We start from the raw sequence: 112,514 nt of genomic DNA, 5'->3' as shown, positions 1-112,514 counted from the left end.
GTACGCCAACCACTTCAAGCGTCATTCCCAGGCCGGGATGGTGATGGTCAACCTGCCAACGGCCGGCGTGGATTACCACGTGCCGTTCGGTGGGCGTAAAGGGTCCTCTTATGGATCCCGCGAGCAGGGTCGCTACGCGCAAGAGTTTTACACCGTCGTAAAAACCTCCTACATCGGCTCCTGATACACCGCAATACCTGTGGGCCCCCCATACCTGTGGGAGCTTGGCTTGCCAGCGATGGCATCACCGCGTTGTGACTGACACTGCGCGGTGTCTTCATCGCGGGCAAGCCCGGCTCCCACAGGAAAATCGGCGCCTGCAGAACACCGTTATTACCCGCATAAAAATAATCAGTGGGAGTACATCTACATGCAAGCGACCAAGCCGACCCACGTCCGCTATTTGATATTGCTCATGCTTTTCCTGGTGACCACGATCAACTACGCCGATCGGGCCACCATCGCCATCGCGGGCTCCAGCCTGCAAAAAGACCTCGGTATCGACGCGGTCACCCTCGGTTATATCTTCTCCGCATTCGGTTGGGCCTACGTGGCCGGGCAAATTCCCGGCGGCTGGTTGCTGGACCGTTTTGGCTCGAAAAAAATCTACGCACTGAGCATTTTTACCTGGTCGCTGTTCACCGTGTTGCAGGGTTACGTCGGCGAGTTCGGCATGTCCACCGCCGTGGTTGCGTTGTTCATGTTGCGCTTCCTGGTGGGCCTGGCCGAAGCGCCGTCCTTCCCCGGTAACGCACGCATTGTCGCGGCCTGGTTCCCGACCGCAGAGCGCGGCACCGCGTCGGCGATCTTCAACTCCGCGCAATACTTTGCCACCGTGTTGTTCGCTCCGTTGATGGGCTGGATCGTCTACAGCTACGGCTGGCAGCACGTGTTCATCGTCATGGGCGTGATCGGCATCATCTTCTCGGGCATCTGGCTGAAAGTGATCTACAGCCCGCGCCAGCACCCGATGATCAACGAAGCCGAGTTCAAGCACATCGCCGACAACGGCGGCATGGTCGACATGGACCAGGACAAAGGCAAGGGCGCCAAGGCTGACGGTCCGAAGTGGGATTACATCCGCCAGTTGCTGACCAATCGCATGATGCTCGGCGTGTACCTGGGCCAGTACTGCATCAACGGCATCACCTATTTCTTCCTGACCTGGTTCCCGGTGTACCTCGTACAGGAACGCGGCATGACCATCCTCAAGGCTGGTTTCATCGCCTCGCTGCCGGCGATCTGCGGGTTTATCGGTGGCGTGCTCGGCGGAGTGATTTCTGATTACCTGTTGCGCAAGGGCCATTCGCTGACCTTCGCCCGCAAGGCGCCGATCATTGCCGGTTTGCTGGTATCGAGCAGTATCGTTGCGTGCAACTATGTCGATGTGGAATGGATGGTCGTCGGCTTCATGGCACTGGCCTTCTTCGGCAAAGGCGTAGGCGCGCTGGGTTGGGCGGTGGTGTCCGACACCTCGCCGAAGCAGATCGCCGGCCTCAGCGGTGGCTTGTTCAACACCTTCGGTAACATCGCTTCGATCACCACGCCGATTGTCATTGGCTACATCATCAGCTCCACCGGTTCGTTCAAATGGGCGCTGGTGTTTGTCGGTTGCAACGCACTGGTCGCAGTGTTCAGCTACCTGGTCATCGTCGGTCCGATCAAACGTGTGGTGCTCAAAGAGCCACCGGTCAGCGGACCTGAAGCCTCCACTTTGTCTCAAGCACATTCCTGAGGAGCGGCGTCATGCAGTTGATTGAACATTCTGACTCGCCGCGCTACATCCGCCTGCACGAGCGGGACAACGTAGTGATTGTGGTCAACGACCAGGGCGTGCCGGCCGGCACTGAATTTCCAGACGGCTTGGTGACCGTGGATTTCGTGCCGCAGAGCCACAAAGTCACGCTGGAAGATATTCCCGAAGGCGGCCAGGTGATTCGTTACGGCCAGACCATCGGCTATGCGCTGCAGCCGATTCCACGGGGCAGTTGGGTCAAGGAAGACCAACTGCGCATGCCCACCGCGCCACCGCTGGACAGCTTGCCGCTGTCGACCGAAGTGCCGGCGGCGCAAGCACCGCTCGAAGGCTACACATTCGAGGGCTATCGCAATGCCGACGGCACCGTTGGCACGCGCAATATTCTGGGCATCACCACGACCGTGCAGTGCGTGACGGGGGTGCTCGATCATGCGGTCAAGCGCATCAAGGATGAATTGCTGCCGCTGTACCCGAATGTCGATGACGTGGTGGCGCTGACCCACAGCTACGGGTGTGGCGTGGCAATTACCGCCACCGATGCGTACATCCCGATTCGCACCGTGCGCAACCTGGCGCGCAACCCGAACCTGGGTGGCGAAGCGTTGGTGATCAGCCTGGGCTGTGAGAAATTGCAGGCCGGGCAGGTGATGCACGAGGGCGACAGCTCGGTCGACCTGAGTGATCCGTGGTTGTATCGCCTGCAGGATTCGAGTCACGGGTTTACCGAGATGATCGAGCAGATCATGCAGTTGGCCGAGACCCGTTTGAAGAAGCTCGACCAGCGTCGCCGGGAAACCGTGCCGGCGTCCGAGCTGATTCTGGGCATGCAGTGCGGTGGCAGTGATGCGTTCTCCGGCATCACCGCCAACCCGGCGCTCGGTTACGCCTCCGACCTGTTGCTGCGCGCCGGTGCGACGGTGATGTTTTCCGAAGTCACCGAAGTGCGCGATGCGATTTACTTGCTGACATCCCGCGCAGAAACCGAGGAGGTCGCGCAGGAACTGGTGCGCGAAATGGACTGGTACGACCGTTACCTGGCCAAGGGCGAAGCGGACCGCAGCGCCAACACCACCCCTGGCAACAAGAAAGGCGGGCTGTCGAACATCGTCGAGAAGTCGTTGGGCTCGATCGTCAAATCCGGCAGCAGCGCGATCAATGGGGTGCTCGGCCCTGGCGAACGTTTCAAACGCAAAGGGCTGATTTTCTGCGCGACGCCGGCCAGTGATTTTGTCTGCGGCACGTTGCAACTGGCCGCCGGGATGAATTTGCATGTGTTCACCACCGGGCGTGGCACGCCGTACGGGTTGGCGATGGCGCCGGTGGTCAAGGTGTCGACGCGAACTGAATTGGCGCAGCGCTGGCCGGATCTGATCGACATCGACGCCGGGCGAATTGCCACCGGGCGGGCGTCGATCGAGGACCTGGGGTGGGAGTTGTTCCACTATTATCTGGATGTGGCCAGCGGGAAGAAGCAGACGTGGGCTGAGCAGCATAAGCTGTATAACGACATTACGTTGTTCAATCCGGCGCCGATTACCTGAGACCGAGTCGCCTGCATCGCTGGCAAGCCAGCTCCTACGAAAGTGTGTCGTATTCATATGCTGTGAACGACAGTGATTTGTAGGAGCTGGCTTGCCAGCGATAGCGGTCGACCAGACGCCGGAGTCCTCAGTGGCTTATCATTAGCCCCCTAACGACGCTCACCCAAGGTGATCCCGGCATGCTGGCTATTTTCCTAGAAACCCTGAACATCACCGCGCCGGTGTTTGCCATGCTGTTTTTGGGTGTGCTGCTCAAGCGCATCAACTGGATCAACGACAATTTCATCCACACCGCGTCGTCCCTGGTGTTCAACGTCACCATGCCGGCGTTGCTGTTTCTGGGCATCCTGCATGCCGACCTGCGCGCGGCGTTGCAACCGTCGCTGCTGATCTATTTCTCGCTTGCCACGCTGGTGTCATTCGCCATTGCCTGGGGTTGGGCGATCTGGAAGTGCCCGCGCGAGGATCGCGGGATCTACACCCAGGGCGCCTTTCGCGGCAACAACGGTGTCATCGGGCTGGCGCTGGCAGCCAGCATGTATGGCGATTACGGCATCTCCCTCGGCGCGATTCTCGCCGCGTTGGTCATCCTGTTTTACAACACGCTCTCGACCATCGTCCTCGCGGTGTACAGCCCGGTGATCAAGTCCGACCCGTGGAGCATTTTCAAAAGCGTGATGATCAATCCGCTGATCATCAGCGTTCTCGCGGCGGCGCCGTTTGCCTATTACAAGATTGGTTTGCCGGGTTGGCTGGAGACGTCTGGCCAATACCTGGCGCAGACCACGCTGCCCTTGGCGCTGATCTGCATCGGCGGCACGCTGTCGCTGGCGGCGATGCGCAAAAGTGGCTCGATGGCGCTCAGTTCAAGCCTGGTGAAGATGATTGGTCTGCCGGTGCTGGCGACGCTGGGCGCGTGGCTCTGGGGATTTCGCGGGGCGGAGCTGGGAATTCTGTTTCTGTACTTCGGCAGCCCGACGGCGGCTGCGAGTTTTGTCATGGCCCGGGCAGCGAATGGCAATCATGAGCTGGCGGCAGCGATTATCGTGATCACCACGTTGATGGCGGCGATCACGACCAATGTCGGGATCTTTTTGTTGCAGTGGGGTGGGTGGATATAGCGTCAGAATTTGTAGTGTTCTTCCAGGCCTCATCGCGAGCAGGCTCGCTCCCACATTTGGAATGCGTTCCCTTGTGGGAGCGAGCCTGCTCTGGGCGGCATTCCGACGATGACGGTCTGACTGTCACCCAATAAGCCGGCGAGTTACTCCGGCTTCTGATAACTCTCAATCACTTCCTGCGCCGCGCGAAACGCATCAATCGCCGCTGGCGCACCGGCATACACCGCGCAATGCAGCAGCGTTTCGCGGATCTCTTCAACCGTGCAACCGTTATTCAACGCGCCGCGCACGTGGCCTTTCAGTTCCTGCGGGCACTTCAACGCGGTCAGCGCGGCGAGGGTGATCAGGCTGCGGGTTTTTAGCTCCAGGCCTTCGCGATTCCACACGCTGCCCCACGCATGTTCATTCACCCAATCCTGCAACGGTTGGGTAAATTCGGTGGCATTGCCCAAGGCGCGATCGACAAAAGCATTGCCCATCACTTGGCGCCGAACTTCAATCCCGGGTTTTTTATTGTCGGTCATGGCAATTCTCTCTTGTGGTGTTGACGACGCCAGGCGCGCAGCGAGGTAAACAGCAGAAACGCCACCAGCGCCGGAAGAACAAAAAACAGCATCAGGTGTTCCAGCTTGCCCGCCAGCGGCATGCCGGTGGTGAACGAAACCACGTGCAGCCCGTACGCCAGGTACAAACCCAGGAACAGCAAGCCCTCGGCGCGAGTGACCCGGTATCCGGAATAAAATACCGGCAGGCATAACACCGCGACACCGAGCATCACCGGCAAGTCGAAATCCAGCGCGTTCGGCGAGACCGACAGCGGTGACGGCGCGACCAGTGCAGTCAGGCCCAGCACGCCCAGCAGGTTGAACAGATTGCTGCCGATCACGTTGCCCACGGCGATATCCCGCTGCCCGCGCAGCGCCGCGATCAACGAGGTGGCCAACACCGGCAACGAGGTACTCACCGCCACAATTGTCAGGCCGATGATCCGCTCCGACAGGCCCAGATCGGTGGCGACCGACACCGCCGCACCCAGCAGCAAATGCCCGGCGTAAGCCAGCATCGCCAGCCCCACAACGATCATCACCAGGCTGCGCAGCCAGGGTATCTGCAGTGTTTCACCGTGAGACAGCGGACGCGACGAGTGCTGCGACTGGCGTAGCAGCAAACCGAGATACAACACCAGCGCCGCAAGTAACAGCATGCCGTCGGTTCGCGTCAGCTCCTCATTCCAGGCCAGCACGAACACCAACAGGCTGGCGCCGATCATCAGCGGGATATCCAGCCGCACCAGTTCTCGCGACACCCGCAACGGAATGATCAACGCCGAGAGGCCCAGCGTAACGAGGATGTTGAAAATGCTGCTGCCAATCACGCTGCCGACCGCGATGTCCGCGTTATGTGCCAGGGTGGCTTGCAGACTGACCGCCATCTGCGGCGCGCTGCTGCCCAAAGCGACAATCGTCAGGCCGATAATCAGCGGTCGCACGTGCAGGCGGGCGGCCAGGCGCACAGCGCCGCGCACCATCAATTCGGCGCCGGCAATCAGCAACAGCAGGCCGCCGAACAATTCGATCACGCTGATCAGGGGTAAATCGGCAAGTCCGAAAATAGTCGCGGCTCCATGGGTTAATCGAGGGCTTGCACGCGAACCCGTGCGGTGCCGCTTCTGAGCATACCCAGTTGTTCGGCCGCTTCGTGTGAAACATCGATCAGCCGACCGCGAGTATGTGGCCCGCGGTCGTTGATGCGCACCACGCAGGACCTGTCGTTATTCAGATTGGTGACCTTCACCCGGGTGCCGAATGGCAACTGGCGGTGGGCGGCGGTCAGGGCATTCTTGTTGAAACGCTCGCCACTGGCGGTGCGTTTGCCATGGTGTTTGCCGCCGTAATAGGAGGCGGTGCCGGTCTTGCTGTAGCCGTGCGGATCGATGATCTCATTACTGGCGCAACCGGCCAGAAGAGAGAGCAGGGCGAGAGTGCCGAGTAGACGCTTCATTCAAGGGTTCCCTGAAACAAATGTGGCGAGGGAGCTTGCTCCCGCTGGAGTGCGAAGCGCTCCCAGTCTGCCAGCCTCGATCTTTCTGAAGGACTGAGGTGTCTGGTTTGCGGTTGCTACGCAACCGAGCGGGAGCGAGCTCCCTCGCCACAGGGGAATGGAGCCGGGTTCGAGAACGGCTCCATGCGCTCATCAGCTCTCAAGCTTGCTCTTGAGCAGTTCGTTGACCTGTTGCGGGTTGGCTTTGCCTTTGGAGGCTTTCATGGCCTGGCCGACAAAGAAGCCGAACATCTTGCCGCGTTTGGCTTCGTCTGCCGCGCGGTATTGCTCAACCTGCTCGGCGTTGGCCGCGAGCATTTCATCCAGCACCGCCGAAATCGCGCCGCTGTCGGTCACTTGCTTGAGGCCGCGCTTGTCGATGATCTCGTCTGCGCTGCCTTCGCCATTGGCCATCGCTTCAAACACCACTTTGGCGATTTTGCCGGAGATGGTGTTGTCTTTGATGCGCAGCAGCATGCCGCCCAGTTGCTCGGCCGACACCGGCGATTGCTCGATGTCCAGGCCTTGCTTGTTCAACAGGCTGCCCAGCTCCACCATCACCCAGTTGGCCGCCAGCTTGGCGTCGCCGCTGATGCTCACGACTTTCTCGAAGTAATCCGCTTGCTCACGGCTGGTGGCCAGGACGCTGGCATCGTAAACCGACAGGCCGAATTGCTCCTGGAAACGCTCGCGCTTCTGCGGCGGCAATTCCGGCAGGGTGGCGCGCACGTCATTCAGGAACGAGTCCTCAATGACCACCGGCAACAAGTCCGGATCAGGGAAGTAACGGTAGTCGTTGGCTTCTTCCTTGCTACGCATCGGACGGGTTTCGTCTTTGTTCGGATCGTACAGACGCGTCTGCTGGATCACCCGGCCGCCGTCTTCGATCAGCTCGATCTGACGCTGCACTTCGGTGTTGATCGCCTTCTCGATGAAACGGAACGAGTTGACGTTCTTGATCTCGCAACGCGTGCCGAATTCAACCTGGCCCTTCGGGCGGATCGATACGTTGCAGTCGCAGCGCAGCGAGCCTTCAGCCATGTTGCCGTCGCAAATGCCGAGGTAGCGCACCAGCGCGTGGACAGCCTTGACGTAAGCCACGGCTTCCTTGGCGCTGCGCATGTCCGGCTCGGAAACGATTTCCAGCAGGGGCGTGCCGGCGCGGTTCAGGTCGATGCCGGTAGCGCCGTTGAACTCCTCGTGCAGACTTTTACCGGCGTCCTCTTCCAGGTGCGCGCGGGTGATGCCGACGCGTTTGACCGTGCCGTCTTCAAGGGCGATGTCCAGGTGGCCTTTGCCGACAATCGGCAATTCCATCTGGCTGATCTGATACCCCTTCGGCAGGTCCGGGTAAAAATAGTTTTTACGGGCGAACACGTTGTGCTGACCGATCTCGGCGTCGATAGCGAGGCCGAACATCACCGCCATGCGCACCGCTTCCTGGTTCAGCACCGGCAGTACGCCGGGCATGCCGAGGTCGACCAGGCTGGCCTGGGTATTCGGCTCGGAGCCGAATGTGGTGGAACTACCGGAAAAGATTTTCGACCGGGTGGTGAGCTGGGTGTGAATCTCCAGCCCGATCACGACTTCCCATTGCATGTGTTTCTCCTCAGAAGCCGGTTGGGGTGCGGGTGTGCCAGTCAGTGTTCAACTGATACTGATGGGCGACATTGAGCAGGCGGCCTTCCTGGAAATAAGGGGCAAGCAGTTGCACACCGACCGGCAGACCGTCGACAAAACCTGCGGGCATGGACAAGCCCGGCAGACCGGCGAGGTTGGCGGTGATGGTGTAGACGTCTTCCAGATAGGCAGCAACCGGGTCGCTGTTCTTCGCGCCGAGCTTCCAGGCCGGGTTCGGCGTGGTCGGGCCGAGGATGATGTCGACCTCGTTGAAGGCCGTCATGAAGTCGTTCTTGATCAAGCGACGGATCTTTTGCGCCTTCAGGTAATAGGCGTCGTAGTAACCGGCGGACAGCGCGTAGGCACCGACCATGATCCGGCGTTGCACTTCGGCGCCGAAACCTTCGCCACGGGAACGTTTGTACAGGTCGATCAGGTTTTTCGGGTCTTCGCAGCGGTAGCCGAAACGCACGCCGTCAAAACGCGACAGGTTCGACGAGGCTTCCGCCGGCGCGATCACGTAGTACGCAGGGATCGCGTGCTGCATGTTCGGCAGGCTGATTTCCTTGATTACCGCGCCGAGCTTTTCCAGCTCCTTGACGCTGGTGTGGATCAGGTCGGCGATGCGCGGGTCGAGACCGGCGCTGAAGTATTCTTTCGGCACACCGATGCGCAGGCCTTGCAGCGAATCATTGAGGCTCGCGCTGTAATCCGGCACGGGCTCGTCAATGCTGGTGGAGTCATTGGTGTCGAAACCGGCCATGCCTTGCAGCAGAATCGCGCAGTCTTCGGCGGTGCGCGCCATTGGGCCACCCTGATCGAGGCTGGATGCATAGGCAATCATGCCCCAGCGCGAGACGCGACCATATGTCGGTTTCAGGCCGGTGAGGTTGGTCAGTGCAGCGGGCTGACGGATCGAGCCGCCGGTGTCGGTGCCAGTGGCCGCCGGCAACAGGCGCGCCGCGACGGCCGCTGCCGAACCACCGGAGGAGCCGCCCGGAACATGTTCAAGATTCCACGGGTTTTTCACCGCGCCGTAGTAGCTCGACTCGTTGGCCGAACCCATGGCGAATTCGTCCATGTTGGTCTTGCCCAGCGTTACCGCACCGGCAGCCGCCAGTTTGGCGACGACAGTGGCGTCGTACGGTGCCTTGAAATTGTCGAGCATCTTCGAGCCGCAGCTGGTGCGGATGCCTTGGGTGCAGAACAGGTCTTTGTGCGCGATCGGGGCACCCAGCAGGGCGCCGCTTTCACCATTGGCCCGGCGTGCGTCCGCGGCTTTCGCCTGCTGGAGCGCGAGGTCTTCGGTGACGCTGATGAAGCTGTTGAGCTGCGGATCGAGCTGGGCGATGCGCGCCAGCAGATTTTTGGTCAGCTCTTCGGAAGAAAACTTTTTGTCGGCGAGTCCGCGGGCGATCTCGGCCAGAGTCAATTGATGCATTGCAGGCTCTTTCCCTTTAGTCGATGACTTTCGGAACCAGGTACAGGCCGTTTTCGACCGCTGGTGCGATGGACTGGTACGCCTCGCGATTGTTGCTCTCGGTCACGACGTCTGCACGCAGGCGCTGGCTGGCTTCCAGTGGGTGGGCGAGCGGCTCGATACCATCGGTATTGACCGCCTGCATTTCGTCGACCAGCCCCAGAATGCTGTTCAGGGCCGAAGTGATATGTGGAAGATCGGCATCATTGAGGCCAAGGCAGGCCAGATGAGCGATTTTTTCCACGTCGGAGCGTTCAAGCGCCATGGGAATCTCCAGTGGAAAACAGAACGGACGGCGTCCGTGTGTTAGATTGTCGGAACACTACCGCATTTCTACGGTCATAAGGCCGCGATTGTGGGGGTTGGTGCCAAGAAAAGCGGCCAATTTAACATATTGGCGCCTTGCCCAAAATCCCTGTCGTTGTTAGAGTTTGCCGCACTTTTTTACCCACGCGTTGCCTAGGGTCCCTTTCCCATGTTCAAGAAACTGCGTGGCATGTTTTCCAGCGATCTTTCCATTGACCTGGGCACTGCCAACACCCTTATTTACGTGCGCGAGCGCGGCATCGTCCTGAATGAGCCATCGGTTGTGGCCATTCGGACACACGGTAACCAGAAAAGTGTCGTTGCTGTCGGCACCGAGGCCAAGCGCATGCTCGGTCGTACGCCGGGCAACATTGCAGCCATTCGTCCGATGAAGGACGGCGTAATCGCCGACTTCAGCGTGTGCGAAAAGATGCTGCAGTACTTCATCAACAAGGTTCACGAAAACAGTTTCCTGCAGCCCAGCCCTCGTGTGCTGATCTGCGTCCCCTGCAAATCCACCCAGGTTGAGCGTCGCGCCATCCGTGAATCGGCACTCGGTGCCGGTGCCCGTGAAGTGTTTCTGATCGAAGAGCCGATGGCCGCTGCGATCGGCGCCGGCCTCCCGGTCGAAGAAGCGCGCGGTTCGATGGTTGTCGATATCGGTGGCGGTACCACTGAAATCGCCTTGATCTCCCTGAACGGTGTGGTGTACGCCGAATCCGTCCGCGTTGGTGGCGACCGCTTCGACGAAGCGATCATCACTTATGTGCGTCGCAACTACGGCAGCCTGATCGGCGAATCCACTGCCGAGCGCATCAAGCAGGAAATCGGTACTGCCTACCCAGGCGGCGAAGTTCGCGAAGTCGACGTTCGTGGCCGTAACCTGGCCGAAGGCGTTCCACGTGCCTTCACCCTGAACTCCAATGAAGTGCTGGAGGCTCTGCAAGAGTCGCTGGCAACCATCGTTCAGGCTGTTAAAAGCGCGCTGGAGCAATCGCCGCCGGAACTGGCTTCCGACATCGCCGAACGTGGTCTGGTACTGACCGGTGGTGGCGCCTTGCTGCGTGACCTCGACAAGTTGCTGGCCCAGGAAACCGGTCTGCCGGTCATCGTTGCCGAAGACCCGCTGACCTGCGTAGCGCGCGGCGGCGGTCGTGCCCTGGAAATGATGGATAAACACACCATGGACCTGCTTTCCAGCGAATAAGTCGTTGGGTTGCATCTATGCTGTTGGCGCGCAGGCAGCACTTTGCAGTGCTGCCTGTTGCGTTTATCTTCTGTCAGTCTGTATCCAGGCCGGTCTGCCGTATGAATAAACAAAACATTTGCCTGGGAGGAGCGGCTTATTAAACCGCTTTTCACCAAAGGGCCTTCACTGGGCGTGCGCTTGTTGGTGCTGGCCGTGCTATCGGTCGCGCTCATGGTGGTCGATGCCCGCTTCACACTGCTCAAGCCAGTGCGTAGCCAAATGTCGCTGGCATTGATGCAGTCTTACTGGATCACCGACCTGCCGCAGCGGTTATGGCAGGGAGTGGCCAGCCAGTTTGGCAGCCGGACCGAACTGGTCGCCGAAAACGAAAAACTCAAAACCGAAAACCTGCTGTTGCAGGGGCGCATGCAAAAGCTTGCCGCCCTGACCGAGCAGAACGTTCGGCTGCGCGAGTTGCTCAACTCTTCCGCGCTGGTCAATGAAAAGGTCGAAGTGGCCGAACTGATCGGCATGGACCCCAACCCCTTCACCCACCGCATCATCATCAATAAAGGTGAGCGCGACGGTGTGGTCCTCGGCCAGCCGGTGCTCGATGCCCGCGGCCTGATGGGCCAGGTGGTTGAGTTGATGCCATACACCTCGCGGGTTCTGTTGCTGACCGATACCACCCACAGCATTCCAGTGCAGGTGAACCGCAACGGCCTGCGCGCGATTGCCAGCGGCACCGGCAACCCGGAACGTCTGGAATTGCGCCACGTCGCCGACACCGCTGACATCAAGGAAGGCGATCTGCTGGTCAGTTCCGGTCTCGGCCAGCGCTTCCCGGCCGGTTACCCGGTGGCCACAGTGAAGGAAGTGATCCACGATTCCGGCCAGCCGTTCGCCATCGTCCGCGCCGTGCCGACCGCTGCCCTGAATCGCAGCCGCTATTTGCTGCTGGTGTTCACCGACAGCCGCACTGCCGAAGAACGCGCCAACGAGGCTGCGCAGGCTCAGGAGGCGCTGGACCAATACGGTGGCGGTCCGATGATTCCAGCGAACATGCCCCGTCCTGCCGGCGTCCTCCCGGCTGCCGTTGCGGCACCGGCTGTTCCGGCAGCCGCTGACGTGCCAGCCGCCGCGACCCCGCCCAAACCTGGCGCCAGCCAACCGGTCGCTAAACCACCGGCAGCGGTGAAACCTGCCGCCAAGCCGCCGGTTTCCACGCCTGCAGCCCCCAGGGGAAGAGAATAATGGTCGGTGCAACTGCCTCCCAAAACGGCTGGATCGTCTGGCTGACATTCGCCATCGGTCTGTTGCTCAGCGTTTCGCCGTTGCCGCAATTCATGGAAATCCTGCGCCCACTGTGGCTCGCCTTGCTGCTGGCATTCTGGGCGCTGGCCCTGCCGCAGAAAGTCGGGATGGCTACCGCGTGGTGCCTGGGTCTGGCTGAAGACGTTTTGTATGGCACGTTGCTCGGGCAGAACGCCTTGATCCTCACGCTCATCACTTTTCTGGTGTTGTCGCTGCAACAGCGATTACGCATGTTCCCGATGTGGCAGCAGAGTCTGGTGATTCTGGTGATTTTCGGCCTTGCCCAACTGGCTCAATTGTGGCTCAGCGCCCTGACCGGCAATCGTCAGCCCACGCTGGCACTGGTCCTGCCAGCATTGGTCAGCGCATTGCTTTGGCCATGGATCAGCTACGGTTTGCGCGGTCTGCGTCGGCGCTACAAAATCAACTGATTCGCTCAGACATTTGCCGGTGCAGGGCACTAAACAGGGAGATGTCTTGATGAAACAGCTGTATCTCGCCTCAGGCTCACCGCGTCGGCGCGAACTGCTTACGCAGATCGGCGTGCCGTTTTCCGTCATCGGCGCGGACATAGATGAAACCCCTCTGAATCGCGAAACCCCGGCGGCCTACGTCGAACGCCTGGCGCGCGGCAAGGCCGAGGCCGGGCGCGGCACGCTAGTGTCCGATGTGGACGCCTGCGTGTTGGGCGCCGACACGGCCGTGGTGCTGGACGGCAAAATTCTTGGCAAACCGGTGGACGACGCCGAGGCATGCGCCATGCTTATGATGCTGGCGGGCCAGGAGCATGAAGTGTTGACGGCGATCGCCGTGCTGGAAGGCGAACGCTGTGAGTCGCGCGTAGTGCGCAGTCTGGTGCGTTTTCGCGCCATTGATCGCGATGAAGCGGCGGCCTACTGGGCCAGCGGCGAGCCACGGGACAAGGCGGGAGGCTATGGCATCCAAGGACTTGGCGCGGTGTTTGTCGCCGGCCTCAATGGCAGTTATTCCGCCGTGGTCGGCCTGCCGTTGTGCGAAACCGCAGAATTACTTGGCCGTTTCGGCATACCCTGTTGGCAAACCCTTAACGCGCGCTGAGCGTCGTACTGACAAGATGCGGCCATAATCGTGAATACGCCTGAACGAGACCCTGCCATGAGTGAAGAGATCCTGATCAACATCACGCCGATGGAATCGCGCGTGGCGGTGGTTGAAAACGGTGTTCTGCAAGAGGTTCATGTCGAGCGCACGCAAAAACGCGGGATCGTCGGCAACATCTACAAGGGCAAGGTCGTGCGGGTTTTGCCCGGCATGCAGGCCGCGTTCATCGACATCGGTCTGGACCGCGCCGCGTTCATTCATGCCTCTGAAATCTCCTTGCGCGAAGGTCCGGCGGTAGAGAGCATCAGCGCGCTGGTTCACGAGGGACAGAGTCTGGTCGTGCAGGTCACCAAAGACCCGATCGGCTCCAAGGGCGCACGCCTGACAACGCAGCTGTCGATCCCTTCGCGCTATCTGGTGTACATGCCGCGCACCGCGCACGTCGGTATTTCCCTGAAGATCGAAGACGAAGGCGAGCGGGACCGACTCAAGCAAGTCGTCACCGATTGCGTCGCCACAGAAGGGATCAAGGAAGCGGGTGGATTCATCCTGCGCACGGCCGCCGAAGGTGCCGGAGCCGATGAAATCCTCATGGATATCCGCTACCTGCGCCGCCTCTGGGACCAGATCAACGAGCAAATCAAAACCATCGGCGCGCCGAGTGTGATTTATGAAGACCTCGGCCTGGCGCTGCGCACCCTGCGTGATCTGGTCAGCCCGAAGATCGAAAAGATTCGCATCGATTCCCGGGAAACCTTCCAGAAAACCACGCAATTCGTCGCTGAACTGATGCCGGAAATTGCCGACCGTCTTGAGCATTATCCGGGCGAGCGGCCGATTTTCGATCTGTATGGCGTTGAAGATGAAATCCAGAAAGCCCTTGAGCGCAAAGTGCCGCTGAAGTCCGGCGGGTATCTGGTGGTCGACCCGGCAGAAGCCATGAGCACCATCGACGTCAATACCGGGGCGTTTGTCGGCCATCGCAACCTCGAAGAAACCATCTTCAAGACCAACCTCGAAGCCGCGACCGCCATCGCTCGCCAGCTGCGCCTGCGCAACCTGGGCGGGATCATCATCATCGACTTCATCGACATGGAAGATGAAGAACACCAGCGCCAGGTGTTGCGCACGCTCGAGAAGCAGCTGGAGCGCGATCACGCCAAGACCAACATTATCGGCATCACCGAGTTGGGCCTGGTGCAGATGACCCGCAAACGCACGCGTGAGAGCCTCGAACAGGTGCTCTGTGAGCCGTGCAGCAGCTGTCAGGGCCGCGGCAAATTGAAAACTCCGGAAACCGTTTGCTACGAAATCTTCCGCGAAATTCTCCGCGAAGCCCGCGCCTATCAGGCGGAGGGCTATCGTGTATTGGCGAACCAGAAAGTCGTCGACCGTTTGCTTGATGAAGAGTCGGGCAATGTCGCCGAACTGGAAGGATTTATCGGACGCACCATTCGATTCCAGGTGGAAACCATGTATTCCCAGGAACAATACGACGTGGTGTTGCTCTGATTCGCTGTGCTTCAACCTTACCAGAACAGCTGGCCTCAGCTTTTTGCATTATTTTAGCCATGGGAGCCGACTGACATGGAGCGTCTGACACGCATTTTGGCCGCGCTGACCCGTTGGGGTCTGGGCCTGTGCGCGTTGGTTTTGGTCTTGATGGCGTTGTACGTCAGTCTCGGTCGAGAACTGACGCCGCTGGTGGCCGAATACCGGGCTGAAGTCGAAAGCAAAGCCTCCACTGCCTTGGGCATGCCCATGCACATCGGCGAGCTGGAAGGTAACTGGCGCGGTTTTGCGCCGATCCTGCTGGCCCACGACGTGATGGTAGGCGAAGGCGCTAATGCCTTGCGCCTGGATCAGGTGCGCGCGGTGCCGGATCTGTGGGCCAGCCTGCTGGCTCGCGAGGTCCGAATTGACCATCTGGAACTCAGCGGTCTCAAGATCAGCCTTAAAGAAGGCGAAGATGGCAAGTGGGCGCTGGAAGGTTTCCCGGTGCAGCAGGATCAACCCCTCGACCCGGAGCAGCTGTTCAATCGTATGCAGATGGTTCAGCGTTTGTCGGTGCTCGACAGCCAGGTCACGTTGCAGCCATTGGATCACCCACCCCTGACCCTGACCTATGTGGGCGCCAGCCTGAAAACCGGCGCGAGTCGCCAGCGCCTCGATGCGCGGCTGACGCTGCCGGACGGCCAGCCGATGGCCATGAGTTTGCGCACGCGGATTCGCGCCAGTCAGTGGAAGGACGGTGAAGCCGACGGCTACCTGAGCCTGCCGCAAAGCGACTGGTCGAAATGGCTCCCCGAGCGCGTTACCCAGCAGTGGAATTTTTCCGAGATCAAGGCCGGTGGCGAGCTCTGGTTCAACTGGAAAAAAGGTGCTTTGCAGAGCGGCGCAGTTCGTTTGAACGCGCCCCTGCTCAAGGGCGCATACGCCGAGCGCAAACCGATCCAGATCAACAATCTGGCTCTCAACGGTTACTTCCAGCGCAACGCTCAGGGCCTCGTCGCGACGTTCGATTCCCTCGCCATGAGCCTGGGGGAGACGCGTTGGGAATCTCACCTGCAACTCAAGCAAACCGCAGCGACCGACAAGGTCGAGGAACTCTGGCATCTGCAGGCCGATCGCCTCGACCTCACCCCGATTACGCCAGTGCTCAATGCGTTGGGGCCGCTGCCGGAGGGCGTGAGCAAAGCCGTCGAACAACTGAAGGTCACCGGTGGTTTGCGCAACGTGTTGCTCGATTTTCGCCCTAACGCCACCGACGACAGCAAATTCGCCTTCGCCGCCAACCTCGACAACGTCGGCTTCGATGCCTATCACGGCGCGCCAGCAGCACGTAATGTCAGTGGCAGCATCAGCGGTGACCTCGGCAAGGGCGAATTGCGCATGGACAGCAAGGATTTCGTCCTGCACCTGGACCCGATCTTTGCCAAGCCATGGCAGTACATTCAAGCCAACGCACGGCTGACCTGGAAACTCGACAAGCAAGGCTTCACCCTGATTGCGCCCTACCTGAAAGTGCTCGGCGAGGAAGGCAAAATTGCCGGCGACTTCCTGATACGCCTGAATTCCGACCAGAGCCAGGAAGACTATATGGACCTGCGGGTCGGCCTGGTCGATGGCGACGGTAAATACACCGCCAAATACTTGCCCGAAGTCCTCAGCCCGGCGCTGGACGAGTGGCTTCGCACGGCAATTCTCAAAGGTGCGGTGGACGAAGGTTTCTTCCAGTATCAAGGCTCGCTCAACCAGGGCGCTGCCGACGCTGCGCGAAGCATTAGCCTCTTTTTCAAGGTTCACGATGCCGAACTGGCGTTTCAGCCAGGCTGGCCACACGTCAAAAAAGTCAGCGGTGACGTCTTCATAGAGGACAGCGGCGTACGTATTCTGGCCAGCAAAGGGCAGCTGCTCGACACCCAGGTCAGCGATGTTTACGTCAATATTCCTCACGTCGCGGCTGGACAGAAAACCCACTTGTTTCTCGAAGGCGCGTTTGCCGGCGGGCTGGGCGATGGCCTGAAAATTCTCCAGGAAGCGCCGATAGGCACCGCCGAAACGTTCGCCGGCTGGGAAGGCGAGGGTGATCTGCGCGGCAAGCTGAAACTGGACATCCCGCTGGATAAAGGGGAAGAACCGAAAATTCTGGTCGATTTCAAAACAGCCAAGGCGCGCCTGAAACTGGCCGAGCCGGTGCTGGAGCTGACGCAGCTCAAAGGCGATTTCCGTTTTGATAGCACCAAGGGTTTGAGCGGCCAGAACATCACAGCACGGGCCTTCGATAAACCGGTGACTGCGCAGATATTCGCCGACGGCAGCCCGGGCAAACCCAAAACTCGCGTCGCAGCCTCGGGCGAGGTGGAGGTGAAGAAGCTCACCGACTGGCTGAGCGTCACCCAGCCATTGCCGGTGTCCGGCGTGATTCCGTATCAGCTGCAACTCGATCTGGATGGCGCCGACAGCCAGTTGATGGTCAATTCCAGCCTGCTGGGCGTCGCAGTCGATCTGCCAGCGCCGTTCGGCATGGCTGCGGATGTCGGGCGTAACACAACATTCCGGATGACGCTGCAGGGAGCGGAGCGTCGTTATTGGGTTGATTACGGCGACCTGGCTGATTTCACCTTCGCGGCACCTGGCGGCAATTTCGCCGACGGGCGCGGCGAGTTGTTTCTCGGTGCGGGCAATGCACTGCTGCCTGGCGCCAAGGGACTGCGGGTGCGCGGCGAGTTAGCGGAACTGGATGTTGGCCCGTGGAAAGAGCTGGTGGACAAATACGCCGGTCAGGATCCAGGCGGCAATGCCAAGCAATTGCTCAGCAGCGCCAATTTCCAGGTTGGCAAGCTCAGCGGCATCGGCACCACGCTCGATCAGGCCACGGTACAGTTGAACCGTAAAGCGGCGGCCTGGGCTTTGCAGCTCGACAGTCAGCAGGTCAAGGGCGGGGCAAATATTCCTGATGCGAAAGCGGCGCCGATTGCGATCAACCTGCAATACGTAAAATTGCCGGCGCCTGATCCGACCGTTCTCGCTGATGAGAACTCGCCCGACCCGCTCGCTGCTGTAGACCCGACTAAAATCCCGGCGCTGGATATCACCATCAACCAGTTATTCCAAGGGCAGGATCTGGTGGGTGGCTGGTCGCTGAAAGTTCGTCCGACCGAACGGGGCATTGCTCTCAATACGCTGGATCTGGGACTCAAAGGAATTTTGTTGCAGGGCAGCGGCGGCTGGGAGGGGGTACCCGGCTCGACCAGCAGTTGGTACAAGGGCCGCATCAGCGGCAAAAACCTCGCCAACGTGCTCAAGGGCTGGGGATTTGCGCCCAGTGTCACCAGCGAAGAGTTTCATATGGATGTCGACGGACGCTGGCCCGGTTCTCCGGCCTGGGTGGCGACCAAACGTTTCTCCGGCACGCTCGATGCTTCGCTGAACAAAGGACAATTCATTGAAGTCGAGGGCGGTGCGCAGGCACTGCGGGTCTTCGGACTGCTGAACTTCAACTCCATCGGGCGCCGCTTGCGCCTGGATTTCTCAGACCTGTTCGGCAAGGGCCTGAGCTATGACCGGGTCAAAGGGCTGCTGGTCGCCACCAACGGTGTCTACGTCACAAAAGAACCGATCCGGTTGACCGGGCCGTCGAGCAATATCGAGCTTGACGGTACCCTGGATCTGGTCGCAGATCAGGTCGATGCGAAATTGCTGGTGACTTTGCCGGTAACCAACAACCTGCCGATTGCTGCGCTGATCGTCGGGGCGCCGGCCATTGGCGGCGCGCTTTTCCTGATCGACAAGCTCATCGGCGATCGCGTTTCGCGTTTCGCCAGCGTGAAGTACACCGTCAAAGGCCCGTGGAAAGAGCCGAAGATCACCTTCGACAAACCTTTTTGAAACGAGCCGATGGAGTAGCATGGCCGTAATCAGATTCCGTGTAGCAGCCTGCGTCCGGCTGCGAAGCAGTCGTGAATCCGGATTGCACGAAGCGTTCGATAGGTCGTGGTGTCTGATTTTACGGCTGCTGCGTCCGATCGCGGCCCGAGCCGGACGCAGGCTTCGCCAGCTGCTACAGGTTGGCATGCAGACTTCGAGTAAGGAGAGCCCATGTCTTTAGCGGTGATTCAAATGGTCAGCCAGAGTGATGTGCCGGCCAATCTGGCCCGGGCGCGTCATCTGCTCGAACAGGCTGCCGCCGGTGGCGCGACGCTGGCCGTGCTGCCGGAAAACTTCGCTGCAATGGGCCGCCGTGACGTCGCTGACATCGGCCGAGCCGAAGCCGCTGGTCAAGGACCCATCCTGCCATGGTTGAAACAGGCGGCCCGCGACCTCAAGTTATGGATAGTGGCGGGTACCTTGCCGTTGCCGCCGGTGGATCAGCCGACGGCCAAGGTGCATGCCTGCTCGTTGCTGGTCAGTGATCAGGGTGAAATCGTCGCCCGTTACGACAAGCTGCATCTGTTCGATGTCGACGTAGCGGACTCGCGCGGACGTTACCGTGAGTCCGATGACTATGCGTTCGGCGGTGACGTGGTCGTGGCGGATACGCCCGTCGGTCGGGTTGGGCTGACCGTGTGTTACGACCTGCGCTTCCCCGAGCTTTACAGCGAATTGCGTGCCGCCGGTGCAGAGTTGATTACCGCGCCGTCGGCCTTTACTGCCATAACCGGCGCGGCGCATTGGGACGTACTGATCCGCGCACGGGCCATCGAAACACAATGCTATGTACTCGCGGCGGCTCAAGGTGGCACCCATCCCGGGCCGCGCGAAACCTTTGGACATGCCGCAATCATCGACCCATGGGGGCGAGTGCTGGCGCAACAGGATCAAGGCGAGGCCGTGCTGCTGGCCGAACGCGATAGCAGCGAACAGGCGTCCATCAGGGCGCGGATGCCGGTGTCCAGTCACCGGCGCTTTTTCTCGCAGGGCGCACAGCGGCCTGCCCGGAACGACGAATTTAAGGCGTAAAACATATGAGCGAGTTGTTGTCCTCAGTCAGTGAACACCTACTGGCGCCCGGCGGCGTAACGATCGAGAGCCTGCAAGGCGTGCTTGGCGATCTGGCCGGCCCGGGCATCGATGCCGCCGACCTGTATTTCCAGGGGCAGATTTCCGAGTCCTGGGCGCTGGAAGACGGCATCGTCAAGGAAGGCAGTTTCAACCTCGACCAGGGCGTTGGGGTGCGCGCACAGTCCGGCGAAAAAACCGGTTTTGCTTACAGCAATGCAATCACGCTCGAAGCCCTCGGTGCCGCCGCCCGCGCGGCGCGCTCGATTTCCCGTGCCGGGCAGAACGGCTCCGTGCAAGCGTTCACCACGCAGGATGTCGCCCAGTTGTACGGGCCGGACAACCCGCTGGAAGTACTGACCCGCGCCGAGAAGGTCGAACTGCTGAAGCGCATCGACGTGGCCACCCGTGCGCTGGACCCGCGTATTCAGCAGGTCACCGTGAGCATGGCCGGGGTCTGGGAACGCATTCTTGTGGCTTCCACCGACGGCGGCCTGGCGGCAGATGTGCGGCCTCTGGTGCGCTTCAACGTCAGCGTGATCGTCGAGCAGAATGGTCGCCGCGAGCGCGGCGGCCATGGCGGCGGCGGTCGGACCGATTATCGCTATTTCCTCAGTGACGACCGCGCCATGGGTTATGCCCGTGAAGCGTTGCGCCAGGCGCTGGTCAACCTGGAAGCCATTCCGGCGCCGGCCGGTACGTTGCCGGTGGTGTTGGGTTCAGGCTGGTCCGGAGTGCTGCTGCACGAAGCGGTCGGCCACGGGCTGGAAGGTGATTTCAATCGCAAGGGCAGCTCGGCGTACAGCGGCCGCATGGGCGAGATGGTTGCTTCCAAATTCTGCACCATTGTCGATGACGGCACTTTGGCCGGTCGCCGTGGCTCGCTGAGTGTCGACGATGAAGGCACGCCGACCGAGTGCACCACCCTGATCGAAAACGGTGTGCTCAAGGGCTACATGCAGGACAAGTTGAACGCGCGTCTGATGGGCGTGGCCCGCACCGGTAACGGTCGGCGCGAATCCTATGCGCACCTGCCGATGCCGCGCATGACCAACACGTACATGCTCGCCGGCGAAAGCGATCCGGCCGAAATCATCGCCTCGGTGAAGAGGGGGATCTACTGCGCCAACCTCGGTGGCGGTCAGGTCGACATCACCAGCGGCAAGTTCGTGTTTTCCACCAGCGAGGCTTATTTGATCGAAGACGGCAAGATTACTGCCCCGGTCAAAGGTGCGACGTTGATCGGCAACGGGCCGGAAGCCATGAGCAAGGTATCGATGGTTGGCAACGACCTGTCGCTGGACAGCGGCGTGGGCACGTGCGGGAAAGACGGGCAGTCGGTGCCGGTGGGTGTCGGCCAGCCAACGCTGAAGATTGATGCGATCACTGTGGGTGGCACAGGGTCGTAAGGGGATAAACACCCTTGTAGGAGCTGCCGCAGGCTCGGGCTGCGATCTTTTGATCTTGATTTTCAAAAATCAAAAGATCGGCCGATCGCGGCCCGAGCCTTCGGCAGCTCCTACAGGGCTGAGATGACTCAGCGCAGACCGCGTTGACTCTCGTCCAGCTCACGGATGTATTTGAAGATTTTACGGCTTGAGGCAGGCGGCTTGTTGGTCGCCAGTTCGTGCTGGGCCTGACGGATCAGGGAGCGCAACTGCTGACGATCAGCCTCCGGGTAGTCGAGCACGAACTTCTCCAGGACTGCATCGTCGCCCGCGATCAAGCGATCGCGCCAGCGTTCCAGGCCATGGAAACGTTCGTTGTACTGCCGGGTGGAGGCATCGAGTTGATCGAGCAGGGTCAGAATGGCGTCAGTGTCCTGATCGCGCATCAGTTTGCCGATAAACATGAGGTGCCGTTTACGCGCGATATTCGCGGTGTGCTTGGAGGCATCGCCAAGAGCCCGGCGCAAAGCGTCGGTCAACGGCAATTTTGCCAGCAAGTCAGGCTTGAGCGTTGTAAGGCGTTCGCCGAGGTCAACCAGAGCATGCAGCTCGCGTTTGACCTGGGATTTGCTTTTTTCTCCCGTATCGAGGGAGTCGTCGTAAGAATCAACCATGGTGGCCGTCCGCAAAGAAACGCCGCCATGATAACCAGTCGGGGGCCGCTTGTCCGGCCCGGTCGCTCGAAGGCCATCACCGAAAGCAGAATTTGAGTGGAGAACAGCATGAGTGCAGTTGAAAGCGTCGGCCCACAAGCGTTGCCGGCACTGCAGGAGCAAGTCGAGCAGATCATCGCTGAAGCCAAGCGCCAGGGTGCCAGTGCCTGTGAAGTGGCGGTGTCGCTGGAGCAGGGCCTGTCCACGACCGTGCGCCAGCGCGAGGTCGAAACCGTTGAATTCAATCGCGATCAGGGCTTTGGCATCACCTTGTACGTGGGTCAGCGCAAGGGCTCGGCAAGCACGTCTGCCACCGGTCCGGACGCCATTCGCGAAACCGTTGCCGCTGCGCTGGCGATCGCCAAACACACCTCCGAAGATGAAGCGTCCGGCCTTGCCGATGCCGCGTTGATGGCCAGGGATCTGCAGGACTTCGACCTGTTTCACGAATGGGACATCACCCCCGAGCAAGCCATCGAAAAGGCTTTGCTTTGTGAAGCTGCCGCGTTCGATGCTGACAGCCGCATCAAGAATGCCGACGGCACCAGCCTCAGCACTCATCAGGGTTGCCGTGTTTACGGCAACAGCCATGGTTTTGTCGGTGGTTACGCGTCCACTCGCCACAGCCTGAGCTGCGTGATGATCGCCGAGGCCGAGGGCCAGATGCAGCGGGATTACTGGTATGACGTGAGTCGCCAGGGCAATTTGCTGGCCGACCCTGTGATCATCGGCCAGCGTGCTGCGCAGCGTGCAGCGAGCCGACTGGGCGCACGTCCAGTGCCGACCTGCGAAGTGCCTGTGCTGTTCTCCGCTGAACTGGCGGGCGGTTTGTTTGGCAGTTTTCTGTCGGCAGTGTCCGGCGGCAGCCTGTATCGCAAGTCCTCATTTCTTGAAGGCACGCTGGGGCACAAGCTGTTTCCTGAGTGGTTGACCATCGACGAGCGCCCACATTTGATGCGTGCGATGGGCAGCTCGGCGTTCGATGGCGATGGCCTGGCGACGTACGCCAAACCCTTTGTCGAAAAGGGCGAATTGGTCTCTTACATCCTCGGCACCTATTCCGGTCGCAAGCTTGGCATGCCGAGCACCGCCAACGCCGGCGGCGTGCACAACCTGTTCGTCACCCATGGCGATGAAGATCAAGCCGCGTTGCTGCGGCGCATGGGTCGCGGGCTGCTGGTCACGGAGTTGATGGGGCAGGGCTTGAACATGGTGACCGGCGATTACTCGCGTGGCGCTGCGGGTTACTGGGTCGAGAATGGCGAGATCCAGTTTGCCGTTCAGGAGGTGACAATTGCCGGCAACATGCGCGACATGTTCAAGCAGATTGTCGCGGTGGGTAACGATCTGGAGCTACGCAGCAATATCCGCACCGGCTCGGTGTTGATCGAGCGGATGACTGTCGCGGGCAGCTAATCCCCGACCGATGCACAAGAAGGCGCGCCACCCGATCGGGTGGGGCGCCTTTTTTATGTGGCGTTCAACCGGTTTTGGCAGCTGCACGCGATCCCTGTAGGAGCCGGCTTGCTGGCGAAGGCCGCTAACTAACGCGCGCTGTCCGGATCAACGCGGCGCCCTTGCATACATCGCCAGTAAACCAGCTCCGGCAGAAAATATAGCCGTATCTTTGGCGGGGTTGTTTTGGTTCTCATTATCATATAATAATAAATCTCATTGCCGAGCGAGCCCGGATCAGTCAAGCATTCGAATAGAACGTGATGCTACCGATCGTCGTCATCAACGCAACCGCTTTGGAGCTACATCATGGAGCACTGGAAACGCACGATCGAAAGGGCAAACCGTTGTTTCATGCTGGGCGAACTGGTTGATGCCCGGGAGGCGTACTTGCAGGCACTGGCGTTGGCTCAGGTGCTGTACGAACGCTGGGCAGATGCTGACGAAGCGGTGGCCGCTTGCGTAATTTCCCATCACAACCTCGCCGACCTGCATCTGCGTCTTAACCAGCCGGAAGAGAGCGCCGAATATCTGTGCGCAATCCATCAACGGTTGTTGCAGACCATGCAGGACCCGCGACTGGCCCCGGCACTGCGCGAAGCGGCCCTGCGTCAAAGCAGCAAAACCTACGTCGAGCTGCTGAATTTCATCAGCGAACACGGCGAATATCCACGCACTCACCGGCTGCTGCATATCGGTGCTGCGTTGCCCCCCGCGCCTGTCCATCATGGAGTCCATTGAAATGGCTTTTACCCTGCCTGCCTTGCCCTACGCCTACGATGCCTTGGAGCCGCACATCGATGCGCAGACCATGGAGATCCATTACACCAAACACCACCAGACCTACATCAACAACCTCAACGCTGCTGTCGAAGGCACAGAGTTTGTCGAATGGTCAGTGGAGAAACTGGTCGCCAGTGTTAATCAGCTTCCGGAAAACCTTCGCGCTGCCGTGATCAATCAGGGCGGCGGCCACGCCAACCACTCGTTGTTCTGGAAGGTCATGACGCCCAATGGCGGTGGTAAACCCGACGGTGAACTGGGGAAGGCAATCGACGAGCAGTTGGGCGGTTTTGATAGTTTCAAGGAGGCGTTCACCAAAGCCGCTCTGAGCCGGTTCGGTAGCGGTTGGGCCTGGCTGAGCGTGACGCCGCAGAAAACCCTGGTTGTGGAAAGCAGCGGCAATCAGGACAGCCCGTTGATGAACGGCAACACACCGATCCTCGGGCTGGACGTCTGGGAGCATGCCTATTACCTGCATTACCAAAATCGTCGTCCGGAATACATCAGCGCGTTTTACAACGTGATCAACTGGCCTGAGGTCGCTGCGCGTTACCAAGCAGCGCTGGTTTAAGTCTCCTGCAAAAAATCCAGGGCTGACTATGGGCACTGAAACACTGGCGATCGGAAGTGGACGGATGTTTCGTTACGCGTTGGGATCGCTGTTGCTGCTGGCAGGCCTGACGTTATTGGGTGCTCAGGGGCTAGCCTGGCTAGACCTTGAGCCAAAACTGTTGCGCGCGCTGCAAGGCGGGGCCATCTGCGCTTTGGGCACTGCCCTTGGCGCAGTGCCGGTGTTAGTCATTCGGCAGATGCCCCAGGCGCTAAGCGATACGCTGCTCGGCTTCGGCGCTGGGGTAATGCTCGCGGCGACAGCCTTTTCGTTGATTGTTCCGGGGATTGCTGCAGCGCAGAATCTCGGCCTGACGCCCTGGACGGCCAGTGGCCTGATCAGTTTTGGCATCATGCTGGGCGCGTTCGGGCTGTTTCTGGTGGATCGCAAGGTGTCCGGCACGTCGCCGGAAATGCTCGTCGGTACCGTCGAGCATCCACCGATTCCACCGCGAATCTGGCTATTTGTGTTCGCGATCATTGCCCATAACATCCCTGAAGGCATGGCTGTTGGCGTGTCGGCTGGGGGAGGCTTGGTCGATGCCGATAGCCTGGCAATGGGCATTGCGTTGCAGGATGTGCCGGAAGGCTTGGTTATCGCGCTGGTATTGGCCGGGGCAGGGATGTCGCGGGTCAGAGCATTTTTGATCGGCGCGGCGTCAGGCCTGGTCGAACCGGTCTTTGCGCTGTTGTGCGCGTGGCTGGTGAGCCTGGCGCAATTGTTGCTGCCGCTCGGCCTGGCGTTAGCGGCGGGCGCCATGTTGTTGGTGGTTACCCATGAGGTTATCCCCGAGTCGCGGCGCAATGGTCACGACAAGCTGGCAAGCTTGGGGTTGCTGGTGGGGTTTTGCTTGATGATGGTGATGGATACAGCGTTTGGGTGATCTGCCGGATCAAAAGATCGCAGCCTCGGTTCCCTCGACAGCTCCTACAGGGCCTGCGCCGCTTCTTGTAGGAGCTGTCGAGGGAACCGAGGCTGCGATCTTTTCATTCACCTTCGTCAAAATAATTATTGATCAAATTAACCAGGGCTCGCAGCGCCTCGTCGGCTTCCTCGCCTTCGGTACTCAAATGGATCCTGGTCCCTTTGCCAGCAGCCAGCATCATCATGGCCATGATGCTTTTGCCATCTACCGTGGATTCCGGCGTACGACCCACCCGGATTGAGCAATCAGGGAACTTGCCAGCAACCCCGACAAATTTTGCAGAAGCGCGAGCATGCAGGCCCAGCTTGTTGATGATTTCGATTTCCAGAGCAGGCATCGCGATGTGAATCCTTTAGCTGAGGTCGCGGTGGCGGACCTGGACGTTCTTCAGGGTTTTTTGCAGAACCTTACCTAGACGTTCGGTCAGGTAGACGGAGCGATGGTGACCGCCGGTACAGCCAATCGCGATGGTGACGTAGGCGCGATTACTCGCAGCAAAACGCGGCAACCATTTGAGCAGATACGTTGAGATGTCCTGAAACATCTCCTCGACATCCGGCTGAGCGGCCAGATAATCGGCAACCGGTTGTTCCAGCCCTGAATGCTCGCGTAGTTCCGGCTTCCAGTAGGGATTTGGCAGGCAGCGCACATCGAATACCAGATCGGCGTCGACCGGCATGCCGCGCTTGAAACCAAAGGATTCCACCAGAAACGCAGTGCCAGGCTCCGGCTGATTCAACAAGCGGAGCTTGATGGTATCGCGCAGCTGGTACAGGTTGAGATTGGTGGTGTTGACCTTCAGATCAGCGAGGTCGGCAATCGGTCCGAGCAGTTTGGTTTCATCGCTGATCGCTTCGGCCAGCGAGCGATCGGCACTGCTCAGGGGGTGGCGCCGACGGGTTTCCGAGAAGCGCTTTAGCAAGGTTTCTTCGTCGGCATCCAGGTACAGGACATCACACTGGATGTGACGGCTGCGGACTTCTTCGAGCAGTTCCGGAAAGCGCGACAAATGACTCGGCAGATTCCGCGCGTCGATGGACACCGCAACCAGCGGCTGCGCCAGCTCGGTGTGAATCAGCGCCCGTTCGGCCAGTTCCGGCAGCAACCCGGCAGGCAGGTTATCGATGCAGTAGTAGCCGCTGTCTTCGAGAACGGCGAGCGCGGTACTTTTACCTGAGCCGGAGCGGCCGCTGACGATGATCATGCGCATGATTAGTGCCCGTTTTGCTCGTCCAGGACAACCTGATACAAGGCTTCATTACTCGGAGCGCTGCGCAGTTTTTCCCGCACTTCCTTGCGATCGAGCATGCTGGCGATCTGGCGAAGCAACTCCAGGTGAGCATCGGTTGCCTTTTCCGGGACCAGCAGGACAAACAGCAGGTCTACCGGGGCACCGTCGATGGCGTCGAAATCGATGGGGGCTTCCAGATGAACGAGCGCACTGATTGGTGCGGTGCAAACCTTGAGACGGCAGTGAGGGATGGCAATGCCGTTGCCAAAACCGGTGGAACCGAGTTTTTCACGGGCAACCAGAGCCTCGAAGACATCCTGCATTGCCATATCCGGCACTTCGCGGTGGATAAGGTTGGCGATCTGTTCGAGGGCTTTTTTCTTGCTGCCACCCGGCGCGTTCACTTGGGAACGGCCGGGGGTCAGGATGGTTTCTAGTCGGATCATGGATTGGGGGTGTTAACGACCGGTCGCGCCCTGGAGGAGGCTCTGGGTCTTTTCCTTATGCTTTTTGAGTTGGCGATCCAGCTTGTCAGTCAGCAGGTCGATGGCGGCATACATATCCGCATGCTCAGCGTTGGCGACTACTTCTCCGCCGGGAATATGCAGTGTGGCTTCGATTTTCTGTAGCAGTTTTTCGACATTCATCGTGACTTGCACGTTGGTGATCTTGTCGAAATGCCGCTCTAATCGGTCGAGTTTTTCGCCGATGTAGGTGCGAAGAGGTTCGGTCACTTCCAGTTGGTGTCCACTGATGTTGACTTGCATACAGCTTCTCCTTCGTTGCCAGTGCATAAAGCGGCAGGCTGGGTTGCCTGCCACTGGAACGCTGTAACGTGACTCTACATCAACCGCTTGCGTTCGCTCGAAGGCGCGATCCCGAGGGACTCGCGGTACTTGGCGACGGTGCGGCGAGCCACCTGAATGCCTTGTGCCTCCAGTAAACCAGCGATCTTGCTGTCACTCAACGGCTTTTTCTGATTTTCCGCCGCAACCAGTTTTTTGATGATTGCGCGAATCGCCGTGGACGAGCATTCACCGCCTTCGGAGGTGCTGACATGGCTGGAGAAAAAATATTTCAGTTCATAAATGCCCCGAGGGGTATGCATGAATTTTTGCGTGGTCACCCGGGAAATCGTCGATTCGTGCATGCCCACCGCCTCAGCGATGTCATGCAGCACCAACGGCTTCATGGCTTCGTCGCCATATTCCAGAAAACCGCGCTGATGCTCGACGATCTGGGTGGCAACTTTCATCAGGGTTTCGTTGCGACTCTGCAGGCTCTTGATGAACCAGCGCGCCTCCTGCAACTGATTGCGCATGAAGGTGTTGTCTGCGCTGGTGTCGGCGCGACGGACGAACCCGGCGTATTGGGCGTTGACCCTCAGTCGGGGCACCGATTCCTGATTCAGCTCCACCAGCCAGCGTTCACTGTCCTTGCGCACGATCACATCCGGCACGACGTATTCGGCTTCGCTGGACTCGATCTGCGAACCCGGGCGCGGGTTGAGGCTCTGTACCAGTTCGATCACCTGGCGCAGTTCATCTTCCTTGAGCTTCATGCGGCGCATCAGCTGGCTGTAATCGCGGCTGCCGAGCATGTCGATGTAATCGCTGACCAGCCGCTTGGCTTCGGTTAACCAGGGCGTCCTGGCTGGCAGCTGGCGCAATTGCAGCAGCAGGCATTCGCTGAGATTGCGGGCGCCGATACCGGCCGGTTCAAATTGCTGGATGCGGTGCAGAACGGCTTCGATCTCGTCGAGTTCGATGTCCAGTTCGGGATCGAAGGCCTCGAGGATTTCATCGAGGGTTTCGTCCAGGTAGCCCTGGTTGTTGATGCAGTCGATCAGGGTCACGGCGATCAGGCGATCGGTGTCCGACATTGGCGCCAGGTTCAGTTGCCACAGCAAATGGCTCTGCAGGCTTTCGCCGGCGGAGGTGCGGGTGGTGAAATCCCACTCGTCGTCGTCATTGCTCGGCAGGCTGCTGGCGCTAGTCTGGTAAACGTCTTCCCAGGCAGTGTCGACCGGGAGATCGTTGGGAATGCGCTCGTTCCAGTCCCCTTCCTCGAGGTTATCCACCGTCGGGGCGGTTTCCTGATAGGAGGGTTCCGAAACATCGGCGTTGGGCGGCTGTTCGACCTTGTCGGCCAAAGGGTCGGCGTTATCGAAATCGTCGCCTTCTTCCTGACGTTCGAGCATCGGATTGGACTCCAGCGCCTCCTGGATTTCCTGTTGCAGGTCCAGGGTCGACAATTGGAGCAGGCGGATGGCCTGTTGCAGCTGCGGTGTCATCGTCAGCTGCTGGCCCATTCTCAAGACTAGCGATGGTTTCATGGCAGGGGCTTAACACCTTATTCGCCGGCGCGCATGCGCCATCCACTACAGGGCGCCGAAGCGCCAAACTTAAGCAAATTATATGCCTGAAACTGAAGTGTTTGCCTAGAGCGCAGTAACAATAAAACACACAGAGGTGCTCAGTGCTCCAGGCGCTTGGACGACCAGCCAGACACCTCAGCGCTTACAGGCGGAACTCGTGGCCCAGATACACTTCCTTCACCAGATCGTTGGCCAGGATGGTGGCGGGGTCACCCTCGGCGATCAGTTGGCCATCGTTTACGATGTAGGCTGTTTCGCAGATATCCAGGGTTTCACGAACGTTGTGGTCGGTAATCAGCACGCCAATGCCCTTGGCTTTGAGGTGGTGAATGATTTGCTTGATGTCGCCAACGGAAATCGGGTCCACACCGGCGAAGGGTTCGTCGAGGAGGATGAATTTCGGATTGGTGGCCAGGGCACGGGCGATTTCCACGCGACGGCGTTCGCCACCGGACAGGCTCATGCCGAGGTTGTCACGAATGTGGCTGATATGGAATTCCTGCAGCAGGCTTTCCAGCTCCTTGCGGCGCGCGGTCTTGTCGAGTTCCTTGCGGGTCTCGAGAATGGCCATGATGTTGTCGGCCACCGAGAGTTTGCGGAAAATCGACGCTTCCTGCGGAAGATAGCCGATACCGGCCTTCGCTCGACCGTGCATTGGCTGGTGGCTGACGTCCAGATCGTCGATCAGTACGCGACCCTGATCGGCCTGAACCAGGCCCACGATCATGTAAAAGCAGGTGGTTTTGCCGGCGCCGTTAGGGCCAAGCAAGCCGACGATCTGACCGCTTTCGATGGACAGGCTGACGTCGCGCACGACCTGGCGGCTCTTGTAGCTCTTGGCCAGATGCTGGGCTTTCAGAGTTGCCATTAAGGGGCCTTCTGCTCTTCGGTTTTCTTCTTCGGCTGGATCACCATGTCAATGCGCGGACGCGACTCGGTGACCTTGCTGCCCGTAGCGCGACCGGCGCTGGCGAGCTTTTTGTTGGTGTCATAGACGATTTTTTCGCCCTGGGTGATGTTGCCATCCTTGTCGATGACCTTGGCGCGGTCGATCAGCACGACGCGGTCTTGCGAGGCGTGATACTGGATAGTCACCCCGTAGCCCTGCACCGGCTTGGTGTCGCCGGCCGTTTGCAGTTGCTCGAAGTAGGCGAGGTTGCCCACCGAAGTGACCACGTCGATGTCACCGGCCTGGGTGCGGGTCATGGTCACGGTATTTCCGGTGACCTTCATCGAGCCCTGGGTGATGATCACGTCACCCTTGTAGGTGGCAATACCGTTCTTGTCGTCCAGTTGGGCATCGTCCGCCTGGATGCGGATAGGCTGCTGTTGATCGTCCGGCAGAGCCCAGGCGCTCACGCTTCCCAGTGCTGCGCTCAGACCGAGCAAAATAGGGAGAGTTTTAACGAGCCTCATACTGTCCTCTTACGTTCGATAGCAGGTGTATCCTGCTTTCTTTTAAATACGCTTTCATTCCGTTACCAGTCGAGACACCGCCAGCGCCGTCGATTCTAACGGGTTGAGCGGTCTCCGCATATTGCCGCTGCGGGAACACTGTCATGCGGGTGGAAGTAATCAGGGTCTTACGGTCTTTTTCATCAAATCGGGTGATCCGCACCGAATCAATCAGCTCGACCTGAGTGCCGTCCGGGTTGACCTCGCCACGCTCGCTCTGAACATGCCACGGGAACTGGGTGCCGCGATACAGGTTCAAGTCCGGATTGGTCAACAGCGTTACTTCGGTCGCTTTCAAATGCTCGACCTTGTCGGAGGTCATTTCGTATTGCAGCTTGCCGTCCGGCAGGAATTGAACGCTGTGAGCGTTGATCGCGTAATAGTCGATTTCGGTTTCATCGACCTTGGCCACTGGCTTGTCGAGGAAGCGTTCCGGGCTGATGTTCCAGTAGCCGACCGCTGCAAATATAGCGGCGATGCAACTGAACATCAGGGTGTTGCGAAATTTCTTGCTCAGCATAGTTGGCTCACAGGTACGCGGCGTTGGCCGCATCAAGACGGCCCTGGGCGCGCAGGATCAATTCGCAGAATTCGCGAGCGGCACCTTCGCCACCACGGGCCTGGGTGATGCCGTGGGCATTTTCACGCACAAAGCTGGCGGCGTTAGCCACTGCCATGCCCAAGCCGACGCGGCGGATCACCGGCAAATCCGGCAGGTCGTCACCGAGGTAGGCTACTTGTTCATAGCTCAGGTCGAGCTGAGCGAGAAGCTCGTCCAGCACCACCAGTTTGTCTTCCCGGCCCTGATACAGATGGGGAATACCGAGATTCTTCGCGCGCCGCTCGACCACCGGGGTCTTGCGCCCACTGATGATAGCGGTCTGCACGCCGGCTGCCATCAACATCTTGATGCCCTGGCCGTCGAGCGTGTTGAAAGTCTTGAATTCGCTGCCGTCTTCAAGGAAGTACAGGCGACCGTCGGTCAATACGCCGTCGACGTCGAATACTGCCAGTTTGATCTGTTTGCCGCGTTGCAACAGGTCTGCGCTCATTACATTACTCCCGCACGCAGCAAGTCGTGCATGTTCAAGGCGCCGACCGGACGGTCGTCGCTGTCAACCACGACCAGTGCATTGATTTTATGGTCTTCCATGATTTTCAAAGCCTCGGCGGCGAGCATGTCGGCGCGGGCGGTCTTGCCGTGGGCGGTCATGACCTGATCGATGGTGGCGCTGTGAATATCGATGCTGCGATCCAGTGTGCGACGCAAATCGCCGTCGGTAAAAATCCCGGCGAGCGTGCCGTCGGCTTCCAGAATCACTGTCATGCCCAGGCCCTTGCGGGTCATTTCCATCAGCGCATCCTTGAGCAGGGTGCCGCGCTGAACGTGCGGCAGTTCCTGTCCGGCATGCATGACGTTTTCCACTTTCAGCAACAGGCGGCGCCCAAGCGCGCCGCCGGGATGCGAAAAGGCAAAGTCTTCGGCCGTAAAACCACGGGCTTCCAGTAGCGCCACTGCGAGGGCGTCGCCCATCACCAATGCAGCAGTGGTCGAAGAAGTAGGCGCCAGGTTCAACGGACAGGCTTCGTGCTCGACGTGGACGTTGAGATTGACTTCGGCAGCCTTGGATAAAGGCGAATTGGGGTTGCCGGTCATGCTGATCAACTGGATGCCCAGACGCTTGATCAGCGGCAGCAGGGTGACGATTTCATTGGTGGAGCCGGAGTTCGACAGGGCCAGGATGATGTCGTCGCGAGTAATCATGCCCATGTCGCCGTGGCTGGCTTCAGCCGGGTGCACGAAAAAAGCCGTGGTGCCGGTGCTTGCGAGGGTCGCGGCGATCTTGTTGCCGACGTGACCTGACTTGCCCATGCCGACCACGACCACACGGCCTTTGCTCGCCAGAATCATTTCGCAAGCGCGTACGAAATCTGCGTCGATTTGGGGTAGCAAGCCTTGGACGGCTTCCATTTCGAGGCGGATAGTGCGTTGAGCTGACTGAATCAGGTCGCTGGATTGGCTCATGTCTGAAATCGTATAGCCTGATGAAAAGGCGGCGATTATAGCGGCATTAAGTAAAACCCTCACGCAAGTTCGTCAGGCTTTGTCATTCCTTGTTGCGCTTAATACTTTGGTATGAACCTTCAACCCCGTCATGTGGCCGAAGAAGGCGGGCGTAGGCCTTGGGCGCTTGGCCTTTGCGGTGATATAGTTCGCCGCCAGTTCGGCCCGCCCGAATAGCTATGTGCTTTCGCCAGAAAGTCAGGCGTCCGAGTGAGAGGCTGCATCGCAAGGAGTTTAGATGAGTGCCGATAACGCCTACGCGGTCGAGCTGAAGGGACTGACCTTCAAGCGCGGTGCGCGCAGCATTTTCAATAATGTCGATATCCGAATACCGCGCGGAAAGGTCACCGGCATCATGGGGCCTTCCGGGTGTGGCAAGACCACATTGCTGCGGCTGATGGGCGCCCAGTTGCGGCCTACCAAGGGCGAAGTCTGGGTCAACGGTCAGAATTTGCCAAAATTGTCGCGCAGCGATCTTTTCGATGCGCGCAAGCATATGGGCGTGTTGTTTCAGAGCGGGGCGCTATTCACCGATCTCGATGTGTTCGAGAACGTTGCCTTTCCGCTGCGCGTGCATACCGAACTGCCGGAAGAAATGATCCGCGACATCGTCCTGCTCAAATTGCAGGCGGTGGGCTTGCGCGGTGCGATCGACCTGATGCCCGACGAGCTGTCCGGCGGCATGAAGCGACGCGTAGCGCTGGCCCGGGCGATTGCACTCGATCCGCAGATTCTCATGTATGACGAACCCTTCGTTGGTCAGGACCCGATCGCCATGGGCGTGCTGGTACGCCTGATCCGCCTGCTCAACGATGCGTTGGGCATCACCAGTATTGTGGTTTCCCACGATCTGGCCGAAACAGCGAGCATCGCCGACTACATCTATGTCGTGGGCGAAGGCCAGGTGTTGGGGCAGGGCACGCCCGAGGAGCTGATGAATTCGCAGGAGCCGCGGATTCGCCAGTTCATGACAGGCGAACCCGACGGTCCGGTCGCATACCACTTTCCAGCGACGGATTACCGCGCAGATCTCCTGGGGAAGCGCTGATGCGCAAGATTTCACTGATTGAACGCGTACGTCGCTTTGGCCACGGCGGTATCGACGTGCTGGCGGTATTTGGCCGTTCGGCCATCTTTTTGTTTCATGCCTTGTTCGGTCGCGGCGGCATCGGCGGCGGTTTCGGGCTGTTGATCAAGCAGCTGCATTCGGTGGGCGTGATGTCCCTGGTGATCATTGTGGTCTCCGGGGTATTCATCGGCATGGTGCTGGCGCTGCAAGGCTTCAACATTTTATCCAGCTACGGTTCGGAACAGGCGGTCGGGCAGATGGTTGCCCTGACCCTGCTGCGTGAATTGGGCCCGGTGGTCACCGCGTTGCTGTTTGCCGGTCGCGCAGGTTCAGCCCTGACGGCCGAAATCGGCAACATGAAGTCCACCGAGCAACTGTCCAGTCTGGAAATGATTGGTGTCGACCCCCTCAAGTACATCATTGCCCCGCGCCTGTGGGCCGGCTTCATTTCCCTGCCGGTGCTGGCGATGATTTTCAGCGTGGTCGGGATCTGGGGTGGTTCGTGGGTGGCCGTTGACTGGCTGGGCGTCTATGAGGGTTCTTACTGGTCCAACATGCAGAACAGCGTGACGTTCACCGACGATGTGCTCAACGGCATCATCAAAAGTATCGTTTTCGCCTTCGTCGTGACCTGGATTGCCGTATTCCAAGGCTATGACTGCGAGCCCACCTCCGAGGGGATCAGTCGTGCCACTACCAAGACCGTGGTGTATGCCTCTTTGGCTGTACTCGGCCTGGACTTTATTCTGACCGCCTTGATGTTTGGAGATTTCTGATGCAAAACCGCACCCTGGAAATCGGTGTCGGCCTTTTCTTGCTGGCTGGCATCCTGGCTTTGCTGTTGCTGGCGTTGCGGGTAAGTGGCCTGTCACCGAGCGCGACCACCGATACTTATAAACTTTATGCCTATTTCGACAATATCGCCGGTTTGACGGTCAGAGCTAAAGTGACCATGGCCGGTGTGACCATCGGCAAGGTCACTGCGATCGATCTGGACCGCGACAGTTTCACCGGTCGAGTGACCATGCAGCTGGAAAAGCGGGTTGATAACCTGCCCAATGACTCCACTGCATCTATTCTCACCGCTGGCCTGTTGGGCGAGAAATACATCGGCATCAGCGTGGGTGGTGAAGAAGCCTTGCTCAAGGAGGGTTCGACCATCCATGACACCCAGTCGTCCCTGGTGCTTGAGGACCTGATCGGTAAATTCCTGCTCAATACCGTTAGCAAAGACGCCAAATGAGGAGCTTTTGAATGATCTCTACCTTGCGACGTGGCCTGTTGGTATTACTCGCGGCGATGCCGTTGATGGCTAACGCTGTGGCGGCACCTTCGGCCCACGACCTGGTTAAGGACACGACTGACCGGTTGCTGGCTGATTTGTCCGCCAATAAAGAAAAGTACAAGCAGGATCCGCAGGACTTTTACACGGCGCTGAACACCATCGTCGGTCCGGTGGTGGATGCCGAGGGCATTTCCAAAAGCATCATGACGGTCAAATATTCGCGCAAGGCAACTCCTGCGCAAATGAAAACCTTCGAGGAAAACTTCAAGCGCGGCCTGTTCCAGTTCTATGGCAACGCCCTGCTGGAGTACAACAATCAAGGGATCATCGTTGACCCTGCCAAAGATGAGTCGGGCGACCGCACCAGCGTTGGCATGACCGTCAAAGGCACCAACGGTGCGGTCTATCCTGTGTCGTACACGCTCGAGAAGATCAACGGCGAGTGGAAACTGCGTAACGTCATCATCAATGGCATCAACATTGGCAAACTGTTCCGTGATCAGTTCGCTGATGCGATGCAGCGCAATGGCAATGACCTGGACAAAACCATCAATGGTTGGGCCGGGGAAGTCGCCAAAGCCAAGGAAACCACCGAGAATCAGGCGCAATGAGTGTGTCGGCCATTCGCATGAGCGAATCCGGCGAGCTGTTGCTCAGCGGCATGCTCGACTATCGCACCGGCCCCGGCTTGCGCAAGCAGGGTCAGGCGCTGATCAAGGCGAGCAAGGCGGCGGCGCTGGTGGTCGATTGCTCGGCGGTGCTGAAATCCAGCAGCGTCGGTTTGTCGTTGTTGCTGTGTTTCATGCGCGATGCGCAGGCGGCCGGCAAGGCGCTGACCATCCGTGCGATGCCCGAAGACATGCGTGAAATCGCTCAGGTCAGCGAATTGACCGAGCTTTTGGCGCATCCCCAATAGCATCTGCTAAAAAAGCCCTCGGTCAGAGTCCTGCTTCGCGGGGTTCGCAGGCGCGGGGCTTTTTTGTATGATGTCCGACCCGCGCGCACAGGGCGCCGATTGAGGTTGAGCATGCAGGCCGTAGAAGTGAAGAGCTTCCTTGAAGGAAAGCTGCCCGGAACGTTGGTAGAAGTTGAAGGCGAAGGCTGCAACTTTCAGCTGAACGTGATTAGCGATGAACTGGCGGCTTTAAGCCCGGTGAAGCGTCAGCAGCAGATCTATGCCCATTTGAACCCATGGATCACCGATGGCAGCATCCATGCGGTCACTATGAAATTTTTCAGCAGCGCGGCCTGGGCCGAGCGCACCTGAGCCCAAGGGCGTCGAGATTCTTATGGATAAATTGATTATTACCGGTGGCGCTCGTCTTGATGGCGAGATCCGCATTTCCGGGGCAAAGAACTCTGCCCTGCCTATTCTGGCAGCTACCTTGCTGTGCGATGGCCCGGTGACGGTTGCCAACCTGCCGCACCTGCACGACATCACCACCATGATCGAGCTGTTCGGTCGCATGGGCATCGAGCCGGTGATCGACGAGAAGCTCAGCGTCGAAATCGACCCGCGCACCATCAAGACCCTGATCGCACCGTACGAGCTGGTTAAAACCATGCGTGCGTCGATCCTGGTGCTAGGCCCGATGGTTGCCCGTTTCGGTGAAGCCGAAGTTGCACTGCCAGGTGGTTGCGCGATCGGTTCGCGTCCGGTCGACCTGCACATCCGTGGCCTTGAAGCCATGGGCGCGGTCATCGACGTCGAGGGCGGCTACATCAAGGCCAAAGCGCCTGAAGGCGGCTTGCGCGGTGCGCATTTCTTCTTCGACACCGTCAGTGTGACCGGTACCGAAAACATCATGATGGCCGCGGCGCTGGCCAAGGGTCGCAGCGTTCTGGCTAACGCCGCGCGCGAACCTGAAGTCATCGACCTGGCGAACTTCCTGATTGCCATGGGCGCGAAGATCAGCGGCGCCGGCACCGACACCATCACCATTGATGGCGTCGAGCGTCTGCACCCGACCACGTACAAAGTGATGCCTGACCGTATCGAAACCGGTACGTACCTGGTTGCTGCTGCCGTGACCGGCGGGCGTGTGAAAGTCAAGGACACTGATCCGACGATTCTCGAAGCCGTTCTGGAAAAACTTCGTGAAGCCGGCGCCGAAATTACCTCGGGCGAAGACTGGATCGAGCTGAACATGCACGGCAAGCGGCCGAAAGCCGTCAACGTGCGCACAGCTCCGTACCCGGCGTTCCCGACCGACATGCAGGCGCAGTTCATCTCGCTCAACGCCATTGCCGAAGGCACCGGTGCAGTGATCGAGACGATCTTCGAAAACCGTTTCATGCACGTTTACGAACTGCACCGCATGGGCGCCAAGATCCAGGTCGAAGGCAATACCGCCATCGTCACCGGTACCGAGAAGCTCAAAGGCGCGCCAGTCATGGCCACCGACCTGCGTGCTTCGGCCAGCCTGGTGATTTCGGCGTTGATCGCCGAAGGCGACACCCTGATCGACCGCATCTACCACATCGACCGTGGTTACGAGTGCATCGAAGAGAAACTGCAGATGCTCGGCGCCAAAATTCGCCGCGTACCGGGCTAGTCCCGGGACTGCGAATACTGTCATTGTGGCGAGGGAGCTTGCTCCCGTTGGGCGCGAAGCGGCCCGAAAAAATGGGACTGCTACGCAGTCCAGCGGGAGCAAGCTCCCTCGCCACAGTACGGTGTCTGCTGTTAACTGATTTGTTTCAAATCGAGGCTGCTTTCATTGTAGAAGCAGCCTCGATGTATGTCCGGCGCCGTTTGCGACCCGACAGCAATAGCCTGATGAAGGACTGACGTTTCCCATGTTGACCATCGCACTGTCCAAGGGCCGCATCCTTGACGACACCCTGCCGCTTCTGGCTGAAGCGGGCATCGTGCCGACCGAGAATCCGGACAAGAGCCGCAAGCTGATCATCCCCACGACCCAGGCCGACGTGCGCCTGCTGATCGTGCGTGCCACCGATGTGCCGACCTATGTCGAGCATGGTGCCGCGGACCTCGGCGTCGCCGGTAAAGATGTGTTGATGGAATACGGTGGCCAGGGTTTGTACGAGCCATTGGACCTGCGCATTGCCCTGTGCAAGCTGATGACCGCCGGCCGCGTCGGTGATGTCGAGCCCAAAGGCCGTCTGCGTGTGGCGACCAAGTTCGTTAACGTTGCCAAGCGTTATTACGCCGAGCAGGGTCGTCAGGTCGACATCATCAAACTGTATGGTTCGATGGAGCTGGCGCCACTGATCGGTCTGGCGGACAAGATCATCGACGTGGTCGACACCGGCAACACCTTGCGCGCTAACGGCCTGGAACCTCAGGATTTCATTGCCGACATCAGCTCCCGGCTGATCGTCAACAAAGCTTCGATGAAAATGCAGCACGCCCGTATTCAGGCGTTGATCGACACTCTGCGCAAGGCAGTGGAGTCACGACACCGCGGCTGATTCACTTGCGCGACGCCAAGTCGCGCCGTCTATCCGCCTCATAGCCAGAATTCTCAGGTGCCCAAGCGGATCGAATGTTAGCTTCGGGCGCCTGAGTTTTTGCCAATCCTATGAGGCTCTCGCTATGACCGCACCGACTGCAATTCGCCGACTCAACGCTGCTGACCCGGATTTCGCCCATCATCTGGATCATCTGTTGAGCTGGGAAAGCGTGTCCGATGACTCGGTCAATCAGCGAGTGCTGGACATCATCAAAGCGGTGCGCGAGCGGGGCGATGCGGCACTGGTGGACTACACCCGGCAGTTCGACGGGCTGAACGTTGCCTCCATGGCGGACCTGATTCTGCCACGCGAGCGCCTGGAACTGGCGCTGACGCGAATCACCGTACCGCAGCGCGAAGCCCTGGAAAAAGCCGCCGCGCGGGTGCGCAGCTATCACGAAAAACAGAAGCAGGATTCCTGGAGTTACACCGAGGCCGACGGCACGGTGCTGGGCCAGAAAGTTACGCCGCTGGATCGCGCCGGCCTGTATGTGCCAGGCGGCAAAGCGTCGTACCCGTCTTCAGTGCTGATGAACGCGATTCCGGCCAAGGTTGCCGGGGTGACTGAAGTGGTCATGGTCGTACCGACGCCGCGCGGTGAACTCAACGAACTGGTGCTCGCCGCCGCCTGCATCGCCGGCGTTGATCGCGTGTTCACCATCGGTGGCGCGCAAGCGGTTGCCGCGCTGGCTTACGGCACCGAGAGCGTGCCGAAAGTCGACAAGGTGGTTGGCCCGGGCAACATTTATGTCGCCACTGCCAAGCGCCATGTGTTCGGCCAGGTTGGCATCGATATGATTGCCGGCCCGTCGGAGATTCTGGTGGTCTGCGATGGCCACACCGATCCGGACTGGATCGCGATGGACCTGTTTTCCCAGGCCGAACACGACGAAGACGCTCAGGCGATTCTGGTCAGCCCGGATGCCGAGTTTCTCGATAAGGTCGCGGCAAGCATCGCCAAGCTGCTGCCGACCATGGAGCGCGCAGAAATTATTGAAAGCTCGATCAATGGCCGTGGCGCATTGATCCTGGTTCGCGACATGGAACAGGCCATCGAAGTGGCCAACCGCATCGCGCCGGAACACCTGGAGTTGTCGGTCGCAGATCCGCAAGCCTGGTTGCCGCAGATTCGCCACGCCGGGGCAATCTTCATGGGCCGTCACACTTCCGAAGCGCTGGGCGATTACTGCGCCGGGCCGAACCACGTGCTGCCGACATCCGGCACAGCGCGCTTCTCGTCGCCGCTGGGTGTGTACGATTTCCAGAAGCGCTCGTCGATCATTTTCTGCTCGGAGAAGGGCGCGTCCGAACTGGGCAAGACCGCTTCCGTGCTGGCCCGTGGCGAGTCGCTGACGGCCCACGCCCGCAGTGCTGAATACCGCATTGTTGATGAGCAGAAGGGGAACTGAATATGAGCAAATTCTGGAGCCCGTTCGTCAAGGATCTGGTGCCTTACGTGCCCGGCGAGCAGCCGAAACTGACGAAACTGGTAAAGCTCAACACCAACGAAAACCCGTATGGCCCATCGCCGAAAGCGTTGGCGGCCATGCAGACAGAACTCAATGACAACCTGCGGTTGTACCCGGACCCAAACAGCGACGTGCTCAAGCAAGCCGTTGCCAGGTACTACGGCGTGCAGGGCAATCAAGTGTTCCTCGGTAACGGTTCGGACGAAGTCCTGGCGCACATTTTTCACGGCTTGTTGCAGCACGATAAACCACTGTTGTTCCCGGACATCAGCTACAGCTTCTATCCGGTTTACTGCGGGTTGTACGGCATCGAATTCGACGCGGTGCCGCTCGATGAGCAGTTCCAGATCAACCCGGCAGACTATGCCAAGCCAAACGGCGGGATTATTTTCCCCAACCCGAACGCGCCGACCGGTTGCCTGTTGGCACTGGACGCCGTCGAGCAAATCCTCAAAGCCAGCCCGGACTCTGTGGTTGTGGTGGACGAGGCTTACATCGATTTTGGTGGCGAGACGGCAATCAGTCTGGTTGACCGCTATCCAAATCTGCTGGTGACGCAGACGCTGTCCAAATCACGTTCATTGGCGGGCTTGCGTGTCGGTTTGGCGGTCGGGCATCCGGACCTGATCGAGGCGCTGGAGCGGATCAAGAACAGCTTCAACTCCTACCCGCTGGATCGCATGGCCAATGTCGGCGCAGCGGCGGCGTTCGAAGACCGCGAGTATTTTGACAAGACTTGCCGTCTGGTGATTGAAAACCGTGAATGGGTGATTTCACAGTTGCAGGCGAAGGGCTTTGAGGTGCTGCCGTCGGCGGCCAACTTCATTTTTACCCGGCATCCGCAGCATGATGCTGCGGGCTTGGCAGCGAAGTTGCGCGAGCAGGGCGTGATTGTCCGGCACTTCAAGCAGGAGCGGATTGCGCAGTTTTTGCGGATCAGCATTGGCACGCCTGAACAAAATCAGGCACTGATTGATGGCCTCGGCGACCTTTAGACCGCTTTCGCGAGCAAGCTCGCTCCCACACTGGATCTTCTGCGAGATAGATATCAAGTGTGGGAGCGGGCTTGCTCGCGAAGAACGATAACGCGGTGCACGTGATGCACCGCGGTGTTGCCATCGCGAGCAAGCCACGCTCCTACAAGGTTTTGTGAATCACTCGTGATGCGGTTCGCCCAGAAAGGTCAACGAAGTGAAAAGCCCGCGGCTGTTCACATCAGCACTGTCCTTCACCGGCACCTCAACCTGCGCTGCAATCACATTCAGCCCTTCATTGCGTACCAACACCTGCGCTCGACCGTCTGCGTCAGTCTCGGTGCTGACCGTGCCCGGCGCACTGCGGTAATCGCCGATCAACTTGACGCCCGCCGCCGGTTTCCCATCCAGTAAAACCCGTACTGGCAACGACTTGCCCGGCCCAACCGTGAGCGGGTCCACTTCCGGCAGAATCAGCAGTTTTATCTGATCAAGCTTTGGCACCTTCGCCCCTGGTTGATAAATCGCCAGACTGTATTTGAATGTCTGAGTCGACTCGATCGCACCCGGCACTTTGCTGCGCCCTTCGTTGATCCATTTCTTGTCGGCCGTCTGCGACCACATGCCGTTATCCAGTGCCACCGCCATCACGGCGGGCGATTTCAACGGCTGCAGGCGGGCGTGATCCACCAGCCGCTGCACGGTCACCGGGATCATTCGGCCGGCGCCGTCATACGCCCAGGCGCCGCTCACTTTCATCGGTTTGAACGCATTGTCTTCTGCGCCATGGCCGTAGATCACTTCAATGTTGCCGCGGCGTTGTTCGGTCCACAGACCATGGGCCGACGCTTGGGTAGCGATCAGCAGGCCGAGCAGCGCGAAGGGTTTGAGCAATTGCATGAGGACGTCCTTTTACAGATTGAGTGTCAGGCTGACGGTGAAATTGCGCGGCTCGCCGGGGTTGACCCAGTAATTGCTGTAAGCGCGCTCGAAGTATTTCTCGTCGAAAAGATTGTTCAGATTGAGCCCAACGGTGACGTTCTCGCTGGCCTTGTAATGCGCCAGCAGGTCGACGGTGTGATAGGCCGGCAGCTCGAATTCGCCGCCCGATTCACCGGAGCGATCACCGACGTATGTGAATGCCGCGCCGACATCCGAGCCGCGCAAGTGGCCGTCCTGAAATTCGTAAACCCCGAGCAGGCTGCCGCTGCGTTTGGCTACGCCGAGAATCCGGCTGCCGGCAGGAATGACCTTGTCGCCCTCGGTCACTTCCGCGTCGATATAAGCGAAGGCGCCGATCACTCGCACCGCTTCAGTCAACTGCCCGGTGACTTGCAGGTCGAAACCCTGACTGCGCGCCTTGCCCATCGCGCGGCTGGTGTCCGTGCCGGGGTCGAGCGCCAGCACGTTTTCCTTTTCGATATGAAAAGCGGCGAGAGTGCTGCTCAAGCGCTCGTCGAACAGCTCACTCTTGATTCCGACTTCGTAGCCGACACCTTCCTCCGGGTTGAAAGACTTGCCAGAGGCGTCGAGCCCGTTATTGGGTTTGAACGAGGTGGACGCGTTGGCAAACACGCCGACTTGCGGCGTCAGTTGATAAAGCAAACCCACCCGTTGCGTCAGAGCGTCGTGGGTTTGCCGAGTGGTGGCGCCACGGGTGTGGTCGTCGATGCTTTGCTCGAAATGTTCGAAGCGCGCCCCGACCATGCCGCGCAGTTTTTCGGTGAAGACAATCTGGTCCTGCAGGTTCAGCGCCTGACTTTCCACGTGCTCGAAAAAATCGCTGCCCGAGCGCGCGCCGTTCGGTTTCGGCTGGCCGTAGACCGGTCGGTAAATGTCGATCGGGTAGGCGCTACCGGCAATGGTCGTGACCCGTTCGTTTTTGCGATAGTTCTCGTATTCCGTGCCGATCAACAGTTCGTGCTGCCAGCTGCCAAGGTCGAACAGGCCGCGCAATTCAAGTTGCGTGATGCTGTCGTGCCAATCGCTGTCGCGCTCGCGATAACGGCGGTTGACGGTGTGGCCGTCGGTATTCAACGGGCGCGCTTCGGAGGCGAAACCCCAGAGTTTGCCTTCTTTGTAATGGCTGGCCAGACGCAGTTTCCAGGCGTCGTTGAGGTGATGTTCCAGCGCCGCCTGCAACATGTTGTTGTGGTTATCGATGTCGCCGTCATCGGGCTCGCCGAGGAACGTCGAACGCGAGACTCCGCTCCATGTGTTGTTCGGCGCAACGATGCCGCGATCAAATGTCGAGCTATGGCGTACGAACTCGCTTTCCACCAGCAGGCTGGTGTCCGGGTTCAGTTGCCAGCTGAAGGACGGCGCGACGAATACCCGCTGACTGTCGACGTGATCGCGAAAGCTGTGGTTGTCCTCAACCGCCAGGTTGACGCGGGACAGCACGTTGCCGTCTTCATCCAGCGGCGTGTTGACGTCCAGCGCGGTGCGGTAACGATCCCAGCTGCCGGCGCTGGTTTGCAGCGTCGTGAATGCATCAGGCTGCGGTTTTTTGCTGACGATGTTCACCGTGCCGCCAGGATCGCCACGGCCGTACAGGCTGGCGGCGGGGCCTTTGAGGACTTCGATACGCTCGATGTTGGCGGCGTCCGGCGTGGTCGGGTAGCCGCGGTTCGCGCTGAAACCGTCCTTGTAGAACTCGGAAGTGGTGAAGCCGCGCACGCTGTATTCGTACAGGGTCAGCCCGCCGAAGTTGTTCTGCTTCGATACGCCACCGGCAAACTCCAATGCGCGCTCGACGCTGGTACTGCCCAGATCCTTGAGCACGCTGGCGGGGATCACGCTTATTGATTGCGGGATATCGCGAATGGCTGTGTCGCTTTTGGTCGCGCTGGACGATCGCGTCGCGCGGTAGCCATTGACCGGGCCGGTGGGCGATTCGTAGTCGGACGTGACGCTGATGGCGTCCAGTTCGAGGGGCGCAGATTCTTCAGCGAAGACCGGATCTGCCAGCAGGCCGAAGGCGAGCGCTGCGAGGGAAGCCCTTTTTCGAGACGACATGTTATGTTGTTCCAATAGTGATATTGAAACAATATAACATGACCGTTGAGAATGTCTTGTATTAGTGCGGGATGCTTACTCTTCGGATTTTTCCTTGACGGGTGCCGGCGCCGGTGGCGGACGCAGGCCAATTTCAGCCGTCAGATTGATTTCCTTGCCGTTGCGCATCACCAGGATCGTGACTTTGTCGGTCGGTTTAATCCGCGCTACCTGATTCATGGAACGACGACCATCGCCGGCCGGTTCGCCATCAATCGCGAGAATCACATCACCCAGCTGCAGGCCGGCCTTCTGTGCCGGGCCATCACGGAAAATGCCCGCGACAACAATGCCGGGGCGTCCCGACAAGCCAAACGATTCGGCCAGTTCCTGGGTCAACGGCTGCACTTCAATGCCCAGCCAGCCGCGAATCACCTGGCCGTGTTCGATGATCGACTTCATGACTTCCATCGCCAGTTTCACCGGGATCGCAAAGCCGATGCCCTGCGATCCGCCGGACTTGGAGAAGATTGCCGTGTTGATACCGGTCAGGTTGCCGTTGGCATCCACGAGTGCACCGCCGGAGTTGCCGGGGTTGATCGCCGCGTCGGTCTGGATGAAGTCTTCGTAGTTGTTCAGGCCCAATTGATTGCGCCCGGTGGCACTGATGATGCCCATGGTGACGGTCTGGCCGACGCCGAACGGGTTACCAATGGCCAGGGCGACATCGCCAATACGGATATTGTCGGAGCGGCCAACGGTGATCGACGGCAGGTTTTTCAGATCGATCTTCAATACGGCGAGGTCGGTTTCCGGGTCGCTGCCGATCACCCGGGCAAGGGTTTCACGGCCGTCTTTCAGGGCCACGACGATTTGATCGGCGCCGCTGGTAACGTGGTTGTTGGTCAGCAAATATCCTTCGGGGCTCATGATCACGCCGGAGCCGAGGCTCGATTCCATGCGTTTCTGCTTGGGCGAGTTATCGCCGAAGAAACGACGGAACTGCGGATCCTCGAACAGCGGATGGTTCGGCTTGTTGATCACTTTGGTGGTGTACAGATTGACCACCGATGGCGCGGCCGTGGTCACTGCGTCGGCATAGGACACCGGGCCCAGTTGCATCGTGGTGGTTTGCGGCGCCTGCTGAAGGTTGACGTCGAGGCTTGGAAGCCCGACCCACTCCGGGTAACGCTGGATAATCAACAGAGCGATAAGCACGCCGGCCAACAGCGGCCAGCCGGAAAAACGCAGCGCCTTGAGCATTAAGCACGTCCTGGAAGGTTGCAGGCGGAATGAGACCGCCCATAATGTCGCGCATTATACGAGGCGGCGCACGCCTCTGAACGGGATATTTAGGAGTCTTTTATGGCCGTCGCTCTGAGCACCCTGGTCGAAGAAGCCGACCGTTACTTGAACAGTGCAAAGATTGCCGATTATTGCCCTAACGGATTACAGGTTGAAGGCCGGCCGCAGGTCATGCGCATCGTCAGCGGCGTGACGGCGAGTCAGGCTTTGCTCGATGCCGCCGTCGAGGCCCAGGCCGATCTGGTGCTGGTGCATCACGGTTATTTCTGGAAGGGCGAGAACCCGTGCATCACCGGCATGAAGCAGCGGCGCTTGAAAACGTTGCTCAAGCACGACATCAGCCTGCTGTCCTATCACCTGCCGCTGGATCTGCACCCGGATGTCGGCAACAACGTGCAGCTGGCGCGTCAGCTCGACATTACGGTCGAAGGCCCGCTCGATCCGGATAATCTCAAAATTGTCGGCCTGGTCGGCTCGTTGAACGAACCGATGACGCCACGGGATTTCGCCCGGCGTGTGCAGGAAGTCATGGGCCGCGAGCCGTTGCTGATCGAAGGCAGCGCGATGATTCGCCGCGTTGGCTGGTGCACGGGCGGCGGTCAGGGTTACATCGATCAGGCGGTGCTGGCCGGGGTCGATCTGTACCTCAGCGGCGAAGCCTCCGAGCAGACGTTTCACAGTGCGCGGGAGAACGACATCAGTTTCATCGCTGCCGGTCACCACGCTACCGAGCGCTACGGCGTGCAGGCGTTGGGCGATTACCTGGCGCGGCGTTTTGCCGTCGAGCACATCTTTATTGATTGCCCGAATCCGATTTAAAGAGGGCTGATATCCCGGTAACGCAGGATCAAAACGGTGGGAGCGAGCCTGCTCGCGATGACGGCCGCACATCCAACATTTGTGTGGCTGACACACTGCCATCGCGAGCAGGCTCGCTCCCACATGGGTATATTCATATACCCTTTCGATCTAGTCGGCGCCCTGATTAGAAGAGGTCGCTGTGCTAGGATTCTTCGCTCGAACACGGCCCGCTGGCCGTCCACAAGATCGTTTTCGTGAGTAGCCATGGTCGACAAACTGACGCATCTGAAACAGCTGGAGGCGGAAAGCATCCACATCATCCGCGAAGTCGCCGCCGAGTTCGATAACCCGGTGATGCTGTACTCCGTCGGTAAAGATTCCGCCGTGATGCTGCACCTGGCGCGCAAGGCATTCTTCCCGGGCAAGCTGCCGTTCCCGGTGATGCACGTCGACACCCGGTGGAAGTTCAAGGAAATGTACGCGTTCCGCGATCGCATGGTCGAAGAGCTTGGCCTTGACCTGATCGTGCACGTGAACCCCGATGGCGTCGCGCAGGGCATCAACCCGCTGACCCACGGCAGTGCCAAACACACCGACATCATGAAAACCGAAGGCCTAAAGCAGGCCCTCGACAAGCACGGTTTCGACGCCGCTTTCGGTGGTGCTCGTCGTGACGAAGAAAAATCCCGTGCCAAAGAGCGCGTGTATTCCTTCCGCGACACCAAGCACCGCTGGGACCCGAAGAACCAGCGTCCAGAACTCTGGAACGTCTACAATGGCAACGTCAACAAGGGCGAATCCATTCGTGTGTTCCCGTTGTCGAACTGGACCGAACTGGACATCTGGCAGTACATCTACCTCGAAGGCATTCCGATTGTGCCGCTGTATTTCGCCGCCGAGCGCGACGTCATCGAGATGAATGGCACCTGGATCATGATCGACGATGAACGCCTGCTCAATCACCTGAGCGACGAAGACAAGGCGCGCATCGTCAAGAAGAAAGTCCGTTTCCGTACGTTGGGTGACTACCCGCTGACCGGTGCGGTCGAGTCCGAGGCCACCAGCCTGACCGACATCATTCAGGAAATGCTCCTGACGCGAACTTCCGAACGCCAGGGCCGGGTCATCGATCACGATGGCGCAGGCTCGATGGAAGAAAAGAAACGTCAGGGGTATTTTTAAGCTTTGAGTTACAAGCGGCAAGCTGCAAGTTAACGGCGGTGTGCGTAGCTTTGTAGTTTGGTGCTTGTGGCCGGTTGCTGCGAGCCGTTTTCGGATGACTCGCAATGGATTTCGAGAAGCTGATTGTCTGGCAGAGAAGCAAATGTTTAGCGGTGAAAATTTATCGGGAGTTTGCTCGATGTGGGGACTTTGGCTTCAAGGATCAAATCACCCGCTCCGCACTGTCGGTACCTTCCAATATCGCTGAAGGGATGGAGCGTTGCGGTTCCAAGGAAAAAGCACATTTTTTCTTTGGGTAGCAAAAGCATCGTGTGGTGAGTTACGAACTCAGATCCTCATAGGTCGTGAAATTGCCTACATCGCTGACTCTGTGGCTGACGATTGGATTACAGAAACCCGCGAGCTTTCAAGAATGCTAAGCGGCTTGATCAACAAAATTTCTGAGTAGCTGTACGCCGAAAAGCTTGCCGCTTGAAGCTTACAGCTTGGAGCTCGAATGCAATGAGTCACGTATCTGATTTGATCAGCGAGGACATCCTCGCCTACCTGGGCCAGCACGAACGCAAGGAAATGCTGCGCTTTCTGACTTGTGGCAACGTCGACGACGGCAAGAGCACCCTGATCGGGCGCCTGCTGCACGACTCCAAGATGATCTATGAAGATCACCTGGAAGCCATCACCCGCGACTCGAAAAAAGTCGGCACCACCGGCGAAGACATCGACCTGGCATTGCTGGTCGACGGCCTGCAGGCCGAGCGCGAGCAGGGCATCACCATTGATGTCGCTTACCGCTATTTCTCCACCGCCAAACGCAAATTCATCATCGCCGACACCCCGGGCCATGAGCAGTACACCCGCAACATGGCCACCGGTGCGTCCACCTGTGACCTGGCGATCATTCTGGTCGACGCCCGTTACGGCGTGCAAACCCAGACCCGTCGCCACAGTTTCATCGCCTCGTTGCTCGGCATCAAACACATCGTGGTCGCCATCAACAAGATGGACCTCAATGGCTTCGACGAAAGCGTGTTCGAGTCGATCAAGGCCGATTATCTGAAGTTCGCCGAGGGCATCGCCTTCAAGCCGACCACCATGGCCTTCGTGCCGATGTCGGCGCTTAAGGGCGACAACGTGGTGAACAAGTCCGAGCGCTCGCCGTGGTACACCGGCCAGTCGCTGATGGAAATTCTCGAGACCGTCGAGATCGCCAGCGACCGCAACTACACCGATCTGCGTTTCCCGGTGCAGTACGTCAACCGTCCGAACCTGAACTTCCGTGGTTTCGCCGGCACCCTGGCCAGCGGCGTTGTGCACAAGGGCGACGAAGTTGTGGTGCTGCCGTCGGGCAAAAGCAGCCGCGTGAAGTCCATCGTTACCTTCGAAGGTGAGCTGGAACACGCAGGCCCGGGTCAGGCGGTGACGCTGACCATGGAAGACGAAATCGACATCTCTCGTGGCGACCTGTTGGTGCATGCCGACAACCAGCCGCAAGTGACCGATGCCTTCGACGCCATGCTGGTGTGGATGGCTGAAGAGCCGATGCTGCCGGGCAAGAAGTACGACATCAAACGTGCGACCAGTTACGTGCCCGGTTCGATTACCAGCATCGTCAACCGCGTCGACGTGAACACCCTGGAAGAAGGTCCGGCCAGCTCGCTGCAATTGAACGAGATCGGTCGGGTCAAGATCAGCCTCGACGCGGCCATCGCGCTCGATGGTTATGCGAGCAATCGCACCACCGGTTCGTTCATCGTCATCGACCGTTTGACCAATGGCACCGTCGCAGCCGGCATGATCATCGCTCAGCCGTTGGCGCATGGCACCAGCACCCACCACGGTAAACTGGCGCACGTGGCGACCGAAGAGCGTGCACAACGCTTCGGCCAGCAACCGGCCACCGTGTTGTTCAGTGGCCTGTCGGGTGCGGGTAAAAGCACGCTGGCGTATGCGGTTGAACGCAAACTGTTCGACCTGGGCCGTGCGGTATTCGTGCTTGATGGCCAGAACCTGCGTCACGACCTCAACAAGGGTCTGCCGCAGGATCGCGCCGGGCGTACCGAGAACTGGCGTCGTGCCGCGCACGTTGCGCGTCAGTTCAACGAAGCGGGGCTGCTGACACTGGCTGCGTTCGTTGCACCGAGTGCCGAAGGGCGCGAGCAAGCCAAGGACCTGATCGGCAAGGAACGCTTGCTGACGGTCTACGTGCAGGCTTCGCCGACGGTGTGTGCCGAACGTGACCCGCAAGGTCTGTACGCGGCCGCAGGGGATAACATCCCGGGCGAGTCCTTCCCGTACGACGTGCCGCTGAATGCCGATCTGGTGATCGATACCCAGTCACTGTCGCTGGAAGAAAGCGTCAAGCAAGTGCTGGATCTGCTGCGTCAGCGTGGCGCGATCTAGGATAGGAGCAGCGGTTAGCCTTTAGCTTCAAGCTGCAAGAAGAAACCCGCCGATGAGTGATCATCGGCGGGTTTTTTTGTGTCCTTGAGATCGCCTTCGCGAGCAGGCTCGCTCCCACAAGGTCAGCGTGCACCGAAGACCAAATGTGGGAGCGAGCCTGCTCGCGATGAGGCCGTAACAGGCGCCTGATTACTTCCCAGGATACTCCCTATGCATCTGCTCCAGCAGCGCATCCTTGTCTTCCCACAACTGATTGATCCACCCCTGAAACTGCAGGCGATACTCGCCGTCCTGGTCGTAATTTTTACCGATAAACGCCGGCGGGATCTTCAGCTCCTGAAAATGCACTACCACGTCATTCACATTCCCACAGAGCAAATCCCAGTACCCCGGACGACCGCCCGGGTAATGAATCGTCACGTTGACGATCGACTCGAGTTGCTCACCCATGGCGTCCAGCACAAACGCAATGCCGCCAGCCTTGGCTTTCAGCAAAAACCTGAACGGTGATTGCTGCTGCGCATGCTTGCCTTCGGTGAAGCGCGTGCCCTCGACGAAATTGAAAATCCCCACCGGGTTATTGCGAAACTTCGCGCAGGTCTTGCGCGTGGTTTCAAGGTCTTTGCCTTTCTTCTCGGGGTGCTTTTCCAGGTAAGCCTTGGAGTAACGCTTCATAAACGGAAAGCCCAGCGCCCACCACGCCAGACCGATCACCGGGACCCAGATCAGCTCTTGCTTGAGGAAGAATTTCAGCGGCTGGATGCGACGATTGAGCACGTACTGCAGCACCATGATGTCGACCCAGCTCTGGTGGTTGCTGGTGATCAGGTACGAGTGCCGATAGTCCAGACCCTCGAGCCCGCTGAGGTGCCAGCGGGTGCGGCAGACCAGGTTCATCCACGCTTTGTTATTGCTGATCCACGCTTCATGGATGTGGCTCATCAGCCACAGCGTGAAGCGTTGAGTGAGGGCGAAAGGCAACGCTTTGAAAATCGCCACGCAGAACAGAATCGAGCAAAGCAGAATAGTGTTCAGTGCCAACAACAGCGAGGCAATCACGCCGCGCACGGGAGCAGGAAGAAAAGCCAGCATTTAGAGATCCATAGGTCGGTTGGCAGCTTGAATCGCAGTCAGCGCGATGGTGTACACGATGTCATCGACTTGCGCACCGCGCGGCAGATCGTTCACCGGTTTACGCAGGCCTTGCAGCATCGGCCCGAGGCTGACGCAATCGGCGCTGCGTTGCACGGCTTTGTGCGTGGTGTTGCCGGTGTTGAGGTCGGGGAACACGAATACCGTGGCGCGACCGGCGACCTGGCTGTTCGGCGCCAACTGCCGCGCAACGCTTTCGTTGGCGGCGGCGTCGTACTGCAACGGGCCGTCGATCAGCAGTGAATTTTGCTGCTCGTGAGCGAGCAAAGTCGCCTCGCGGACCTTCTCGACTTCTTCGCCGCTGGCCGATTCGCCGCTTGAGTAGCTGATCATCGCCACGCGCGGGGTAATGCCGAATGCGGCAGCAGAGTCAGCGCTTTGCAGGGCGATCTCGGCGAGTTCGCTGGCGCTTGGGTGCGGGTTCATCACGCAATCGCCGTAGACCAGCACTTCTTCCGGAAACAACATGAAGAACACCGACGAGACCAGCGTGCAGCCCGGCGCTGTTTTGATCAGTTGCAGGGCAGGGCGAATGGTGTTGGCGGTGGAGTGAATGACCCCCGAGACGAGGCCGTCGACTTCATCCAGCGCGAGCATCATCGTGCCGATGACCACGGTATCTTCCAGTTGCTGCTCGGCCATTGGCGCGTTGAGACTTTTGGATTTGCGCAGTGCGACCATCGGTTCGACGTAGCGCTCACGAATCAGGTCCGGATCAAGAATCTCCAGCCCCGGCGGCAGCTCGATATCGTGCGCGCGGGCCACGGCTTCGACGTCTGCAGGCTTGGCCAGCAACACGCAGCGGGCAATGCCGCGTGCCTGACAGATCGCCGCTGCTTGCACGGTCAGCGGCTCGCTGCCTTCGGGCAACACAATCCGCTTGTTGGCGGCCTGGGCGCGCTGAATCAATTGGTAGCGGAACACCGCGGGCGACAGGCGCATTTCCCGTGGCGTACCACAACGCTGGTGCAGCCAGTTGGCGTCGAGATGGCTGGCGACGAAGTCGGTGATGATCTCCGCACGCTCACGGTCGTCGATCGGGATTTCCTTGTTCAACCCGTTCAGCTGGTTGGCGGTGTCGTAGGAGCCGGTACTCACCGATAACACCGGCAGGCCCGCCTGCAACGCGCCACGGCACAGGTCCATGATGCGCGGATCGGGCAGGGTGTCGCTGGTCAGCAACAGGCCGGCCAGCGGCACGCCGTTCATGGCGGCGAGGCTGACGGCGAGGATGATGTCGTCGCGATCGCCGGGCGTCACCACCAGCACACCGGGCTTGAGCAGCTCGACGGTGTTGCGCATGGTGCGCGCGCAAATGATGATTTTGCTCATGCGGCGGGTTTCGTAATCGCCCGCATTGAGGATTTGCGCGCCCATCAGATCGGCAACGTCGCGGGTGCGCGGCGCGTTGAGTTCTGGCTGGAACGGGATGCAGCCGAGCAGCTTGAAATCGCCGCTGCGCAGCAAGGACGAATGCTCCTTCAGGCGCGCGGCAAACGCTTCCATGCTCTCGTCAGTCTTGACCTTGTTGAGAATCACGCCGAGGACCTTGGGGTCTTTGGGGCCGCCGAACAGCTGCGCCTGCAACTCGACGCGCCCGGAAAGCTCGGCCAGCACTTCGTTTTCCGGCGCGGAGACCAGGATCACCTCAGCATCCAGGCTCTTGGCCAGATGCAGATTGACCCGCGCGGCGTAACTGGCGCTGCGCGTCGGCACCATGCCTTCAACGATCAGTACGTCTTTGCCGATAGCGGCCTGCTGATACAGGGTGATGATTTCTTCGAGCAATTCGTCAAGCTGGCCGTCGCCGAGCATGCGTTCGACATGCGCCAGCCCCAGCGGCTTGGGCGGTTTCAGGCCGTGGGTGCGGGCCACCAGTTCGGTGGAGCGTTCAGGCCCGGTGTCGCCCGGATGCGGCTGTGCGATCGGTTTGAAAAAGCCGACCTTGAGGCCGGCCCGTTCGAGCGTGCGCACCAGCCCGAGGCTGATGGAGGTCAGACCCACACCGAAATCGGTGGGCGCGATAAAAAAAGTTTGCATGCGGATTCTCTAAAGGAGCATGGCAATGGTGACAACCTATGACTGGCCGTCTACCGCAATTCAGTCGCCAAGGTTAGCGCTAACCGAGCCTTGTGCGCACCAACCACAAGCAAAGGCTTGGCCTATTTTTTCAAGGCGTTGCGCCGGGTCCAGCACCCAGGCGCGTGATTGCCACGGCGGCTGGTGGCGCAGGTGCTGCGTATGGCCGCAGGACAGCTCGGCAACCCAGTGCCCATCCTCGTCCTGATGAAAACCTGTGACCGTCGAGCCTGGCGCCGCGTTCCGTCTGTCCGGGTTGTGTTCGCTTTCGGACGATTGCTTCGCTAAACTTGGTCTTTCTATATTCTTCTGCAAAAGGTCTCGCCCCATGCTGATCGCCGCCAATAAGGCTGTCTCCATCGACTATACCCTGACCAACGACGCTGGTGAGGTCATCGACAGCTCCGCCGGCGGCGCGCCGCTGGTTTACCTGCAAGGCGCAGGCAACATCATCCCGGGCCTGGAAAAAGCCCTGGAAGGCAAAGCAGTCGGCGACGAGCTGACCGTGGCTGTTGAACCGGAAGACGCCTACGGCGAATACGCCGCCGAACTGGTCAGCACCCTGAGCCGCAGCATGTTCGAAGGCGTGGACGAACTGGAAGTGGGCATGCAGTTCCACGCTTCCGCGCCGGACGGCCAGATGCAGATCGTGACCATCCGCGATCTGGACGGCGACGATGTCACCGTTGACGGCAACCACCCGTTGGCCGGTCAGCGCCTGAATTTCCAGGTCAAGATCATCGACATCCGTGAAGCCAGCCAGGAAGAAGTCGCGCATGGTCACGTGCATGGTGAAGGTGGCCATCAGCACTGATTTCTGCGCTAAGCTTTCGAGTACTGGAGAGGCGCCCGCGGGGCGCCTTTTTTAGTCCGCGGCTGTCCCTGGTGGAATCACCAAGAGGCTGTTTCGAGAAGAACACGGGAATTTGGAGTTCGTCATGAGTGCTTTTCACGACCTTAAACTGAAGGCCCTGGATGGTCAGGAGCTGCCTCTTGCGCCTTTCAAGGGGCGCGTCGTGCTGGTGGTCAACGTTGCTTCCAAATGTGGCCTGACCCCACAGTACGCGGCGCTGGAAAAACTTTACCAGCAATACAAGGATCAGGGTTTCAGCGTGCTGGGTTTGCCGTGCAACCAGTTTGCCGGACAGGAACCGGGCACCGAGCAGGAGATTCAGGCGTTCTGCAGTCTGAACTATGGCGTGACCTTTCCATTGTCCGGCAAGCTGGACGTCAACGGTCACGACCGTCATCAGTTGTACCGCCTGTTGGCGGGCGAGGGCGCGGAGTTCCCGGGCGACATCACCTGGAACTTCGAAAAATTCCTGCTGGGCAAGGATGGTCGCGTGCTCGCGCGATTTTCGCCGCGCACGCCTCCGGATGATCCCAGCGTCATTCAGGCGATTGAAAAAGCGCTGAGCTGATTCCCCACTGTAGGAGCCGGCTTGCTGGCGATCCGGGCAGCGCGGTTTACCTGAACCGGGTTGTTTCAATCGCCAGCAAGCCGGCTCCTACAGACTTCTGATCCTTAATCACCGCAATCAATAGTGCTATTCATTGCCGTCGCCTCCCCATATTATCGCCGTCATAAAGTCATTCTTCGTGGAGCGTCCCCATGCCCGTAAAAGCCCTGTTCAAACCGTTCCATCTCGGTAGTCTCGAATTGCCGAGCCGCGTGGTCATGGCGCCGATGACCCGTTCGTTTTCGCCGGGTGGCGTACCCAATTCCAAAGTGATCGAGTACTACCGCCGCCGTGCTGCAGCGGGTGTTGGTTTGATCATCACCGAGGGCACCACGGTTGATCACAAGGCTTCCAACGGTTATCCGAACGTGCCGCACTTCTACGGTGAAGCCGCGCTGGCAGGCTGGAAAAAAGTTGTCGACGCCGTGCACGCCGAGGGTGGCAAGATTGTTCCGCAACTGTGGCACGTCGGCAGTGTGCGTCGTATTGGCACCGAGCCGGATGCCAGCGTGCCAGGTTACGGTCCGTCGGAAAAACTCAAGGACGGTCAGGTCGTCGTTCACGGCATGAGCAAGCAGGATATTCAAGACGTGATTGCCGCGTTTGCTCAAGCGGCCAAGGATGCGCAGAGCATCGGCATGGACGGCATTGAAATCCATGGCGCCCACGGTTATCTGGTCGACCAGTTTTTCTGGGAGGGCAGCAACCAGCGCACTGACGAATATGGCGGCAGCCTGGCCAACCGTTCGCGCTTCGCTATCGAATTGATTCAAGCGGTGCGTGCGGCGGTCGGTGAAGGTTTCCCGATCATCTTCCGTTTCTCGCAGTGGAAACAGCAGGACTACACTGCGCGGCTGGTGCAGACCGCGGAAGCGCTGGGGGAATTCCTGAAGCCGTTGTCCGACGCCGGGGTGGACATTTTCCACTGCTCGACGCGACGCTTTTGGGAGCCGGAGTTCGATGGTTCCGAGCTGAACCTCGCAGGCTGGACGCGCAAGCTGACCGGCAAGCCGACCATTACCGTGGGCAGTGTCGGCCTGGACGGGGAGTTCCTGCAGTTCATGGTCAACACCGACAAAATCGCGCAGCCGGCCAGCCTGGAAAAACTGCTCGAGCGTTTGAATAATGACGAGTTCGATCTGGTGGCGGTAGGGCGCGCGCTGCTGGTCGATCCGGATTGGGCGCAGAAAGTGCGCGACGGTCGCGAGGAAGAGATTCTACCGTTCAGCCGTGAGGCGTTGATGACGCTGGTTTAAGTACCACTTGCACTGACGCTATCGCGAGCAGGCTCGCTCCCACATTGACCTCGTACTGCCCGGAGTATGCGGTCACCTGTGGGAGCGAGCCTGCTCGCGATGGCGGCGTCAAGGTCAGCGAGAAATCAAGGTCCGGTAGGTGCATTCGGCACTACCATCTCCCCAGCACAAGCCCCCCGCAACTGCCCCTCGAACTGCTCGATAATCGTCGCCCAGCCCTGACGGCTTGCGTGCTGTCGCGCATTCAGGCGTACGCATCGCAGTGATTCGCGCTCCTCGAGCAACCACACTGCCGCCTCGCAAAACGCCTCCTCATCCCCCGGCATCGCCAGCACGCCGTTGTAGCCATGCCGTATGTGTTGGCCCGCAGCCGCCTGATCGTAAGCGACCACGCCCAACCCCGAGGCCAGCGCCTCGAGCACCACATTGCCAAAGGTTTCGGTCAGACTTGGAAAAACAAATACATCCCCCGAGGCATAGTGGCTGGCCAACGCTTCGCCGCGTTGAGCGCCGCAGAAGATCGCGTACGGTAATTGCTGCTGCAAAGCGGCCCGCTGAGGCCCGTCACCGACGACGATCAGCTTAAGGTTGCGTTGTGGATAAGTGCTTTGCAGCCGCTCGAAGCAGCGCTTGAGTACACCAAGGTTTTTTTCCGGAGCCAGGCGTCCTACGTGGATAACGGCGATGTCATCCTCCCCCAGACCCCATTGCTCGCGCAGCGACTGCAGGCGTTTGACCGGATTAAACAGCTGGCTGTCGACCCCTCGGGACAACAACGCCAGCCGCTCGAATTGCCGTCGTTCCAGTTCCAGCCTCTGGCTGACGCTAGGCACCAGAGTCAAGGTCGAGCGATTGTGAAACCAGCGTAAATAATGTGTCAGCAAACGCGAGAGCATCCCCAACCCATATTGGCTGGTGTACTGCTGAAAATTGGTATGAAAGCCACTGACCACGGAAATCCCCAGGCGTCGTGCGGCGCGCAATGCAGATAATCCCAACGGGCCTTCGGTGGCGATGTACAACACGTCCGGTCGATGACGCTGCCACCGCCGCAACAATTTGTGCATCGACGACTGGCCCCATTGCAGGCCCGGATAGCCCGGCAGCGGCCAGCCCCGGCACAGCAGCAGATCATCGCTGCTGCCTGTTGGCGAGTCGCAACCCTGTCGAGGTCGCACCAGCTCCACTTGATGCCCGCGCGCGCGTAGACCGTCGCACAAGCGACCAAGGGTGTTGGCCACGCCGTTGATTTCGGGAGGGAAGGTTTCGGTGATCAGGGTGATATGCAGAGCTGTAGTCATGACCTCAGTGTCGGCTGAGGCCATTGCGTCGTTGTGACGGTTAGATGATGGATTTGTGACTGCTTAGCGCTGGGTCACCAGGTTTTCCGCGCCGCGCTCACGCACCCAGAACAGCGTCGCACCCGCCACGGCCGCCGGCATCATCAGAATATTGACCACCGGAATCAGCAAAACCAGATATACGCTGCCGCCGAAACTCATGCTCTGCCAGCGCTTCTCGCGCAGCCAGGCGAGCATCTCGTTCCAGCCCAGCTTGTGGTTATCCGCCGGGTAGTCGATGTACTGGATCGCCATCATCCACACGCCGAACAGTAACCACAGCGGCGCGGCAATGATGTTGAGCACCGGTATGAACGAGAGAATGAACAGGCCGATGGCGCGTGGCAGGAAATAGCCCAGTTTGCGCATTTCTCGCGACAGCGTGCGCGGTATCATGGCGATCAGTTCGCCCCAACTGAAGGCGGGGAAGTCGTCTGTGCCGCGCACCACCACTTCGACTTTCTCGGCGAGGAAGCCGTTGAAGGGCGCGGCGATGATGTTGGCGAGCATGGTGAACGTGAAAAACACCATGAAGGCCACCAGCACCACAAAGATCGGCCAGAGCACGTAGCTGAGAAAACTCAGCCACTCCGGCAGCGATGGCATCAGCGTATCGACCCACAGGCTGAACTGATGGCCAGCCAGGTAAATCAATCCGACGAACAGCACCAGGTTAATGGCCAGTGGCAGCAAGACGAATAAACGCAGGCTGGGACTCAAGACCAGCTTGAGTCCTTCGCGCAGGTATTGTGGGCCGGACAGTACGGGTGCAGGCATATCATGCTCCGAGCAAGGGGAAACGCGCCGACCTTACCGGCTTTGCCCCATCGGCGAAAGCACGGCGACAGCATCGACATCAACGGTAACAAAGGCGCCTATATATTCGTGGTTACCGAATAGAGACCGCCTATGAGCTGGATTGTTATTCGGTATTTCCTTAATCTTCGCCCCCTCGATACGCTGCACCCAATCTTTTACAGGACTGTCGAGTTCAAGCCTTCCCCAAGCGCTTTCAACGGTCCTTTTTTATTTCCGCCGGCCAACCCGGCGTTCCGCGCCAGGTGTTCGGGCCGGTCAACAGGAGCAGGTCATGTCTGAAGTCCGTCATTCGCGAGTGATTATTCTCGGTTCCGGCCCTGCCGGTTACAGCGCCGCGGTCTATGCGGCCCGTGCCAATCTCAAGCCACTGCTGATCACCGGCATGCAGGCCGGCGGTCAACTGACCACTACCACCGAAGTCGACAACTGGCCGGGCGATGTCCACGGTCTGACCGGCCCGGCATTGATGGAGCGCATGAAAGAGCACGCTGAGCGTTTCGAAACCGAGATCGTCTTTGATCACATCAACGCAGTGGACTTCGCTTCCAAGCCTTACAGCCTGACCGGCGACAGCGCAACTTACACCTGCGACGCGCTGATCATCGCCACTGGCGCAAGCGCTCGCTATCTGGGCCTGCCGTCGGAAGAAGCGTTCATGGGCAAGGGCGTGTCAGCCTGCGCCACCTGCGACGGTTTCTTCTATCGCAACAAGCCGGTTGCCGTGGTTGGTGGCGGTAACACCGCTGTCGAAGAGGCGCTGTACCTGGCCAACATCGCCAGCACTGTGACCCTGATTCACCGCCGCGAGACCTTCCGCGCCGAGAAGATTCTGATCGATAAGCTGCACGCACGGGTCGCTGAAGGCAAGATCATCCTCAAGCTGAATGCGACGCTGGACGAAGTATTGGGCGACAACATGGGCGTCACCGGTGCCCGTCTGAAGAACAACGACGGCAGTTTCGACGAGCTGAAAGTCGACGGCGTGTTCATCGCCATCGGCCATACCCCGAACACCTCGCTGTTCGAAGGTCAGCTGACGTTGAAAGACGGCTACCTGGTGGTGCATGGCGGCCGTGAAGGCAACGCCACTGCCACCAACATTGAAGGTATCTTCGCCGCCGGTGACGTGGCGGACCACGTTTACCGCCAGGCGATCACCTCGGCCGGCGCCGGCTGCATGGCCGCACTGGACGCCGAGCGTTATCTGGACGGCCTGCAGAACGCTTCGTTCTGATTGTGCAGAAATGAAAAAAACCGGCTTCGGCCGGTTTTTTTTGTGTTTACGGAAAGTGCGGTCAACACACAACCTTGTGGGAGCTAGCCTGCTGGCGATGGTGTGTCAGCTACATTGATGTGACTGACACACCATCGCCAGCAGGCTAGCTCCCACAAGGGTTAACAGTGTTTGCGGAAATTGTGCTCAACCGCGAAGCCTTTCCTGCACAAAATCCATCACCTTCAGCGACTGATAAATCGCATTCGCCGCCACACGGCCAAACGGCCCGCCGTTCCAGTCGAGCAGGTAGGGCTTGAACAGCTCATACCGTCGACTTTCCCCGAACACCGCTTCAGCGATCACCCGACCGCAGATAGAGCCGGTGTTCAGCCCGTGGCCGCCAAATGAAGTGCACGCCCAGACGCCGGGCTCTAGCAATCCCAGGTTCGGCATCTTGTTGGTGGAATAACCCATCAAACCGGACCATGCCAACTCGATCCTGACCGGCGCCAGTTGTGGATACACCGCGACCATGTCGGCTTTGAGCATCGCTGCCAGGGCTTTTTCATTTTGCTCGTTGCGGGTGGTGATGCGTCCGCCCCAGAGCAGGCGGTCGCCCTCGACCACGCGGTAATAATCCGAAGCGCGTCGGTCATCGGAGAACGCCGCGGCGGAGTCGAGCACGTTCTTGATCGAATCGCCCAAGTGTTCGGTCAGCACCACGTAGGTGGCAATGGGCAAATAGGCGCGGCTGAGTTTTTGCAGCTCCAGTCCGCCGTAACCACCGGCGCAGAACACCAGGTCCTGACAGTGCACGCTGCCCTGCGCGGTCTCGACCACTTTATCGCTACCCTCATGACGCCAGGCGAGCATTTTCGAGTGTTCGAAAATTTCGCCGCCCGCCGCCTCGATGGCCATCGCCAGGCCCAGGCAATAATTCAGCGGGTGGAAATGCAGCGCATTGGGGTCTTCGACGCCCTGGAAATAGCGCAGGGTGTGCGCCCGCTCCCGAACCTGAGCGGTGTCGAGAAAATTCACTTCATAGCCGAAGTCACGACGCATCGTTTCAATGTGGCTCTTCACCCCGGCAGCGTCATCGTAGCGCTTGACCCGAATGGTCCCGGCCGATGGTGCGCAACCGCTGAGCGCCAGTTCGCTGATGTTGTGGCGCACGATGTCTACACCTTCGACCGACATCCGGAACAACGTCCGTGCCTGTTCAAGGCCAAGCTTTTTGCGGATAGCCCCCGAGCCTTCGGCCCAGCCCGGCGAGACCACGCCGCCATTGCGGCCGGACGCGCCCCAGGCGACCTGATGCGCTTCGAGGATGACCACGCGTTTGCCGCGTCGGGTCAGTTCGAGGGCCGCGGTGAGCCCCGCAATGCCGGCACCGATGATGCAGACGTCGCAGGTTTCGTCGGTTTTCAGTTCGGACCTGGCTGCGCGCGGCAGCGAGGTTTGGGCATACCAGGTGTTGGGGAAGGACATGGTCGATCCTTGTGAAATTGCCGGTCGAGTGTGGGAGCTGCCCTTGTGGCGAGGGGATTACTCCCGCTCGGGATCGGTGCTGGTTATTTAATGGTCGAGTAATCGACGCCGTACCACTTGTCCGACAGCCTGGTCAGCGTGCCGTCCTTGTGCATCGCGGCGATGATTTCCGCCAGTTTGGCTTTCAGCTCCGGGTCACCCTTGTCGGTGGCCACGGCCAGCGGTTCGTAGAACGCCACGTTGTCATCGACGGCCCGCAACGGGTAACCCTTTTTGACGGCTGCATCGAGCGTGCTGCGTTGCGTGAGAATGGCGTCCAGGCGTGCGCCATCGCCCAGACGCAGATCGTCCAGCGGGCCGACGGAACCAGCGTAGGTTTTCATTTTTTCGGTTTTGACGTCATAAACCACAGGCGGCACGTCGGTGGTTTCAATGGCCAGCGCCTGGCTGAAATAGTCCTCGGAGGTGGTGCCGCCTTCGACGCCGATAGTCTTGCCATTCAGTGCTTTATGATCAGTGACCTTGGATTTGTCATGCACGGCAAACACGTACGGCACGTAGTAGTAAGTCCCGGGGAAATCGAGAATTCGTGCGCGACTTTTGGTTGCAGTCATTGAACCCACGGACACGTCCCAACGGCCGTTCCACTTGCCGGCGGTAATCACGTCCCAGTCTGGCGTGATGAATTTGGCCTCGACGCCAAGACGCTTGGCGATTTCTTTCGAGACGTCGATGTCAAAACCGTCGATTTCATTCTTGTCATTGATGAACCCTTGCGGCGGCCAGGTCGCCGACGTCGCGACGGTCAGCGTCTTGCTGCTCTGGATCTTGTCCAGCACCGCACCGGCATTGGCGGCGCCGACGAACAACAGTGACATGGCGGCTGCGAGGGTGATTGCGCGTTTTTTGCTGAGCATGTCCATCTCCACTTTTCGTTATTGTTTTGCGGCGGTAAAACGACTCTCAGTGACCGATGATCTGCGACAGGAATTTCTGCGCGCGTTCGGTCTGCGGATTGTTGAAAAATTCTGCCGGTGTCGCTTGTTCGATCACCTGGCCCTGATCCATGAACAACACGCGGTCGGCAACCTTGCTGGCAAAACCCATTTCGTGGGTCACGCAAATCATGGTCATGCCATCGGTGGCCAGTTCACCCATCACGTCCAGTACCTCGTGGACCATTTCCGGGTCGAGCGCGGACGTCGGTTCGTCGAACAGCATTACCTTGGGATTCATGCACAGCGCCCGTGCAATCGCCACGCGTTGTTGCTGGCCGCCGGACAATTGCGACGGATACTTGTGCGCGTGTTCGGCAATGCGCACGCGCTCCAGGTACACCTGCGCACGTTTTTTTGCCTCTGTGGATGACACGCCTTGTACCAGTTGCGGCGCCAGCGTCAGGTTGTCCATCACGCTCAGGTGCGGGAACAGATTGAAGCTCTGGAACACCATGCCGATTTCACTGCGCACGGCGCTGACACTTTCCGCTTCGCTGGTGAGGGTGATGCCATTGACCTTGATGTGGCCTTTCTGAAAATTCTCGAGGTGATTGATGCAGCGAATCATCGTCGATTTACCCGAGCCCGACGGCCCGCACACCACCAGGATTTCACCGCTGGCGACGGTCAGGTCGACATCGCGCAAGGCGTGAAAATTGCCATACCACTTGTTCAGGCCGGCGATGGAAATCATCGCCGGAGCGGTCGGCGCAAACGGCGTCGGCTGGAGTCTTTCGGCGGTACTGGTTGGAGTCATCACGATCAGCTCCTCACGGTGGAACGGTTGACCCGTTTTTCGATGCGCGCCTGCACCCGTTCGAGGATGAACGACAGCGCCCAGTAAATCATCGCAGCGGTGATCAGCATTTCCAGGTGGCGGAAATCCGCTCGGCCCTGGGTCTTGGCCAGGTACATCAGTTCCCACACGCCGATCACCGAGACCAGCGAACTGTCCTTGAGCATGGCGATGAACTGGTTCCCGGTGGGCGGGATGATCACGCGCAAGGCCTGGGGCATGATCACTTTGCTCAGCGTCTTGAACGGACTGATGTTCAACGCCCGCGATGCTTCCCACTGCCCGACGGGAATGCTCTGGATACCGGCGCGGAAGATTTCCGTCATGTACGCGCCGTAGCACAGCGACAGCGCGAGAATGCCGGCGGGCACCGCGTCGACCACATAACCGAGTTGCGGCAGCCCCAGGTAGATCAGGTAGATCTGAATCAGCAACGGCACGCCGCGAAAAAACGAGGTATAGAACGACGCGAGCGCGTTGGCCAAGCCGTTGTTCGACAGCTTGGCCACCGCGCCGATCAACGCCAGCACGAAGGCAATCACGATGGCGATCGCGGAGATGTACAACGTGGTGGCGGCGCCCTGAATGATCAGGAAGCCAACCTTGTCGAGGATGAAGCTGTAGGAGAGGTCGAAGGTGTCGAAGAATGCGAGGAACAGGATCAGCAATTCGATCCACACCACCGTGGTCTGCACTTTGAACTTCAGGCGTCCGAGAACGTGGAAGTTAAGCGTACCGAGGACTGCAATGCCCAGGCCGATGGTGATGTTGCGTGAGGTCAGGCTGTCCGGGGTATCGCCCAGCAGCGGATGCAGGAAGTGACTGAGGCCGCTGTTGCCGAGGTTCATCAGGTAGGAGCCGAGGAACAGCACCACGGCCACGCCGAGCAGGAATTGAGGATCGTTGGACTTTTTCTTATAAATTATATTGTCGTGATACATGGATGCCTCGGCTGGTCGGTACTGATGATCTCGCTAAGTAAAAGGTTTATCGATTCTGTAGCAGCGAGCTTGCTCGCGATGAACTTCAGGGCGACGCGTTTATTCAGAACATACTCGTTAACGTCCATCGCGAGCGAGCTCGCTCCTACACCGAGTATTGCGACGCAAAATCCGGGGCGACAAGCGAACATAATTCGCTATGTCATTCCCGAATTGCAGTTTGCTATCAAGTCAGCTCAGCTTCGCCAGGCACGCCTCGAGAATGTCCAGGCCTTCCTCCAGCACAGCCGCTTCGGTGGTCAGTGGCGCCAGCAGCCGGATGATGTGGCGCGACTTGCCGCTGGGCATCAGCAACAGGCCGGCGTCGCGGGCCAGCGCCAGCAATTGCGTCAGTTGTGCCGGGGCTGGCGTGCCATCAGCATGGGCCAGTTCGATACCGCGCATCGCACCGACGCCGGTCAGACGCCCCAGGTAAGGTGACAGGTTGCTCGCGCGCCAGGCTTGATAACGGCTGACGATCGCTTCTTCCTGCTGCGAGCCCCAGGCCTGCAGGTTGGCGTCGCTCATTTCATCCAGGGTGGCCAGCGCTGCAGCGCAGGCGATGGGGTTGCCCGAGTAAGTGCCGCCGAGTCCGCCCTTGGGCAAAATATCCAGCAGCGCCTTGCGTCCGACGACCGCACCCAGCGGCACGCCGCCGGCGATGCTTTTGCCCAGGAGGATCAGGTCCGGCTCGATGCCCAGCCGCGAAAACGCGAAGCGTTGCCCGGTGCGACCGAAGCCTGACTGGATTTCATCGGCGATCAGCACGATGCCTTTCTCGTCGCAGAAGCGCCGCAGCGCTTGAGCAAACTCGACGTCCAGCGCCAGGAAACCCGCTTCACCCTGCACCGGTTCGATGATGAAACAGGCTACGTCGTCGACATCGATTTCGACGCTGAACAATCGGTCCATCGCCTTCAGCGCCTCGGCGCAGGTCACGCCGTTGTCCTTGCTCGGGAAGGGCAAGTGATACACCGGCCCCGGCAATACGCCGACTTTTTGTTTGTACGGGGCGACTTTGCCATTGAGGTTGAGCGTGGCGAGGGTACGACCGTGGAACGCGCCATCGAAGGCGATGACCGCCGTGCGACCGGTCGCGCCACGGACGATCTTCAAGGCGTTTTCCGCCGCTTCCGCGCCGCAGTTGGTGAGCATGCCGCTGACGGGATAATCGACGGGAATAAACGCGGCGAGCCGATCCATGAAGTCGAGGTACGGCACATGCGGGGCAGCGTTGAAAGCGTAATGGGTCAGCCGGGTGGCTTGATCACGAATGGCCTCGACGATGCGCGGATGACAGTGGCCAAGGTTCAATACGCCGATGCCACCGACGAAGTCGATGTAGCGTTTGCCATCGGTGTCCCAGACTTCGGCATTTTTGCCGTGGCTGAGGGTGACGGGATGAACGATGTTGATCGACCGGCTGATGGTTTCGCTGCTCATGGATGACCGACTCAGAAGATGGGAGGCTTCTTTTATCTAAGCCGTGAGCGGTGCTGGCGGGCAAACGAAATAAAGTGGGTGGGTCAATCTTAAAAGTCGGGATGTGTGGTGGAAGATCAGAAGATCGCAGCCTCGTTTCACTCGACAGCTCCTACAGAGAAACACGAACGCTGTAGGAGCTGTCGAGTGAAACGAGGCTGCGATCTTTGATGTTGAATCAGCGGCGGGTCAGGGGCTGTTGCGCAAATTTCACGCCGGCCAGACCATGCGCAATCAGTGCGCGAATATTGCCATGATCGCTGCCTTCAGGCGTTGCCACCACCGAGCGGTAATGCTCACCGAATGCCAGCAGCGCTTCTTCATCGCTCAAGCCTTCCAGCAGCGCCAGACCCAGGGTCTTGCACGAACCTTCGTTCTGCCCGGCCGCATTCTCCACGCCGCCATTGGTGAACGCCTGAGGCTGGTAGTCGTAACCGGCCGCAATGAACGCCAGGGTTTCGGCGAAATTGTGTTCGCCGCTGTTGAGGCTGGCGCGCAGGGTGTTCAGATCATTCATTGGGTTTTCCTTTGGCAAACGCCGCCTGTTGTTCGGCGCTGGCTTCCTGCTGGTATTGGGCTTTCCACTCGGCGTACGGCATGCCGTAAACCACTTCGCGAGCGTCATCAAGGCTGACCTCGATCTGGCGTTCGTCGGCCGCGGCCTTGTACCACTTGGACAGGCAGTTACGGCAGAAACCCGAGAGGTTCATCAGGTCGATATTCTGCACATCCTTGCGGCTGTCGAGGTGCGCGACGAGCCGGCGAAAGGCGGCGGCTTCAAGTTCCAGGCGTTGCTGATCGGTCATGACGGCCTCTGTGGGTCAATGGTTGGCGCGGATGATAAAAGCCTGACGACCAATACGCCAGACGCGATCAGCGACCCGCCGCCAGCGTAATCGACACCGAGTCGGCAAAGCGCAACGCGTGGGGTTTGTCGACTTCGACTTCGGCGTATTGCACTGATTCATTGACCATCACCAGATCGAGAATCTCCTGGGTCAGCCGTTCCAGCAACGCAAAGCGATTGCCTTCGACATGGGCGATGATCGCCTTGGTGATGGTGCGGTAATTCAGCGCGTGCTCGATGTCGTTGTCGCGCACCGCTTCCTGGGCCGCGTACAAAATGGTCAGGTTGATCAAGACATCCTGCTTGTTGAGGATTTCATCCTCGTTGATGCCGATAAAGGTCCGCAGGCACAGGTCCTTGACCCGGATGCGTGCGGTGCCTGGTTGAAGTTGTGGCATTGCTACTTGCTCCGTCCAATCAATTGCAGAAACTCCTGACGGGTGTTGCTCGAGTCGCGAAAGGCACCGAGCATCACCGAGGTGTTCATGGTCGAATTCTGTTTCTCGACACCGCGCATCATCATGCACATGTGCCGCGCCTCGATGACCACCGCGACACCAGCGGCATCGGTCACCTGCTGCACCGCATCGGCGATTTGCCGGGTGAGGTTTTCCTGAATTTGCAGGCGTCGGGCGAACATGTCCACCAACCGCGCAATCTTCGACAGCCCCAGCACTTTGCCCGTTGGAATATAGGCCACATGGGCCTTGCCGATGAAGGGCAGTAAATGGTGTTCGCACAGCGAATACAGCTCGATGTCGGCGACGATGATCATTTCATCGGTGTCCGAGGCAAACAATGCGCCATTGACGATTTCTTCGACACTTTGTTCATAGCCATGACACAGGTACTGCATGGCTTTGGCCGCGCGCACCGGTGTATCGCGCAGGCCTTCGCGGTCGGGATTTTCACCCAGGCCGATAAGAATGTCGCGGTAGTTCTCGGGCAGGGAATTGTGGTGCAGGGATAACGTCATGGAGCATCCTCGCGGGGCCGCTTATTTGATGTGCCGGCCGCCATTGACGGTCAGGGTAGTGCCGGTGACATAAGGGTTGTCGAGCAGGTAGCGCAGGCTCTGGTAGATGACTTCGCTACCGGGTTCGATGCCCAGTGCAGATTTCGCCAGCGCCTTGCTGCGGTACGCCGCGTCGTCTTCAGGGTTGAACAGTAGCAGGGCCGGCGCGATGCCGTTGACCTTGATGGCGGGCGCGTACCGGGCGGCGAAGGACAGCGTCAGGCTGTCGAGCCCGGCCTTGCTCGCACAGTAGCCGATGTGTTTGCTGCTGCCCTTGCGGGTCACGTCGTCGGTGATGTGCACGATGTCGGCCGGGGTTGACCGGTGCAGCAGGTCGGCGCAGTGCAAATTGATCAGGTAGGGCGCCAGCATGTGCACGTTGAACATACGGGTAAAGGCTGCAGCGTCGGTGTCCGGTGATTCCGCCAGCCACTCGGATGCGTTGTGCACGATGGCGCGGAGGCTCTCGGTATGCGTTGTCAGTTCGTTGATGAAGGCCAGGATGCCCGCTTCAGTGGCGAAGTCCGCGAACAGCGCCGTCGCCCCGAGGTCGCGCAACGTCTGCACGCCGCTGCGCTCGCTGCGGTAGGTGAAAATCACCGGGTGGCCGTCTTCGAGCAAACGCTGTGCGCAGTGCAGGCCGACACGCTGGCCGGCACCGGTGATGAGGATCGGGGCAGATGAAGAGGTCATGAACGGCTCGCGTCGCGGTGAGAACAAAAACTATACCAGCGACGGGGGCTTCTCACCTCTATGGGCGCAAAGCCTGGTGGGAGCAAAGCTTGCTCGCGATCAATGGAAACACGGTTCCGTGGGATGACCGCGTTATCGTTCTTCGCGAGCAAGCTTGCTCCTAGGGGTTAATGGTTTTGCGGAGCGTCGTCGGGGTGTTTAGCCAACCGGCCAGCAGTCTGGTCGAAAGCGGGATAAACAGGTACACCATCAACGGCGTCAAGCACAGCGTGCTGATCAACACGCGTGGCAGCAGGCTCAACTCATCGAGCAACGGCCCCAATCCAAAGTTGAACATCAGCGACACCGGGAAGAATGCCAGCCAGATTGCCACTGCCTGTTTCCAGCGCGGTGGACGCTGGCCAGTCGCGCCAAACCAGCCCTCGATGCCACTGACCCGATGCTCGGTGGGATCGGCAAACAAGTCACTGCCGCGCTCCAGCCAAGCGGTCCGCGAGGCGGAATGCTCCCAGGCGTGCATCGTCTGTTCATCGGCGAAACGAAAAATGATCTGGAATTCATCATCCTCGGGTGGCGGTGCAAGCACGCCAGAGCCGAGATAACCTTGAAAATCGGTGGCCAGCTGTTCGCCTTCGCGCAGCCAGACCATCAAATCCTGATAACGACCTTCGGCAACGCGACGAGCGACCATCAGCGTGACGGGTGAGGTAGACATTGTGTATCTCCATGAGACTGATGCGTTGCTCCGGGTAGGAGCTACGCAGGCGCAACGGGGGTAGGGAGCTGCGCCTGTGCAACCAGCAAAAAACGTTCCGCATTCTATAGGTATGGCCCGCACGGCAGGTCAATCATCGGTGCCTTGAATTATCCCGGCCGCAGAAGGTTACAATGGGATCCAAATCGTACAAGGACGTGAATTGTTAAATGCCTGTCATCACTGACACTGCCCCGGCTCTTCAGCCCGGTACCGCACCTGGCCCGGAACTGCTGCATCCCATTCGTGAGGTGGCGCGACTGACCGGTGTCAATCCGGTCACCTTGCGTGCCTGGGAGCGCCGATACGGCCTGATTCAGCCAACGCGCACTGATAGCGGGCATCGCCTGTACTCAATGAGCGATATTGAACGGGTGCGCACTATTCTCGACTGGATCGATCGCGGCGTCGCCGTCAGTAAAGTCGGCAAGATACTGGTCAAAACCGCGCCGCTGCAGGTTTCATCGCACAACCTTCCCCGTGAGCTGGTGCAAACCGATCATGCGCAATGGCAGGAGCAGCTCAAGTCTGCGGTCAGCGATTTCGATGTGGTGCAACTTGATCAGGTCTATGGACAGATTTTTTCCAGTTACCCGCTAACGGTAGTTTTTCAGCACATCCTCCTGCCGTTGTGGAAGCAATTACAGCATCGACAGGAAGCCTTCGGACACGCCAGTGAATGGATTTTCTTCGATGGTTTTTTGCGCTCGCGTGTAGTGCAACGCCTGTCGCTGGCGCGCGTGACGGTCGCCCGAAGAGTCGTCGTTTGTGCCCTGGACGATCGCTGTCACGAACTCGAACTGTTAGTGGCGGCGTTGTTGCTCAGTAATTCCGATTACGCGCTTCAGGTCATGGCAGTCGGGCAGCCGTTCGATGAGCTGACGCTGGTGTGCGAAAGGATCAAACCCCAAGCGCTCGTGCTTTTCTCCAATCACGCACCCGCCGCCCAGCTGTCACATCTGCTGAACCGACTGGCGCTGAGCATTGATTGTCAGCTGCTGCTGGCAGGTGAGGTCGCCGAACTGGCGCAGGAAAACCTGACCGGATCATCAATCGGCTGCTTGGGAAGTGAGGGAACGCAGATGCGCCAGCGTTTGAAACAGTTCCTGGCTGGCGGCCTGGACACTTGAGGCGGGCGAAGTAAATCAGAGGTGCAGAGCGGGGTGGGTGAGGCGATGCTGCTGAAGGATGTACTGGCGCAGGCGTTCGGTTTCGTCTTTGTCGCCCTGGTTCAACTGATAGGCAAAGTAGCCGCGATCGGTTTCTTTTTCGAAGGTGCCACGCAAGGCAATGCGCTCATAGCCCGAAGGGCTGAACCAGAGCGCGAAATGCTTGGGAGGTTTGGTCTTGTTGCGCACTTCCAGCAGAACACCTTTGAACGACACCTCGTGCACCCACATCGTACCGGGCTGGCCGTTGGCATTCTCCAGCGCTACCGGCTCTTCAAGGACTAACCGCCAAGGCCGAATCATCGGGCCGTCTTCGTAAATGCTGGGAACGCCCAAACGAAGATGCAGCGCATGAAATTCGTCTTCCACCAGGTGCAGCGGAAAGGTCATTTGTTGATTGTCGAAGTTGGCCTGAATAGTCACTTGCTCATTTGCAGCAAGGCGCGTCAGCAGATCACGAATCTGTGAACCCCCGTTGACCAGCAGGCTCGACGTCGCATCCCGTACATTGAGTTGCGGGTTGTGCTGCATGGTCTGGATGAAATCCAGCTCATCCTGGGTCAAGAGCGTGTCGCGTTGCATGATCTACTCGAAAGAAATGGCCACAAAGTCATCGGTGATTGTAGTTAATGACTATTAATTCGCATTTTAGTTTGCGCCGTTGGTCGCTTTTAATGCGGACAACTCCCTTTTAAGCTCTGCCACTTGCGCTTCGAGCTGCGCTACGCGCTGTTGAGCCTTGACTTGCAGAGTGACATCTTTTTGCACTCCGACGAAATAAGTCTGGCCATCGCCCGGATTTTTTACCGTTGAAAGCGATAACTCGTTCCAGAACGGCGTTCCATCCTTGCGATAATTGTGCAGGATCTCGCGGCAGGAGCCGCCATGATCGAGCGTTTCGCGAACCACGCGCAGGGACGCTTGATCCCGATCTCCAGCCTGCAGAAAACGGCAATCCTGATAGAGGATTTCTTCGCTCGAGTAGCCCGTCAGTCGCTCGAATGCGGGGTTCACGTAAATCAGGATGTTGTCCTGCTCGCCTTCTTTTTCAGCGATCACAATGCCTTCGTTCGACGCATCGATAATCATTTGCAGCAATTGCGCGTTGATCATTTGCAGAGTCCTTTGCGGGTGATTGATCGTCTGCATTCTAAAAGAACATTCAGGGTCGTGCTGTTAAGATCCTTCCCTTTATTAAGCTTCAGGACCCGATTGATGAAAGTTGCCATCCTTTCCGGCTCGGTGTACGGCACGGCCGAAGAAGTTGCCCGTCATGCTGCCAGCATTTTGAAAGCTGCCGGTTTCGAGACGTTCTACAACTCGCGCGCGACCCTTGCAGAGCTTCAGGCGTTCGGCCCGGAGGCTTTTCTCGCCGTGACGTCGACCACCGGCATGGGCGAGCTGCCCGACAATCTGCAGCCTTTGTATTTTGCCATCCGCGATCAGTTGCCGGCGGCGTGGCGTGGTTTGCCGGGGGCCGTGATCGGCCTGGGCGATGCCAGTTATGGCGATACTTTTTGCGGCGGTGGCGAGCAGATGCGTGAACTGTTTGCCGAGCTGGGCCTGCGTGAAGTGCTGCCGATGCTGCGTCTGGACGCCAGCGAAAGTGTCACGCCGGAAGCCGACGCAGAACCGTGGCTGGCTGAACTGGTCGATGCACTACACCAATGATCTGACACTCATGAATCCAGTAATTCCGGGCCTTTCGAGTTCCTGACTCGCTAGGCCATCAAGCTGGCTGGCAATGCAACTACCCGAATACCGAGGGCTGACTAGACTGCTTCACGTGTGCATAAAAACAAGAACAGGAGTTTCCTTGCCGTGAGCGTAGCCCCCATCCAGTCGCCATCCAGCGTTCAGCATCAGGTCAGTGCCGCCGAGTGGCAGACCCGCGTCGACCTGGCGGCCTGTTACCGTTTGGTCGCCCAGCATGGCTGGGACGATCTGATCTTCACGCACATCTCGGCCAAGGTGCCAGGCACCGAAGATTTCCTGATCAACCCGTTCGGCCTGATGTTCCACGAGATCACCGCATCCAGCCTGGTCAAGGTCGATCAGGCCGGACACAAACTGATGGACAGCCCGTACGAAATCAATCCGGCGGGGTACACGATCCACAGTGCAGTGCACGAAGTGCGTCACGATGTGGTTTGCGTGCTGCACACGCACACGGCGGCAGGTGTTGCGGTGTCGGCGCAGAAACAGGGCATCTTGCCGATCAGCCAGCAGTCGTTATTCGTGCTGTCCAGCCTGGCTTATCACGCCTACGAAGGCGTCGCACTGAATCACGAGGAGAAAGCGCGGTTGCAAGCCGACCTCGGTGAAAACAACTTCCTGATGTTGCACAACCACGGCCTGCTGACCTGTGGCAGCACCGTCGCCGACACCTTCCTGATGATGTTTACCTTCCAGCGCGCCTGCGATATCCAGGTGCTGGCGCAGAACGGAGGGGCGGAATTGATCGCCATCGAACCGCAGATTCTGGCGGGCGCCAAGGCGATGATTGCGGGCGTCACCAAAAGTGCTCAAGGCATGGGGGGCGCGCTGGCCTGGCCGGCGTTGTTGCGCAAACTCGATCAACTGGATCCGGGATATAAATCCTGATGCCTCTCGCCGAGATCCCGTTGTGTGTCTGGCGCAAGCGCAGCCAGACGTTCATGTTCCATGGTCATGCCATTCGTTACTGGACGGCAGGGCAGGGCGAACCGCTGTTGCTCATTCATGGTTTCCCGACCGCCAGTTGGGACTGGCATTTTCTATGGCAACCGCTGGCTCAGCGCTACCGTTTGATCGCTTGCGACATGCTGGGTTTCGGCGATTCAGCCAAACCGGTTAATCATGAGTACAGCTTGCTCGAACAGGCTGATTTGCAACAGGCACTGCTCGAGCACCTGAACGTCGAAACGCCTGTGCACATTCTCGCCCACGATTATGGCGACAGCGTGGCGCAGGAATTGCTGGCCCGGCATTATGAGGCGCGCATCGAGCTCGCCAGTTGCGTGTTCCTCAACGGTGGCCTGTTTCCGGAAACCCATCGCCCGGTACTCATGCAAAAACTGCTGCTCAGCCCATTGGGCTGGATGATTGGGCGGGCCTTCTCGCGCGAGGCGCTGGTGAAGAGTTTTCGGCAGATATTCGGTCCGCACACCCGCCCTACGGAAAGCGAGATGGATGATTTCTGGAGCCTGATCGATAGCAATCACGGGCCGCGCATTATTCACAAACTCATCGCATACATCCCTGAACGGCGAATTCAGCGGGACCGCTGGGTGCTGGCGATGCAGCGTGGCGAAGTGCCGTTGAGGGTGATTGATGGCGAGGTCGATCCGATTTCCGGAGCGCACATGGTCAAGCGTTACCAGGAACTGATTCCAGACGCTGATACCGTGCTGTTGCCCAGCATCGGCCATTACCCGCAGACCGAAGCGCCGGCGCAGGTGCTGCAGCATTATCTGGCGTTTCGCGGCCGGTTGATCCCTTTGCCGCGTAAGGTGGCTTTTTCCTGAGTCGATGCTGAAAGATCGCAGCCTCGTGTTACTCGACAGCTCCTACAGGGATATCGGTGATCCCGATGTAGGAGCTGTCGAGTAACACGAGGCTGCGATCTCTAATGGTCCCCCCAATCCCAAAACCGCATCATCCCCCAGCCTTATCGAACACCATTCAGACTCACCCGTGTTCGTTGTGACCCGCAGCGCCGTGCCTGACACTCGGACGCACTGTCCCCTTGGCCTGCTGGAGTCCCCCATGAATGAATCTGTGCGCTTCGAAGATAAAGTCGTGATCATCACGGGGGCCGGTGGCGGCCTCGGACGCGCGCATGCGTTGCTGTTCGCTGCGCAGGGCGCGAAGGTGCTAGTCAACGATCTCGGTGGCTCGGCTCAGGGGGAGGGCGCTAACGCTTCGGCGGCAGACCGCGTAGTGGCGGAAATTCGTCAGGCCGGCGGCATTGCCGAGGCCAACCACGACTCGGTCACCGACGGTGACAAGATCGTGCAGAATGCGCTGGATGTTTTTGGCCGTGTCGACGTGGTCGTCAACAACGCCGGGATCCTGCGGGACAAGACCTTCCACAAAATGGACGACGCCGACTGGGATCTGGTTTACCGCGTCCACGTTGAGGGCGCCTACAAAGTCACCCGCGCCGCGTGGCCGCATCTGCGCGAGCAAAACTATGGCCGCGTGATCTTCACCGCCTCCACTTCGGGCATCTACGGCAACTTCGGCCAGTCCAACTACGGCATGGCCAAGCTCGGCCTTTACGGCCTGACCCGCACCCTCGCTATCGAAGGTCGCAAACACAACATCCTCGTCAACGCCATCGCCCCCACCGGCGGCACGCGCATGACCGAAGGCCTGATCCCGCCGCAAGTATTCGAACAGCTAAAGCCGGAACTTGTCAGCCCGCTGGTGGTGTATCTGGCCAGCGAAAACTGTCAGGAAACGTCGGGACTTTTCGAAGTCGGCGGTGGCTGGATGGGCAAGGTTCGCTGGGAGCGCAGCCTGGGTGCGGGTTTCGATCCCCGGGTGGGTTTCTCGCCGGAAGATGTGGCGGCGCATTGGGCGCAGATTTGTGATTTCGAGGGTGCGGCGCATCCGAAAGATAATATTGAAGCGTTGAAGGAGATGATGGGGAATTTGCAGAGGTTTTCGATTTAAGGGTATGAGGGCCCCAAGCCGCAGTGTGCGACTTGGGGCGTCATTTTTATCAGCCGTATTTTCTTTCTGTTACAAATAGTGGAGCTTTCCAGTTAGGTCCTTTAACGGCAATCGGACCAACGCCGTTAGCCAGAACATCTTCTTCGAAAAGCCTTCCTCGGTGTAGAGTTGGCTGGGTCATAAGCCAAACCGTCAGGTTGCGACGGCTTGGCGTTTGGTAACTATTCAGGTTTGAAGCCTGGCTTTCCGTTTGCTGCTCGCCAATCTTTGATGGCTTTTAAAACCCCTTCCGGACTGTCTTCAACTCCGTCTTCTGGGTAATACAAAATGCCCGTGCCGTTTGGATGTTCCGAAGTGGATACAATATTTTCGACTATGGCGTCGTGCTCTTCCTCTGTTGAATAATCGCCTACGACCAGTCGATTGATGAGGTGGATATACTCCGATTCGGTATATTCTTCGAATTTGCTTTTGAAATTCATTTAAAATCTTCCTCTATTGGAGTGGGTTGCGATGTGCTGCTTCGGGGTCAATACACGAAGATTGTCTACGTCGTAGACCGAGCCGCCTTCGCTGATTGGTATGGTGTGATGGATTTCAAGTTTTTTTCTCCCGCCTACTTGCTCTGAAGGATGAGCGCTTGGTGATAAACCTTTCTGAATATCGTATTTGTTGAACAATGTGAACTGCCTAACCAACACGTCGTCATTCGCCACTGCTCTCCAGAACTCCCTGCGAAACGCCTTAAAGCTTGAGAATTCTCTTCCACGGAGTTTATCTGCAATTTGAGCGGGAATAGGCGCCCCTTCCGGTGTGGAGGTAGCCCCCGTCCAACTTCCCGATACAGACTGTCCAACACCGCTCGCAACACCCGGCTCGCTTCGCCGATCCCTGAACATCACATACTGAGGCGGAATTCCCGATTCGATCGGGAAAACAGTAATGAAGCCTCCAAAACTGTAGTGCTCAAGCTCCGGGAACGTATCAATCCTGCCTTCGCCAGCGGTCAGGAGAGTACCGTCGTAGATCACGATATTCGATACGGCCGCCGGCAACGTGGTGGAGGCGTTACTCGGCGAAGCAATTGGCGTCCAGGTCATGCCGATTGACGGGGTATCCGCTTGGTAGGACCTGTAGGCATTCAGTTCTGGATCGAAAGTGGCGAGTTGCACCGGTGCGGTGCCAGGCACCGTAGTGCCGTTTGTGGCAACGACGAAGAACTCGGTGGTGTTGCCCACCGTTTTGGAGCCGATAGCGACTGGCAGTTCGACCACTCCACCGGCTTCGGCAATGGAGTACAAGTTGTCGGGGTTGTGGGGTATCAGGTCCGAGAGAGGGACGCTCAAGGCGTGCAGACTATCGGGCTCGTAATCCGACAGCACGAGGCTCCAGGCCTGGAGCTTGTCGGGCTCCAGATCCGAGAGGGGCACGCTCATTTGACGGCGATCACCGTTACCCAATGACGAGGGAAACACTAGCGCCGCGAATCCGACAGCGACCGCGGAACCGGCTAATGACGCTGCGGCGGCACCGGTCTGAAGAGCGGCTCTGACTGCCAGGGTCATTGCAGCACTGGTTGCCAGACGGCCAGTTGCCAGCGTGATTACCGGGCCGGCTGCCGCGGCCGAGCCAGAAACAGGAAATGGGCGACTGGCTTGGGCGGCGTCCCGTGCGTCGAACATCGCTACCAGTGCATCTACTTGAGCGCGATCCTCCGCACGCTTTTGTGCCTTTAACGCCTCGCGTGCCGCCTCATTCTGCCGTTCAATTTCGGCTTGCGCTGCTAACCTAGCCTGTTCCACAGCGATCTGTTTCGCCTGCGCTTGCGCTGCAATTCGGGCTTGCTCGGCTGCTATTTTTTCAGCTTCGGCCAGAACTGCAACCCGGGCTTGCTCAGCCGCCACTCGCGCGGATTCGGCCAGTGCCGAAATTCGGGCTTGCTCGGCTGCTAAGTGCATAGCTTCGGCCAGTGCTGCAACACGCGCTTGCTCAGCCGCAGCGATCTGTTCTTGCACTTGTGCAGCGGCAAGCAGGCTTTGTACGTGTGCTTGCTGATTGTTTAATAGCTGAATCTGCTCAGTTAGCAGTTTAGCCGTGTAGGCAGACTGGTAAGAGTTTGCCCATTTTGAATAAGCAGGCCCATAGGGGGTAACCGATCTGTCCAGAGCATGAGCTCGGAATAGATAATCCGCGATAGTTGCATTGAGCGGACTGTGGCCGTAGAAATCATTAGCCTGCACCGTATAAGCGTAAAGTGCGGCCGTCTTTTGCTGTATTAATATGTTCCTGATATTGAGTTCGTGCTGATATGACTGTGTAAGTGTAGTCACATGCGCCGGATGTAACCCTCTTGCAGTAGCGAGCTCAACGTCAGTTAGCCTCGGCAAGTCCTGAGACTTCGCCGAGTAATCGTTTTTTACCCATGCCTGCGTGGCTTTTATTTTATCTCTTGTTTCACGTCTGAGGCCTTCGGTATGGGTGATGCCTGAGCCCATTCCGCCAGGGCGGGTTGGCGGAACACGAAAACCTCCACCTGCTGGATTTGTTCCGGGCTTTGGTTGTTTTCCGACGTAGGTGGTGTCTAGATAGACGGTACTGTTTTCTCCGTTAACAGTTGTCTGTGCCAGGTCCAGCGGAGGACCGTGTTTCTCGATCATGATTTATCTTCCTTGAGCAATAAGTGGGTAATGCTCAATCAGATGACTTTAAGGCACATCAAACTGGGTCTGAACTGGTTGTGAGGAGTTCGATATAGAAATTGACTGAAAATTCACGGGTTAGACATGTAAGGAGAATTCTCTTACGTCTTATCAGATATTTCTTATGTGTTTGCAGGATGATTCTTGTGAGATATGTTTAAGCAATAAGGAAATTCTCGCTCTGCAAAAAAACCAGCGCACATAAAAAAGGCCGCTGCAAACGCAGCGGCCAAAGTAAGACGTGGATCAAGGAGCAACAAATCAACGTCAGAGAACACGGGGGAGGCGATGTGGTAACAACGCCTCGAATGCTTTGCTGACAGACCGGATTAACCTGCCTGATATTTCACGGCGATTGCCGTGACAGCCCGTCAAGAATAAGCCCTGGTGCGCACAGGAAAAATATCGATTCCAGACATGCACTGTTACAGCCTCGGCAACAGTGCGCGCCTCCCTCGTGCGCACCACCATCCCTTGTAGCAGCTGGCGCAGCCTGCGTCCGGCTGCGCAGCAGTCGCCGGTTTGTCGTATCCAGTCGATGTCATCGGTAGCTTGACGGCTGCTGCGCAGCCGGACGCAGGCTGCGCCAGCTGCTACGGGATGGTGGTGCGCATGACGCAGGCTTCGCCAGCTGCTACGGGGATGTTGGTCGCCTGCCTCATGCATTGCGCTGATGGCGCTCCATCCAGCCCGCCCATACCCTGCGCAAATCCCCCCACCACAAGGCCATTCATCCTTTAGAGGTACACGGCAAATACCTCCTTCGTGCGCTTATCGCTCTCGGCGTGCGGCAGTAGGGTGGGGCCTTCTGTCACTCACCGGGGAAGACGCATGACAAAAACAACAATGCGCGCCATCTTCAAACCGCACGCGCTTGCCGCTGCGGTGGCCATGGGTTGCTGTGCCCAGGCACAGGCGGTTTCATTCAATATCGGCGAAATTGAAGGAACGTTCGATTCCTCGCTGTCCGTGGGGGCGAGTTGGGGCATGCGCGATGCCGAGAGCTCGTTGGTGGGCATTCCCAATGGCGGAACCGGCCAGGCGTCGACCGGTGATGACGGGCGTTTGAATTTCAAGAAAGGCGAAACCTTCTCCAAGATCTTCAAGGGCATCCATGACCTCGAATTGAAGTACGGCGATACCGGCGTGTTCGTCCGTGGCAAATACTGGTACGACTTCGAACTGAAGGACGAAGACCGCGAGTTCAAGCCGATCAGCGATCGCAACCGCAAGGAAGGCTCCAAGTCTTCCGGTGCGCAGATTCTCGATGCCTTCGTCTATCACAATTATTCGATCGGCAATTTGCCTGGCACTGCCCGCGCCGGCAAGCAGGTGGTCAGTTGGGGCGAAAGTACCTTCATCGGCAACTCCATCAACAGCATCAACCCGGTGGACGTTTCCGCGTTTCGACGTCCCGGCGCGGAGATCAAGGAAGGCCTGATTCCGGTGAACATGTTGTTCGCCTCGCAGGGGCTGACTGAAAAGCTCACCGTGGAAGGTTTCTATCAGCTGGAGTGGGATCAGACGGTTCTCGATAACTGCGGTACTTTCTTCGGCGGAGACGTAGCAGCAGACGGTTGCACCACTGGCTACACCGTTGCCAGCCCGGCGATTGCGCCGCTGCAACCGATAGCGGCTGCGTTCGGCCAGGGCTTCCAGGTCAGCCGTGAAGGCGTGATCGTGCCCCGTGGCAGTGACCGCGACGCCCGCGATTCCGGGCAATGGGGCACAGCGTTGCGCTGGCTCGGGGATGACACCGAGTACGGTCTGTACTTCATGAATTACCACAGCCGCACACCCAACGTCGGCACCATGACGGCGGGCCCGGGCACGCTGGCGCGGATACCCGGCATCACCGCTGCGGCCAATGCCATTGCGCCCGGCAGCGGTGGGGGATTGGCCCAGAGCGTGATGCTCGGTCGCGGTCAGTATTACCTTGAGTACCCGGAAGACATTCGCCTGTACGGCGCAAGCTTCTCCACCACACTGGCCACAGGAACGGCGTGGACCGGCGAGATCAGCTACCGGCCCAACCTGCCCGTGCAGATCAACACCAATGACCTGACCCTGGCTCTGCTCAACCCTATCGCCGGCGGTGCGGCATCACCGATCGCCAGCGCACCTGGCGCCGACAACAAGGGTTATCGGCGCAAGGAAGCAACTCAGATTCAGAGCACCCTGACCCACTTCATCGATCAAGTGGCAGGTGCCGATCGGCTGACCCTGGTGGGCGAGGCGGCAGTGGTTCATGTCGGCGGGCTGGAAGGTCGCAGCAAGTTGCGTTACGGCCGCGATTCGGTCTACGGCCAATACGGTTTTGGCGGTGACACCGACGGCTTTGTCACATCGACATCCTGGGGCTACCGGGGCCGCGCGATCCTTGATTACAACAACGTGATTGCTGGCATCAACTTCAAACCCAACCTGTCCTGGTCACACGACGTCTCCGGTTATGGCCCCAATGGCCTGTTCAACGAAGGCGCGAAAGCGATCAGCGTCGGCGTCGATGCCGACTACCGCAACTCCTATACCGCGAGCTTGAGTTACACCGATTTCTTCGGCGGTGACTACAACACCCTGGAAGACCGCGACTTCCTGGCGCTGAGCTTCGGTGTGAACTTCTGATCTGGCTGAGAAGGATGATTTCAATGCGCAAGATGATTCTGCAATGTGGTGTTCTGGCCCTGAGCCTGTTGGCGGCCAACGTGATGGCCGCGGTATCGCCGCAGGAAGCCAGCAAACTCGGGACCAGCCTCACGCCGCTGGGCGCCGAAAAGGCCGGTAACGCCGACGGCTCGATCCCGGCCTGGACCGGTGGTATCGGCAAGAATGCGGGAGCGGTGGACAGCAAAGGGTTCCTGGCCGACCCGTTCGCCAATGAAAAACCGCTGTTCACGATCACCGCGGCAACCGTGGACAAGTACAAGGACAAACTCTCCGATGGCCAGATAGCGATGTTCAAGCGCTATCCGGAAACCTACAAAATCCCTGTTTACCCGACCCATCGCACGGTGGCCGTGCCGGCGGATATCTACGAATCGGCCAAACGCAGCGCCCTCAACGTCACGCCCATCAACGACGGCAACGGGCTGGCCAATTTCACCGGCAATCGCTATTACGCGTTTCCGATTCCGAAAAATGGCGTCGAGGTGATCTGGAACCACGTCACCCGATATCACGGCGGTAACCTGCGCCGGACCATCACCCAGGCGACGCCGCAGTCCAATGGTGATTTCACCGTGATCCGCTTCAAGGATGAAGTGGCTGTGCCTTCGTTGCTCGGTGACTTGAAGCCAGGCAGCGAAGAAAACGTACTGAGTTATTTCAAGCAGGAAGTGACTGCGCCGGCGCGACTGGCGGGCAATGTGCTGCTGGTTCACGAGACGCTCGATCAAGTCAAGGAACCGCGCAAGGCGTGGATCTACAACGCCGGCCAGCGACGTGTGCGGCGTGCTCCGCAAGTGGCGTATGACGGCGTCGGTACGTCGTCGGACGGCTTGCGCACCACCGATAACTTCGACATGTTTTCCGGCGCGCCGGACCGCTACGACTGGAAGCTGGTCGGCAAGAAAGAAATGTACATTCCCTACAACAGTTACAAACTCGACTCGCCCAACCTCAAATACACCGACGTGATCAAGGCCGGGCATATCAATCAGGACCTGACCCGCTACGAGTTGCATCGCGTCTGGGAAGTAGTCGCTACGGTCAAGCCTGGCGAGCGCCATGTGTATGCCAAGCGCCACATGTACATCGACGAAGACAGCTGGCAGGTGGCCCTGGCCGATCATTATGACGGTCGCGGCCAGCTCTGGCGGGTTGCCGAAGGGCACGCGCAGTTCTATTACGATCATCAGGTGCCGGCTTACACGGTAGAAGCACTGTATGACCTGATCGCCGGTCGTTACATCGCGCTGGGCATGAAAAACGAGGAGAAGCGCAGCTTCGAATTCGGAATCGACGCCAAAGCAGGGGATTACACGCCAGCAGCACTGCGGAGTACAGGGGTGAGGTAAACAGTCCTACAGGCATCACAGAAAAAGGTGACTTTGCGGTCACCTTTTTTATGGGGACCAATAAGCGTTTTGAATACTTCTCAACAAGCTGCGGAGAGAGGGCTAGGGTAATGGAACAACTATAAGCAGGCGCCTTCCTATGACCGCCATGACCCCGTGGCCAGACCTTCCGGGATTTCTGCCCCGTTTGTCGTCCCATCATTTGTCGCGCAAGCGCTTGATCGAACCGTTACTGGCGTCGACAGCGCGGGTAAAATTGTTGTGCGCACCCGCCGGCAGCGGCAAGAGTGCGTTGCTGGTCGAATGCCTGTTGCAGGCGCCTGCACAGTGCCGGGTCCACTGGCTGCCAATGTCCGGTGCCGCGATGAGTGCTGGCGATTTACAGCAGCGACTGGCCCAGGCGCTGGGGCTGGGAGCGTTCGATGAGGCAGCACTGGTGGATTGCCTGAGTCGTTTGCAAACCCCGACCTGGCTGTTTCTCGATGATCTTTGCCGCGTCCCCAATCCTGAATTCGACCGCTTGCTGGATCGTCTCTTAGCCATCGCCAGCCCGGCGCTCACCTGGTGGTTGAGTTCGCGTCGACGTCCGGGATGTAACTGGCCGAGGTTGTTGCTGGATGACGAATTATACGAGTGCGAAGGCCGCTTACTGGCATTGACCGAAGCCGAGATCGAACAGTTGCTCTGCCGTAACGAGCCTTCCTCAGGATTACTCAACAGTAAAAAACTGTACGAGCGCACGGGCGGCTGGTGCGCCGGAGTGCGCATAGCACTGCTGGAAGGGTGTCACAAAGCGTGCGAGCAGGGGCGTTCTGCGACGCTGCTTGATTACCTGCAACATGAACTGTTGAACACGCTGCCTGCTGAGCTGGTTGAGGTCTGGCAAGTGCTGGCTCACCTGCCACGTTTCAACGCCAGCCTGTGCGAGCATTTGTTCGGCACCGGTGAAGGTGCGCAGTGGTTGCACGCGTTGCAGGAAATGGGTTGTTTCATCGAGCCGTGGGAAGACTCCGCCGATTGGCTGCGGATTTTCGTGCCAGTGGCGCTGGCGATGCACGATGAGCGAAACACCGCCGGACGTTCCTGGCATCGGCGTGCGTGCCAGTGGTTCAGTGCCCGGGAGGACTGGCAGGGTGCATTCGAACAGGCTTTGCTGGCGCAGGAGTTCGAATCGGCTGTCAGCCTGTTGCAGCATTTTAGCTTCGAGCACCTGTTCACGCGTCAAAACGTGACCTTGCTATTGCGCCTGCATGAGCGTTTAGGCGATCAGCTGACACTGGGCACGCCGCAGCGGATCGGGCTCATTACGGCAGCTTTGCTATTCGCCGGGAGGTTCGACCAGGCCGCTGCGTGCATCGAGCAAATGGCCCGGTTTGCTCCGCAACCGAGTGAAATCCTGCAACGGCAGCTGCTCGCACGCTGGCAGGCGCAACAGGGTTGGCTCCTGCATCTGCAGGGGCGCATGCCGTCTGCGCGCGCGCACTTCAGTGAGGCACTCGAGGCGCTGGACTCCAGCGCCTGGTCGGCCCGACTCCTGTGCCTGTCCGGTTTGACGCAGCAGGCGCTGCTCAATGGCGACCTCGACACGGCGCAGACGATAAATCGCGAAGCGTTATGCCTGGCGCGGGCGCACGGTTCGCTGTTGTTCGAAGGGCTGCTGGAACTGGATCACGCGCAGTTGCTGGAACAACGCGGTGCCCCTCGACGTGCCGAGCGGCTACTCGCCGACGTGCATGAAAGGCTCTGTCGTGAAGCTGACCGGCCGACACCTTTGATCGGCCGGGTCGCTTTGCGTAGAGGCCGACTGGCGCTGTGCCAGGGGCAGGATGAGCTGGCCGGGGTGTTCTTCCATTCCGGGCTGGAAGATTGCCTGCAAAGTGAGGACAAACGCGCCTTGTATGGTTTTCTCGGGTTAGCGCAACTGGCGGCCAACCAGCGAGATTACGCTCAGGCCTTTGATCGCTTGCGAGAGGCCGAGCGATTGATGCAGCAGCGGCAGATACCCGACACGGTCTACCGTGGCGCTTTGTTGCAATTGAGCAGTCATATCTGGCTGCAACAAGGTCGCCCGGAATTGGCCCGCGAAGCGTTGACCCGCGTCTTGCGTCATTACCATGGGCCTCATGCGCGACAAGCGCCGCCCGCAACGCTGGCACTCATTCCGCGTATCGAATATCAACTGGTACTGGCGCAAACCTGTCTGCATCAGGCGCACAAGCCTTTAACGCGTTTGAGCGAGTTGCTTGATCACGCGCAGCGCCACGGCATGCTGGCGCTTGAAGCCGAGCTGCATTTGGCGATGTGTGAAGTGGCTGACCTGATCGGTGAGCCCGCGCTGGCACGCTCGGCGCTGGACGCAGGGCTGGAGCTGGTAAGCCGCTGCAACGTTCAACAGGCGTTGCGGGAATTGCAGTTGCGGACGCCAAACCTGCTCTGCCGCTTGCAGGGCGAACCAGTCGACGCGGACATCGTTGATGCGGGAGTGCTCAGTGCTCGCGAGCTTGAAGTGCTAAGTCTGATCGCCTTGGGCAACTCCAATCAACAAATCGCCGAACAACTGTTTATCTCATTACATACAGTCAAAACCCATGTTCGACGGATCTACAGCAAGTTGGGCGTTCAACGACGTACACAGGCAGTTGCCAGGTTAAAGGTGATGGGGGTTGTTTGTTAAATACTCATTGCTCATGATTTAAAACATGTTTTTGATGTTTTTGTAAGTCCTGTCCGTTGTATGGTCTGTTTCGGCGGCAACCAAGTGATAGTCCTCGACTGAATCGAGTTGGTTGTTTTCGGCCAATTAAACAATTCAATCATTTCACAGGTCGAACAAGACGTTCGAACCTGAAAATTGACAGGACGTTAATAATGAGTTCCGATTTTTTTTCCTTCAAGAAACTTGCGGTCCTGAAGAGTATTCGTACCGAGTTCGCGGTCCGGGTCCTTTTGATCGAATGCCTGAAAAAGCATGCGCTGGGTCCTTTCAACGCTTACCTGAACACGATTGACTTTCGCACTGACGAAGTAATTGCATCGGAAATGCTTTTCGATGAAGCGCTGAAATATGTCAGGCGCGACGAAATACCTAATTATGATCAGGGCATAAATGAAGTATTCAGTCGTCGCTATTCTTTCAATCCCAAGGACCGTATCAAGGGTTTCGATGTGATAGCGTTCGAGAGCATTGTAATGCGCATTATCAGCGCATTCCGCGGAGTTGACGCTGTCCAATTCAGTGATCGTTCCATCAAGTCTGTCAGCCTTGAAGAAATTCACGCAGCGCTCAAACATCGTGTGCCGTCGGTAGATATTGATAACGTGTACGTGACAGGATTCATGGACGCTCATGGTGAGCGCAAAGTCATTCAGTCGAAAACGCTCGCTGAGGATATCCACGCACATCTTCGTGATAATGAAATCCCGTATTACTATGGCGACAGGATCGGCGTTTACACTGTTGCGTACAGCGCACAGGAAGAGCATGTTCACCCGAATCTGACAGCAGATGACATCAACATCCTGGTGATCGAAATCATCCCCGGCTTTCTAATCTGACGCGCCGCGCTCTTCAAAGCCCATCCGCCAACTCACGGCTCGCGTCGCCGCCAGCAATCGCTGCGCCGCCGGGCCGTTTTCGTCCGCGTGGAACAGCGAAGTCGGCCCGACGATCGTCATCACAGCCGCTACGTTTCCAACCGCATTGAACACCGGAGCCGACAGCGCGTCGACTCCGGGCATCAACAGGCCGTGCACATGGTGCAGGCCGCGATCGCGTATTTGCTGACTTAATTGGGCGTAGTCCTGATCGTCAGCCAGTGCGTGAATGTCGCTGGCCTGCAGCTCTTCTGCGCGCAAGTCCACGGTTTCGCGTTTCGGCAAATACGCAGCGAACACCAAGCCTGTTGATGAGGTAAGCAGCGGCAATACCGAGCCCAATTGCGTCACGACCGTCACCGCGCGCACCGCCGGTTCGATATGCACCACGGTTGCACCCTGATTACCCCACACGGCCAGAAAGCAGGTCTCGTTCAATTCATCGCGCAGTTCCGCCAAGGGCAGGGCGGCAACCTTGAGCACGTCCATACTGTTAAGCGCGGCCAGCCCGACACGCAGGGCTTCGCGACCCAGACCGTAGTGGTTGGTGGCCGCGTTCTGTTCGGCAAAACCGCTGGCAATCAGCGCCTGCAGATAGCGGTGAACCTTGCTCGCGGGCATCTGCACGTGGTCGGCAAGCCGCGACAATGAAGTGGAGGGCGACAGCTCGGCCAACGCCTTGAGGATGTCAGTGCCGACCTCCGCCGAGCGGACTTTTTGCTTGTCGTTGTTGCGCGGCGTTTCCATGAAGGTGGTCGATCCCGGGACGAATGGGCGTCTTTATAACTTGACGGTCATAACCAATCAAATTACGTTATGCGTAATCGAATTACGACAACAATAACCGGGCATGCCGATCCTCTTGTACCGAGTGACAGGCCATGCCTGATCCCTGTTCAGGAGGCTCCATGAACCTCGATTCAACGGCGACCGAGCTCGCTTATCAGTCCGGCTTCGGCAACGAATTCAGCAGTGAAGCACTGCCCGGCGCGCTGCCCGTCGGCCAGAACTCTCCGCAGAAAGCCCCATACGGTCTCTACACCGAATTATTCTCCGGTACCGCGTTCACCATGGCGCGCAGTGAAGCGCGGCGGACCTGGTTGTACCGTATACAGCCGTCAGCCAATCATCCGGCGTTTGTCAAACTGGATCGGCAACTGGCAGGCGGACCTTTGGGTGAAGTGACCCCTAATCGCTTGCGCTGGAATCCGTTGGAGATTCCTGACGAACCCACCGATTTCATCGATGGCATGGTTAGCATGGTTGCCAACTCGAGCCCGGAGAAACCGGCCGGGATCAGCATTTACAGCTACCGCGCCAATCGCTCGATGGAGCGCGTGTTTTTCAATGCTGACGGCGAATGGCTGCTGGTGCCGCAGCTGGGCCGTCTGCGTCTCGTCACCGAACTGGGCGTGCTGGAAATCGAGCCGCTGGAAATCGCCGTGCTGCCTCGCGGTCTGAAGTTTCGCATCGAACTGCTCGACGCACAGGCGCGCGGCTACCTTGCGGAAAACCACGGTGCGCCTTTGCGTCTGCCGGATCTGGGGCCTATCGGCAGCAATGGCCTGGCCAATCCACGAGACTTTCTGGCGCCGGTCGCGCACTACGAAAACCTCAAGCAGCCGACCACGCTGGTGCAGAAATTCCTCGGTGAATTGTGGGCCTGTGAACTGGATCATTCACCCCTGAATGTGGTCGCCTGGCACGGCAACAACGTGCCCTACAAATATGACCTGCGCCGATTCAATACCATCGGCACGGTGAGTTTCGATCATCCCGATCCGTCGATTTTCACCGTCCTGACTTCGCCCACCAGTGTCCACGGGCTGGCCAATCTCGACTTTGTGATCTTCCCGCCACGCTGGATGGTGGCGGAGAAAACCTTCCGTCCACCGTGGTTTCACCGCAACCTGATGAACGAATTCATGGGCCTGATCAAAGGCGAATACGACGCCAAGGCTGAGGGTTTTCTGCCCGGCGGTGCTTCGTTGCACAGCTGCATGAGCGCTCACGGGCCTGATGGCGAGACGTGCACCCGCGCGATCAATGCCGAGCTAGCGCCGGCAAAGATCGACAACACCATGGCGTTCATGTTCGAGACCAGCCAAGTGCTGCGCCCCAGCCGTTTCGCGCTGGACTGCCCGCAGCTGCAAACCAGTTATGACGCTTGCTGGGCGACCTTGCCCGCCACTTTCGACCCAACCCGGAGATAACCCATGACTCAGACTTCCATCGCTCGTAGCTGGGTTGCCTCCGCCAACGATCACACCGATTTTCCGCTGCAAAACCTGCCGCTGGGTGTGTTCAGTGTGCAGGGCTCGGCGCCTCGCAGTGGCGTGGCTATCGGTGAGCACATTTTCGATCTGGAGGCCGCGCTGGACGCAGGCTTGTTCGATGGCGCAGCGAAAGCCGCCGCCGAAGCGACCCGTGGCGGTCAGTTGAATGCTTTTTTTGAATTGGGCCGCGCCGCGCGTGTTGCCCTGCGTGAGCGCCTGATGGAGCTGTTCGCAGAGGGCAGCACCCTGCACGGCAAGATCGAAGCGCAGGGCGCAAAATTGCTGCCACTGGCGGCGGATTGTGCGATGCACCTGCCGGCGAAAATCAACGATTACACCGACTTCTACGTCGGCATCGAGCACGCGCAGAACGTTGGCAAATTGTTCCGTCCGGACAACCCGCTGCTGCCGAACTACAAATACGTGCCGATTGGTTATCACGGTCGCGCCTCGACCATTCGCCCGTCCGGCACTGACGTTCGTCGTCCAAAAGGCCAGACCTTGCCGGCCGGGCAAACCGAGCCGACCTTCGGTCCATGTGCGCGCCTGGATTACGAGTTGGAACTGGGGATCTGGATCGGTCAGGGCAACGCCATGGGCGATTCGATCGCCATAGGCGACGCTGCCGAGCACATTGCCGGTTTCTGCCTGCTCAACGATTGGTCGGCGCGGGACATTCAGGCCTGGGAATACCAGCCGCTGGGTCCGTTTCTGTCGAAGAGCTTCATCACCAGTATTTCACCGTGGGTTGTGACGGCTGAGGCGCTGGAGCCTTTCCGTCGGGCGCAACCGGCACGGCCTGAGGGCGATCCGCAGCCTTTGCCGTATCTGCTCGACAAACGCGATCAGGCCGCCGGGGCTTTCGACATCGAGCTGGAAGTGCTGCTGCTCACCGAGACCATGCGCGAGCAAAATCTGCCGGCCCATCGCCTGACTTCCAGCAACACCAAACACATGTACTGGACCGTGGCGCAAATGGTTGCGCATCACAGCGTCAACGGCTGCCAGTTGCAGGCCGGCGATCTGTTCGGGTCGGGCACTCTATCGGGGCCGGAAAACGGACAGTTCGGTAGCCTGCTGGAAATCACCGAGGGCGGCAAAAAGCCGATCGAACTGGCCTCGGGCGAGGTGCGCAAGTTCCTCGAAGACGGTGACGAAATCATCCTGCGTGCGCGCTGCACCCGGGAAGGTTTTGCGTCCATCGGTTTTGGAGAATGCCGCGGCACCGTGACGCCGGCGCGTTAAGAGGACCGAGCCATGCAGCTTTATACCTACTATCGCTCAACCTCGTCGTACCGCGTACGTATCGCGTTGGCACTTAAAGGGCTGGACTTTCAGGCATTGCCGATCAATTTGATCGCGCCGCCTGGGGGGGAGCACAGGCAGGCGCACTACCTGGCGATCAACCCGCAAGGTCGTGTGCCGGCCTTGCGCACCGAGGAGGGCGAGCTGCTGATTCAGTCGCCCGCGATCATCGAGTATCTGGAAGAGCGTTATCCACAGGTGCCTCTGCTGTCCCGAGACCTTGCAGCGCGTGCGCGTGAACGGGCGGTTGCGGCGGTGATTGGTTGCGATGTGCATCCGCTGCATAACGTCAGCGTGCTCAACAAACTGCGCCAGTGGGGCCATGACGAAACGCAAGTGGTTGAATGGATCGGCAACTGGATCAGCCAGGGTCTGGCGACGGTTGAGCAGATGATCGGGGATGAAGGTTACTGCTTTGGTGCCGAACCGGGCCTGGCGGACGCTTATCTGATTCCTCAGCTGTACGCAGCAGAGCGTTTCAATATTTCTCTTCAGGCGTATCCAAGGATTCGGCGGGTGGCGGAGTTGGCCGCAGCTCATCCAGCGTTTATTAATGCGCACCCGGCCAATCAGCCCGATACGCCTTAAAGGCTTACGTAAACCCTGTGGGAACCGGGCCTGCCCGCGATGAACGATTATGCGGTTTATCTGATGGACCGCGTTGTCTGAAATCGCGAGCAAGCTTGCTCCTACGGATTTGATTTCGATTACTCATCTATGCTTCGACCCAGCTCACTGTGGGAGCGTGGCTTGCCCGCGATGGCATCGACGCGGTTTGCCTCATGGACCGCGCCGCCTGTATCGCGAGCAAGCTTGCTCCTACGGATCGTGGGGCTCAGTGGACGATTGAGTTGGGGGGTAAATGCCCCAGGCGCTCCGTCAATCGAATCCGCTGAATCGGGTCATCGCTGAGCATCAGCGCGTGCTCCAGATCAAATCGTTCGGCGTTGGGGCAATCCAGTCGCTGGTACAGGCTGGCCCGCGCCAGATAGTCCGCCGCACTGGCGTTACCCAATTCCAGCACACGCTCGGCGTCAATCAACGCGCCGATGTAATCATCGTGAGAAAGGTGCAGCTGGCGCAGGTTGCGTGACAGACGCTGAAGCATTTGCACCGGCTGGGCGGTGAGCAAATGGTCGGCGCTGAGCTTCATGTTCGGGCCATATTGGCGTTGCAACAATTCGCGACAATCGTTGGGGTACAGCCGGCGGCCGCCGCACGGGTCGAGCAGGTGATCGGCGCCCGGCACCCGCAGCAGAAAATGCCCCGGAAAGTTGACCCCTGCCAGCGGGATTTCCAGCCCTTTGGCCAGTTCAAGTGCAATCAACCCCAACGCCAATGGCTGACCACGGCGACGTTCCAGCACCTTGTCGAGCAACGCGACCTGCGGGCGCAGCGGCGTGAAATCATCCTGGGCGTAACCCAAATCATTCAGACGTCGCAGTAACGGCTGAGCCAGTTCGCTGACCGGCAACATGGGCAAGCCATAACTGACGCGCTGCTGCAGATCCTTGAACTGCGCCATGACTGCCTGCGGATTCACGTCCTTGTCGTGCTCGACCGCAATCCATAGCGCCGCCTCGAACAGCGCAGGCGGTGATCGTTGCAGGCAATCGAAGAAGTGTTGGCGCGGTGTCATCAAAATCTCCGGGGGATGCCTCGTTTTTAGCCTCGTCTGCGGCATTCGTCCAGTGCCATGCAGGGTTATGTCTGAAAGCCTGAAGAACGGCAGCGCTTATTCCGGTGCGCTCCTGCAATTTTTGGGTGCAAGCCTATACTGGCGACTACAAGAAGTGATTCGGGAGCCTTACGATGTTCGCTCTCATGCAAAGCACTCGCCTTGAATCGCTGCATCTGAGCGTCGACCCGGCCACCGGGTTGAAGGCGGTCATTGCCATTCATAACAGCCGTCTGGGGCCTGCCCTGGGTGGCTGCCGTTATCTGTCCTATCCTGACGACGAGTCCGCAGTCGAGGATGCCATTCGCCTGGCCCAAGGCATGAGTTACAAGGCGGCATTGGCCGGTCTTGCGCAGGGCGGCGGTGTGGCCGTGATTATCCGGCCGGTCCATGTAGAGAGTCGTGGCGCACTGTTCGAAGCATTCGGCCGCTGCATCAATCAGCTCGACGGGCGCTACATCACCGCCATCGACAGCGGCACGTCGGTGGCAGACATGGATTGCATCGCCCAACAGACGCAACACGTCACCAGTACCACATCGGCGGGCGACCCGGCGCCGCATGCGGCCATGGGTGTATTCACCGGCATTCGCGCGACCGCGATGGCCCGTCTAGGCAGCGACAATCTTGAAGGCCTGCGCGTGGCCATTCAGGGTTTGGGCAATGTTGGCTTTGCCCTCGCCGAACAGTTGCACGCCGCCGGCGCCGAACTGCTGGTCAGCGACATCGATCACGGCAAGGTGCAATTGGCGATGGAGCAAATGGGCGCACATCCGATTGCCAACGATTCCCTGCTCAGTACGCCGTGCGACATTCTGGCGCCGTGCGGGCTGGGCGGGGTGCTCAACAGCGTCACGGTCGCGCAGCTGCGCTGCTCGGCGGTGGCGGGGTCAGCGAATAATCAGCTGACGCATCTGGACGTGGCCGATCAGTTGGAGCGGCGCGGCATCCTTTACGCGCCGGATTATGTAATCAATGCCGGCGGGCTCATCTACGTGTCGCTCAAGCACCGGGGCGAAGAGCTGACCACCATCACCGCGCACCTGTCGAAAATCAGCTCGCGGCTGACCGAAGTCTTCGCTCATGCCCAAGCGGAGAAGCGCTCCCCGGCGCGGGTAGCGGATGAGTTGGCGGAGAAAGTCCTGTACCGCTGAGTAAAGGATCGCAGCCTTCGGCAGCTCCTACACAAGAATGCGTGCCGCGACTCTGATCAATTATTTGCCATGAAAAAGGCCCTGAGCCATTCGACTCAGGGCCTATTCAATTCTGTGGTGCTTATTTCGCAGCCTTTGCAGCCTTGGCGGGTTTCACCGGCGCCACTTCCGCCTCATCAGGTTCAGGTTCAGCCGCTGCAACCGGCTCGATCACTTCGGCTGGCGCGCTCAGCAATTCGGACAAGGCGTCCGGCTGGCTCTTGAACGCTTTGGCAAACACATCGCGATTTTTCGCCATGTAGATCCCGGCTTCTTCCACCTGCTGTTCGCTCAGGGACGGCACGGCTTTGTGCAACACTTCAGCCAGCAACTCGGCCAGTTCGAGCATTTTGTCATGACGGTCAGCTTCGGCTTTATCCATGAACAAGCGCTCCAGATCTCGGCTGCTGCGGTATACCACTTCGACGGCCATTCACCACCTCACATGCCTTCACAAAAGTAGCCTTAAGCGACTACTGTATTTATATACAGCGAAAAGGATAAGCGAATCGCTGCGGTTTGGGTAGTGGCTTTTCAATGTAGACGCAATTCAGGTTTTGTCAGGTCCGTGTGGAGCCGTTTGCGGGCAAGTCGGATCGCCCACCGGCTCGTTCGTCCGGATCCGGATAGCCCGCAGGGTGCGACCAAACGCCACGGCGCTTGTTTCAGGGCGTCTCGCCATCATATGGCAGCCTTGAATGGCCTTTTTTCTGCATGCAGAACCGTCACGTCCATCGCGCATCATCCGCTCGAGCCGAGCTAAGGAAGTATCACTGTGAAAATCAACTGGGCCGAGAAACTACGGCAGAACGTGCATCAACTGGCCGAGTCGCTGGGCAACCTGTTCGTCGAGACGTTCCATTACCTGGCGCTTTTCGCCATCGGCGCAGTGACCGCATGGGCAGCGGTGATGGAATTTTTGGGAATGCTGGAGGAGGGGCACATCAAGATCGATGACATCCTGTTGCTGTTCATCTATCTGGAATTGGGCGCGATGGTCGGGATTTATTTCAAGACCAACCACATGCCGGTGCGCTTTCTGATCTACGTGGCGATTACCGCACTGACGCGGTTGCTGATCTCCAACGTGTCGCACCACAACCCGCCCGATCTGGGGATCATTTATCTGTGCGGCGGGATTCTATTGCTGGCGTTTGCGATTCTGGTGGTGCGTTACGCTTCGTCGCAATTCCCCTCGGTAAAGATCGAGCACCCGCAACGCAAGGTTGGTGCGGGTTCCGGTGAACATCCCGAGGTCGAGAAGGGCGAGATTTAAAGGCCCATCGCAGGTCGTGGCTGATCTTTGACGGGTGGCGGCGGCAGCGCGCGGCTGTCGCTATCGGTCATGGCTTCGAGGATCGACATGGCGCTATGGCCCTGCTCGATGGCGATGCCGAACTGAATGCTTTGCACAAGCCGCTTCAGACGCTCGGGGTCGTTGCGCTGTTCAGCGCTGATCATCCGCTTGGCAACGACGCGGCCGCTGTTGGACAGGGTCAGCATGATGCGACCGTCGAGCCCCTGAATGCTCAGGTTGATCTGATAATCCGGCGCAAATACATCGGTAATGAGCTGAAAAGGGTTGTCCATGTTGCGTCACCGCCTGATTGAACGTGCAGTTGTTGACGACCGCGATCGGGATTAGTTCGCAACACCGGACCATCGGCTCGTACAGCGCTTACCTTCAGGGGTGATCTAGCAAGGGGCATGCCGCAAACATTGTCGGACAATGTCATGGCCGACTCAGGGCTATGTGGGTTTGTAGCAGCTAGCGAAGCCTGCGTCTGGCTCGACGGGAGTCAGACGCAGGCTTCGCCAGCTGCTACAGGGGCTGCGTTGTGGCACAAAGGTTTTATGCATCCGGTTGCCGCTTTCTGCCCGTTTCCGGGCAAAAACAGGGAAACGTCCTCAAGCGGTGCGATCAGCACTCCACCCAGTTCACGGCCAGGCCACCGCGCGAAGTTTCCTTGTACTTGTCGTGCATGTCGGCGCCGGTGTCGCGCATGGTGCGGATGACCCGATCGAGCGAAATGAAGTGTTTGCCATCGCCGCGCAGGGCCATTTGCGTGGCGTTGATAGCCTTCACCGCCGCGATTGCGTTGCGCTCGATGCACGGGACCTGAACCAGACCGCCGACCGGGTCGCAGGTCAGACCGAGATTGTGCTCCAAACCAATTTCGGCAGCGTTTTCCAATTGTTCCGGCGTCGCTCCGAGGATGTCCGCCAAGCCAGCAGCCGCCATGGCGCACGCCGAACCGACTTCGCCCTGACAGCCAACTTCCGCGCCGGAGATCGACGCATTTTTTTTGCAAAGAATGCCGACGGCGGCAGCAGCTAAAAAGAAGGCGACGACGTCATCGTCCGAGGCGTCCGGATTGAACTTCATGTAGTAGTGCAGCACCGCCGGAATAATCCCCGCCGCGCCGTTGGTCGGCGCAGTCACCATACGCCCGCCGGCCGCGTTTTCTTCGTTCACGGCCAGGGCGAACAGGTTGACCCATTCCATCGCCGACAGGGTGGAAGTGATGACATTCGGCTTGCCGATTTCCAACAGGCTGCGGTGCAGTTTCGCCGCACGCCGCGGCACATTAAGACCGCCCGGCAGGATGCCTTCGTGACGCAAGCCCTGCTCGACGCATTCGCGCATCACCGACCAGATATGCAACAGGCCCTGACGGATCTCGGCCTCGCTACGCCAGGCCAGTTCGTTTGCCATGATCAACTCGGATACACGCAAGCCGTGCTCATTGCACAACGTGAGCAACTCGGCGGCGGTGGAGAAATCGTAGGGCAGGACGACGTCGCTGTCGGGCGCGATGCCCGACTCGGCTTCAGCCGCTTCAACGATGAACCCGCCGCCGATGGAATAGTACGTCTGTTCCCACAGCTCACCGCTCTCGCCGAAGGCGGTCAGGGACATGGCGTTGGGGTGGTACGGCAGGCACTCGTCGAGCAGCAGCAGATCACGCTGCCAATCGAAGGCAATGGTGGTTTTCCCCGCAAGGTTGAGTTCACCGGTTTCGCGCAACGCCTGGATCCGGCTGTCGATGGTCGTGGGGTCGATGCTGTCCGGCCATTCGCCCATCAGGCCCAGGACGCAGGCGCGGTCGGTGGCGTGGCCGACGCCGGTGGCCGACAGCGAGCCGTACAGGCGAATTTCGATGCGACGCGTGTCCCCGAGCATTTGCTGGTCGGCGAGCGCATGAGTGAAGGTCGCGGCAGCACGCATGGGCCCGACGGTGTGGGAGCTGGAAGGACCGATACCCACTTTGAACAGATCGAAAACACTGATAGCCATGCTAAACCCTATACAAGCAATGGAAGAAAAATCGCTGCCATTTTTGTAGGACGAGCGCAATGTCGACGATACTGAGCTGCAATGTCCTACGTGACCAACGAAAATTCCTAAGACAGCCTTTAGCAGGACTAAACGATGAGTCGTCAATTGCATGCGCAGACCTATGTCTGGCTGCACGTGTTTTCCTGTGCGGCCCGGCACCTCTCGTTCACGCGATGCGCCGAGGAGCTGCACATCACGCCGGGTGCGGTCAGCCAGCAGATCCGCCAACTGGAAGAACGCCTGGGTTTTCGCCTGTTTCATCGCCGCGCGCGCGGCGTTGAACTGAGCGCGCAGGGGCAGCGGCTGGCCATTACCGTCAACGAGGCTTACGGCAGCATCGATGCCGAATTGCGCCGACTGGATGCGGGCATGATCAGCGGCATCTTGCGCGTTCGTTCCATTCCCTCTTTCCTGAGCAAATGGCTGACGCCGCGATTGCCCCGGTTGCAGCAGCGCTTTCCAGACATTCAGTTGCGCCTGGTCGCGGAAGACAGCAGCGTGCCGTTGCATGAGGGCGATTTCGATCTGGCGATCGACTTGAACGACGGCAGCTATCCCGGTTTGTTATCCACAGCCTTACTGGATGAACAGATTTTTCCGGTATGCGCGCCGAGCCTGTTGCGCGGTCGTCCGCCGCTGCACGGGCCGGCGGACTTGATGCATTTTCCGCTGCTGCACGACATTACCGCCTGGCGTGGCAGCTACGAATACGCGGAGTGGGAGTTTTATCTCGACGCTATCGGTTTTGAGGGCGCGGATGTCCGGCGCGGTCATACCTTCAACCGTAATCACCTGACCATTGAAGCGGCCATTGCCGGCATGGGCGTGGCCATTGCGCGACGAACGCTGCTCAACGATGAGCTGGAGCGGGGCGCGTTGATCGTGCCGTTTGGCCTGGCGGTGCCCAATCACAAACGCTACGTGCTGCTGTATGCGCCGGGTGCTCTGAGCCATCCGGGCGTGCGCGCGGTGCACGATTGGCTGGTGGAAGAGGCGGGCGTTTTTCGCAGCTTGCATCCATTGGCGGAGCAGCAGATGTGAGCAATTCGGGGCAGGAGCGGGGCGACCCAACTCCCGACCTTAACAGCGCTTTTAACGGTTGTCCGGCTTTTTTTGCGAATGAATATTTATCTTTTTTCAGGGGTTGAATTGTTCGCCGGACGAACCGATTGTGTAAGTAAGAGGTCACAGTGATGACGCCCAAGGGCGAGCTGAAAGGCCTCTCGCGAGCTAGCTGAAATAAGGGATGAACTATGCAAATCCAAGTCAACAGTGATAACCATATTCAAAGCAGCATCCGACTGGAGGAGTGGGTACGTACTACCATTGAGAGCACGCTCGAACGTTATGAAGAGGACTTGACCCGCATCGAGGTCCATCTGCGGGATGAGAACGGTGACAAGCCCGGTCCCCACGATATGCGCTGTCAGCTGGAAGCGCGGCCAAAAGGCCATCAACCGATTTCTGTCACGCACAAGGCTGATTCCCTGGAACTGGCGATCGACGGGGCGGCTGAAAAACTGGAGCATGCGCTGGAACATTTGTTCGGCAAGCTGCGGGGCAAACCACGTGCCGCTGTCGTGCCATTCGAGCGTGTAGAGGCTGACGCACTGCTTGAAGACGAGTTTCTGGAAAACGAACAGGCCGCGCAAAACGGCTGATGCCTGATTGCTCTTTCCCTTCCCAACGACAACGGGCCTGCAAACGCAGGCCCGTTTTTGTTTGCGCTTGATATAAATCGGCAGCGCCTGAACCGCCTGCGAATCACCGATTTCGTCCGAAGCCTTTTGCGTATGAGAATATTTATCATTATTATTGCGCCCATGCTGGCGCCGTGATTTGCACGAGGCGTCATCCCGTTTCGGGTTGAAACATGAAAGGCAAAACCACCACGCTCCCTGTTTCCTATCGCATGGCCGTCGCCTCGCGGGCGCTGGCCGCTGTGCTGGGCGGTTATGCCGTCGCCGCGCTGGCCAGCGTCTGCCTGACGATGTGGTTGCCCATGGCCCGCGCCGACGCGGTGGTGACCGGGATGATGACGTCATTCTTGGCTTATCTGTGCGCGGTGCTCTGGTGTTTTGCCTGCCATAGCGCCTGGCGAGCCTGGTACGGGCTGATCGTAGCCAGCCTGTTGCTGGCGGCGGCTGCCGGTTTGGGCTACTGGGCGGGCCAGCCATGAAAGAAGGTTTTCGTCAGGCCATGGCCTGGCTGCACACTTGGGCGGGGTTGATATTCGGCTGGCTGCTGTTCGCGATTTTCCTGACCGGCACGCTCGCCTACTTCAAGGACGAGATCAGCCACTGGATGCAGCCAGAGATTCCGGTGCGCTCCGTCAGCTCCGAAGCCAGCCTGGCCTTGGCGCAAAACTATCTGCAGCAGCATGCAGCCGGCGCCTCGCGCTGGCTCATTGATCTACCCGATGCCCGTGAACCAGGCTTGTCGGTGCGCTGGCAGCAAACCACGGCCAAGCGCGGTGAGCGCGGTCAGTTCACGGAAAGACACCTCGACCCGCAGACCGGTGCCGAAGTGCAGGGCCGCGCGACCATGGGCGGCGAATTCTTCTACCGCTTCCACTTTCAGTTGCAGATGCCGCACCCATGGGGCCGCTGGCTATCCACCATCGCTGCGATGGTGATGTTTGTCGCATTGATCAGCGGGATCATCACCCACAAGAAAATCTTCAAGGACTTCTTCACGTTCCGCCCGCGCAAAGGTCAGCGTACCTGGCTCGACGGGCACAACGCGGTGGGTGTGCTGGTATTGCCGTTTCACTTGATGATTACCTACAGCAGTTTGGTGATCTTCATGTCGATGGTGATGCCGGCGAGCATTCTGGCTTCGTACAACGGTGATGTGCGGGCGTTTTATGATGAGAGTTTCCCGGCGTCGACCACCCCGGAGGTGGCGGGTAAACCGGCCGCGCTGGCGCCGCTCGCGCCGCTGTTACAACAGGCGCGTGAGCAGTGGTCGGGCGGTAATGTCGGACGGATTACGGTGAATAATCCGGGCGATGCCAACGCTTCGGTGGTGCTGCTGCGCGATGCAGCCGATCGCCTGGTTTACGATTTCAGCAGCGCGGTGACCTTCAACGGTGTGACCGGGCAACTGCTCGGCGCGACGCCTGAGCAATCGCTGCCGCGAGCCGTCGCGGGTGGTTTTTACGGCTTGCACATGGGCCGGTTTGCCGAGCCAGTGTTGCGCTGGATGTACTTTATCTGCGGGTTGGCCGGCACGGCGATGATCGGTACCGGGCTGGTGATCTGGTTGGGCAAGCGTCAACTCAAACATTTGAATAGCGGCGTCATGCCGTTCGAGTTGCGCCTGGTGGAAGTGCTGAACATCGCCAGCATGTCGGGGCTGATGATCGCCGTGGCGGCATTCTTCTGGGCCAATCGCTTACTGCCGGTCGAGCTGGCCGGGCGCTCGGATTGGGAGGTCAACAGCTTCTTCCTGGTCTGGGGGCTCAGTCTGTTGCACGCCGTGGTCCGCCGTGGGCGCGCGGCATGGGTTGAGCAGCTCGCGTTGGCGGCACTGTTGTTCGCCGCGCTGCCGCTGTTGAATGGGCTAACCACGCCTTATCACTTGGGCTTCACGTTGGCGCAGGGCGATTGGGCCATGGCCGGGTTTGATTTGACGTGCCTGGCCAGCGGCCTGTTTTTCGCCTGGGCTGCGTGGAAAATGCAGCGCGCAGGGCGGCCAGAAATCGTCCTGCGCCAGCGTCGGCAATCGATCATTCTTGAGCAAGAGGCGAACTGATGTTGCTGGCCCTGTTGCTCTGTTACGGCGGCTTCACCGCACTGTGTTTATCGATGGACCGGCACCATGCCGAGCTGCTCGGACGCAAGCCATCGGCTGCTCGTCGCCGGGCGCTCAAAGTGGGCGGAGGGTCGCTGTTGGCGTTTTCCTTGTGGGCGGCGGTGGCTTCGGCCGGTTGGGGCCTCGGCGTTGTCGAGTGGTGTGCGGTATTGATGCTCAGCGCTTTGCTGCTGGTATTGCTGCTGCCATATCGCCCGCGGCTGGCCATGGCGTTGGGCGGATTGAGCCTGCTCGCCAGCCCCGTCGCGGCATTTGCGCAGTCTTGAGCACGTGATCGCCAGTCCACCGGATTCGCACGATGAGGAACCTCGGGGAGCTCGTGCGCATTTTCTGCAGGTGTTCCTGTCTCAGCGCGCGCAGATGGAAGCGCTGATCAATCGGCGTGTGGGCTGTCGGGCCACGGCGGCGGATCTGGTGCAGGATCTGTTCCTGCGTTTTTGGCGCCGGCCGCTGGTGCAGGTCGAGGAGCTCAGCACCTATTTGTTGCGCTGTGCCGGCAATATCGCTATCGATCACCTGCGCAGCGAAGGTGCGCGGGTGCGGGTGAGCGAAGGCTGGTTGCCGGAGCAGGCGGACAGCCACGGCAGCGAACCACAAGCGGCGCTGGAAGCGGGCAACGATCTGCGTCATGTCGAGGCGGCGTTACGCGCATTGCCCGAGCGTACGCGGCAGATCTTTCTGCTCAATCGCATCCATGGTCGCAAATACGCCGAGATCGCCAAGGCCATGGGTGTGTCCCAAAGTGCTGTGGAAAAACATATGATGCGCGCCCTCGACGCCTGCAAGGCCAGCTTGCGCGAACCTCAACCGCGCACGCCAGGGAAAGCACCGTGAAGCAGCCAGAGCGAATTATTCCGACACTCGCGCAGGAGCAGACGGCTTTCGCCTGGCTGGGCCTGCTGCATGACCAGCCGAGCAGCGGCGATCAAGCCACCTTCAGTCATTGGCTGCAGGCTGATCCGGCGCATGCCGAAGCCTATGCCCAGGCGCAGGTGGTGTGGGAACTGACTGAAGCACCGGCCCGCACGCTGGCCGATGAAGACGCATCAGCCCTGCAGGGCTACCTCGATGCCATGAACCCTTCGCGCCGCAACAGCGTGCGACGCTGGTCCGCTGCGTTGGCGATGGCGGCGTGTCTGCTGCTGATGATCGGCATCGGCGCTGGCTGGCAGCCGTCGCGCTGGATCGATGATATGGGCGCCGATTACGTCTCGGCACCGGGCGAGATTCGCACTGTTACGCTGGCCGATCAGTCGCAGGTCACGTTGGATGCCGACAGTGCCATCGCTGTGGATTTCAGCGGCGGCGAGCGCCACGTGCAACTGCGCCGCGGGGCCGGTTTTTTCCGCGTGACGCACAGCCGCGAGCCGTTTGTGGTCGAGGCTGAGAAGGGGCAGGCGCGGGTGTTGGGCACACAATTCGAAGTGCGTCTGCAACCTGACGGCGCGCAGGTGACGGTGTTGTCGGGGCGCGTCGCAGTGACAGCGGACCCGCAGGCCGAAGCGCAAATTCTCAGCGCCGGCGAGCAAGTCGCATACGCCGACGGCACAGCGCAGCAACTCCACGCCGTGGACAGCGAAGCGCAGCTTGCCTGGCGCCAGGGTTGGCTCAATTACTACAAGGCAACCCTGGCCGACGTGATGGAGGATCTGCGCCGGTATTACCCGGGACGGATTGTGCTGCTCAACGATGAAATGGCGGCGCGGCGGGTGAGCGGAAGTTTTCCGGGCAAGGATCCGCAAGCGGTGTTGAATTCGTTGCAGGGCGTGTTGGGTTTTGAACAACATCGATTGGGGCCGATGATTATTGTGCGTTGAGGCTGCCGGCGTCATCGCGAGCAAGCTCGGCTCCCACAGGGACAGGCGCTGATCGCTCGAATGTGGCTTGACCTGTAGGAGCCGAGCTTGCTCGCGATGACGGCAGACCAGACCCCAAATTTCTCAAGCAGACCTTATTTTCAACTTTCTGATGAGGTAAATCCGGCCGCCATCCGTGTAGTGACTGAAACTGCGAGTCATTCGCATCCGTAACGGTTCTACACAGGTCATGAGCAATGAAGTCCAGGGCGACATCCGGTTCGATGAAACAGTGGTTGAGTGCATCTGCGCTGGGCATTTCGATGCTGGCCTGTTTGCCGGTCAGCGTGGCGCTCGGCGCTGATCAATCCACTGCGCAGCACGCGCAATTTGTCTTTGCGATAGCTGCCAGACCGTTGCCGCAGGCGCTCAGCGACTTCAGCCGGATTACCGGCACCAGCGTGGTCTACACCGATGAAGCGCCCTACGGCGTAACGGCGCCCGCGCTTAATGGACAGATGACAGCCGAGCAGGCGATCCAGCGCTTGCTCAGCGGTTCGGGTTTCACCTTCCGCCGCAGCGATGACCACACGATCGTGCTGGAGCCGCTGCCAAGCCAGGGCGCGCTGAACCTCGGCGCGACCACTATTACTTCGGTACTGGACCAACCTATGAGCTACCAACCGCCGCCCACCAGTTCGGTGATGCGTTCTTCGGCGCTGCTCCAGGAAATCCCGCAGACGGTCAATGTGATCCCGGCCCAGGTCATTCGTGATCAGGCGCCGCGCAACCTCGATGATGCGTTGGCCAACGTCAGCGGCATCACACAGGGCAACACGCTGGGCGGCACCCAGGATTCGGTGATGACCCGTGGCTTCGGCGACAACCGCAACGGTTCGATCATGCGCGACGGCATGCCGGTGGTGCAGGGACGTGGCCTTAACGCCACGGTGGATCGGGTGGAAGTGTTGAAGGGCCCGGCGTCGTTGCTGTACGGCATCCAGGATCCGGGCGGTGTGGTCAATATGGTCAGCAAGAAGCCGGAATTGCAGCAGTACAACGCTCTGACCCTGCGCGGCTCGACTTACGGCGACGGCAAAAACGGCAGCGGCGGCGCGTTCGACAGCACCGGCGCGGTCGGCGATTCCGGGTTGGCGTATCGCATGATCGTGGACCACGAAGACGAAGACTACTGGCGCAATTTCGGCACCCGGCGCGAAACGCTGGTGGCGCCGTCGCTGGCATGGGTCGGCGAACGCACCCAGCTGTTGTTTGCCTACGAGCACCGCGAATTTCTCACCCCGTTCGACCGCGGAACCCTGATCGATCCGCGCGACAATCACCCGCTGGACATCCCCCGCGACCGTCGCCTGGATGAGCCCTTCAATAACATGGAGGGCCGCTCGGACCTGTATCACTTCCAAGCCGATCACGAACTCAATGACAACTGGAACGCGCATTTCGGCTACAGCTGGAACCGCGAAACCTACGATGCCAGTCAGGTGCGCGTCACGGCCATTGACACCGACCGGGGCACGCTGACGCGGAGCATGGACGGCACGCAGAACGCCGTCAGTACCGACCGCTTCACCACCGCCAGCCTCGAAGGCAAAGTCAATGTACTGGGCCTGCAACATGATCTGGTGTTCGGCGTCGATGACGAGTACCGCAAGATTTATCGCGAAGACCTGATCCGGCAGAAAAGCCTCAGCACGTTCAGTTACCTCAAACCGGTGTATGACCGCGAAGTGGCGGGCTCCACGGTCAGCCCGGCGGACAGTGCTCAGACTGACGAGCTGCGCAGCAATTCGCTGTTTCTGCAGGACTCGATCCACCTCACCGATCAGTGGATCCTGGTGGCCGGCGGGCGTTTCCAGGAGTACGACCAGTACGCTGGTAAAGGCGTGCCGTTCCAGGCCAACACCGACAGCAACGGCCAGAAATGGGTGCCACGCGCCGGCCTGGTGTATCGCTACACCGATGAGTTGTCGTTCTACGGCAGCTATACCGAATCGTTCAAACCCAACTCGACCATCGCCCCGCTAAGCGGCAGCAGCACAGTGCTCGACTGCAGCATTGCGCCGGAGGAAGCCAAGTCCTGGGAGGTGGGTGCCAAGCTCGATATACCGGGTCGTGTCACCGGTAATGTCGCGCTGTTCGACATCAAGAAACGCAACGTGCTGGTGGCCAATGCCGAAGGTCCGGTGACCCTCTACAGTGCCGCCGGCGAAGTGCGCTCGCGCGGGTTGGAAGTGGATCTGACCGGACAGTTGAGCGACCGCTGGAGCATGATCGGCAGTTACGCTTACACCGATGCCGAGGTCACTGAGGACCCGACCTACAAAGGCAAAAAGCTGCAGAACGTGGCGAAGAATTCGGGTGCTCTGTCGGCGGTGTATGACTTCGGCACCCTTGTCGGCGGCGACCAGTTACGCATCGGTGCGGGCGCTCGCTATGTCGGTGAGCGGGCGGGGAACGCGGTGAATGATTTTGATCTGCCGAGTTACACCGTGGCCGATGCTTTCGCCACTTACGACACTCGATTTGACGGGCAGAATGTCAAGTTTCAGTTGAATGTGAAGAACCTGTTTGACCGTACTTATTACACGTCGGCGGCGAGTCGGTTCTTTGTGTCAATGGGGGATTCGCGGCAGGTTTCGCTGTCCGGCACATTGGAGTTCTAGGGGAAGACTACGTCATCGTTCTTCGCGGGCAAGCCTCGCTCCCACAAGAGTGACGCGAAAGACTCGGACTAACGCAAAAACGCCTGTCGATATTCCCCTGGCGTGCCGCCCAGCCCCTGGCGAAAACGATGAGTGAAATGACTCGCGCTGGCAAATCCGCACGCCAGCGCAATTTCCCCCAACGGCCTCGACGTGCTGCGCAGCAATGCCTGTGCCCGATTCAGGCGCCGTGCCAATAAATACTGATGCGGCGGCAAGCCAAAACTCGCGCGAAACATCCGCGCGAAGTGATATTCCGACAACGCGCACAATCCCGCCAATTGCCCCAGGCTAATCGCCTCTGCCAGATGGTTGTCGATGAACTCGACCAATTGCCGCCGCTGATGCGCCGCCAACCCGCCCTTGAGCCGCAAGCCGTCGCGCTGGCCCACTTGACTGAGCAGCGCGTGGCTAAGCATTTCATGGGCCAGGCTGCTGGTCAGCAGGCGTTCGCCGGGCTCGTCCCAATTGAGCGTGATCAACTGCCTGAAACGGCGCGCCTGCACCGCATCATCGAGAAAGGTGTTTTCGCGTAGCTGCAGCTCGCGAGGCTCGCGGTCCAGCAAGGTAACGCAGCCGAGGGCAAATTGTTCGGGACTTAAGTAGACGTGGGCGAGGCGAATGTCGCCATTGATCACCCACGCCGACTCATGACCGGCCGGCAGCGTGCACAGTTTGTCCGGCGCACCCTTGGTGCCGGGTTGATCACGGCGGAAGGTGCCGGTGCCACCCGCGATGTAGCACGACAGCGTGTGATGACTCGGCCCGGCGTAATCCTGCGCGTCATGATGGTTGCTCCACAACGCCGCAGCCATGCCGTCACCGAGCTCGGCACTGTGCTCGAGTCGAGCATGGGGCGAGCGGTTAAGGGCTTGAAAGACTTGCAGTGTTTCCAGTGCGGGCATGATCGGTTCTCTCTGACGCTTTGCATCCTACTCCGTAGGCCCTGGCCTGCCAGCCCGTCCGCTGACAAAAGCGCAAGATTACGCAACTGCGGCATGGCATCAGCCAGGACACTGAGCGCCTATCGAGGAGCGTTGCCATGAACCTGTCGTTGTATTTGCTGACCGTGCTGATCTGGGGCACCACCTGGATTGCCCTGAAATGGCAGCTGGGCGTGGTGGCCATTCCGGTGTCGATTGTCTATCGCTTCGGTCTCGCCGCGCTGGTGCTGTTCGTGATGTTGGTGCTCAGCCGCAAGCTGCAAGTGATGAACCGTCGCGGGCACCTCATTTGTCTGGCGCAGGGCTTGTGCCTGTTCTGCATCAATTTCATGTGTTTTCTGACGGCCAGCCAATGGGTTCCGAGTGGCTTGATCGCCGTGGTGTTTTCTACCGCAACCCTGTGGAACGCGCTGAACGCTCGGGTCTTTTTTGCGCAGAAAATCGCCCGCAATGTGTTGATGGGCGGCGCGCTTGGCTTGATGGGGCTAGGCCTGCTGTTCTGGCCTGAGCTGGCCGGCCACACCGCCAGCCCGGAGACATTGCTGGGCCTGGGTCTGGCGTTGCTCGGCACGCTGTGCTTCTCCGCAGGCAACATGCTTTCCAGCCTGCAGCAAAAAGCCGGCCTCAGACCCCTGACGACCAACGCCTGGGGCATGGCCTACGGTGCGGCCATGTTGTCGATGTGGTGCCTGATCAAGGGCATTCCATTCGAAATGGAATGGAACGCGCGCTACATCGGCTCGCTGCTGTACCTGGTGCTTCCCGGTTCGGTCATCGGCTTCACCGCTTACCTGACGCTGGTCGGGCGCATGGGGCCGGAGCGTGCGGCGTATTGCACCGTGCTGTTCCCGGTGGTGGCGCTTAACGTCTCGGCTTTCGCGGAGGGCTACCAATGGACCGCGCCGGCCCTCGCGGGGCTGGTGTTGGTGATGCTGGGCAATGTGCTGGTGTTCCGCAAACCCAAAGCCCTACGGGTGCAGGAACATCGAAGCCTGGCCTGAGATGGATCGGGCAATCAGCGCTCAACGTTCGATCCTGAGGGCCACATACATCATCAATGGCATTACGAAGTCGACAATATGTCGCGCCCAGTCTTTATAGTTCCAGCGGTCCGATTCATCCATGTTAAACCATTCACCACCAATAACCTGGAAGCCAACATAGTAAATGGCGATTGCAATCAGTAACCCGATCAACGCGAACTTCTTTGCCTCGTGAAATTTTTTGGCGCTGCTGTTTAAATGCTTGTACAAGTGGTAAGTGCCCACTACGCAAAAGCAGGTAGATAGCACTTCAAGTGTAATGATCAACCAGTAGATACGGTGATGGGCCATCGGTGAAGTGATGGCGCGGTACTTGTACAATTCATCAGCTCGGACCGTGTCCATGCTGAGGATATGGCCCAGGTATTCATAATTGGTGGGGTAGTCGGTGAAGTTGCTGTACATAACCAGTAATCCGAAGATGCTTATGTACAGCATGAGCAAGACTTTACTGATTCTTATGGTCTGAGCCGTTGTCAGATAGTTCACGATACGATTTCTCCAAAGTTGGTTCCCGTCATAATGGGCAAGTAAGGAGAGCTTATCGTGTGGCCCGTTTATTTGGGCGGCGGCTGAATTGCAAAGTGTGTATCAGCAATTATTTGGGGGTATGAAATAATGGGCAGGGGTTAGTTACGCCTGCCCGTTTTGTATCAGCCTTTCCAGACTTGAGCGTTCACCAAGTCCTGTGGTCGCTCACCCGACAGGGCGCTGCGCAAATTCGCTACGGCGCGATTGGCCATCGCCTCACGGGTTTCATGCGTGGCGGAGCCGATGTGCGGCAGGGTCACGGCATTTTTCAGCTTAAAAAGCGGCGATTCGGCCAACGGTTCTTTTTCGTACACGTCCAGCCCGGCGCCGCGGATGCGGTTGCTTTGCAGCGCTTCAATCAGCGCGGTCTCGTCCACCACCGGGCCACGCGCAATGTTGATCAGAATCGCGCTCGGTTTCATCAGTGCCAACTCACGGTGGCTGATCAGGTGTTTGGTTTTTTCGCTGAGCGGCACTACCAGGCAGACGAAATCCGCTTCGCCCAATAACTCGTCCAGGCTGCGCATTTGCGCGCCCAGTTCTTGCTCAATCTCGGTTTTGCGGCTGTTGCCACTGTAGATGATCGGCATGTTGAAGCCGAGGCGGCCACGGCGGGCGATCGCCGCGCCGATGTTGCCCATGCCGACGATGCCCAGGGTTTTGCCATGCACATCACAGCCGAATAACGGCGCGCCGACGCTGGCCTGCCATTCACCGGCCTTGGTCCAGGCATCCAGTTCAGCCACGCGGCGGGCACTGCTCATCAGCAAAGCGAAAGCCAGGTCGGCAGTGCTCTCGGTGAGCACGTCGGGGGTGTTGGTCAGCATGATGCCGCGCTCATTGAAATAGCCGACGTCGTAGTTGTCGTAGCCGACCGAGACGCTGGACACCACCTCAAGCTGGCGCGCATTTTCCAGTTGCGCACGGCCGAGCTTGCGACCGACTCCGATCAAACCATGTACGTGGGGCAGGGCTTCGTTGAACTGGGCATTGATGTCACCGTTTTTCGGGTTCGGCACGATGACGTCGAAGTCTGACTTCAGCTGTTCGATCATGTCAGGCGTGATGCGGCTGAAGGCGAGGACAGTCTTTTTCATGGAGGAAGGCTCGTCGGGCGTGGAGATGCCAAGCACGCTAACATTCTTCGCGGAGGTTGCGCGAGTGCCAAGCTTTCGGACGCGCGGGGACTTTTCAGGAGCTGGCTTGCTGGCGATAGCGATCGTGGCCTGAACATGAGGGCTGGTTGGCCGCCATCGCCAGCAAGCCGGCTTCTACAAAGGAGGAACTGCTTCCCGGGCTAATTCGCCAGCCGCGCGCCGCCCAGACTGCCGCTCAATTCATAGGCCACCAGTTCCGCCTGATGCGCGGCCAGAATTTCCGGCAGCGAGCCCCGTAAATACTCGACCCAGGTTTTGATCTTCGCATCCAGATATTGCCGCGAAGGGTAGATCGCGTACAGGTTCAGTTCCTGCGAGCGGTAATTGGGCATTACCCGCACCAGCGTGCCGTTGCGCAAGCCTTCGATCGCTGCATACACCGGCAGAACGCCAACGCCCATGCCGCTGATGATTGCGGTTTTCATCGCGTCAGCGGAATTCACCAGAAATGGCGAGCTGTTGATGGTGACCATTTCCTGGCCTTCCGGCCCATCGAACGTCCACTTTTCCAGCGGAATCACCGGGCTCACCAGGCGCAGGCACGCGTGGTTGAGCAAGTCGCTGGGTTTGTGCGCGCAGCCGTTGGCTTTGACGTAAGCCGGCGAGGCGCAAACGATGCTGTAGGTGATGCCCAGGCGCTGGGACACAAAGCCCGAGTCCGGCAGCTCACTGGCCAGCACAATGGACACGTCATAGCCCTCATCAAGCAAATCCGGGACACGGTTGGCCATGGTCAGGTCGAACGTGACATCGGGATGCGTCTTGCGATAACGGGCGATCGCGTCGATTACGAAGTGCTGACCGATGCCGGTCATGGTGTGCACCTTGAGCTGCCCGGCTGGACGTGCATGGGCGTCGCTGGCTTCGGCTTCGGCTTCTTCGACGTAGGCGAGGATCTGTTCGCAACGCAGCAGGTAGCGTTTGCCGGCCTCGGTCAGGGCGATGCGCCGCGTTGTGCGGTTAAGCAGGCGGGTTTGCAGATGGGCTTCGAGATTGGAGACCGCGCGCGAAACGTTGGCCGTAGTGGTGTCGAGCTGCACGGCGGCGGCGGTGAAACTGCCGGCCTCGGCCACGTAGCTGAAGGCGCGCATGTTTTGCAGAGTGTCCATGGGGTGCTCTCGGTTGCGATGGCAAATTGTGACACAAGGTTTCAAGGTCTGAGACCCCGACCAAGGGATTATCGCTTGAACGGTAACAAAGATTCACAAGTTTGCCGGCTTATCGCCATTTCAGCCGAGCCCTAGAATCGCGCCGTTGTAACAACCGGGCTTTTGTGCCGACACGTGTGTGTGGTGAGGGGGCTGGTGTGGCGAGGGGGCTTGCCCCCGTTCGTTTGCGCAGTAAACGTGAAATCAGCGAATGCGATTTTCATGAACAACGCGCGGTCAAGACTTGGGGGCGCTGCGCAACCCAACGGGGGCGAGCCCCCTCGCCACATGAAGCCAGCACCGGTGAGCCTCGTACGTCCTTCCATTTCAGGAAATCTCAGCAGTGCCGCGTCGCATCAACAGAGCGCTTAAGACGCTCAGTCTTTTGGCTTTAACTCTCATCATCAGTGGCTGCATCGGCACCGGTGGCATTGCGCCGCAGGGCAAGGTGCACGCACCCGATTCGCTGGCTACTGACGAAGCTATTCGCAGCGCTGAACAGGATGCGCACTGGCCTGATGCTCAATGGTGGCAAGCCTACGGCGACCCGCAACTGAATCGCTGGATCGACCTCGCACTGCAAGGCAGCCCGAGCATGGCCATGGCCGCCGCGCGGGTGCGTCAGGCCAGGGCCATGGCCGGCTTGGCGGAATCTGCCGAGTCGCTGCAGATCAATGGCCAATCCACCCTGAAACGACACAACTGGCCCACCGATCAGTTTTATGGGCCGGGCGGACTGGCCGACACATCCACTTGGGACAACAACGCTGCACTGGGTTTCAGCTACGCCCTTGATCTCTGGGGTCGTGAAAGCAATGCCAGCGAGCGGGCCGTCGACATGGCGCACGTGAGCGCGGCCGAAGCGCGCCTGGCGCAACTCGAGTTGCAGAGCAACGTCGTGCGCGCCTACATCGAACTCTCGCTGCACTACGCACAACGGGACATCGTCGCCGCGACTCTGCAGCAGCAAAAGCAGATGCTCGAACTCGCACAGAAACGCCTCGACGGCGGGATCGGCACTCATTTCGAAGTCAGCCAGGCCGAGACGCCTTTGCCGGAAACTCATCGGCAGATCGATGCACTCGACGAAGCCATCGCCCTGAGTCGCAATCAGCTGACGGCGCTCTCGGGGTTTGGCCCGGGGAAAGGCGCGCAGTTGCAGCGGCCAACACTGGCGCTGGGCGCGGCGCTGAAACTGCCGTCGAGCTTGCCTGCGCAGCTGCTCGGGCAACGCCCGGATGTTGTCGCCAGTCGCTGGCAAGTGGCCGCGCAGGCGCGCGGCATTGACGTCGCGCATGCCGGTTTTTATCCGAATGTGGACCTGGTCGGCAGCCTTGGCTACATGGCCACGGGCGGCGGGGCGCTGGAGTTTTTGACCGGCAGGAAACTCAACTACAACGTCGGGCCGGCGATCTCGCTGCCGATTTTCGACGGCGGGCGGTTGCGCGCCGAACTCGGCGAAGCTTCCGCCGGTTACGACATCGCCGTGGCGCGGTACAACCAGACGCTGATCAATGGGCTGAAAAATATCTCCGACCAGTTGATCCGCCGCGAATCGATGGACAAGCAGCAGATGTTCGCCGCCGAATCGGTCGCGACCGCGCAGAAAACCTACGACATTGCGATGATCGCCTACCAGCGCGGCCTCACCGACTACCTCAATGTGCTCAACGCGCAAACGTTGTTGTTCAAGCAGCAGCAAGTCCAGCAGCAGGTTCAGGCCGCGCGTCTCAGCGCGCATGCCGAACTGGTGACAGCCCTCGGCGGCGGGCTTGGCGCGGGTGACGATGCGCCGCAAGACCGCCAGATCAGCGCACCGAAAACTCCGGTCCTTTTGCGTTAAACGCACACCCTGTGGGAGCCAGCCTGCTGGCGATAGGGCCCTGACTGTCAACACAGCAAGCTCGCTCCCACAAAGTGAGTGGCCTGTCTTCACCAATTTCAATGACTAAGCAGGAATCCATGACCCCGTTGCTCGCACCCTTGCGCTGGCTGTCCTCCCTGGAATGGCGCCGGGGTTTCTTCGACTGGGCACGCAGCGACGGCGTGACCTGGGTGTACATTTTCAAAGTCTTGCTCGCGGCATTTCTGACGCTGTGGCTGGCGATGCGTCTGGAGTTGCCGCAGCCGCGCACGGCGATGATTACCGTGTTCATCGTCATGCAGCCGCAAAGCGGTCAGGTGTTCGCGAAAAGCTTTTATCGCTTTCTGGGGACTCTGACCGGCTCGGCAGTGATGGTTGCGCTGATTGCCCTGTTCGCGCAGAACACTGAACTGTTCCTCGGCTCGCTGGCGATCTGGGTCGGCATCTGTTCCGCCGGTGCCGCGCGTTACCGCAACTTCCGCGCTTACGGTTTTGTGCTGGCCGGGTACACCGCTGCAATGGTCGGCCTGCCGGCGCTGGCGCATCCGGACGGCGCATTCATGGCGGCGGTGTGGCGCGTACTGGAGATCTCTCTGGGCATTCTTTGCGCCACACTGGTCAGCGCCGCGATCCTCCCGCAAACCGCCAGCGCGGCAATGCGCAGCGCCCTGTATCAGCGCTTCGGCGTGTTCGCCTTGTTTGTCACCGACGGCTTGCGCGGTCGCAGCCAGCGCGAGGCTTTTGAAGCGAGCAATGTGCGCTTCATCGCCGAGGCGGTTGGCCTTGAAGGGCTGCGCAGCGTTACCGTGTTCGAAGACCCGCACATGCGTCGACGCAACGGCCGGCTCAGTCGATTGAACAGCGAATTCATGAGCATCACCACGCGTTTCAACGCCCTGCATCAGTTGCTCGAACGCTTGCGCAGCAGCGACGCGGATCATGCAGTGGCCGCGATCAAACCAGGCTTGCAGGACCTTGTCGAAGTGCTCGACGGTTTCAGCGGTCGCGCCTTGACCAGTCCCGACGCGGCGCGTTTGGTAACTGCGCTGATTGCCTGCAAGGAAGGTTTGCCGGCGCGGGTTCGCAGCCTGCGTGCGGCATTTCAGCAAAGCCACCCGAGCGAAGCGCAGCTGCTGGATTTTCACACTGCCTATGAGCTGCTCTATCGCTTCGTCGACGACTTGCACGGCTATGCGCAAACCCACGCGTCGCTGGCCGATCACAACCATATTCGTGAACACTGGGACGAGCCCTTCACTCCGCAAACCAACTGGATGGCGTCGGCAGCCTCGGGGATTCGCGCGGCATTCATTCTGGTGGTGCTCGGCAGTTATTGGGTGGCCACGGCCTGGCCGAGCGGCGCGACCATGACCTTGATTGCGGCAGCCACCGTTGGCCTGTCCGCGGCGACGCCCAACCCGAAACGCATGGCGTTTCAGATGGCCTGCGGCACTTTGCTCGGCGCGCTGATCGGCTTCTTCGAGATGTTTTTCGTGTTCCCGTGGATCGACGATTTTCCACTGCTGTGCGTGATGCTTGCGCCGGTCATCGTGCTGGGCTCATTTCTTTCTTCGCGCCCGCAATACGCCGGTGTCGGCCTCGGTTTGCTGATTTTCTTCAGCACCGGTTCGGTGCCCGACAACCTGACGGTTTACAACCCGTACGCGTTCATCAACGACTACATCGCCATGGTGCTGGGCATGTTGGTGTGTGCGGCAGCCGGCGCGATCATTCTGCCGCCGAACAGTCGCTGGCTGTGGCGCCGTCTCGAGCAGGATCTGCGCGGGCAAGTGGTGTATGCGATCAGCGGCAAGCTGAAGGGGCTGGCCTCGAGTTTCGAGAGCCGCACCCGCGACTTGCTGCACCAAGCTTACGGCTTGGCCGTCGGGCAGCCGCAGGTGCAATGCGACCTGCTGCGCTGGATGTTCGTAGTGCTGGAGGTCGGACACGCGATCATCGAACTGCGCAAAGAACAGGCGATCCTCCCGGTACACCCTGCCTATGCCGAATCACAACCGTGGCGTCAGGCCATTCGGGTCATGGGGCGCTCGCTAATGCGGCTTTTTGTGCAACCGAACCAAAGCAATCTCGAACGCGCCCTGATCGCCGTCGATCATGCGATCAGTCGCGTGCAAGCCACCGATGAGCCGTTCGCGCCGCACTTCGGCACCTCGGCATTGCGCCGGGTGAAAAGTTATTTGCACTTCATCCGCACCTCGTTGCTGGACCCGCAATCACCGCTGGCAGCCTATGTGCAAGCGCCGCGCGAAGGACTCGAACATGCCTCGTGAAATTGCTTTCCACGGCGTGTACATGCCGACCATGACGCTGATGTTTTTTATTGCCGCAGCGCTGGCCTGGGCGCTTGACCGGTTCCTGTCCGGATTCGATCTGTACCGTTTTTTCTGGCACCCGGCGCTGCTGCGCCTGAGCCTGTTTGCCTGTCTGTTCGGCGCCTTGGCGCTGACCGTCTACCGTTGAATCTCCATCACTGAAGAAGGCCCTGATGAAAAAACTGTTCAGCCTGCTCGCCACGTTGTTGGTGCTGGCCCTCGCCCTGTGGATCGGCCGGACCCTTTGGGTGCATTACATGGACACGCCGTGGACCCGCGACGGCCGGGTGCGCGCCGATATTATCAACGTCGCCGCCGACGTCACCGGGGAAGTGGTCGAGGTGCCGGTGCGCGATAACCAGTTGGTAAAAAAGGGCGATCTGCTGATGCGCATCGACCCCGAGCACTACCGCATCGCGGTCAAACAGGCGCAGTCGCTGGTGGCTTCGCGCAAGTCGACCTGGCAAATGCGCAAGGTCAACGCACACCGCCGCGCCGACATGGACAACCTGGTGATCTCGCGGGAAAACCGCGACGACGCCAGCAACATCGCCGACTCCGCCCTGGCCGATTATCAACAGGCCCAGGCGCAACTTGAAGCGGCACTACTCAATCTCAAACGCACTGAAGTCCGCGCTGCGGTGGACGGCTACGTGACCAATCTGAATGTGCATCGTGGCGACTACGCACGTGCCGGCGAAGCGAAAATGGCCGTGGTCGACATGAACTCGTTCTGGGTTTACGGCTTTTTCGAAGAAACCAAACTGCCGCACGTGCGGGTCGGCGATAAAGTCGACATGCAATTGATGAGCGGTGAAGTGCTGAAGGGGCATGTGGAAAGTATTTCTCGCGGCATCTACGACCGCGACAACCCGCAAAGCCGTGAGCTGATCGCCGACGTGAACCCGACATTCAACTGGGTGCGATTGGCGCAACGGGTGCCG

Annotated in this window: 108 protein-coding genes and 2 pseudogenes (2 of these 110 running past the window's edge); 61 read left to right on the top strand and 49 right to left on the bottom strand. The window is 59.2% G+C overall.

Annotated features, from left to right (window positions below; genetic code table 11):
- From ACYZTS_RS03260 to ACYZTS_RS03245, 4 genes are all read left to right on the top strand, one after another.
- Positions 1–184 carry the 3' end of an aldehyde dehydrogenase family protein gene (locus ACYZTS_RS03260; RefSeq protein ID WP_461993970.1) on the top strand. It extends 1,262 nt beyond the left edge of the window, so the window shows 184 of its 1,446 coding nt (coding positions 1,263–1,446); the start codon falls outside the window, past its left edge; it ends in the stop codon at positions 182–184.
- A 186-nt stretch (positions 185–370) separates the two neighbouring features.
- The gene (locus tag ACYZTS_RS03255; RefSeq protein ID WP_461993968.1) at positions 371–1,735 is read left to right on the top strand and encodes an MFS transporter; all 1,365 of its coding nucleotides are present in this window, start codon (positions 371–373) and stop codon (positions 1,733–1,735) included.
- A gap of 11 nt (positions 1,736–1,746) precedes the next feature.
- Positions 1,747–3,300: a galactarate dehydratase gene (gene garD, locus ACYZTS_RS03250; RefSeq protein ID WP_461993966.1), complete on the top strand. Its 1,554-nt coding sequence runs from the start codon at positions 1,747–1,749 to the stop codon at positions 3,298–3,300.
- A gap of 179 nt (positions 3,301–3,479) precedes the next feature.
- Positions 3,480–4,421, top strand: coding sequence for an AEC family transporter (locus tag ACYZTS_RS03245; protein ID WP_028623920.1), 942 nt, complete (start codon positions 3,480–3,482; stop codon positions 4,419–4,421).
- Positions 4,422–4,564: 143 nt separating this feature from the next.
- Here ACYZTS_RS03245 and ACYZTS_RS03240 read toward each other — a convergent pair whose 3' ends face one another.
- The 6 genes from ACYZTS_RS03240 to gatC form a co-directional block, all read right to left on the bottom strand.
- The gene (locus ACYZTS_RS03240) at positions 4,565–4,945 is read right to left on the bottom strand and encodes a carboxymuconolactone decarboxylase family protein (RefSeq protein WP_028623919.1); all 381 of its coding nucleotides are present in this window, start codon (positions 4,943–4,945) and stop codon (positions 4,565–4,567) included.
- Positions 4,942–6,000, bottom strand: coding sequence for a calcium/sodium antiporter (locus ACYZTS_RS03235; protein ID WP_028623918.1), 1,059 nt, complete (start codon positions 5,998–6,000; stop codon positions 4,942–4,944). Before ACYZTS_RS03235 ends, ACYZTS_RS03240 begins: the two co-directional genes overlap by 4 nt.
- A gap of 50 nt (positions 6,001–6,050) precedes the next feature.
- Positions 6,051–6,422: a septal ring lytic transglycosylase RlpA family protein gene (locus ACYZTS_RS03230; protein WP_461993963.1), complete on the bottom strand. Its 372-nt coding sequence runs from the start codon at positions 6,420–6,422 to the stop codon at positions 6,051–6,053.
- A 192-nt stretch (positions 6,423–6,614) separates the two neighbouring features.
- Positions 6,615–8,060 carry an Asp-tRNA(Asn)/Glu-tRNA(Gln) amidotransferase subunit GatB gene (gene gatB / locus ACYZTS_RS03225; protein ID WP_461993961.1) on the bottom strand — a complete coding sequence of 482 codons (1,446 nt, stop codon included), beginning with the start codon at positions 8,058–8,060 and terminating at the stop codon, positions 6,615–6,617.
- A gap of 10 nt (positions 8,061–8,070) precedes the next feature.
- Positions 8,071–9,522, bottom strand: coding sequence for an Asp-tRNA(Asn)/Glu-tRNA(Gln) amidotransferase subunit GatA (gene gatA / locus ACYZTS_RS03220; RefSeq protein ID WP_461993960.1), 1,452 nt, complete (start codon positions 9,520–9,522; stop codon positions 8,071–8,073).
- A 16-nt stretch (positions 9,523–9,538) separates the two neighbouring features.
- Positions 9,539–9,826 (bottom strand): Asp-tRNA(Asn)/Glu-tRNA(Gln) amidotransferase subunit GatC, encoded by a 288-nt coding sequence (gatC, locus tag ACYZTS_RS03215; RefSeq protein WP_008054345.1) that lies wholly within the window; start codon positions 9,824–9,826, stop codon positions 9,539–9,541.
- Positions 9,827–10,036: 210 nt separating this feature from the next.
- Between gatC and mreB the strand changes: the two genes are divergently transcribed.
- The 8 genes from mreB to tldD all read left to right on the top strand — a co-directional run bounded on the left by mreB (position 10,037) and on the right by tldD (position 21,360).
- Positions 10,037–11,074 carry a rod shape-determining protein MreB gene (gene mreB / locus ACYZTS_RS03210; protein WP_002555108.1) on the top strand — a complete coding sequence of 346 codons (1,038 nt, stop codon included), beginning with the start codon at positions 10,037–10,039 and terminating at the stop codon, positions 11,072–11,074.
- A 138-nt stretch (positions 11,075–11,212) separates the two neighbouring features.
- Positions 11,213–12,310 carry a rod shape-determining protein MreC gene (gene mreC / locus ACYZTS_RS03205; protein WP_081832536.1) on the top strand — a complete coding sequence of 366 codons (1,098 nt, stop codon included), beginning with the start codon at positions 11,213–11,215 and terminating at the stop codon, positions 12,308–12,310.
- Positions 12,310–12,801: a rod shape-determining protein MreD gene (gene mreD / locus ACYZTS_RS03200; protein ID WP_028623913.1), complete on the top strand. Its 492-nt coding sequence runs from the start codon at positions 12,310–12,312 to the stop codon at positions 12,799–12,801. The genes mreC and mreD overlap by 1 nt, the downstream gene beginning before the upstream one ends.
- Before the next feature lie 49 nt (positions 12,802–12,850).
- Positions 12,851–13,447 carry a Maf family protein gene (locus tag ACYZTS_RS03195; protein WP_028623912.1) on the top strand — a complete coding sequence of 199 codons (597 nt, stop codon included), beginning with the start codon at positions 12,851–12,853 and terminating at the stop codon, positions 13,445–13,447.
- Between the two features lie 57 nt (positions 13,448–13,504).
- Positions 13,505–14,962 carry a ribonuclease G gene (gene rng, locus ACYZTS_RS03190; protein ID WP_028623911.1) on the top strand — a complete coding sequence of 486 codons (1,458 nt, stop codon included), beginning with the start codon at positions 13,505–13,507 and terminating at the stop codon, positions 14,960–14,962.
- Positions 14,963–15,037: 75 nt separating this feature from the next.
- A complete protein-coding gene (locus ACYZTS_RS03185; protein ID WP_461993956.1) occupies positions 15,038–18,841 on the top strand; it encodes a YhdP family protein in 3,804 nt (1,267 codons plus the stop codon).
- A 210-nt stretch (positions 18,842–19,051) separates the two neighbouring features.
- The gene (locus ACYZTS_RS03180) at positions 19,052–19,912 is read left to right on the top strand and encodes a carbon-nitrogen hydrolase family protein (RefSeq protein WP_461993954.1); all 861 of its coding nucleotides are present in this window, start codon (positions 19,052–19,054) and stop codon (positions 19,910–19,912) included.
- A gap of 5 nt (positions 19,913–19,917) precedes the next feature.
- On the top strand, positions 19,918–21,360 hold the full coding sequence (gene tldD / locus ACYZTS_RS03175; RefSeq protein ID WP_461993952.1) for a metalloprotease TldD: 1,443 nt from the start codon (positions 19,918–19,920) through the stop codon (positions 21,358–21,360).
- Positions 21,361–21,488: 128 nt separating this feature from the next.
- On the opposite strand, the gene yjgA is transcribed toward tldD, so the two are convergent.
- Positions 21,489–22,013 (bottom strand): ribosome biogenesis factor YjgA, encoded by a 525-nt coding sequence (yjgA, locus tag ACYZTS_RS03170; RefSeq protein ID WP_028623767.1) that lies wholly within the window; start codon positions 22,011–22,013, stop codon positions 21,489–21,491.
- Between the two features lie 108 nt (positions 22,014–22,121).
- On the opposite strand from yjgA, the gene pmbA reads away from it, so the two are divergent.
- From pmbA to ACYZTS_RS03150, 4 genes are all read left to right on the top strand, one after another.
- Positions 22,122–23,468, top strand: a complete 1,347-nt coding sequence (pmbA, locus tag ACYZTS_RS03165) for a metalloprotease PmbA (RefSeq protein ID WP_028623768.1) — start codon at positions 22,122–22,124, stop codon at positions 23,466–23,468.
- A 348-nt stretch (positions 23,469–23,816) separates the two neighbouring features.
- A complete protein-coding gene (locus ACYZTS_RS03160) occupies positions 23,817–24,248 on the top strand; it encodes a hypothetical protein (RefSeq protein WP_461993949.1) in 432 nt (143 codons plus the stop codon).
- Position 24,249: 1 nt separating this feature from the next.
- Positions 24,250–24,861, top strand: coding sequence for a superoxide dismutase (locus tag ACYZTS_RS03155; protein ID WP_028623770.1), 612 nt, complete (start codon positions 24,250–24,252; stop codon positions 24,859–24,861).
- Positions 24,862–24,889: 28 nt separating this feature from the next.
- Positions 24,890–25,783: a ZIP family metal transporter gene (locus ACYZTS_RS03150; protein ID WP_461993947.1), complete on the top strand. Its 894-nt coding sequence runs from the start codon at positions 24,890–24,892 to the stop codon at positions 25,781–25,783.
- A 103-nt stretch (positions 25,784–25,886) separates the two neighbouring features.
- Here the strand turns inward: ACYZTS_RS03150 and ACYZTS_RS03145 are convergent, their stop codons facing one another.
- The 10 genes from ACYZTS_RS03145 to ACYZTS_RS03100 all read right to left on the bottom strand — a co-directional run bounded on the left by ACYZTS_RS03145 (position 25,887) and on the right by ACYZTS_RS03100 (position 32,914).
- On the bottom strand, positions 25,887–26,162 hold the full coding sequence (locus ACYZTS_RS03145; RefSeq protein ID WP_028623772.1) for an HPr family phosphocarrier protein: 276 nt from the start codon (positions 26,160–26,162) through the stop codon (positions 25,887–25,889).
- A 15-nt stretch (positions 26,163–26,177) separates the two neighbouring features.
- Positions 26,178–27,035, bottom strand: coding sequence for an RNase adapter RapZ (rapZ, locus tag ACYZTS_RS03140; protein ID WP_028623773.1), 858 nt, complete (start codon positions 27,033–27,035; stop codon positions 26,178–26,180).
- Positions 27,036–27,037: 2 nt separating this feature from the next.
- Positions 27,038–27,502 (bottom strand): PTS IIA-like nitrogen regulatory protein PtsN, encoded by a 465-nt coding sequence (gene ptsN, locus ACYZTS_RS03135; protein ID WP_028623774.1) that lies wholly within the window; start codon positions 27,500–27,502, stop codon positions 27,038–27,040.
- 12 nt (positions 27,503–27,514) lie between these two features.
- Positions 27,515–27,823 (bottom strand): ribosome hibernation-promoting factor, HPF/YfiA family, encoded by a 309-nt coding sequence (gene hpf, locus ACYZTS_RS03130; RefSeq protein WP_028623775.1) that lies wholly within the window; start codon positions 27,821–27,823, stop codon positions 27,515–27,517.
- Between the two features lie 74 nt (positions 27,824–27,897).
- The gene (locus ACYZTS_RS03125; protein WP_461993944.1) at positions 27,898–29,391 is read right to left on the bottom strand and encodes an RNA polymerase factor sigma-54; all 1,494 of its coding nucleotides are present in this window, start codon (positions 29,389–29,391) and stop codon (positions 27,898–27,900) included.
- A 184-nt stretch (positions 29,392–29,575) separates the two neighbouring features.
- The gene (gene lptB, locus ACYZTS_RS03120) at positions 29,576–30,301 is read right to left on the bottom strand and encodes an LPS export ABC transporter ATP-binding protein (protein ID WP_028623777.1); all 726 of its coding nucleotides are present in this window, start codon (positions 30,299–30,301) and stop codon (positions 29,576–29,578) included.
- Positions 30,301–30,849, bottom strand: coding sequence for a lipopolysaccharide transport periplasmic protein LptA (gene lptA / locus ACYZTS_RS03115; protein ID WP_028623778.1), 549 nt, complete (start codon positions 30,847–30,849; stop codon positions 30,301–30,303). The genes lptB and lptA overlap by 1 nt, the downstream gene beginning before the upstream one ends.
- Entirely contained in the window at positions 30,836–31,408 is a 573-nt protein-coding gene (gene lptC / locus ACYZTS_RS03110; RefSeq protein ID WP_028623779.1) for an LPS export ABC transporter periplasmic protein LptC, read from the bottom strand. Before lptC ends, lptA begins: the two co-directional genes overlap by 14 nt.
- Positions 31,409–31,415: 7 nt before the next feature.
- Positions 31,416–31,940, bottom strand: a complete 525-nt coding sequence (locus ACYZTS_RS03105) for a KdsC family phosphatase (protein WP_028623780.1) — start codon at positions 31,938–31,940, stop codon at positions 31,416–31,418.
- Positions 31,940–32,914, bottom strand: a complete 975-nt coding sequence (locus ACYZTS_RS03100) for a KpsF/GutQ family sugar-phosphate isomerase (RefSeq protein WP_028623781.1) — start codon at positions 32,912–32,914, stop codon at positions 31,940–31,942. The genes ACYZTS_RS03105 and ACYZTS_RS03100 overlap by 1 nt, the downstream gene beginning before the upstream one ends.
- A 277-nt stretch (positions 32,915–33,191) precedes the next feature.
- Here ACYZTS_RS03100 and ACYZTS_RS03095 point away from each other — a divergent pair, with 277 nt between their 5' ends.
- The 10 genes from ACYZTS_RS03095 (at position 33,192) to hisC (ending at position 41,247) form a co-directional block, all read left to right on the top strand.
- Entirely contained in the window at positions 33,192–34,001 is an 810-nt protein-coding gene (locus ACYZTS_RS03095; RefSeq protein WP_028623782.1) for an ATP-binding cassette domain-containing protein, read from the top strand.
- Positions 34,001–34,798, top strand: coding sequence for a lipid asymmetry maintenance ABC transporter permease subunit MlaE (gene mlaE / locus ACYZTS_RS03090; protein WP_028623783.1), 798 nt, complete (start codon positions 34,001–34,003; stop codon positions 34,796–34,798). The genes ACYZTS_RS03095 and mlaE overlap by 1 nt, the downstream gene beginning before the upstream one ends.
- Positions 34,798–35,265 carry an outer membrane lipid asymmetry maintenance protein MlaD gene (gene mlaD, locus ACYZTS_RS03085; protein WP_028623784.1) on the top strand — a complete coding sequence of 156 codons (468 nt, stop codon included), beginning with the start codon at positions 34,798–34,800 and terminating at the stop codon, positions 35,263–35,265. Before mlaE ends, mlaD begins: the two co-directional genes overlap by 1 nt.
- Before the next feature lie 11 nt (positions 35,266–35,276).
- On the top strand, positions 35,277–35,918 hold the full coding sequence (locus ACYZTS_RS03080; protein ID WP_028623785.1) for an MlaC/ttg2D family ABC transporter substrate-binding protein: 642 nt from the start codon (positions 35,277–35,279) through the stop codon (positions 35,916–35,918).
- A complete protein-coding gene (locus ACYZTS_RS03075; RefSeq protein WP_461993938.1) occupies positions 35,915–36,223 on the top strand; it encodes an STAS domain-containing protein in 309 nt (102 codons plus the stop codon). The genes ACYZTS_RS03080 and ACYZTS_RS03075 overlap by 4 nt, the downstream gene beginning before the upstream one ends.
- A gap of 111 nt (positions 36,224–36,334) precedes the next feature.
- The gene (locus ACYZTS_RS03070) at positions 36,335–36,574 is read left to right on the top strand and encodes a BolA family protein (protein ID WP_007912386.1); all 240 of its coding nucleotides are present in this window, start codon (positions 36,335–36,337) and stop codon (positions 36,572–36,574) included.
- A gap of 22 nt (positions 36,575–36,596) precedes the next feature.
- On the top strand, positions 36,597–37,862 hold the full coding sequence (gene murA / locus ACYZTS_RS03065) for a UDP-N-acetylglucosamine 1-carboxyvinyltransferase (protein ID WP_028623787.1): 1,266 nt from the start codon (positions 36,597–36,599) through the stop codon (positions 37,860–37,862).
- Positions 37,863–38,106: 244 nt separating this feature from the next.
- The gene (gene hisG / locus ACYZTS_RS03060) at positions 38,107–38,742 is read left to right on the top strand and encodes an ATP phosphoribosyltransferase (RefSeq protein WP_007901570.1); all 636 of its coding nucleotides are present in this window, start codon (positions 38,107–38,109) and stop codon (positions 38,740–38,742) included.
- Positions 38,743–38,866: 124 nt separating this feature from the next.
- Positions 38,867–40,192: a histidinol dehydrogenase gene (gene hisD / locus ACYZTS_RS03055; RefSeq protein WP_461993936.1), complete on the top strand. Its 1,326-nt coding sequence runs from the start codon at positions 38,867–38,869 to the stop codon at positions 40,190–40,192.
- A gap of 2 nt (positions 40,193–40,194) precedes the next feature.
- Positions 40,195–41,247, top strand: a complete 1,053-nt coding sequence (gene hisC, locus ACYZTS_RS03050) for a histidinol-phosphate transaminase (protein ID WP_028621853.1) — start codon at positions 40,195–40,197, stop codon at positions 41,245–41,247.
- A 159-nt stretch (positions 41,248–41,406) separates the two neighbouring features.
- On the opposite strand, the gene ACYZTS_RS03045 is transcribed toward hisC, so the two are convergent.
- The 3 genes from ACYZTS_RS03045 to algW form a co-directional block, all read right to left on the bottom strand.
- Positions 41,407–42,126 carry a DUF4198 domain-containing protein gene (locus ACYZTS_RS03045; RefSeq protein ID WP_461993934.1) on the bottom strand — a complete coding sequence of 240 codons (720 nt, stop codon included), beginning with the start codon at positions 42,124–42,126 and terminating at the stop codon, positions 41,407–41,409.
- A gap of 12 nt (positions 42,127–42,138) precedes the next feature.
- Complete coding sequence (locus ACYZTS_RS03040) at positions 42,139–44,244, bottom strand: TonB-dependent siderophore receptor (protein WP_461993932.1); 2,106 nt, start codon at positions 44,242–44,244, stop codon at positions 42,139–42,141.
- A 75-nt stretch (positions 44,245–44,319) separates the two neighbouring features.
- Positions 44,320–45,486, bottom strand: a complete 1,167-nt coding sequence (gene algW, locus ACYZTS_RS03035) for a Do family serine endopeptidase AlgW (protein ID WP_461993930.1) — start codon at positions 45,484–45,486, stop codon at positions 44,320–44,322.
- 102 nt (positions 45,487–45,588) lie between these two features.
- On the opposite strand from algW, the gene ACYZTS_RS03030 reads away from it, so the two are divergent.
- The 4 genes and pseudogenes from ACYZTS_RS03030 (at position 45,589) to cysN (ending at position 49,911) form a co-directional block, all read left to right on the top strand.
- Positions 45,589–46,347 (top strand): Nif3-like dinuclear metal center hexameric protein, encoded by a 759-nt coding sequence (locus ACYZTS_RS03030; protein ID WP_028621849.1) that lies wholly within the window; start codon positions 45,589–45,591, stop codon positions 46,345–46,347.
- A 246-nt stretch (positions 46,348–46,593) separates the two neighbouring features.
- The gene (gene cysD / locus ACYZTS_RS03025) at positions 46,594–47,511 is read left to right on the top strand and encodes a sulfate adenylyltransferase subunit CysD (RefSeq protein ID WP_028621848.1); all 918 of its coding nucleotides are present in this window, start codon (positions 46,594–46,596) and stop codon (positions 47,509–47,511) included.
- 104 nt (positions 47,512–47,615) lie between these two features.
- Positions 47,616–47,959 (top strand): annotated as a pseudogene (locus tag ACYZTS_RS03020) (four helix bundle protein).
- A gap of 53 nt (positions 47,960–48,012) precedes the next feature.
- On the top strand, positions 48,013–49,911 hold the full coding sequence (cysN, locus tag ACYZTS_RS03015) for a sulfate adenylyltransferase subunit CysN (protein WP_461993927.1): 1,899 nt from the start codon (positions 48,013–48,015) through the stop codon (positions 49,909–49,911).
- A gap of 189 nt (positions 49,912–50,100) precedes the next feature.
- On the opposite strand, the gene ACYZTS_RS03010 is transcribed toward cysN, so the two are convergent.
- The 3 genes from ACYZTS_RS03010 to ACYZTS_RS03000 are packed head-to-tail and all read right to left on the bottom strand — an operon-like array spanning position 50,101 to position 53,502.
- Complete coding sequence (locus ACYZTS_RS03010; protein WP_461993925.1) at positions 50,101–51,003, bottom strand: acyltransferase; 903 nt, start codon at positions 51,001–51,003, stop codon at positions 50,101–50,103.
- Positions 51,004–53,103, bottom strand: a complete 2,100-nt coding sequence (gene pta / locus ACYZTS_RS03005) for a phosphate acetyltransferase (protein ID WP_461993923.1) — start codon at positions 53,101–53,103, stop codon at positions 51,004–51,006.
- 60 nt (positions 53,104–53,163) lie between these two features.
- A complete protein-coding gene (locus ACYZTS_RS03000) occupies positions 53,164–53,502 on the bottom strand; it encodes a DUF3565 domain-containing protein (protein ID WP_461993921.1) in 339 nt (112 codons plus the stop codon).
- Between ACYZTS_RS03000 and ACYZTS_RS02995 the strand changes: the two genes are divergently transcribed.
- The 3 genes from ACYZTS_RS02995 (at position 53,471) to ACYZTS_RS02985 (ending at position 55,858) form a co-directional block, all read left to right on the top strand.
- A complete protein-coding gene (locus ACYZTS_RS02995) occupies positions 53,471–53,956 on the top strand; it encodes an FKBP-type peptidyl-prolyl cis-trans isomerase (RefSeq protein ID WP_028624676.1) in 486 nt (161 codons plus the stop codon). The two genes, ACYZTS_RS03000 and ACYZTS_RS02995, sit on opposite strands and share 32 nt — an antisense overlap.
- A gap of 124 nt (positions 53,957–54,080) precedes the next feature.
- Positions 54,081–54,563 carry a glutathione peroxidase gene (locus ACYZTS_RS02990; RefSeq protein ID WP_461993913.1) on the top strand — a complete coding sequence of 161 codons (483 nt, stop codon included), beginning with the start codon at positions 54,081–54,083 and terminating at the stop codon, positions 54,561–54,563.
- Between the two features lie 191 nt (positions 54,564–54,754).
- Positions 54,755–55,858: an NADH:flavin oxidoreductase gene (locus ACYZTS_RS02985; protein ID WP_461993911.1), complete on the top strand. Its 1,104-nt coding sequence runs from the start codon at positions 54,755–54,757 to the stop codon at positions 55,856–55,858.
- 125 nt (positions 55,859–55,983) lie between these two features.
- On the opposite strand, the gene ACYZTS_RS02980 is transcribed toward ACYZTS_RS02985, so the two are convergent.
- Both ACYZTS_RS02980 and cysZ read right to left on the bottom strand, forming a co-directional pair.
- Positions 55,984–57,183, bottom strand: coding sequence for a glycosyltransferase family 4 protein (locus ACYZTS_RS02980; RefSeq protein WP_461993909.1), 1,200 nt, complete (start codon positions 57,181–57,183; stop codon positions 55,984–55,986).
- 39 nt (positions 57,184–57,222) lie between these two features.
- Positions 57,223–57,975 carry a sulfate transporter CysZ gene (gene cysZ, locus ACYZTS_RS02975; protein ID WP_461993907.1) on the bottom strand — a complete coding sequence of 251 codons (753 nt, stop codon included), beginning with the start codon at positions 57,973–57,975 and terminating at the stop codon, positions 57,223–57,225.
- A gap of 313 nt (positions 57,976–58,288) precedes the next feature.
- On the opposite strand from cysZ, the gene trxB reads away from it, so the two are divergent.
- Entirely contained in the window at positions 58,289–59,251 is a 963-nt protein-coding gene (gene trxB, locus ACYZTS_RS02970) for a thioredoxin-disulfide reductase (RefSeq protein ID WP_028624671.1), read from the top strand.
- A gap of 186 nt (positions 59,252–59,437) precedes the next feature.
- Here the strand turns inward: trxB and ACYZTS_RS02965 are convergent, their stop codons facing one another.
- From ACYZTS_RS02965 to ACYZTS_RS02915, 11 genes are all read right to left on the bottom strand, one after another.
- The gene (locus ACYZTS_RS02965) at positions 59,438–60,721 is read right to left on the bottom strand and encodes an NAD(P)/FAD-dependent oxidoreductase (protein WP_461993905.1); all 1,284 of its coding nucleotides are present in this window, start codon (positions 60,719–60,721) and stop codon (positions 59,438–59,440) included.
- 83 nt (positions 60,722–60,804) lie between these two features.
- Complete coding sequence (locus ACYZTS_RS02960) at positions 60,805–61,638, bottom strand: transporter substrate-binding domain-containing protein (RefSeq protein WP_028624669.1); 834 nt, start codon at positions 61,636–61,638, stop codon at positions 60,805–60,807.
- Positions 61,639–61,684: 46 nt separating this feature from the next.
- The gene (locus tag ACYZTS_RS02955) at positions 61,685–62,476 is read right to left on the bottom strand and encodes an amino acid ABC transporter ATP-binding protein (protein ID WP_461993902.1); all 792 of its coding nucleotides are present in this window, start codon (positions 62,474–62,476) and stop codon (positions 61,685–61,687) included.
- A gap of 5 nt (positions 62,477–62,481) precedes the next feature.
- A complete protein-coding gene (locus tag ACYZTS_RS02950) occupies positions 62,482–63,456 on the bottom strand; it encodes an amino acid ABC transporter permease (protein ID WP_028624667.1) in 975 nt (324 codons plus the stop codon).
- Between the two features lie 231 nt (positions 63,457–63,687).
- A complete protein-coding gene (locus ACYZTS_RS02945) occupies positions 63,688–64,938 on the bottom strand; it encodes a 2-aminoadipate transaminase (RefSeq protein WP_461993900.1) in 1,251 nt (416 codons plus the stop codon).
- Between the two features lie 217 nt (positions 64,939–65,155).
- Positions 65,156–65,494 (bottom strand): HopJ type III effector protein, encoded by a 339-nt coding sequence (locus ACYZTS_RS02940; protein ID WP_028624211.1) that lies wholly within the window; start codon positions 65,492–65,494, stop codon positions 65,156–65,158.
- Entirely contained in the window at positions 65,487–65,783 is a 297-nt protein-coding gene (locus ACYZTS_RS02935; protein WP_008026968.1) for a DUF1244 domain-containing protein, read from the bottom strand. Before ACYZTS_RS02935 ends, ACYZTS_RS02940 begins: the two co-directional genes overlap by 8 nt.
- A gap of 67 nt (positions 65,784–65,850) precedes the next feature.
- Positions 65,851–66,222 (bottom strand): dihydroneopterin triphosphate 2'-epimerase, encoded by a 372-nt coding sequence (gene folX / locus ACYZTS_RS02930; RefSeq protein ID WP_461993897.1) that lies wholly within the window; start codon positions 66,220–66,222, stop codon positions 65,851–65,853.
- Between the two features lie 2 nt (positions 66,223–66,224).
- Positions 66,225–66,800, bottom strand: coding sequence for a GTP cyclohydrolase I FolE (gene folE, locus ACYZTS_RS02925; protein WP_028624213.1), 576 nt, complete (start codon positions 66,798–66,800; stop codon positions 66,225–66,227).
- A gap of 21 nt (positions 66,801–66,821) precedes the next feature.
- Complete coding sequence (gene folM, locus ACYZTS_RS02920; protein ID WP_461993895.1) at positions 66,822–67,532, bottom strand: dihydromonapterin reductase; 711 nt, start codon at positions 67,530–67,532, stop codon at positions 66,822–66,824.
- A gap of 160 nt (positions 67,533–67,692) precedes the next feature.
- Positions 67,693–68,247: an antibiotic biosynthesis monooxygenase gene (locus ACYZTS_RS02915; protein WP_028624215.1), complete on the bottom strand. Its 555-nt coding sequence runs from the start codon at positions 68,245–68,247 to the stop codon at positions 67,693–67,695.
- Positions 68,248–68,456: 209 nt separating this feature from the next.
- Here ACYZTS_RS02915 and ACYZTS_RS02910 point away from each other — a divergent pair, with 209 nt between their 5' ends.
- Positions 68,457–69,416: a MerR family transcriptional regulator gene (locus ACYZTS_RS02910; RefSeq protein WP_028624216.1), complete on the top strand. Its 960-nt coding sequence runs from the start codon at positions 68,457–68,459 to the stop codon at positions 69,414–69,416.
- 15 nt (positions 69,417–69,431) lie between these two features.
- Here the strand turns inward: ACYZTS_RS02910 and ACYZTS_RS02905 are convergent, their stop codons facing one another.
- Together ACYZTS_RS02905 and ACYZTS_RS02900 are read right to left on the bottom strand one after the other, a co-directional pair.
- Positions 69,432–70,037, bottom strand: coding sequence for a hypothetical protein (locus ACYZTS_RS02905; protein WP_028624217.1), 606 nt, complete (start codon positions 70,035–70,037; stop codon positions 69,432–69,434).
- A gap of 66 nt (positions 70,038–70,103) precedes the next feature.
- Entirely contained in the window at positions 70,104–70,568 is a 465-nt protein-coding gene (locus tag ACYZTS_RS02900) for a PAS domain-containing protein (protein ID WP_028624218.1), read from the bottom strand.
- A 102-nt stretch (positions 70,569–70,670) separates the two neighbouring features.
- On the opposite strand from ACYZTS_RS02900, the gene ACYZTS_RS02895 reads away from it, so the two are divergent.
- The 4 genes from ACYZTS_RS02895 (at position 70,671) to ACYZTS_RS02880 (ending at position 74,114) form a co-directional block, all read left to right on the top strand.
- The gene (locus tag ACYZTS_RS02895; RefSeq protein ID WP_461993891.1) at positions 70,671–71,126 is read left to right on the top strand and encodes a flavodoxin; all 456 of its coding nucleotides are present in this window, start codon (positions 70,671–70,673) and stop codon (positions 71,124–71,126) included.
- Between the two features lie 150 nt (positions 71,127–71,276).
- A complete protein-coding gene (locus ACYZTS_RS02890) occupies positions 71,277–72,059 on the top strand; it encodes a class II aldolase/adducin family protein (RefSeq protein WP_461993889.1) in 783 nt (260 codons plus the stop codon).
- Positions 72,059–72,961, top strand: a complete 903-nt coding sequence (locus ACYZTS_RS02885) for an alpha/beta fold hydrolase (RefSeq protein WP_461993887.1) — start codon at positions 72,059–72,061, stop codon at positions 72,959–72,961. Before ACYZTS_RS02890 ends, ACYZTS_RS02885 begins: the two co-directional genes overlap by 1 nt.
- A 241-nt stretch (positions 72,962–73,202) precedes the next feature.
- Positions 73,203–74,114 (top strand): SDR family oxidoreductase, encoded by a 912-nt coding sequence (locus tag ACYZTS_RS02880; RefSeq protein ID WP_461993885.1) that lies wholly within the window; start codon positions 73,203–73,205, stop codon positions 74,112–74,114.
- A 221-nt stretch (positions 74,115–74,335) separates the two neighbouring features.
- On the opposite strand, the gene ACYZTS_RS02875 is transcribed toward ACYZTS_RS02880, so the two are convergent.
- The gene (locus ACYZTS_RS02875; RefSeq protein ID WP_461993883.1) at positions 74,336–74,596 is read right to left on the bottom strand and encodes a bacteriocin immunity protein; all 261 of its coding nucleotides are present in this window, start codon (positions 74,594–74,596) and stop codon (positions 74,336–74,338) included.
- Positions 74,597–76,771: an S-type pyocin domain-containing protein gene (locus ACYZTS_RS02870; protein WP_461993881.1), complete on the bottom strand. Its 2,175-nt coding sequence runs from the start codon at positions 76,769–76,771 to the stop codon at positions 74,597–74,599.
- A gap of 873 nt (positions 76,772–77,644) precedes the next feature.
- On the opposite strand from ACYZTS_RS02870, the gene ACYZTS_RS02865 reads away from it, so the two are divergent.
- The 4 genes from ACYZTS_RS02865 (at position 77,645) to ACYZTS_RS02850 (ending at position 84,384) form a co-directional block, all read left to right on the top strand.
- Positions 77,645–79,438 (top strand): DUF1302 domain-containing protein, encoded by a 1,794-nt coding sequence (locus ACYZTS_RS02865; protein WP_461993879.1) that lies wholly within the window; start codon positions 77,645–77,647, stop codon positions 79,436–79,438.
- A gap of 23 nt (positions 79,439–79,461) precedes the next feature.
- A complete protein-coding gene (locus tag ACYZTS_RS02860; protein ID WP_461993877.1) occupies positions 79,462–80,829 on the top strand; it encodes a DUF1329 domain-containing protein in 1,368 nt (455 codons plus the stop codon).
- A gap of 139 nt (positions 80,830–80,968) precedes the next feature.
- Positions 80,969–83,503 carry a LuxR C-terminal-related transcriptional regulator gene (locus ACYZTS_RS02855; RefSeq protein WP_461993875.1) on the top strand — a complete coding sequence of 845 codons (2,535 nt, stop codon included), beginning with the start codon at positions 80,969–80,971 and terminating at the stop codon, positions 83,501–83,503.
- Positions 83,504–83,697: 194 nt separating this feature from the next.
- On the top strand, positions 83,698–84,384 hold the full coding sequence (locus tag ACYZTS_RS02850) for a hypothetical protein (protein WP_461993873.1): 687 nt from the start codon (positions 83,698–83,700) through the stop codon (positions 84,382–84,384).
- On the opposite strand, the gene ACYZTS_RS02845 is transcribed toward ACYZTS_RS02850, so the two are convergent.
- Positions 84,376–85,170: an IclR family transcriptional regulator gene (locus ACYZTS_RS02845; protein ID WP_028623413.1), complete on the bottom strand. Its 795-nt coding sequence runs from the start codon at positions 85,168–85,170 to the stop codon at positions 84,376–84,378. The two genes, ACYZTS_RS02850 and ACYZTS_RS02845, sit on opposite strands and share 9 nt — an antisense overlap.
- Positions 85,171–85,331: 161 nt before the next feature.
- Here ACYZTS_RS02845 and hmgA point away from each other — a divergent pair, with 161 nt between their 5' ends.
- From hmgA to maiA, 3 genes are read left to right on the top strand one after another with little or no spacing between them, the layout of a single operon-like run.
- Positions 85,332–86,636 (top strand): homogentisate 1,2-dioxygenase, encoded by a 1,305-nt coding sequence (gene hmgA, locus ACYZTS_RS02840; protein WP_461993870.1) that lies wholly within the window; start codon positions 85,332–85,334, stop codon positions 86,634–86,636.
- 3 nt (positions 86,637–86,639) lie between these two features.
- Positions 86,640–87,944, top strand: coding sequence for a fumarylacetoacetase (fahA, locus tag ACYZTS_RS02835; protein ID WP_461993868.1), 1,305 nt, complete (start codon positions 86,640–86,642; stop codon positions 87,942–87,944).
- Between the two features lie 12 nt (positions 87,945–87,956).
- Positions 87,957–88,592 (top strand): maleylacetoacetate isomerase, encoded by a 636-nt coding sequence (gene maiA, locus ACYZTS_RS02830; RefSeq protein WP_461993866.1) that lies wholly within the window; start codon positions 87,957–87,959, stop codon positions 88,590–88,592.
- 247 nt (positions 88,593–88,839) lie between these two features.
- Here maiA and ACYZTS_RS02825 read toward each other — a convergent pair whose 3' ends face one another.
- Positions 88,840–89,643, bottom strand: coding sequence for a SirB1 family protein (locus tag ACYZTS_RS02825; protein WP_028623409.1), 804 nt, complete (start codon positions 89,641–89,643; stop codon positions 88,840–88,842).
- A gap of 173 nt (positions 89,644–89,816) precedes the next feature.
- Between ACYZTS_RS02825 and ACYZTS_RS02820 the strand changes: the two genes are divergently transcribed.
- Complete coding sequence (locus ACYZTS_RS02820; protein ID WP_461993864.1) at positions 89,817–90,836, top strand: Glu/Leu/Phe/Val dehydrogenase family protein; 1,020 nt, start codon at positions 89,817–89,819, stop codon at positions 90,834–90,836.
- 217 nt (positions 90,837–91,053) lie between these two features.
- On the opposite strand, the pseudogene ACYZTS_RS02815 reads toward ACYZTS_RS02820, so the two are convergent.
- Positions 91,054–91,308, bottom strand: a pseudogene (locus ACYZTS_RS02815) (YebG family protein); the annotation flags it as partial.
- A gap of 342 nt (positions 91,309–91,650) precedes the next feature.
- Between ACYZTS_RS02815 and ACYZTS_RS02810 the strand changes: the two are divergent.
- Positions 91,651–92,151, top strand: a complete 501-nt coding sequence (locus tag ACYZTS_RS02810) for a phosphate-starvation-inducible protein PsiE (protein ID WP_028623406.1) — start codon at positions 91,651–91,653, stop codon at positions 92,149–92,151.
- On the opposite strand, the gene ACYZTS_RS02805 is transcribed toward ACYZTS_RS02810, so the two are convergent.
- Complete coding sequence (locus ACYZTS_RS02805; protein WP_461993862.1) at positions 92,148–92,465, bottom strand: DUF3509 domain-containing protein; 318 nt, start codon at positions 92,463–92,465, stop codon at positions 92,148–92,150. The genes ACYZTS_RS02810 and ACYZTS_RS02805 overlap by 4 nt on opposite strands.
- Positions 92,466–92,796: 331 nt before the next feature.
- A complete protein-coding gene (locus ACYZTS_RS02800) occupies positions 92,797–94,173 on the bottom strand; it encodes an L-serine ammonia-lyase (protein WP_461993860.1) in 1,377 nt (458 codons plus the stop codon).
- 135 nt (positions 94,174–94,308) lie between these two features.
- Here ACYZTS_RS02800 and ACYZTS_RS02795 point away from each other — a divergent pair, with 135 nt between their 5' ends.
- The 8 genes from ACYZTS_RS02795 to ACYZTS_RS02760 all read left to right on the top strand — a co-directional run bounded on the left by ACYZTS_RS02795 (position 94,309) and on the right by ACYZTS_RS02760 (position 102,511).
- Positions 94,309–95,256, top strand: coding sequence for a LysR substrate-binding domain-containing protein (locus tag ACYZTS_RS02795; RefSeq protein ID WP_028623403.1), 948 nt, complete (start codon positions 94,309–94,311; stop codon positions 95,254–95,256).
- Between the two features lie 212 nt (positions 95,257–95,468).
- Positions 95,469–95,876: an HPF/RaiA family ribosome-associated protein gene (locus ACYZTS_RS02790; protein ID WP_028623402.1), complete on the top strand. Its 408-nt coding sequence runs from the start codon at positions 95,469–95,471 to the stop codon at positions 95,874–95,876.
- Positions 95,877–96,088: 212 nt separating this feature from the next.
- A complete protein-coding gene (locus ACYZTS_RS02785; protein ID WP_461993855.1) occupies positions 96,089–96,394 on the top strand; it encodes a DUF3649 domain-containing protein in 306 nt (101 codons plus the stop codon).
- Positions 96,391–97,971 carry a PepSY-associated TM helix domain-containing protein gene (locus ACYZTS_RS02780; RefSeq protein ID WP_461993853.1) on the top strand — a complete coding sequence of 527 codons (1,581 nt, stop codon included), beginning with the start codon at positions 96,391–96,393 and terminating at the stop codon, positions 97,969–97,971. The genes ACYZTS_RS02785 and ACYZTS_RS02780 overlap by 4 nt, the downstream gene beginning before the upstream one ends.
- The gene (locus ACYZTS_RS02775) at positions 97,971–98,297 is read left to right on the top strand and encodes a DUF3325 domain-containing protein (RefSeq protein WP_461993851.1); all 327 of its coding nucleotides are present in this window, start codon (positions 97,971–97,973) and stop codon (positions 98,295–98,297) included. Before ACYZTS_RS02780 ends, ACYZTS_RS02775 begins: the two co-directional genes overlap by 1 nt.
- A 4-nt stretch (positions 98,298–98,301) precedes the next feature.
- Complete coding sequence (locus ACYZTS_RS02770) at positions 98,302–98,865, top strand: RNA polymerase sigma factor (protein WP_461993849.1); 564 nt, start codon at positions 98,302–98,304, stop codon at positions 98,863–98,865.
- Positions 98,862–99,848 carry a FecR family protein gene (locus tag ACYZTS_RS02765; protein WP_461993847.1) on the top strand — a complete coding sequence of 329 codons (987 nt, stop codon included), beginning with the start codon at positions 98,862–98,864 and terminating at the stop codon, positions 99,846–99,848. Before ACYZTS_RS02770 ends, ACYZTS_RS02765 begins: the two co-directional genes overlap by 4 nt.
- 236 nt (positions 99,849–100,084) lie before the next feature.
- Positions 100,085–102,511 (top strand): TonB-dependent siderophore receptor, encoded by a 2,427-nt coding sequence (locus ACYZTS_RS02760; protein ID WP_461993845.1) that lies wholly within the window; start codon positions 100,085–100,087, stop codon positions 102,509–102,511.
- A gap of 68 nt (positions 102,512–102,579) precedes the next feature.
- On the opposite strand, the gene ACYZTS_RS02755 is transcribed toward ACYZTS_RS02760, so the two are convergent.
- A complete protein-coding gene (locus ACYZTS_RS02755) occupies positions 102,580–103,455 on the bottom strand; it encodes a helix-turn-helix domain-containing protein (RefSeq protein WP_461993844.1) in 876 nt (291 codons plus the stop codon).
- Positions 103,456–103,592: 137 nt separating this feature from the next.
- Here ACYZTS_RS02755 and ACYZTS_RS02750 point away from each other — a divergent pair, with 137 nt between their 5' ends.
- Positions 103,593–104,495 (top strand): DMT family transporter, encoded by a 903-nt coding sequence (locus ACYZTS_RS02750; protein WP_461993842.1) that lies wholly within the window; start codon positions 103,593–103,595, stop codon positions 104,493–104,495.
- A gap of 21 nt (positions 104,496–104,516) precedes the next feature.
- Here ACYZTS_RS02750 and ACYZTS_RS02745 read toward each other — a convergent pair whose 3' ends face one another.
- The 3 genes from ACYZTS_RS02745 to ACYZTS_RS02735 all read right to left on the bottom strand — a co-directional run bounded on the left by ACYZTS_RS02745 (position 104,517) and on the right by ACYZTS_RS02735 (position 107,334).
- Positions 104,517–105,026 carry a DUF2165 family protein gene (locus tag ACYZTS_RS02745; RefSeq protein ID WP_028623393.1) on the bottom strand — a complete coding sequence of 170 codons (510 nt, stop codon included), beginning with the start codon at positions 105,024–105,026 and terminating at the stop codon, positions 104,517–104,519.
- Positions 105,027–105,190: 164 nt separating this feature from the next.
- Complete coding sequence (locus ACYZTS_RS02740) at positions 105,191–106,165, bottom strand: 2-hydroxyacid dehydrogenase (RefSeq protein WP_461993839.1); 975 nt, start codon at positions 106,163–106,165, stop codon at positions 105,191–105,193.
- A 200-nt stretch (positions 106,166–106,365) separates the two neighbouring features.
- Complete coding sequence (locus ACYZTS_RS02735) at positions 106,366–107,334, bottom strand: LysR family transcriptional regulator (protein WP_028623391.1); 969 nt, start codon at positions 107,332–107,334, stop codon at positions 106,366–106,368.
- A 382-nt stretch (positions 107,335–107,716) separates the two neighbouring features.
- Here ACYZTS_RS02735 and ACYZTS_RS02730 point away from each other — a divergent pair, with 382 nt between their 5' ends.
- From ACYZTS_RS02730 to ACYZTS_RS02715, 4 genes are all read left to right on the top strand, one after another.
- The gene (locus ACYZTS_RS02730; protein ID WP_461993837.1) at positions 107,717–109,216 is read left to right on the top strand and encodes an efflux transporter outer membrane subunit; all 1,500 of its coding nucleotides are present in this window, start codon (positions 107,717–107,719) and stop codon (positions 109,214–109,216) included.
- A 119-nt stretch (positions 109,217–109,335) separates the two neighbouring features.
- Positions 109,336–111,528 (top strand): FUSC family protein, encoded by a 2,193-nt coding sequence (locus ACYZTS_RS02725; protein WP_461993835.1) that lies wholly within the window; start codon positions 109,336–109,338, stop codon positions 111,526–111,528.
- Positions 111,518–111,718, top strand: coding sequence for a DUF1656 domain-containing protein (locus tag ACYZTS_RS02720; RefSeq protein WP_028623388.1), 201 nt, complete (start codon positions 111,518–111,520; stop codon positions 111,716–111,718). The genes ACYZTS_RS02725 and ACYZTS_RS02720 overlap by 11 nt, the downstream gene beginning before the upstream one ends.
- 25 nt (positions 111,719–111,743) lie before the next feature.
- A protein-coding gene (locus ACYZTS_RS02715) for an efflux RND transporter periplasmic adaptor subunit (RefSeq protein WP_461993833.1) crosses the window boundary here: on the top strand, positions 111,744–112,514 show its 5' portion. It continues 93 nt past the right edge of the window; 771 of the gene's 864 nt are visible here — the first part of the coding sequence; its start codon is at positions 111,744–111,746; its stop codon lies off the right edge, out of view.

It is taken from the genome of Pseudomonas sp. TMB3-21, assembly GCF_054898145.1.
This window is presented reverse-complemented; position numbering and strand designations above follow the sequence as displayed.

What these genes read in the sequence shown, in the direction of transcription:
- ACYZTS_RS03255 (WP_461993968.1), top strand. Translation starts at nt 371, where the DNA reads ATGCAAGCGACCAAGCCGACCCACGTCCGCTATTTGATATTGCTCATG.
- garD (WP_461993966.1), top strand. Translation starts at nt 1,747, where the DNA reads ATGCAGTTGATTGAACATTCTGACTCGCCGCGCTACATCCGCCTGCAC.
- ACYZTS_RS03245 (WP_028623920.1), top strand. Translation starts at nt 3,480, where the DNA reads ATGCTGGCTATTTTCCTAGAAACCCTGAACATCACCGCGCCGGTGTTT.
- ACYZTS_RS03240 (WP_028623919.1), bottom strand. Translation starts at nt 4,945, where the DNA reads ATGACCGACAATAAAAAACCCGGGATTGAAGTTCGGCGCCAAGTGATG.
- ACYZTS_RS03230 (WP_461993963.1), bottom strand. Translation starts at nt 6,422, where the DNA reads ATGAAGCGTCTACTCGGCACTCTCGCCCTGCTCTCTCTTCTGGCCGGT.
- gatB (WP_461993961.1), bottom strand. Translation starts at nt 8,060, where the DNA reads ATGCAATGGGAAGTCGTGATCGGGCTGGAGATTCACACCCAGCTCACC.
- gatA (WP_461993960.1), bottom strand. Translation starts at nt 9,522, where the DNA reads ATGCATCAATTGACTCTGGCCGAGATCGCCCGCGGACTCGCCGACAAA.
- gatC (WP_008054345.1), bottom strand. Translation starts at nt 9,826, where the DNA reads ATGGCGCTTGAACGCTCCGACGTGGAAAAAATCGCTCATCTGGCCTGC.
- mreB (WP_002555108.1), top strand. Translation starts at nt 10,037, where the DNA reads ATGTTCAAGAAACTGCGTGGCATGTTTTCCAGCGATCTTTCCATTGAC.
- mreD (WP_028623913.1), top strand. Translation starts at nt 12,310, where the DNA reads ATGGTCGGTGCAACTGCCTCCCAAAACGGCTGGATCGTCTGGCTGACA.
- ACYZTS_RS03195 (WP_028623912.1), top strand. Translation starts at nt 12,851, where the DNA reads ATGAAACAGCTGTATCTCGCCTCAGGCTCACCGCGTCGGCGCGAACTG.
- rng (WP_028623911.1), top strand. Translation starts at nt 13,505, where the DNA reads ATGAGTGAAGAGATCCTGATCAACATCACGCCGATGGAATCGCGCGTG.
- ACYZTS_RS03185 (WP_461993956.1), top strand. Translation starts at nt 15,038, where the DNA reads ATGGAGCGTCTGACACGCATTTTGGCCGCGCTGACCCGTTGGGGTCTG.
- ACYZTS_RS03180 (WP_461993954.1), top strand. Translation starts at nt 19,052, where the DNA reads ATGTCTTTAGCGGTGATTCAAATGGTCAGCCAGAGTGATGTGCCGGCC.
- tldD (WP_461993952.1), top strand. Translation starts at nt 19,918, where the DNA reads ATGAGCGAGTTGTTGTCCTCAGTCAGTGAACACCTACTGGCGCCCGGC.
- yjgA (WP_028623767.1), bottom strand. Translation starts at nt 22,013, where the DNA reads ATGGTTGATTCTTACGACGACTCCCTCGATACGGGAGAAAAAAGCAAA.
- pmbA (WP_028623768.1), top strand. Translation starts at nt 22,122, where the DNA reads ATGAGTGCAGTTGAAAGCGTCGGCCCACAAGCGTTGCCGGCACTGCAG.
- ACYZTS_RS03160 (WP_461993949.1), top strand. Translation starts at nt 23,817, where the DNA reads ATGGAGCACTGGAAACGCACGATCGAAAGGGCAAACCGTTGTTTCATG.
- ACYZTS_RS03155 (WP_028623770.1), top strand. Translation starts at nt 24,250, where the DNA reads ATGGCTTTTACCCTGCCTGCCTTGCCCTACGCCTACGATGCCTTGGAG.
- ACYZTS_RS03150 (WP_461993947.1), top strand. Translation starts at nt 24,890, where the DNA reads ATGGGCACTGAAACACTGGCGATCGGAAGTGGACGGATGTTTCGTTAC.
- ACYZTS_RS03145 (WP_028623772.1), bottom strand. Translation starts at nt 26,162, where the DNA reads ATGCCTGCTCTGGAAATCGAAATCATCAACAAGCTGGGCCTGCATGCT.
- rapZ (WP_028623773.1), bottom strand. Translation starts at nt 27,035, where the DNA reads ATGCGCATGATCATCGTCAGCGGCCGCTCCGGCTCAGGTAAAAGTACC.
- ptsN (WP_028623774.1), bottom strand. Translation starts at nt 27,502, where the DNA reads ATGATCCGACTAGAAACCATCCTGACCCCCGGCCGTTCCCAAGTGAAC.
- hpf (WP_028623775.1), bottom strand. Translation starts at nt 27,823, where the DNA reads ATGCAAGTCAACATCAGTGGACACCAACTGGAAGTGACCGAACCTCTT.
- ACYZTS_RS03125 (WP_461993944.1), bottom strand. Translation starts at nt 29,391, where the DNA reads ATGAAACCATCGCTAGTCTTGAGAATGGGCCAGCAGCTGACGATGACA.
- lptB (WP_028623777.1), bottom strand. Translation starts at nt 30,301, where the DNA reads ATGGCAACTCTGAAAGCCCAGCATCTGGCCAAGAGCTACAAGAGCCGC.
- lptA (WP_028623778.1), bottom strand. Translation starts at nt 30,849, where the DNA reads ATGAGGCTCGTTAAAACTCTCCCTATTTTGCTCGGTCTGAGCGCAGCA.
- lptC (WP_028623779.1), bottom strand. Translation starts at nt 31,408, where the DNA reads ATGCTGAGCAAGAAATTTCGCAACACCCTGATGTTCAGTTGCATCGCC.
- ACYZTS_RS03105 (WP_028623780.1), bottom strand. Translation starts at nt 31,940, where the DNA reads ATGAGCGCAGACCTGTTGCAACGCGGCAAACAGATCAAACTGGCAGTA.
- ACYZTS_RS03100 (WP_028623781.1), bottom strand. Translation starts at nt 32,914, where the DNA reads ATGAGCCAATCCAGCGACCTGATTCAGTCAGCTCAACGCACTATCCGC.
- ACYZTS_RS03095 (WP_028623782.1), top strand. Translation starts at nt 33,192, where the DNA reads ATGAGTGCCGATAACGCCTACGCGGTCGAGCTGAAGGGACTGACCTTC.
- mlaE (WP_028623783.1), top strand. Translation starts at nt 34,001, where the DNA reads ATGCGCAAGATTTCACTGATTGAACGCGTACGTCGCTTTGGCCACGGC.
- mlaD (WP_028623784.1), top strand. Translation starts at nt 34,798, where the DNA reads ATGCAAAACCGCACCCTGGAAATCGGTGTCGGCCTTTTCTTGCTGGCT.
- ACYZTS_RS03080 (WP_028623785.1), top strand. Translation starts at nt 35,277, where the DNA reads ATGATCTCTACCTTGCGACGTGGCCTGTTGGTATTACTCGCGGCGATG.
- ACYZTS_RS03075 (WP_461993938.1), top strand. Translation starts at nt 35,915, where the DNA reads ATGAGTGTGTCGGCCATTCGCATGAGCGAATCCGGCGAGCTGTTGCTC.
- ACYZTS_RS03070 (WP_007912386.1), top strand. Translation starts at nt 36,335, where the DNA reads ATGCAGGCCGTAGAAGTGAAGAGCTTCCTTGAAGGAAAGCTGCCCGGA.
- murA (WP_028623787.1), top strand. Translation starts at nt 36,597, where the DNA reads ATGGATAAATTGATTATTACCGGTGGCGCTCGTCTTGATGGCGAGATC.
- hisG (WP_007901570.1), top strand. Translation starts at nt 38,107, where the DNA reads ATGTTGACCATCGCACTGTCCAAGGGCCGCATCCTTGACGACACCCTG.
- hisD (WP_461993936.1), top strand. Translation starts at nt 38,867, where the DNA reads ATGACCGCACCGACTGCAATTCGCCGACTCAACGCTGCTGACCCGGAT.
- hisC (WP_028621853.1), top strand. Translation starts at nt 40,195, where the DNA reads ATGAGCAAATTCTGGAGCCCGTTCGTCAAGGATCTGGTGCCTTACGTG.
- ACYZTS_RS03045 (WP_461993934.1), bottom strand. Translation starts at nt 42,126, where the DNA reads ATGCAATTGCTCAAACCCTTCGCGCTGCTCGGCCTGCTGATCGCTACC.
- ACYZTS_RS03040 (WP_461993932.1), bottom strand. Translation starts at nt 44,244, where the DNA reads ATGTCGTCTCGAAAAAGGGCTTCCCTCGCAGCGCTCGCCTTCGGCCTG.
- algW (WP_461993930.1), bottom strand. Translation starts at nt 45,486, where the DNA reads ATGCTCAAGGCGCTGCGTTTTTCCGGCTGGCCGCTGTTGGCCGGCGTG.
- ACYZTS_RS03030 (WP_028621849.1), top strand. Translation starts at nt 45,589, where the DNA reads ATGGCCGTCGCTCTGAGCACCCTGGTCGAAGAAGCCGACCGTTACTTG.
- cysD (WP_028621848.1), top strand. Translation starts at nt 46,594, where the DNA reads ATGGTCGACAAACTGACGCATCTGAAACAGCTGGAGGCGGAAAGCATC.
- cysN (WP_461993927.1), top strand. Translation starts at nt 48,013, where the DNA reads ATGAGTCACGTATCTGATTTGATCAGCGAGGACATCCTCGCCTACCTG.
- ACYZTS_RS03010 (WP_461993925.1), bottom strand. Translation starts at nt 51,003, where the DNA reads ATGCTGGCTTTTCTTCCTGCTCCCGTGCGCGGCGTGATTGCCTCGCTG.
- pta (WP_461993923.1), bottom strand. Translation starts at nt 53,103, where the DNA reads ATGCAAACTTTTTTTATCGCGCCCACCGATTTCGGTGTGGGTCTGACC.
- ACYZTS_RS02995 (WP_028624676.1), top strand. Translation starts at nt 53,471, where the DNA reads ATGCTGATCGCCGCCAATAAGGCTGTCTCCATCGACTATACCCTGACC.
- ACYZTS_RS03000 (WP_461993921.1), bottom strand. Translation starts at nt 53,502, where the DNA reads ATGGAGACAGCCTTATTGGCGGCGATCAGCATGGGGCGAGACCTTTTG.
- ACYZTS_RS02990 (WP_461993913.1), top strand. Translation starts at nt 54,081, where the DNA reads ATGAGTGCTTTTCACGACCTTAAACTGAAGGCCCTGGATGGTCAGGAG.
- ACYZTS_RS02985 (WP_461993911.1), top strand. Translation starts at nt 54,755, where the DNA reads ATGCCCGTAAAAGCCCTGTTCAAACCGTTCCATCTCGGTAGTCTCGAA.
- ACYZTS_RS02980 (WP_461993909.1), bottom strand. Translation starts at nt 57,183, where the DNA reads ATGGCCTCAGCCGACACTGAGGTCATGACTACAGCTCTGCATATCACC.
- cysZ (WP_461993907.1), bottom strand. Translation starts at nt 57,975, where the DNA reads ATGCCTGCACCCGTACTGTCCGGCCCACAATACCTGCGCGAAGGACTC.
- trxB (WP_028624671.1), top strand. Translation starts at nt 58,289, where the DNA reads ATGTCTGAAGTCCGTCATTCGCGAGTGATTATTCTCGGTTCCGGCCCT.
- ACYZTS_RS02965 (WP_461993905.1), bottom strand. Translation starts at nt 60,721, where the DNA reads ATGTCCTTCCCCAACACCTGGTATGCCCAAACCTCGCTGCCGCGCGCA.
- ACYZTS_RS02960 (WP_028624669.1), bottom strand. Translation starts at nt 61,638, where the DNA reads ATGCTCAGCAAAAAACGCGCAATCACCCTCGCAGCCGCCATGTCACTG.
- ACYZTS_RS02955 (WP_461993902.1), bottom strand. Translation starts at nt 62,476, where the DNA reads ATGACTCCAACCAGTACCGCCGAAAGACTCCAGCCGACGCCGTTTGCG.
- ACYZTS_RS02950 (WP_028624667.1), bottom strand. Translation starts at nt 63,456, where the DNA reads ATGTATCACGACAATATAATTTATAAGAAAAAGTCCAACGATCCTCAA.
- ACYZTS_RS02945 (WP_461993900.1), bottom strand. Translation starts at nt 64,938, where the DNA reads ATGAGCAGCGAAACCATCAGCCGGTCGATCAACATCGTTCATCCCGTC.
- ACYZTS_RS02940 (WP_028624211.1), bottom strand. Translation starts at nt 65,494, where the DNA reads ATGAATGATCTGAACACCCTGCGCGCCAGCCTCAACAGCGGCGAACAC.
- ACYZTS_RS02935 (WP_008026968.1), bottom strand. Translation starts at nt 65,783, where the DNA reads ATGACCGATCAGCAACGCCTGGAACTTGAAGCCGCCGCCTTTCGCCGG.
- folX (WP_461993897.1), bottom strand. Translation starts at nt 66,222, where the DNA reads ATGCCACAACTTCAACCAGGCACCGCACGCATCCGGGTCAAGGACCTG.
- folE (WP_028624213.1), bottom strand. Translation starts at nt 66,800, where the DNA reads ATGACGTTATCCCTGCACCACAATTCCCTGCCCGAGAACTACCGCGAC.
- folM (WP_461993895.1), bottom strand. Translation starts at nt 67,532, where the DNA reads ATGACCTCTTCATCTGCCCCGATCCTCATCACCGGTGCCGGCCAGCGT.
- ACYZTS_RS02915 (WP_028624215.1), bottom strand. Translation starts at nt 68,247, where the DNA reads ATGTCTACCTCACCCGTCACGCTGATGGTCGCTCGTCGCGTTGCCGAA.
- ACYZTS_RS02910 (WP_028624216.1), top strand. Translation starts at nt 68,457, where the DNA reads ATGCCTGTCATCACTGACACTGCCCCGGCTCTTCAGCCCGGTACCGCA.
- ACYZTS_RS02905 (WP_028624217.1), bottom strand. Translation starts at nt 70,037, where the DNA reads ATGCAACGCGACACGCTCTTGACCCAGGATGAGCTGGATTTCATCCAG.
- ACYZTS_RS02900 (WP_028624218.1), bottom strand. Translation starts at nt 70,568, where the DNA reads ATGATCAACGCGCAATTGCTGCAAATGATTATCGATGCGTCGAACGAA.
- ACYZTS_RS02895 (WP_461993891.1), top strand. Translation starts at nt 70,671, where the DNA reads ATGAAAGTTGCCATCCTTTCCGGCTCGGTGTACGGCACGGCCGAAGAA.
- ACYZTS_RS02885 (WP_461993887.1), top strand. Translation starts at nt 72,059, where the DNA reads ATGCCTCTCGCCGAGATCCCGTTGTGTGTCTGGCGCAAGCGCAGCCAG.
- ACYZTS_RS02880 (WP_461993885.1), top strand. Translation starts at nt 73,203, where the DNA reads ATGAATGAATCTGTGCGCTTCGAAGATAAAGTCGTGATCATCACGGGG.
- ACYZTS_RS02875 (WP_461993883.1), bottom strand. Translation starts at nt 74,596, where the DNA reads ATGAATTTCAAAAGCAAATTCGAAGAATATACCGAATCGGAGTATATC.
- ACYZTS_RS02870 (WP_461993881.1), bottom strand. Translation starts at nt 76,771, where the DNA reads ATGATCGAGAAACACGGTCCTCCGCTGGACCTGGCACAGACAACTGTT.
- ACYZTS_RS02865 (WP_461993879.1), top strand. Translation starts at nt 77,645, where the DNA reads ATGACAAAAACAACAATGCGCGCCATCTTCAAACCGCACGCGCTTGCC.
- ACYZTS_RS02860 (WP_461993877.1), top strand. Translation starts at nt 79,462, where the DNA reads ATGCGCAAGATGATTCTGCAATGTGGTGTTCTGGCCCTGAGCCTGTTG.
- ACYZTS_RS02855 (WP_461993875.1), top strand. Translation starts at nt 80,969, where the DNA reads ATGACCGCCATGACCCCGTGGCCAGACCTTCCGGGATTTCTGCCCCGT.
- ACYZTS_RS02850 (WP_461993873.1), top strand. Translation starts at nt 83,698, where the DNA reads ATGAGTTCCGATTTTTTTTCCTTCAAGAAACTTGCGGTCCTGAAGAGT.
- ACYZTS_RS02845 (WP_028623413.1), bottom strand. Translation starts at nt 85,170, where the DNA reads ATGGAAACGCCGCGCAACAACGACAAGCAAAAAGTCCGCTCGGCGGAG.
- hmgA (WP_461993870.1), top strand. Translation starts at nt 85,332, where the DNA reads ATGAACCTCGATTCAACGGCGACCGAGCTCGCTTATCAGTCCGGCTTC.
- fahA (WP_461993868.1), top strand. Translation starts at nt 86,640, where the DNA reads ATGACTCAGACTTCCATCGCTCGTAGCTGGGTTGCCTCCGCCAACGAT.
- maiA (WP_461993866.1), top strand. Translation starts at nt 87,957, where the DNA reads ATGCAGCTTTATACCTACTATCGCTCAACCTCGTCGTACCGCGTACGT.
- ACYZTS_RS02825 (WP_028623409.1), bottom strand. Translation starts at nt 89,643, where the DNA reads ATGACACCGCGCCAACACTTCTTCGATTGCCTGCAACGATCACCGCCT.
- ACYZTS_RS02820 (WP_461993864.1), top strand. Translation starts at nt 89,817, where the DNA reads ATGTTCGCTCTCATGCAAAGCACTCGCCTTGAATCGCTGCATCTGAGC.
- ACYZTS_RS02805 (WP_461993862.1), bottom strand. Translation starts at nt 92,465, where the DNA reads ATGGACAACCCTTTTCAGCTCATTACCGATGTATTTGCGCCGGATTAT.
- ACYZTS_RS02800 (WP_461993860.1), bottom strand. Translation starts at nt 94,173, where the DNA reads ATGGCTATCAGTGTTTTCGATCTGTTCAAAGTGGGTATCGGTCCTTCC.
- ACYZTS_RS02795 (WP_028623403.1), top strand. Translation starts at nt 94,309, where the DNA reads ATGAGTCGTCAATTGCATGCGCAGACCTATGTCTGGCTGCACGTGTTT.
- ACYZTS_RS02790 (WP_028623402.1), top strand. Translation starts at nt 95,469, where the DNA reads ATGCAAATCCAAGTCAACAGTGATAACCATATTCAAAGCAGCATCCGA.
- ACYZTS_RS02785 (WP_461993855.1), top strand. Translation starts at nt 96,089, where the DNA reads ATGAAAGGCAAAACCACCACGCTCCCTGTTTCCTATCGCATGGCCGTC.
- ACYZTS_RS02780 (WP_461993853.1), top strand. Translation starts at nt 96,391, where the DNA reads ATGAAAGAAGGTTTTCGTCAGGCCATGGCCTGGCTGCACACTTGGGCG.
- ACYZTS_RS02775 (WP_461993851.1), top strand. Translation starts at nt 97,971, where the DNA reads ATGTTGCTGGCCCTGTTGCTCTGTTACGGCGGCTTCACCGCACTGTGT.
- ACYZTS_RS02760 (WP_461993845.1), top strand. Translation starts at nt 100,085, where the DNA reads ATGAAGTCCAGGGCGACATCCGGTTCGATGAAACAGTGGTTGAGTGCA.
- ACYZTS_RS02755 (WP_461993844.1), bottom strand. Translation starts at nt 103,455, where the DNA reads ATGCCCGCACTGGAAACACTGCAAGTCTTTCAAGCCCTTAACCGCTCG.
- ACYZTS_RS02750 (WP_461993842.1), top strand. Translation starts at nt 103,593, where the DNA reads ATGAACCTGTCGTTGTATTTGCTGACCGTGCTGATCTGGGGCACCACC.
- ACYZTS_RS02740 (WP_461993839.1), bottom strand. Translation starts at nt 106,165, where the DNA reads ATGAAAAAGACTGTCCTCGCCTTCAGCCGCATCACGCCTGACATGATC.
- ACYZTS_RS02735 (WP_028623391.1), bottom strand. Translation starts at nt 107,334, where the DNA reads ATGGACACTCTGCAAAACATGCGCGCCTTCAGCTACGTGGCCGAGGCC.
- ACYZTS_RS02725 (WP_461993835.1), top strand. Translation starts at nt 109,336, where the DNA reads ATGACCCCGTTGCTCGCACCCTTGCGCTGGCTGTCCTCCCTGGAATGG.
- ACYZTS_RS02720 (WP_028623388.1), top strand. Translation starts at nt 111,518, where the DNA reads ATGCCTCGTGAAATTGCTTTCCACGGCGTGTACATGCCGACCATGACG.